The 113,797-nt window shown below is 60.9% G+C and carries 104 protein-coding genes and 1 pseudogene (1 of these 105 cut by a window edge); 53 read left to right on the top strand and 52 right to left on the bottom strand.

Annotation, left to right across the window (positions count from 1 at the left end):
* The 3 genes from E3O56_RS01665 to E3O56_RS01655 form a co-directional block, all read left to right on the top strand.
* Positions 1-743: the 3' portion of an FAD-dependent oxidoreductase gene (locus E3O56_RS01665; protein WP_103734137.1), read on the top strand. Its footprint begins 406 nt before the window's first position; 743 of the gene's 1,149 nt are visible here — the last part of the coding sequence; its start codon lies off the left edge, out of view; the stop codon is at positions 741-743.
* 191 nt (positions 744-934) lie between these two features.
* The gene (locus tag E3O56_RS01660) at positions 935-1,210 is read left to right on the top strand and encodes an HU family DNA-binding protein (protein ID WP_003195589.1); all 276 of its coding nucleotides are present in this window, start codon (positions 935-937) and stop codon (positions 1,208-1,210) included.
* A 285-nt stretch (positions 1,211-1,495) separates the two neighbouring features.
* Entirely contained in the window at positions 1,496-2,494 is a 999-nt protein-coding gene (locus tag E3O56_RS01655) for a type III secretion effector protein (protein WP_248127701.1), read from the top strand.
* 87 nt (positions 2,495-2,581) lie between these two features.
* On the opposite strand, the gene E3O56_RS01650 is transcribed toward E3O56_RS01655, so the two are convergent.
* The 12 genes from E3O56_RS01650 to tssA form a co-directional block, all read right to left on the bottom strand.
* The gene (locus tag E3O56_RS01650) at positions 2,582-3,028 is read right to left on the bottom strand and encodes a hypothetical protein (RefSeq protein ID WP_103734138.1); all 447 of its coding nucleotides are present in this window, start codon (positions 3,026-3,028) and stop codon (positions 2,582-2,584) included.
* Between the two features lie 24 nt (positions 3,029-3,052).
* On the bottom strand, positions 3,053-7,411 hold the full coding sequence (locus E3O56_RS01645; protein WP_248127699.1) for an RHS repeat-associated core domain-containing protein: 4,359 nt from the start codon (positions 7,409-7,411) through the stop codon (positions 3,053-3,055).
* Positions 7,412-7,425: 14 nt separating this feature from the next.
* Positions 7,426-7,860, bottom strand: coding sequence for a DcrB-related protein (locus tag E3O56_RS01640; protein ID WP_032878688.1), 435 nt, complete (start codon positions 7,858-7,860; stop codon positions 7,426-7,428).
* 15 nt (positions 7,861-7,875) lie between these two features.
* A complete protein-coding gene (locus tag E3O56_RS01635) occupies positions 7,876-9,822 on the bottom strand; it encodes a type VI secretion system Vgr family protein (RefSeq protein ID WP_248127697.1) in 1,947 nt (648 codons plus the stop codon).
* Between the two features lie 156 nt (positions 9,823-9,978).
* Entirely contained in the window at positions 9,979-12,642 is a 2,664-nt protein-coding gene (gene tssH / locus E3O56_RS01630; protein ID WP_248127695.1) for a type VI secretion system ATPase TssH, read from the bottom strand.
* Entirely contained in the window at positions 12,635-13,678 is a 1,044-nt protein-coding gene (tssG, locus tag E3O56_RS01625) for a type VI secretion system baseplate subunit TssG (protein WP_078822644.1), read from the bottom strand. The genes tssH and tssG overlap by 8 nt, the downstream gene beginning before the upstream one ends.
* Positions 13,642-15,501 carry a type VI secretion system baseplate subunit TssF gene (gene tssF, locus E3O56_RS01620; protein ID WP_248127693.1) on the bottom strand — a complete coding sequence of 620 codons (1,860 nt, stop codon included), beginning with the start codon at positions 15,499-15,501 and terminating at the stop codon, positions 13,642-13,644. Before tssF ends, tssG begins: the two co-directional genes overlap by 37 nt.
* A complete protein-coding gene (tssE, locus tag E3O56_RS01615) occupies positions 15,498-16,013 on the bottom strand; it encodes a type VI secretion system baseplate subunit TssE (protein WP_248127691.1) in 516 nt (171 codons plus the stop codon). The genes tssF and tssE overlap by 4 nt, the downstream gene beginning before the upstream one ends.
* Before the next feature lie 78 nt (positions 16,014-16,091).
* Positions 16,092-16,580, bottom strand: coding sequence for a type VI secretion system tube protein Hcp (locus tag E3O56_RS01610; RefSeq protein WP_005792512.1), 489 nt, complete (start codon positions 16,578-16,580; stop codon positions 16,092-16,094).
* A 171-nt stretch (positions 16,581-16,751) separates the two neighbouring features.
* On the bottom strand, positions 16,752-18,248 hold the full coding sequence (gene tssC / locus E3O56_RS01605; RefSeq protein ID WP_005792511.1) for a type VI secretion system contractile sheath large subunit: 1,497 nt from the start codon (positions 18,246-18,248) through the stop codon (positions 16,752-16,754).
* Between the two features lie 2 nt (positions 18,249-18,250).
* Positions 18,251-18,757 (bottom strand): type VI secretion system contractile sheath small subunit, encoded by a 507-nt coding sequence (tssB, locus tag E3O56_RS01600; RefSeq protein ID WP_003195557.1) that lies wholly within the window; start codon positions 18,755-18,757, stop codon positions 18,251-18,253.
* Positions 18,758-18,811: 54 nt separating this feature from the next.
* Positions 18,812-19,831 carry a type VI secretion system protein TssA gene (gene tssA, locus E3O56_RS01595; protein ID WP_248127689.1) on the bottom strand — a complete coding sequence of 340 codons (1,020 nt, stop codon included), beginning with the start codon at positions 19,829-19,831 and terminating at the stop codon, positions 18,812-18,814.
* Between the two features lie 393 nt (positions 19,832-20,224).
* Between tssA and tagH the strand changes: the two genes are divergently transcribed.
* The 13 genes from tagH to E3O56_RS01530 all read left to right on the top strand — a co-directional run bounded on the left by tagH (position 20,225) and on the right by E3O56_RS01530 (position 37,731).
* On the top strand, positions 20,225-21,571 hold the full coding sequence (tagH, locus tag E3O56_RS01590; RefSeq protein ID WP_032878694.1) for a type VI secretion system-associated FHA domain protein TagH: 1,347 nt from the start codon (positions 20,225-20,227) through the stop codon (positions 21,569-21,571).
* A 56-nt stretch (positions 21,572-21,627) separates the two neighbouring features.
* On the top strand, positions 21,628-22,137 hold the full coding sequence (tssJ, locus tag E3O56_RS01585; RefSeq protein ID WP_005792508.1) for a type VI secretion system lipoprotein TssJ: 510 nt from the start codon (positions 21,628-21,630) through the stop codon (positions 22,135-22,137).
* Positions 22,138-22,155: 18 nt separating this feature from the next.
* Positions 22,156-23,490, top strand: a complete 1,335-nt coding sequence (gene tssK / locus E3O56_RS01580; RefSeq protein ID WP_005792507.1) for a type VI secretion system baseplate subunit TssK — start codon at positions 22,156-22,158, stop codon at positions 23,488-23,490.
* A gap of 6 nt (positions 23,491-23,496) precedes the next feature.
* Entirely contained in the window at positions 23,497-24,786 is a 1,290-nt protein-coding gene (locus E3O56_RS01575) for a DotU family type VI secretion system protein (protein ID WP_078822642.1), read from the top strand.
* Positions 24,783-28,283, top strand: coding sequence for a type VI secretion system membrane subunit TssM (tssM, locus tag E3O56_RS01570; RefSeq protein ID WP_103734145.1), 3,501 nt, complete (start codon positions 24,783-24,785; stop codon positions 28,281-28,283). The genes E3O56_RS01575 and tssM overlap by 4 nt, the downstream gene beginning before the upstream one ends.
* A complete protein-coding gene (tagF, locus tag E3O56_RS01565; protein WP_248127688.1) occupies positions 28,280-28,933 on the top strand; it encodes a type VI secretion system-associated protein TagF in 654 nt (217 codons plus the stop codon). Before tssM ends, tagF begins: the two co-directional genes overlap by 4 nt.
* The gene (locus tag E3O56_RS01560) at positions 28,934-29,653 is read left to right on the top strand and encodes a protein phosphatase 2C domain-containing protein (protein WP_005792503.1); all 720 of its coding nucleotides are present in this window, start codon (positions 28,934-28,936) and stop codon (positions 29,651-29,653) included. It begins immediately after the preceding gene.
* On the top strand, positions 29,650-32,628 hold the full coding sequence (locus tag E3O56_RS01555; protein ID WP_248127687.1) for a serine/threonine-protein kinase: 2,979 nt from the start codon (positions 29,650-29,652) through the stop codon (positions 32,626-32,628). The genes E3O56_RS01560 and E3O56_RS01555 overlap by 4 nt, the downstream gene beginning before the upstream one ends.
* Positions 32,628-33,332: an ABC transporter ATP-binding protein gene (locus E3O56_RS01550; RefSeq protein WP_248127686.1), complete on the top strand. Its 705-nt coding sequence runs from the start codon at positions 32,628-32,630 to the stop codon at positions 33,330-33,332. Before E3O56_RS01555 ends, E3O56_RS01550 begins: the two co-directional genes overlap by 1 nt.
* Positions 33,332-34,516: a hypothetical protein gene (locus E3O56_RS01545; RefSeq protein ID WP_005792500.1), complete on the top strand. Its 1,185-nt coding sequence runs from the start codon at positions 33,332-33,334 to the stop codon at positions 34,514-34,516. The genes E3O56_RS01550 and E3O56_RS01545 overlap by 1 nt, the downstream gene beginning before the upstream one ends.
* Complete coding sequence (locus tag E3O56_RS01540) at positions 34,509-36,221, top strand: SUMF1/EgtB/PvdO family nonheme iron enzyme (RefSeq protein ID WP_032878707.1); 1,713 nt, start codon at positions 34,509-34,511, stop codon at positions 36,219-36,221. Before E3O56_RS01545 ends, E3O56_RS01540 begins: the two co-directional genes overlap by 8 nt.
* An 84-nt stretch (positions 36,222-36,305) precedes the next feature.
* A complete protein-coding gene (tagQ, locus tag E3O56_RS01535; RefSeq protein ID WP_032878708.1) occupies positions 36,306-37,232 on the top strand; it encodes a type VI secretion system-associated lipoprotein TagQ in 927 nt (308 codons plus the stop codon).
* A gap of 124 nt (positions 37,233-37,356) precedes the next feature.
* The gene (locus tag E3O56_RS01530) at positions 37,357-37,731 is read left to right on the top strand and encodes a hypothetical protein (protein WP_032803751.1); all 375 of its coding nucleotides are present in this window, start codon (positions 37,357-37,359) and stop codon (positions 37,729-37,731) included.
* Between the two features lie 132 nt (positions 37,732-37,863).
* Here the strand turns inward: E3O56_RS01530 and E3O56_RS01525 are convergent, their stop codons facing one another.
* From E3O56_RS01525 to exbB, 6 genes are all read right to left on the bottom strand, one after another.
* Complete coding sequence (locus tag E3O56_RS01525) at positions 37,864-39,264, bottom strand: aminoacyl-tRNA deacylase and HDOD domain-containing protein (RefSeq protein ID WP_005792496.1); 1,401 nt, start codon at positions 39,262-39,264, stop codon at positions 37,864-37,866.
* Between the two features lie 77 nt (positions 39,265-39,341).
* Positions 39,342-41,417: an ATP-dependent DNA helicase RecG gene (gene recG, locus E3O56_RS01520; RefSeq protein ID WP_248127684.1), complete on the bottom strand. Its 2,076-nt coding sequence runs from the start codon at positions 41,415-41,417 to the stop codon at positions 39,342-39,344.
* 8 nt (positions 41,418-41,425) lie between these two features.
* Complete coding sequence (locus E3O56_RS01515) at positions 41,426-42,346, bottom strand: hydrogen peroxide-inducible genes activator (protein WP_032878710.1); 921 nt, start codon at positions 42,344-42,346, stop codon at positions 41,426-41,428.
* A 157-nt stretch (positions 42,347-42,503) separates the two neighbouring features.
* Positions 42,504-43,250 (bottom strand): energy transducer TonB, encoded by a 747-nt coding sequence (locus E3O56_RS01510; RefSeq protein ID WP_005792493.1) that lies wholly within the window; start codon positions 43,248-43,250, stop codon positions 42,504-42,506.
* Positions 43,247-43,672, bottom strand: a complete 426-nt coding sequence (gene exbD, locus E3O56_RS01505) for a TonB system transport protein ExbD (protein ID WP_003195519.1) — start codon at positions 43,670-43,672, stop codon at positions 43,247-43,249. The genes E3O56_RS01510 and exbD overlap by 4 nt, the downstream gene beginning before the upstream one ends.
* 6 nt (positions 43,673-43,678) lie before the next feature.
* Entirely contained in the window at positions 43,679-44,662 is a 984-nt protein-coding gene (gene exbB, locus E3O56_RS01500) for a tonB-system energizer ExbB (RefSeq protein WP_032878712.1), read from the bottom strand.
* Between the two features lie 188 nt (positions 44,663-44,850).
* Between exbB and E3O56_RS01495 the strand changes: the two genes are divergently transcribed.
* Positions 44,851-45,702: an SDR family oxidoreductase gene (locus E3O56_RS01495; RefSeq protein ID WP_248127682.1), complete on the top strand. Its 852-nt coding sequence runs from the start codon at positions 44,851-44,853 to the stop codon at positions 45,700-45,702.
* 126 nt (positions 45,703-45,828) lie between these two features.
* On the opposite strand, the gene E3O56_RS01490 is transcribed toward E3O56_RS01495, so the two are convergent.
* The 6 genes from E3O56_RS01490 to E3O56_RS01465 form a co-directional block, all read right to left on the bottom strand.
* Positions 45,829-46,569 carry a hypothetical protein gene (locus E3O56_RS01490; protein ID WP_032878714.1) on the bottom strand — a complete coding sequence of 247 codons (741 nt, stop codon included), beginning with the start codon at positions 46,567-46,569 and terminating at the stop codon, positions 45,829-45,831.
* 56 nt (positions 46,570-46,625) lie between these two features.
* A complete protein-coding gene (locus E3O56_RS01485) occupies positions 46,626-47,006 on the bottom strand; it encodes a RidA family protein (protein ID WP_003176922.1) in 381 nt (126 codons plus the stop codon).
* A 24-nt stretch (positions 47,007-47,030) separates the two neighbouring features.
* Positions 47,031-49,136 (bottom strand): bifunctional GTP diphosphokinase/guanosine-3',5'-bis pyrophosphate 3'-pyrophosphohydrolase, encoded by a 2,106-nt coding sequence (spoT, locus tag E3O56_RS01480; RefSeq protein ID WP_005792489.1) that lies wholly within the window; start codon positions 49,134-49,136, stop codon positions 47,031-47,033.
* 60 nt (positions 49,137-49,196) lie between these two features.
* Complete coding sequence (rpoZ, locus tag E3O56_RS01475; RefSeq protein WP_003176920.1) at positions 49,197-49,460, bottom strand: DNA-directed RNA polymerase subunit omega; 264 nt, start codon at positions 49,458-49,460, stop codon at positions 49,197-49,199.
* A 167-nt stretch (positions 49,461-49,627) separates the two neighbouring features.
* A complete protein-coding gene (gene gmk / locus E3O56_RS01470) occupies positions 49,628-50,248 on the bottom strand; it encodes a guanylate kinase (RefSeq protein WP_103734154.1) in 621 nt (206 codons plus the stop codon).
* A 10-nt stretch (positions 50,249-50,258) separates the two neighbouring features.
* Positions 50,259-51,122 carry a YicC/YloC family endoribonuclease gene (locus E3O56_RS01465; protein WP_005792488.1) on the bottom strand — a complete coding sequence of 288 codons (864 nt, stop codon included), beginning with the start codon at positions 51,120-51,122 and terminating at the stop codon, positions 50,259-50,261.
* Positions 51,123-51,336: 214 nt separating this feature from the next.
* On the opposite strand from E3O56_RS01465, the gene rph reads away from it, so the two are divergent.
* Entirely contained in the window at positions 51,337-52,059 is a 723-nt protein-coding gene (gene rph, locus E3O56_RS01460; RefSeq protein WP_005792487.1) for a ribonuclease PH, read from the top strand.
* Between the two features lie 22 nt (positions 52,060-52,081).
* Positions 52,082-52,450: a DUF4870 domain-containing protein gene (locus E3O56_RS01455; protein WP_005792486.1), complete on the top strand. Its 369-nt coding sequence runs from the start codon at positions 52,082-52,084 to the stop codon at positions 52,448-52,450.
* A gap of 61 nt (positions 52,451-52,511) precedes the next feature.
* Here E3O56_RS01455 and E3O56_RS01450 read toward each other — a convergent pair whose 3' ends face one another.
* On the bottom strand, positions 52,512-53,291 hold the full coding sequence (locus tag E3O56_RS01450; RefSeq protein WP_003195493.1) for an exodeoxyribonuclease III: 780 nt from the start codon (positions 53,289-53,291) through the stop codon (positions 52,512-52,514).
* Positions 53,292-53,373: 82 nt separating this feature from the next.
* On the opposite strand from E3O56_RS01450, the gene pyrE reads away from it, so the two are divergent.
* The gene (gene pyrE / locus E3O56_RS01445) at positions 53,374-54,018 is read left to right on the top strand and encodes an orotate phosphoribosyltransferase (protein WP_003195489.1); all 645 of its coding nucleotides are present in this window, start codon (positions 53,374-53,376) and stop codon (positions 54,016-54,018) included.
* 166 nt (positions 54,019-54,184) lie between these two features.
* Here pyrE and argB read toward each other — a convergent pair whose 3' ends face one another.
* The 4 genes and pseudogenes from argB to coaBC all read right to left on the bottom strand — a co-directional run bounded on the left by argB (position 54,185) and on the right by coaBC (position 58,441).
* Entirely contained in the window at positions 54,185-55,090 is a 906-nt protein-coding gene (argB, locus tag E3O56_RS01440; protein WP_003213275.1) for an acetylglutamate kinase, read from the bottom strand.
* A gap of 20 nt (positions 55,091-55,110) precedes the next feature.
* Positions 55,111-56,523, bottom strand: a pseudogene (locus E3O56_RS01435) (phosphomannomutase/phosphoglucomutase); the annotation flags it as partial.
* Between the two features lie 248 nt (positions 56,524-56,771).
* Positions 56,772-57,227: a dUTP diphosphatase gene (gene dut, locus E3O56_RS01430; RefSeq protein WP_005792483.1), complete on the bottom strand. Its 456-nt coding sequence runs from the start codon at positions 57,225-57,227 to the stop codon at positions 56,772-56,774.
* Between the two features lie 5 nt (positions 57,228-57,232).
* Positions 57,233-58,441: a bifunctional phosphopantothenoylcysteine decarboxylase/phosphopantothenate--cysteine ligase CoaBC gene (coaBC, locus tag E3O56_RS01425; RefSeq protein ID WP_015886530.1), complete on the bottom strand. Its 1,209-nt coding sequence runs from the start codon at positions 58,439-58,441 to the stop codon at positions 57,233-57,235.
* A 143-nt stretch (positions 58,442-58,584) separates the two neighbouring features.
* Between coaBC and radC the strand changes: the two genes are divergently transcribed.
* The gene (gene radC / locus E3O56_RS01420) at positions 58,585-59,259 is read left to right on the top strand and encodes a DNA repair protein RadC (RefSeq protein ID WP_032878719.1); all 675 of its coding nucleotides are present in this window, start codon (positions 58,585-58,587) and stop codon (positions 59,257-59,259) included.
* A 72-nt stretch (positions 59,260-59,331) separates the two neighbouring features.
* On the opposite strand, the gene E3O56_RS01415 is transcribed toward radC, so the two are convergent.
* Positions 59,332-60,924, bottom strand: a complete 1,593-nt coding sequence (locus tag E3O56_RS01415) for an ABC transporter substrate-binding protein (protein ID WP_248127680.1) — start codon at positions 60,922-60,924, stop codon at positions 59,332-59,334.
* Positions 60,925-61,382: 458 nt separating this feature from the next.
* On the opposite strand from E3O56_RS01415, the gene rpmB reads away from it, so the two are divergent.
* A complete protein-coding gene (rpmB, locus tag E3O56_RS01410) occupies positions 61,383-61,616 on the top strand; it encodes a 50S ribosomal protein L28 (protein ID WP_003176907.1) in 234 nt (77 codons plus the stop codon).
* An 11-nt stretch (positions 61,617-61,627) separates the two neighbouring features.
* The gene (gene rpmG, locus E3O56_RS01405) at positions 61,628-61,783 is read left to right on the top strand and encodes a 50S ribosomal protein L33 (RefSeq protein WP_003176906.1); all 156 of its coding nucleotides are present in this window, start codon (positions 61,628-61,630) and stop codon (positions 61,781-61,783) included.
* A gap of 71 nt (positions 61,784-61,854) precedes the next feature.
* On the opposite strand, the gene E3O56_RS01400 is transcribed toward rpmG, so the two are convergent.
* On the bottom strand, positions 61,855-62,217 hold the full coding sequence (locus E3O56_RS01400; RefSeq protein ID WP_148853797.1) for a cupin domain-containing protein: 363 nt from the start codon (positions 62,215-62,217) through the stop codon (positions 61,855-61,857).
* A 230-nt stretch (positions 62,218-62,447) separates the two neighbouring features.
* Here E3O56_RS01400 and E3O56_RS01395 point away from each other — a divergent pair, with 230 nt between their 5' ends.
* Together E3O56_RS01395 and E3O56_RS01390 are read left to right on the top strand one after the other, a co-directional pair.
* Entirely contained in the window at positions 62,448-63,941 is a 1,494-nt protein-coding gene (locus E3O56_RS01395) for an aldehyde dehydrogenase (protein WP_248127678.1), read from the top strand.
* Between the two features lie 149 nt (positions 63,942-64,090).
* The gene (locus E3O56_RS01390) at positions 64,091-65,233 is read left to right on the top strand and encodes an MFS transporter (protein WP_248127676.1); all 1,143 of its coding nucleotides are present in this window, start codon (positions 64,091-64,093) and stop codon (positions 65,231-65,233) included.
* A gap of 11 nt (positions 65,234-65,244) precedes the next feature.
* Here the strand turns inward: E3O56_RS01390 and E3O56_RS01385 are convergent, their stop codons facing one another.
* Positions 65,245-66,813, bottom strand: coding sequence for a phospholipase D family protein (locus tag E3O56_RS01385; RefSeq protein ID WP_081883358.1), 1,569 nt, complete (start codon positions 66,811-66,813; stop codon positions 65,245-65,247).
* A gap of 62 nt (positions 66,814-66,875) precedes the next feature.
* Entirely contained in the window at positions 66,876-68,300 is a 1,425-nt protein-coding gene (locus E3O56_RS01380; RefSeq protein WP_005792475.1) for a PLP-dependent aminotransferase family protein, read from the bottom strand.
* A gap of 166 nt (positions 68,301-68,466) precedes the next feature.
* Between E3O56_RS01380 and E3O56_RS01375 the strand changes: the two genes are divergently transcribed.
* The gene (locus tag E3O56_RS01375) at positions 68,467-68,691 is read left to right on the top strand and encodes a DUF1127 domain-containing protein (RefSeq protein WP_248127674.1); all 225 of its coding nucleotides are present in this window, start codon (positions 68,467-68,469) and stop codon (positions 68,689-68,691) included.
* On the opposite strand, the gene E3O56_RS01370 is transcribed toward E3O56_RS01375, so the two are convergent.
* Positions 68,692-69,984, bottom strand: a complete 1,293-nt coding sequence (locus E3O56_RS01370) for an FAD-binding oxidoreductase (protein ID WP_032878732.1) — start codon at positions 69,982-69,984, stop codon at positions 68,692-68,694. It lies immediately after the preceding gene.
* 115 nt (positions 69,985-70,099) lie between these two features.
* Here E3O56_RS01370 and E3O56_RS01365 point away from each other — a divergent pair, with 115 nt between their 5' ends.
* Positions 70,100-70,453 carry a YkgJ family cysteine cluster protein gene (locus tag E3O56_RS01365; protein WP_005792472.1) on the top strand — a complete coding sequence of 118 codons (354 nt, stop codon included), beginning with the start codon at positions 70,100-70,102 and terminating at the stop codon, positions 70,451-70,453.
* Between the two features lie 5 nt (positions 70,454-70,458).
* Here E3O56_RS01365 and E3O56_RS01360 read toward each other — a convergent pair whose 3' ends face one another.
* Positions 70,459-70,947, bottom strand: a complete 489-nt coding sequence (locus tag E3O56_RS01360) for an Lrp/AsnC ligand binding domain-containing protein (protein WP_003176896.1) — start codon at positions 70,945-70,947, stop codon at positions 70,459-70,461.
* Between the two features lie 156 nt (positions 70,948-71,103).
* Between E3O56_RS01360 and dadA the strand changes: the two genes are divergently transcribed.
* From dadA to E3O56_RS01330, 6 genes are all read left to right on the top strand, one after another.
* Positions 71,104-72,405: a D-amino acid dehydrogenase gene (dadA, locus tag E3O56_RS01355; protein ID WP_032878734.1), complete on the top strand. Its 1,302-nt coding sequence runs from the start codon at positions 71,104-71,106 to the stop codon at positions 72,403-72,405.
* The gene (locus tag E3O56_RS01350) at positions 72,377-72,730 is read left to right on the top strand and encodes a RidA family protein (RefSeq protein WP_005792470.1); all 354 of its coding nucleotides are present in this window, start codon (positions 72,377-72,379) and stop codon (positions 72,728-72,730) included. Before dadA ends, E3O56_RS01350 begins: the two co-directional genes overlap by 29 nt.
* 78 nt (positions 72,731-72,808) lie before the next feature.
* Entirely contained in the window at positions 72,809-73,882 is a 1,074-nt protein-coding gene (gene alr / locus E3O56_RS01345) for an alanine racemase (protein ID WP_005792469.1), read from the top strand.
* 116 nt (positions 73,883-73,998) lie between these two features.
* Positions 73,999-74,547: a cupin domain-containing protein gene (locus tag E3O56_RS01340; protein WP_005792468.1), complete on the top strand. Its 549-nt coding sequence runs from the start codon at positions 73,999-74,001 to the stop codon at positions 74,545-74,547.
* 181 nt (positions 74,548-74,728) lie between these two features.
* Complete coding sequence (locus tag E3O56_RS01335) at positions 74,729-75,139, top strand: c-type cytochrome (protein WP_032878737.1); 411 nt, start codon at positions 74,729-74,731, stop codon at positions 75,137-75,139.
* A 138-nt stretch (positions 75,140-75,277) separates the two neighbouring features.
* Complete coding sequence (locus E3O56_RS01330; RefSeq protein WP_248127672.1) at positions 75,278-77,200, top strand: acetyl-CoA hydrolase/transferase C-terminal domain-containing protein; 1,923 nt, start codon at positions 75,278-75,280, stop codon at positions 77,198-77,200.
* Between the two features lie 115 nt (positions 77,201-77,315).
* Here E3O56_RS01330 and E3O56_RS01325 read toward each other — a convergent pair whose 3' ends face one another.
* Both E3O56_RS01325 and rep read right to left on the bottom strand, forming a co-directional pair.
* Positions 77,316-77,888 (bottom strand): xanthine phosphoribosyltransferase, encoded by a 573-nt coding sequence (locus E3O56_RS01325; RefSeq protein ID WP_032878740.1) that lies wholly within the window; start codon positions 77,886-77,888, stop codon positions 77,316-77,318.
* Between the two features lie 58 nt (positions 77,889-77,946).
* Entirely contained in the window at positions 77,947-79,956 is a 2,010-nt protein-coding gene (rep, locus tag E3O56_RS01320) for a DNA helicase Rep (protein ID WP_005792464.1), read from the bottom strand.
* Positions 79,957-80,221: 265 nt separating this feature from the next.
* Here rep and E3O56_RS01315 point away from each other — a divergent pair, with 265 nt between their 5' ends.
* Positions 80,222-81,886, top strand: coding sequence for a bifunctional diguanylate cyclase/phosphodiesterase (locus E3O56_RS01315; RefSeq protein ID WP_005792463.1), 1,665 nt, complete (start codon positions 80,222-80,224; stop codon positions 81,884-81,886).
* A 139-nt stretch (positions 81,887-82,025) separates the two neighbouring features.
* Here E3O56_RS01315 and E3O56_RS01310 read toward each other — a convergent pair whose 3' ends face one another.
* Positions 82,026-83,429, bottom strand: a complete 1,404-nt coding sequence (locus tag E3O56_RS01310; RefSeq protein WP_248127670.1) for a NorM family multidrug efflux MATE transporter — start codon at positions 83,427-83,429, stop codon at positions 82,026-82,028.
* 151 nt (positions 83,430-83,580) lie between these two features.
* Between E3O56_RS01310 and E3O56_RS01305 the strand changes: the two genes are divergently transcribed.
* Together E3O56_RS01305 and E3O56_RS01300 are read left to right on the top strand one after the other, a co-directional pair.
* Complete coding sequence (locus tag E3O56_RS01305; RefSeq protein WP_078822626.1) at positions 83,581-84,501, top strand: LysR substrate-binding domain-containing protein; 921 nt, start codon at positions 83,581-83,583, stop codon at positions 84,499-84,501.
* A 177-nt stretch (positions 84,502-84,678) separates the two neighbouring features.
* Positions 84,679-86,655, top strand: a complete 1,977-nt coding sequence (locus E3O56_RS01300; protein WP_248127668.1) for a methyl-accepting chemotaxis protein — start codon at positions 84,679-84,681, stop codon at positions 86,653-86,655.
* Between the two features lie 3 nt (positions 86,656-86,658).
* On the opposite strand, the gene E3O56_RS01295 is transcribed toward E3O56_RS01300, so the two are convergent.
* Positions 86,659-87,573: an ABC transporter six-transmembrane domain-containing protein gene (locus E3O56_RS01295; protein WP_179119857.1), complete on the bottom strand. Its 915-nt coding sequence runs from the start codon at positions 87,571-87,573 to the stop codon at positions 86,659-86,661.
* A gap of 112 nt (positions 87,574-87,685) precedes the next feature.
* Between E3O56_RS01295 and E3O56_RS01290 the strand changes: the two genes are divergently transcribed.
* The gene (locus tag E3O56_RS01290; protein WP_032878749.1) at positions 87,686-88,261 is read left to right on the top strand and encodes a TetR family transcriptional regulator C-terminal domain-containing protein; all 576 of its coding nucleotides are present in this window, start codon (positions 87,686-87,688) and stop codon (positions 88,259-88,261) included.
* Positions 88,262-88,267: 6 nt separating this feature from the next.
* On the opposite strand, the gene E3O56_RS01285 is transcribed toward E3O56_RS01290, so the two are convergent.
* Together E3O56_RS01285 and E3O56_RS01280 are read right to left on the bottom strand one after the other, a co-directional pair.
* The gene (locus tag E3O56_RS01285) at positions 88,268-89,764 is read right to left on the bottom strand and encodes a YifB family Mg chelatase-like AAA ATPase (RefSeq protein ID WP_248127666.1); all 1,497 of its coding nucleotides are present in this window, start codon (positions 89,762-89,764) and stop codon (positions 88,268-88,270) included.
* Between the two features lie 215 nt (positions 89,765-89,979).
* Positions 89,980-90,243 (bottom strand): accessory factor UbiK family protein, encoded by a 264-nt coding sequence (locus E3O56_RS01280; protein WP_005792456.1) that lies wholly within the window; start codon positions 90,241-90,243, stop codon positions 89,980-89,982.
* A 422-nt stretch (positions 90,244-90,665) separates the two neighbouring features.
* Here E3O56_RS01280 and glnK point away from each other — a divergent pair, with 422 nt between their 5' ends.
* The 4 genes from glnK (at position 90,666) to sutA (ending at position 93,446) form a co-directional block, all read left to right on the top strand.
* Complete coding sequence (gene glnK, locus E3O56_RS01275; protein ID WP_002555808.1) at positions 90,666-91,004, top strand: P-II family nitrogen regulator; 339 nt, start codon at positions 90,666-90,668, stop codon at positions 91,002-91,004.
* Between the two features lie 34 nt (positions 91,005-91,038).
* A complete protein-coding gene (locus E3O56_RS01270; protein WP_032878752.1) occupies positions 91,039-92,376 on the top strand; it encodes an ammonium transporter in 1,338 nt (445 codons plus the stop codon).
* A gap of 209 nt (positions 92,377-92,585) precedes the next feature.
* Positions 92,586-93,011 (top strand): secondary thiamine-phosphate synthase enzyme YjbQ, encoded by a 426-nt coding sequence (locus tag E3O56_RS01265; protein ID WP_005792453.1) that lies wholly within the window; start codon positions 92,586-92,588, stop codon positions 93,009-93,011.
* A 102-nt stretch (positions 93,012-93,113) separates the two neighbouring features.
* Positions 93,114-93,446, top strand: a complete 333-nt coding sequence (gene sutA, locus E3O56_RS01260) for a transcriptional regulator SutA (RefSeq protein WP_032878753.1) — start codon at positions 93,114-93,116, stop codon at positions 93,444-93,446.
* A 127-nt stretch (positions 93,447-93,573) separates the two neighbouring features.
* Here sutA and E3O56_RS01255 read toward each other — a convergent pair whose 3' ends face one another.
* Genes E3O56_RS01255 through E3O56_RS01230 form a run of 6 tightly spaced genes read right to left on the bottom strand, consistent with a single transcriptional unit; the run spans position 93,574 to position 98,156 of the window.
* The gene (locus E3O56_RS01255) at positions 93,574-94,269 is read right to left on the bottom strand and encodes an HAD-IA family hydrolase (protein ID WP_248127664.1); all 696 of its coding nucleotides are present in this window, start codon (positions 94,267-94,269) and stop codon (positions 93,574-93,576) included.
* Positions 94,266-95,165: a tyrosine recombinase XerC gene (gene xerC / locus E3O56_RS01250; protein WP_103734170.1), complete on the bottom strand. Its 900-nt coding sequence runs from the start codon at positions 95,163-95,165 to the stop codon at positions 94,266-94,268. Before xerC ends, E3O56_RS01255 begins: the two co-directional genes overlap by 4 nt.
* A 2-nt stretch (positions 95,166-95,167) precedes the next feature.
* Positions 95,168-95,884 carry a DUF484 family protein gene (locus E3O56_RS01245; protein WP_005792447.1) on the bottom strand — a complete coding sequence of 239 codons (717 nt, stop codon included), beginning with the start codon at positions 95,882-95,884 and terminating at the stop codon, positions 95,168-95,170.
* A 13-nt stretch (positions 95,885-95,897) separates the two neighbouring features.
* Positions 95,898-96,728, bottom strand: a complete 831-nt coding sequence (gene dapF, locus E3O56_RS01240; RefSeq protein ID WP_078822621.1) for a diaminopimelate epimerase — start codon at positions 96,726-96,728, stop codon at positions 95,898-95,900.
* A gap of 3 nt (positions 96,729-96,731) precedes the next feature.
* Complete coding sequence (lysA, locus tag E3O56_RS01235; RefSeq protein ID WP_248127662.1) at positions 96,732-97,979, bottom strand: diaminopimelate decarboxylase; 1,248 nt, start codon at positions 97,977-97,979, stop codon at positions 96,732-96,734.
* Between the two features lie 9 nt (positions 97,980-97,988).
* Positions 97,989-98,156, bottom strand: coding sequence for a lipoprotein (locus tag E3O56_RS01230; protein WP_003195417.1), 168 nt, complete (start codon positions 98,154-98,156; stop codon positions 97,989-97,991).
* A 238-nt stretch (positions 98,157-98,394) separates the two neighbouring features.
* On the opposite strand from E3O56_RS01230, the gene cyaY reads away from it, so the two are divergent.
* From cyaY to rnk, 3 genes are all read left to right on the top strand, one after another.
* Positions 98,395-98,727, top strand: a complete 333-nt coding sequence (gene cyaY, locus E3O56_RS01225) for an iron donor protein CyaY (RefSeq protein WP_248127659.1) — start codon at positions 98,395-98,397, stop codon at positions 98,725-98,727.
* Between the two features lie 2 nt (positions 98,728-98,729).
* Positions 98,730-98,948, top strand: a complete 219-nt coding sequence (locus E3O56_RS01220; protein ID WP_078822619.1) for a DUF1289 domain-containing protein — start codon at positions 98,730-98,732, stop codon at positions 98,946-98,948.
* A 131-nt stretch (positions 98,949-99,079) separates the two neighbouring features.
* Complete coding sequence (rnk, locus tag E3O56_RS01215) at positions 99,080-99,490, top strand: nucleoside diphosphate kinase regulator (protein ID WP_005792442.1); 411 nt, start codon at positions 99,080-99,082, stop codon at positions 99,488-99,490.
* On the opposite strand, the gene E3O56_RS01210 is transcribed toward rnk, so the two are convergent.
* The 3 genes from E3O56_RS01210 to E3O56_RS01200 form a co-directional block, all read right to left on the bottom strand.
* A complete protein-coding gene (locus E3O56_RS01210; protein WP_248127657.1) occupies positions 99,487-102,327 on the bottom strand; it encodes a class I adenylate cyclase in 2,841 nt (946 codons plus the stop codon). The genes rnk and E3O56_RS01210 overlap by 4 nt on opposite strands.
* A gap of 169 nt (positions 102,328-102,496) precedes the next feature.
* On the bottom strand, positions 102,497-102,751 hold the full coding sequence (locus E3O56_RS01205; protein WP_014720451.1) for a TIGR02647 family protein: 255 nt from the start codon (positions 102,749-102,751) through the stop codon (positions 102,497-102,499).
* A gap of 151 nt (positions 102,752-102,902) precedes the next feature.
* Positions 102,903-103,187, bottom strand: coding sequence for a hypothetical protein (locus tag E3O56_RS01200; protein WP_103734172.1), 285 nt, complete (start codon positions 103,185-103,187; stop codon positions 102,903-102,905).
* 126 nt (positions 103,188-103,313) lie between these two features.
* Between E3O56_RS01200 and E3O56_RS01195 the strand changes: the two genes are divergently transcribed.
* On the top strand, positions 103,314-103,973 hold the full coding sequence (locus tag E3O56_RS01195; protein ID WP_032878779.1) for a glutathione S-transferase: 660 nt from the start codon (positions 103,314-103,316) through the stop codon (positions 103,971-103,973).
* 97 nt (positions 103,974-104,070) lie between these two features.
* Here E3O56_RS01195 and argH read toward each other — a convergent pair whose 3' ends face one another.
* Positions 104,071-105,465, bottom strand: a complete 1,395-nt coding sequence (gene argH, locus E3O56_RS01190) for an argininosuccinate lyase (protein WP_003195396.1) — start codon at positions 105,463-105,465, stop codon at positions 104,071-104,073.
* A gap of 501 nt (positions 105,466-105,966) precedes the next feature.
* On the opposite strand from argH, the gene E3O56_RS01185 reads away from it, so the two are divergent.
* From E3O56_RS01185 to rsd, 7 genes are all read left to right on the top strand, one after another.
* Positions 105,967-106,713, top strand: a complete 747-nt coding sequence (locus tag E3O56_RS01185; RefSeq protein WP_005792437.1) for a LytTR family DNA-binding domain-containing protein — start codon at positions 105,967-105,969, stop codon at positions 106,711-106,713.
* Between the two features lie 138 nt (positions 106,714-106,851).
* Positions 106,852-107,793, top strand: coding sequence for a hydroxymethylbilane synthase (hemC, locus tag E3O56_RS01180; RefSeq protein ID WP_032878783.1), 942 nt, complete (start codon positions 106,852-106,854; stop codon positions 107,791-107,793).
* Positions 107,790-108,548: a uroporphyrinogen-III synthase gene (locus E3O56_RS01175; protein WP_032878785.1), complete on the top strand. Its 759-nt coding sequence runs from the start codon at positions 107,790-107,792 to the stop codon at positions 108,546-108,548. Before hemC ends, E3O56_RS01175 begins: the two co-directional genes overlap by 4 nt.
* Before the next feature lie 18 nt (positions 108,549-108,566).
* A complete protein-coding gene (locus E3O56_RS01170) occupies positions 108,567-109,682 on the top strand; it encodes a uroporphyrinogen-III C-methyltransferase (RefSeq protein ID WP_032878787.1) in 1,116 nt (371 codons plus the stop codon).
* A gap of 5 nt (positions 109,683-109,687) precedes the next feature.
* On the top strand, positions 109,688-110,929 hold the full coding sequence (locus E3O56_RS01165; RefSeq protein WP_103734173.1) for a heme biosynthesis protein HemY: 1,242 nt from the start codon (positions 109,688-109,690) through the stop codon (positions 110,927-110,929).
* A 237-nt stretch (positions 110,930-111,166) separates the two neighbouring features.
* Positions 111,167-111,688: a disulfide bond formation protein B gene (locus E3O56_RS01160; RefSeq protein ID WP_078822616.1), complete on the top strand. Its 522-nt coding sequence runs from the start codon at positions 111,167-111,169 to the stop codon at positions 111,686-111,688.
* A 208-nt stretch (positions 111,689-111,896) separates the two neighbouring features.
* Positions 111,897-112,355 carry a sigma D regulator gene (gene rsd / locus E3O56_RS01155; protein WP_248127655.1) on the top strand — a complete coding sequence of 153 codons (459 nt, stop codon included), beginning with the start codon at positions 111,897-111,899 and terminating at the stop codon, positions 112,353-112,355.
* Positions 112,356-112,407: 52 nt separating this feature from the next.
* On the opposite strand, the gene E3O56_RS01150 is transcribed toward rsd, so the two are convergent.
* Positions 112,408-113,085, bottom strand: a complete 678-nt coding sequence (locus E3O56_RS01150) for an FKBP-type peptidyl-prolyl cis-trans isomerase (RefSeq protein WP_248127653.1) — start codon at positions 113,083-113,085, stop codon at positions 112,408-112,410.
* A gap of 192 nt (positions 113,086-113,277) precedes the next feature.
* Here E3O56_RS01150 and E3O56_RS01145 point away from each other — a divergent pair.
* A partial coding sequence (locus E3O56_RS01145) for an AlgP family protein (RefSeq protein WP_248127651.1) occupies positions 113,278-113,797 on the top strand: 520 nt, incomplete at its 3' end.

The raw sequence follows: 113,797 nt of genomic DNA, 5'->3' as shown, positions 1-113,797 counted from the left end.
TTCGCGCCGCGGCTGCCGGCAAACGTCGCGTGTTGTTGCTTGGCGCTGGCCTGATCGGCTGCGAATTTGCCAACGACCTGATCCTCGGCGGCTATGAAATCGACCTGGTCGCACCCTGTGAGCAGGTCATGCCGACCCTGCTGCACCCGGCGGCTGCCGCAGCGGTGCAAGCCGGGCTGGAAGGCATCGGCGCGCGTTTCCACCTGGGCCCGGTGCTCAATCGCCTGCAACGCACGGCTGATGGCCTTGAGGCGCACCTGTCGGACGGTGATGTGATCCACTGTGACCTGGTGGTGTCCGCCATCGGCCTGCGTCCTCGTGTAGACCTGGCCGCCGCCGCCGGCCTGCAAATCAATCGCGGGATCATGGTGGACCGTCACCTCAAGACGTCCCACGCCAACATCTACGCCCTGGGCGACTGCGCCGAGGTCGACGGCTTGAACCTGCTGTACGTGATGCCACTGATGAGCTGCGCCCGTGCCCTGGCGCAAACCTTGGCCGGCAACGCCACGGCGGTGAGCTATGGGCCTATGCCGGTCACCGTGAAAACCCCGGTCTGCCCGCTGGTGGTGTCACCTGCGCCACGGGGCACCGAAGGTGTGTGGAGCGTCGAAGGGCAGGGCGCCGACATCAAGGCCCTGTGTCGCGACGCCAGCGGCCGCCTGCTGGGATACGCGCTGACCGGCAGCGCCGTCATGGAAAAACTGGCCCTGAACAAAGAACTTCCGCCATTGCTGGCGTAAATGCCAGCCGTTCTGTCGGAATCAGCACCGTTTCGCCTGTAGAAAGGTCGCCGGGAGACTGGCGGAGCGTGCGAGGGCGTGCCATCCTCACTCCCGTCTGCCGCAGAGTAGAGCCTGCGGCGCCTTGGGCGCTGCTCCACCAGAGAGCAGCACGGACATAACAACAAAAAACCGTCAAAGAGGCTTCATTTATGCGTAAACCAGATCTCGCAGCCGCCATCGCTGAAAAAGCAGACCTCACCAAAGAGCAGGCCAACCGCGTCCTTAACGCCGTACTCGAAGAAATCACCGGCGCCCTGCACCGCAAGGACAGCGTCACCCTGGTGGGTTTCGGCACCTTCCTGCAACGCCACCGCGGCGCCCGCACCGGCAAAAACCCGCAAACCGGTGAGCCTGTGAAGATCAAGGCAAGCAACACCGTCGCGTTCAAGCCGGGCAAGTCGCTCAAAGATAGCGTCAACCCGTAAGTTAAGCGGTACCGTCTCGAAGGGAGGCGGGGCGGTAAAGAAAATGGGCACGCCGACTGGGTCGGGTGCCCATTTTTGTTGGGGGTGAAAAAAGGGTAGTGGGGAATATAAGTAGTTGTCTCTTGCAGAATTATTAATGGTTGAAGTGGAAGCTGAGTTGTAGCGAGTTTTTATTGAGTAATAATCGAATTATATAGTTGATATGGAACTACATCGGTACAGATTGACACATATGGCATGAGACAGCAGGGAGCGCGCTCTAAACTAATTTTTAGAGGTGTATATATGAAAATATTCGATCAGTCCCGTGTTCCATTGCTCACGCCATTAACCCAGCAAAAAAAGACGGAGATCAAATCGCCGTCGACGTCGGGTAGTACGGGGGCCGAGGCAAATAGTTCAAACGATAAACCGGATTACAGTCAGAACAAAGGGAGCGCTCAATACCCTCAAGCGACCCCTGAGGAACTCGTTAGTCGAAGCAAAAGGACTGCAGAAAGATTCGGCGCGCCAAGGGCCAGCGTCAATCACAAGGGCAAGCCTCCCAAGTCTCGCAACCCTTCCAGGCGTCCACCTGGCAAGCCTGGCAAGCCTGGCAAGTCTGGCAAGTCTGGCAATACGCCTATTAAAAAGCCAGCGGGAGGATCGAACGGTCCCGGGGCGGCACGTAACACTGGAAATGACATTGCCGGCTTGCAACAGAACAACGCTTTCCCACCGGTTTCGCCGTCAGTCGCGATTACTATACGTAATGCGCTTCTAACGTCAGGGACCAGTAATTTGGTCAATAGCGGTTTTACCGTGGGGCAGCATTTCGTTTCCAAAGGCCTAGAAGAAAGGGTTGCAGCACAGGCAAAGATGCCTGGAGCAGAAGTAAAGAAACCAGACGGCACGACGGGTACCGTAGACCCTGCCGCGACGGAGGAGCAAAAAATGCAGGCGCGTCTTACAGGCGCAGAAATAAACACTGAGTCTCTGACCAACAGCATCATTTTAATCAACGAAGGCCCAGACGCGAAGGCTGTGGTAGCTAGCCCCGACGCGCCAACGGATACACAGGGGCGTTTGACCAACCTTGAGAAGCGGATGGACGCGATAGAAAGCCAAATGCCCGACATCGCTAAGCGTTACGGACTTATCTATACCCCGTATGAGGCGTCTGAGTCATCGGAGGCGCCGACTGACAAGGCGCGTATGGAAAATGTTGAAAAGCGCTACGCGTTTATGAATAAGATGATTAAAACATTGGTCACACTTAAGCAGAACGAAGCTGACGCTGACTAGATTTGTAAATGCAATGAGGGCGGATTTAGCTGAATAAATCCGTCCCGTCCTCTTTTTAGATTTTTTATGTGGAATAAAACCTTGAGGTTACTTGAGGATTTCCCACGTTGTTTCCCCCTCGTAAGTTTGCACAGCCATCCGATAGATATCGGTCCATATATCCCCTGATGGCCTTTTAACAAGGTGTTTTGCACCAAATACATAAACAGTTTCACCTAGCGATATCCTTTCTTTGATGTGCTGCGCTGTAGGGGGTACCAGGAATTGATGCAAAAAGACCATAGGGAGACCCTGATGATATAGCCAGGCAGGTTCGCCTACCCATACGGGTTTATCCTTCATGCAAAGGTATTCGTTATCGAGTCGCTCCGTTAGCCATTTTTTTTTATTTTTTGGTGCGCCTTGCGCTACATATTCCTCGTAAAGCTTGCGAGCAAAATCCTCCGCGCTTTCATCTTCCATCGAGGCAGATTTTTTTTCCGCGACAGTCATTGCCGTGCCCCAGAAAACGTGAAAATCAGTCAACTCACTCATATCTGCTGCTCCTGAAAGGGTTCTCTAAAATTGCCCTGTGGTTTTTACAATTCTCACCAAATCCCAGCCGGTATGGCGATACTTGTCCATTGACTCATGCCCCCAAGGCGTCGCCTTGGTCAAGTTCCAATCTTCATGAGCCACTTTTGATCCGGCGCGTTGTGGAATGTATTGATGATTCAGCTCCATCGACACCGTGATTTCCTTGGTCGTGCCAACACGTCCCTTTAGTCGGCTTCTCAGAGTATTACGATAACGAACCTCTATTCTCATCTGCGGTGCCTTGCCTAGGGCCATTCGAGCCAGGTTTCTAGTTGAGTACTGGCCTGGCCGGGCATTGGCACCCGCGGCTTTCCAAACACCTTTCCTTGCTGTGCTCCAACATTTCCAGCCCCACGGGTCGATCCAGGCGATTGGATTCGGCCCATATTGATAGAGATTGATCCCTCCCGCCAACCCAAGAGGATCCGGTGTGGTAAACCGCCCGATATCCGGGTCGTAAAACCGGAATGTATTAAAATGCAGTCCCGTTTCTCGATCTAGATATTGCCCCTGAAACCGTAAGTTCTGCTCTTCGATGTAGGTAGGCTCGCGCACTTCCTCCACCGTACCGCCCCACATTCGATAACTGGTCCGCCAGATGACTTCGCCGTCTTCTTCGGTTAGCTGCTCCGGCTGGCTATTGAGGTCGTTATGGTAGTGACGGATTTTTTGCACAGGCCCCGTGCCGTCGACCCGGGCTACGGGCTTGTAGCCTTCATCTTCATAGATATAAAGGCTGGACTGACTATGCCTGGATTCCTGCAAGAGACGCAGCTCGTCCCAGAGGAAGCGCGTCATCCCCAACTGATAGCCATCGCTGCCATACTCGGCTTTTTCAATGCGACGCCCCAGGGGGTCATAGGTCATCCTTATCCTGTTGCCGCTATCATTTCGTACTTCAATCAGACGACTTTCCGCATCGTAGACAAAGCGCTGTAAACCGCGAGAGGCACTGCGCTTTTCGACCATGCGACCCAAGGCGTCGTACCGGTAACGCTTATCTTGATAGGTCAGCAGCCGGTTATGTTTTACCAAGCCACCTTGATGTGAACTATCGAGCAGGTTGGCTGCGGCATCATAGGCGCAGGTTTCGCTCCGTCCTGCCTGGTGGCTGACAAGAATCCGTTCGGTACTGTCGTAACCCAGATGCTCTTGATGATCGTGCACGCGATCAACACGATGACGTCCAATCACGTTGTCGCTGGGATCGTAGCTATAGTCGGTCTCTACCAGTGGTGGCAGCTGCCATGGTTGGTCGATGCTGCGACGCTGTCGGGACCGAACCCTTCCGCTACGGTCGTACGCAGTGCTTGTCTTGAGTTGACCCTGAGTACGCTGCACTTCGCGATGCAAGCGATCACGCTCGAAGTCGCTGATAACCTTTCCATCGAGATTCAACTGATGCAGGTGGCCACTGCCGTAATACAGGCGGTTCAGCCATCGACCATCAGGCAAGCCGGTTTGAATCAGATTTCCCAGTTCGTCGTAACGATGCTGCACAGACCCTGCCGAGCTTTTCTCCTCAAGGAGCTGCCCCATGGCGTCATAGCTGAAGCCAAGTAATTGCTCACTACCATCAGGCGCCGTGAAAGTAACACCGACCAGTTGGTCGTTGAGGTCGTGCGCGTAGCTGGTGGTACCGTCCGCAGTTATTTTGCTGACCAGGCGTCCCACGGGATCTCGCTGAAACTGATGTGACAGCGGCGCTACCGGCTCACCTTCCGTTCCCGGCAGGTAGTCAACGGCGACGACATCATCCAGCGGATCATAGGTGTAGCAGCGCCGGCTTTTATCCAGGTCCTGCTGCTGCACCATGCGGTCGGCTGCGTCCCACTCAAAGCGATAACTCTCACCGTTCTCGTTGGTCAGCTTGCTCAGACGTCCGTAGGCATCATGATCGAACATGACCGAACGGTTATGCGCGTCCCAGCGCTGTTTGACCAGACCGCGAATGTCATAGGCATAGCGTGTGGTGCTGCCGGCAGGGTCTACGTGGGCAGTCAGATAACCACTTGCGCTGCGTTGGAATTGTTCGACGCGGCCGTCCGGAAGCTGACATTCCAGAAGCAGCGCCTGAGGGCCGTATCGGTAACGCACCGATTCACCTTCGGCATTGGTCTGCACCACCAGATTGCCAAACGCGTCATATTGATAACGCGTCGGATAACCGGAACAATCGACTTCTTCGACCAGTTGGCTCCACTCGTTCCAATGCAATGTTCTGGATTTTTCCGTCGCATCGATGATGCGCACCGGCTGGCCGAAACCGTCATAGACATAGCGCGTGCGGTTGCCCAGTGGATCGACTTCCTCAATGCAGTTACCACGTTGGTCGTAGCGGTAATGCCAACTATTGCCCGCAGGGTCGGTTTCAATCTGAGGCAATGCCCAATGCGCAAGCCATTGTGTGCCACGGGTCCTGCCCAGCGGATCGGTCACTGTACTCAGGTTGCCGGAGTCGTCGTAACAGAAGCGCCATCTGCCGTTCTTTGGGTCAATCGCGCCTGCAAACTGGCGATCTTCGTTCCATTCGAATTCCCAGATACTGCCCGCGTTATCAACGTATCGGGTGATCTGATATTGCGGGTTCCAATGCCGAGTGCTGACGCGCATCAACCCATCGGTTACGCGTGTAATGCCCGCATCCAAGTCGTAGTCGAAGGTGTATTCATCACCCGCATCTGTCCAGTGCCGACTGACGCGCCATTCCGGGCCGTTTGGCCCAGGTACTTCAACCCATTGGTAGAAGCAACGCAGACCACTCGCCAATTGGTGCTCGACCATGCGTCTGCTGCTGTCGTAGGCAAAGCGCCGTAGGGTTGTGCCTTGGGCATCCAATACTTCGGCAAGATCGCCGTTGCTGTCATAGCGATAACTGACAAGTACGTCGCTGCGTGCATCGAAATGGTCCTGGCGCAGGTAACGCCGCTCGATGTGGCTCACACGACGCGGATGCTGAGTTGTATAACTCAACTCGACGTGCATGAAATCATGGGTGTCACGCAAGCGGTGAAGCCTTCCCTGAGCATCGTAATCGAGAAAGATCCGTCCTTCATTGCGATCACCCAGCAGGTGCAAGCGCATCCGTGAGTTGTTCTGCGGGTCGATTTCGAACAGCCGATACAGACCGTCGATGCTCTCGATCAATACCGCGCCATCACCGCTGCGTCTCACCGCGAGGCCTTCGCCCGGATCGAACGCTCCACCGGACAACGGGATATAACCGATCTCCAGGCGCCGTCCCTGCTCATCGATATAGAACAGGTTTTCGTCGGCATCTATTTCGACCGACACCTCATAGTCGACGCTCCAGCCTGCGCCGAAGAGGCCGTTGCGACGTGTATCGAGACTGTTGTAGAAACGTTGCCAATCGATAGGGAGCAGGCCGGGCAGAACAAAGTCCAACTCCTCCTCTTCGCCCAAGACCTTGGCCCCCGTCGCACTGTGCACCGGATTGGGCGAGCCATTCATGGCGCCCTTGAGCGCAGAGGTGACCTTGGCGGTCCCATAAGAAATCGCTCCCCCCACCAGCGCACTTCCGATCATGCACGGCAGCTTGGTCCAGAAACATTTCAAGTTGCCCCGCAACGCCATCACCACGGCAATGGCCAGCCCCACCCCCGGCGTTTTCCCGCTACGAATCTCCTGCACCACAATGGTCTCGCCACCAATGCGCACATCCGGCGAAATCAGACCCTCAGCCGTTCCAATCTTGGCGTCACAGGTACTGCGATCCCCGCTGCGTGCCGCCGGCTGACCATTGATGAATACCGAACTGGAACCCTCGGCAATGAACTGCAGGGGCATGGGCGGGTGCTTGTTGCACGCCACGGTGTCCAGCGGGCAAGGCTCTGTGCCGGGCGCAGGCGAGGCGACCGTCGGGCGCCACATCTGCGAGAAAAACTCTCCGGCCATATCCAGGAAGCTTGGCGCTGGCGGCTCGCTGGGCGCGACGGGCACAGCCGTCATCTTGCCGGCAGCGCGGGCAGCCTTTTTGCCATTGATGAACACGTTGTGCGAGCCGCTGGTGATGAACGCATCGATCACCGGCGGAAACACCCAGTTGGCGGCGGACTCGCACCAACTGGATATCTTCAAGTCGGCGCCAGTGAGCCCAGCGGTGATGCCGACGACCGCGCCCACCACCAAAACCAATGCAACACCGCCTGTGGCAATGGTTGCACCGGTCGCGAGGAACACCGCTCCGGCAACGGCCAGGCAGCCCACAGTAGTGATCGCCGCATAGGCGGCCACTTCCAGCACACCGCCGAGAATATCGGCCATCACCGAGGTGTGCAGCAGTGCGTCGCCTTCGCGGGCAGCCCAAAGATCGTCACTCATCGCTCAGGCTCGACTCAGGGCGTAGCAGTAAAATTGAGCGTGTTTTTCAGCGTTGCCCAATGAGCCGCCTCGGCAGGGCCCAGGGGCTGGGTCTTGACGTAGCTCAGTGCAATCAGTTGGCGGGTGCCGGGTATCTGCATTGCCAGCTGATATTGGTAAATGTTGTCGCTGCCTTTGTTGAAACGGTTCTGTACTTCAAAGGCGTCGATGTCCTGCGTCGGACCGACCTTGACCGCTTGTGCTGGGGAATAGCGCAGATCCTTGACCTGCTGCTCGAGTTTTTTCAGCTGGCCTTCGAAATTGCTTTGCAGGCTCTCGCCGTCCGCCAACGGGCTGCGGCTCACCACTAGGGTGGTGCCCAGCTTGGCGAACTTGAGGATATTGATCGAGGTGTCCTGTACCTCGGCATCGGGCAGGGTGAATTGGGCTTCGTTGATCAGGTAATTCATGGTGAAGAAGTCTCGTTATTGACCAGCGCCGGGCTTGCCGGGGAATTTTGATTCGACGGCGGACTTGATCGTGTCTTGCACGCCCTGGGCGCCGGGCGATGTGCCCTTGTCACTGCCCAGGTTGATGTCCAGTTTGCCCTTTGTCTGGATCTTGCTGCTGCCGGTGGAAAACAGGTTGAACGAGCCGCAGGTCAGGTTGATATCCCCGCCTGCCTTGAGCTCGATCACACTGTCGCCGCACACCAGGCGAATACTCTCGCCGGCCTCGATGGTGTAGTGCGTGGCGGCGCTGTCGGACTTGGCGCCACCCACGATCACCGTGTCGTTGTTGCGCACAACCCGCAGACGATTGCTGCCGATGGTCACCGTCTCGTTATGGCCAATACTCTTGTTGCGGTCATGCCCCACCGAGTGGCTTTCATCCACCTCCACCACGATGTCCTGATTGCGCTCGGCATGGATATACAACTGCTCCAGACCCTTCTTGTCCTCCATGCGGATTTCATTGAAGTTGGCCGGCGTGCCGCCTTTGCTGGAGCGGCTTTTCATGCCGCTCTGGGTGGCGTTTTCCGGTAGGTCGTAAGGCACAGTCTGCTCGGCGTTGTACACCCGCCCGGTGATGATCGGGCGGTCCGGATCGCCTTCAAGGAAGCTGACGATCACTTCCTGGCCGATTCGTGGAATCTGCATCGAGCCCCAGTTCTTGCCGGCCCAGGATTGCGACACACGGATCCAGCACGAGCTGTTCTCGTTGGATTGGTCGTGGCGGTCCCAGTAGAAATGCACCTTCACGCGGCCGTACTGGTCGGTCCAGATTTCCTCGCCTTTGGGGCCCACCACCAATGCAGTCTGCGGGCCTTTGACGATAGGGCGATGGGTGTTGGCCAGTGGGCGGAAACTCTGTTGTGCGTCGATGCAGGTCAGGCTGCTTTCGAATTGCGCCGAACCGGAGCCGCCGCCGCTCTCCAGGCTTTCCTGGACGATGTAGTAGCGACAGCCGACGATCAGGTATTCGCGGTTCTGATCCTGACGACTGAAGCCGGTGAGGCTGAACAGGTGGCCCGACCCCAGGCCACGCGCATTGCCGGCGAACTCGATCTGCTCGTGCAGGGTTTGCAGGGCTTCGATGCGGGTACGTGCGTAGTGTTCGCCGTCGGCGCTTTGCACGTAGGTGCCGGGGTAGTCGTACAGCGGATAGTCGCCGCCGGTGTGTGGGCGCGGCATGGCCGAGCGCACGTCGATGCTCGCGCTGGGGCGTTGGAAGTCGTAGTCGTTGAGCTCCAGCGAACCCGGCTGCACCTCCTGCGCCAAGTGCCAGTTGTGCATATGGTCGCGTTCGCGTTGCTGCTCGTCCTTGGGGTAGTAGGGGATCGACCCGTAGCCCGGCACCGTGGTGTGGGCGCCATAGGCGTCGGCCAGCACCAGTACGTGGCGATCCTGTTCATGGCGAAAGAAGTAGTAGATGCCTTCTTGTTCCATCAGGCGGCTGACGAAATCGAAGCTGGTCTCGCGGTACTGCACGCAGTATTCCCACTCGCGATACGGTCGGCTCAGGGCGTCTTCGAAATCGGAAAAACCCAGGTCGCGGAACACCTGCTTGATGATCTGCGGGATGCTCAGGTTCTGGAAAATCCGGCAATCGGAGGTGCGGCTGAGCAACCACATCCATGGGCGCAGGGTGACCTGGTAACTGGCGAACTGACCCTGGTCGATGTTCTGGCTGCAACGCGCGACGATGCCGTGAAAGTGCCGCTCGCCACCGTCCGCCAGTTGCAGGCCCACGCTCATGGGCTTGCCGAGCAACTGGTTGAGGTCGATGTTGGCGTCCAGGGACGTCAGTTGCAGCTCATAGTTGAACAGCCTTCCTAACTCTTCACCGCCGCCCATTTCGTTGAGCAACAGCACATCCGGCCCGAGAGGGCTGGTGATCTTGGCCAGGCGTGAGGCTTGGTTGAATAGCATCGGTTAACCCGTAAGTGTCGTAATAACTGAAGAAACCGAATCCAATGTGGGAGCTGGCTTGCCTGCGATAGCAATTGAACATTCAACATTGATGTTGACTGATACACCGCTATCGCAGGCAAGCCAGCTCCCACATTTTGACCGTGTCCCGTCAGGTCAATCTGCGTCGCTGAAGTCGTAGTGCAATTCATTATCCCGGCTGCTGATCCGCACCCCCGCCAGCGCCTTGCCTTCCAACATGCGCGTGAGGAACTCACGACTCATGTCCGGCAGCAGGCTGTTGGTGAGGATAGTGTCGATCATGCGCCCACCGCTTTCGGTTTCAGTGCAGCGCGAGACGATCAAATCGACCACCGCATCGTCGTAGTCAAAGGCGACTTTGTGGGTGTTCTCCACGCGCTTCTTGATGCGGTTCAGTTGCAGGCGCGTGATCGCCTTGAGCATCTCGTCGCTCAGCGGGTAGTAAGGAATCGTCACCAGGCGCCCCAGTAACGCCGGTGGGAAAATCTCCAGCAACGGCTGGCGCAGGGCCTTGGCGATTTCTTCCGGCTCGGGAATGTTCGCCGGGTCCTTGCAGACGTGGGAGATCAGCTCGGTACCGGCGTTGGTAGTCAGCAGGATCAGGGTATTCTTGAAGTCGATCACTCTGCCTTCGCCGTCTTCCATCACGCCCTTGTCGAACACCTGGAAGAAGATCTCATGCACGTCCGGGTGAGCTTTTTCCACCTCGTCCAACAGCACCACGCTGTAGGGCTTGCGCCGCACCGCTTCGGTCAGCACGCCGCCTTCGCCGTAGCCGATATAGCCCGGTGGCGCGCCCTTGAGGGTGGACACGGTGTGGGCTTCCTGGAACTCGCTCATGTTGATGGTGATGACGTTCTGCTCGCCGCCGTACATGGCTTCGGCCAGTGCCAGGGCGGTTTCGGTCTTGCCCACACCCGAGGTGCCGGCCAGCATGAACACGCCAATCGGCTTGCTCGGATTGTCGAGGCCGGCACGGGAGGTCTGGATGCGCTTGGCGATCATTTGCAGCGCGTGGTCCTGGCCGATGATGCGTTTTTTCAGATGCTGGTCGAGGTTGAGCACGGTCTCCAGTTCGTTGCGCGCCATGCGGCCCACCGGGATGCCGGTCCAGTCGGCGACCACCGAGGCCACGGCCTGGTAATCCACGGTCGGCAGGATCAGCGGGGTTTCGCCTTGCAGGGCGGTGAGGCGCTGTTGCAGGTCGATCAGTTGCGTGCGTAATTCATCGCTGCCGCTGTCCACCGCGCCGGCTTTTTCACGCAGGGTTGCACGGGTGGCGAGCAGTTCATCCACCAGGGCTTTCTCTTCGGCCCAACGGTTTTCCAGGGTCGCCAGGCGCTCGCGCTCGGTGCTCAACAGGGCTTCGCTGTTGCTCTGGCGCGTACCAATGGCAATGCCGATGGCCTGTTCGCGGGCGATGATTTGCAGTTCGGTTTCCAGTGCTTCGATGCGTCGACGGCTGTCGTCCACTTCAGCGGGCACTGCGTGCAGGCTGATGGCGACACGGGCGCAGGCGGTGTCCAGCAGGCTCACGGACTTGTCCGGCAACTGGCGCGCCGGGATGTAGCGGTGCGACAGCTTCACCGAGGCTTCCAGGGCTTCATCGAGGATCTGCACCTGGTGGTGTTTTTCCATGGTCGAGGCCACGCCGCGCATCATCAGCAGCGCCTTGTCTTCCGACGGCTCGGCAACCTGTACCACCTGGAAGCGGCGGGTCAGCGCCGGGTCTTTCTCGATGTGTTTCTTGTACTCGGCCCAGGTGGTCGCGGCCACGGTGCGCAAGGTGCCACGGGCGAGGGCGGGCTTGAGCAGGTTGGCCGCGTCGCCAGTGCCTGCCGCACCACCGGCACCCACCAGGGTATGGGCTTCGTCGATAAACAGGATGATCGGCTTGGGCGAAGCCTGCACGTCTTCAATGACCTGGCGCAGGCGCTGTTCGAACTCGCCCTTCATGCTGGCGCCGGCTTGCAGCAGGCCCACGTCGAGGCTGCGCAGTTCCACGTCTTTCAAGGCGGGCGGCACATCACCGGCGACGATGCGCAGGGCGAAACCTTCGACCACGGCGGTCTTGCCCACCCCGGCCTCACCGGTGAGGATCGGGTTGTTCTGGCGTCGACGCATGAGGATGTCTACCAGTTGGCGAATCTCTTCGTCACGGCCGACGATAGGGTCGAGCTTGCCGCTACGGGCCTGTTCGGTCAGGTCAACGGTGAAGCGCTTGAGCGCTTCCTGCTTGCCCATCGCACTCGGCGCCATCGCACCGCTGGCTTCACCCGGCACTGCACCGGCATTGAAACCATCGCTGGCGCTCAAGGCATTTTCCGGCGAGTCGCCGACATACTCGTCAAAGCGCTCGCTCAGGGCTTCGGCCTTGATTTTGTCGAATTCGGCGGACAAGCCCAGCAGCGCGTGGCGCAGGCTCGGCGTTTTCAGAATGCCCAGCACCAGGTAACCGGTGCGCACCTGGCTTTCGCCAAACATCAGGCTGCCGTACACCCAGCCACGTTCCACCGCTTCTTCCACGTGGGAGGACAGGTCGGTGATGGAGGTCGAGCCGCGCGGCAGGCGGTCCAGGGCCTCGGTAAGGTCACGGGCCAGGCGCGCCGGCTCTACATTGAACTGGCGGATGATGCGGTGCAGGTCCGAGTCCTGCAATTGCAGCAACTGGTGAAACCAGTGGGCCAGCTCCACATACGGATTGCCCCGCAACTTGCAGAACACGGTGGCGGCTTCGATGGCCTTGTAGGCCACGCTGTTGAGTTTGCCGAACAGTGCGGCGCGACTGATTTCACCCATGCTCTGGATTCCTTGAGGTAGTGGCGTGGTCGGCGTAATGCCGGGCCAGGATTAGGTCGTTGGCGTCATGCGCAGGTTGGCCGAGCCAGGTATTGAAACCCAGGCGGAACTGGCCGTTGAGTTGCAGTGCCGGAACTTCGGGTTGTTGCAAAACCAGGTTCAGGTCCCAGTCCAGTTCGTGGCCCAGGTACTCGGCCACCCAGGCCACCAGTTCGTTGAACGGTTGATGACCAGGCAGCATCCCCATGTAGTCGTCCAGCTTGAGTGGGCCCAGGCGAATGCGGAATTTATGCTGGCGGTCCCACACAAAGCGGCCCAGGCAAAAGTCCACGCCCAACTGGTTGGCGCTCACACCGACGCGGCTGCGCTCGGGCAATTCCAGCCATTGGCCGACGTATTCCTCGATCGCTACCGGCAGGCCGAAATACTCGCCGAGGATCGCCTTCAAACCGTCCGGGTAGCGGGTTTGCGCCGACAGGTGGCCGCTGTAGTGCAGCTTGGCAGTATCGGCAATCAACCCCTGATTGAGCAGGCTCGGCATACCCCGCCCACTCAGGGCGGCGAGGCGTGCGGACCAGTAGTCATCGTCCGGCCGGTCGTGGCTGACCGTCGGACGTGCCTCGGCCCAGGCTCGGTAGAACAGCGTCAGCAAGCGATGGTGGAACACATCCAGGAACTGCTTGCTGGTGCTGTCGGCGTTATTGCGCTGACGCTCGCGCACGTACTCGGTGATATGCAGCGGCAGCGGGCCATTGGGGCCGCCGAGGCCGAAGAAGAACTGCTCCAGCCGCGCCGGCTTGCCGTCGCCGCCGGGGTCGACCGACGCCAGCGTGGCCGGCGCGAAGGTGCAATCGGCCTGTTGCCCGAGGCGCAACGGGTCATCCGCCAGGCGCAGGGAATGGCCCAGGCGCGGCAGGTCCGGCGATTCGCACTCGATACGTCGCAGCGCCTGGAAGAAGTCATATTCCCAGGGCTCCTGATGCATCGCATCCAGGGTACTCACAGGGTCGGACGCCGTCCGGGCTTGGCTTTCCATCGCATGATCTCGCCGCGTTCGGTGGTACGGATCACCGTTTCGGTAAAACTGTTGATCGACACATAACGTGCCAGGAAGCGCTCCAACACCGCACCGAGCAGGAACACGCCGGTACCGCGAAACGCGTTTTCATCGAATTGCAGGGTGATTTCCAGGCCGCGGCCAAACACGATCGGGCCGGGCATCGGCAGGCGCCGGGTCACCGCCTTGCTGCTGACTTCGCGCAAGCCTTCGATCTGCAATTGCAGAGCGGCGTCGTTACTGTCGCCGTACAGGCGCAATAACTCACGCAGGGCGCCGGCGCCCTGGCCCTGTTCGCTCAAAGACAGGTAATTGAGCGACAGCTGGCTGATCAGGCGCCAGGCCTTGGAATCGTGGGCATGGCTGGCGCGTGGGCGGCTGGGGCCTGCGACGCAACGCACAGAAAGCACCGGGGCGCTGTCGGCCAGGGTGAAATCGGTCTTGCCATTGCCCACGCTCATGAACAGCGGCAAGTCGCGGTTGGTGCACAGCGCCGTGACGCCCAACTGGCGCAAATCATGGCCGTAGGGCGCCTGGCGGCTGTCCACCAGGCTGACAAAGGTTTCGCTGCCCACGTAGGTGGAGCGCGGACCGTTGCGGCGCTGGTCGCTGGACAGCACGCGTGGCTCGCGGCGCACCGTGTAGTAAGCCTGGTCACGGCCATAACGCGACGGATCACGCACTGCATAGAAGGGTAAAAACGGCTGCTCCGGCCCGGTGCCGTGGCCAGTGATGCCGCTCAACGAGTGAATCTCGAAATCCATCGGCCGCGTGCGGTCGGCGATTACGTGGTGTTCGTTGACCCGGTCAGACAAGTGGATGCGGTCTACACGTTTTGGGAACAGGTTGATCGCGGGGGTGCAGAAGGGCAAAAACTGCGCTGCGCCAACGCTGCCTTCCAGGCTCGGTTCGTGGCGGTCGAACAGCACGATCAGTTCCAGCTCCTGGCCGTCGCAACGCTTGACCGCCCGGCCCAGCTCGGCGAACTCGACGAACAGGAAGCGGTGGGGCAGGGCGAAGTATTCCTGCAACAACCGGTAGCCCTGGAACGCCCGCGCCACTACCGGCATCGCCGCGTCGGCATCGTCAAACCCACGGGAGCGCAACGCGTCTTGGGGCAAACGCTCAACCCAATCGCCGCCGGGTTTGCGTGCAAACACCGCGCAGGCATTGCCCAGCAGTTGTTCGTAGAGGCGGAATGGTTGCTCGTCGGCACCACTGAGGTACAGCGGCAGGTTATCCAGCTCAAGGCCGCTGAACGGCAATTCGGCGCCGGTGCGCAAGGTCAGGCGCAACCCCGCCTTGGCTTTCGGCTCACTGGCGGCCAGGCGACCGAGCACGGCGGCGGGGTTGCCGAAGTATTCGGCGTGACTGACCTGCAAGGGCCACAGCGTCACCGGATGTGCGGTGCGGTACTCGCAGCAGGTCTGGGTTTCGCGGCCCAGGGCGGCGCGCAGTACCGTGTCGCGGGGCAGGGGGAAACCGCTGGCCAGGGAGCCTTCATCCGGGTCGGTCTGCAATTGCACTACGGTCATCGACGGGGTGGGCGCCAGGTAATGCGGGTAGGCGATTTCCAGCAGGTTGTGGGTGAAGGTCGGGTACTCGGCGTCGAGCTTGAGCTGCACCCGGGCCGTGAGGTAGGCAAAGCCTTCAAGCAAGCGTTCGACGTAGGGGTCGGCGCAGTCCATACCGGACAGGGTCAGCCGACTGGCGATCTTCGGGTATTCCTTGGCGAACTCGGCGGCGCTTTCGCGCACGTGGTGCAGTTCCTGGTTGTACAGCTCCAGCAGGCGCGGATTCATGGGCGTCTCCGCTGGTCGGCATTGACCACGCGTACGTGGCCGGACTCCAGGTCCAGGTCGGTTTGCAGCAGCAGGCGCAACGGCACTGGCTGCGCCCACAGGTCACCTTCGATCTCGAAACTCAGGGCGTTGTGGTTCATCTCGCCATGGCCGACACGGGCTTTGACCCGCAGGGTGTGGCGCAGGATGCGTGGCTCGAAGGTGGCGATGGCCTGGTAGATCAGGGCTTCCAGGGCCTTGATGTCGACGCTGGAAACGCTGTTGCCCGCCAGTGCCGGCAGGCCGTAATTGACCACCGAGGTACCGGCCGGGGTGTGCAGCGTCGCATCGGCATCAAGTAACGAGGTGGTGTTGAGCAGCCACGCCAGGTCACGCAGTACCGAGGCTTTCAATTGGGTCAGGGATAGCACGCGTTTGTCGGCGCTTTCCTTGGGATTGGTCGGGCCGTCGTCGGTCAGCCGGTCCAGCAGGGACGGTTGCAGACGGTCGCGGGAAGCGATTTCAGTTACCACCAAAGCAGCTCCACGGACGGGTTGCGAGAGAGACAAGATGCCTGTGGCCGTGGCGCGGGGTCACGGCCACAGGGGCTATCAGCGCTTGGTGTTGGAACGGATGTTCCAGCCAAACTTGATCGCGCCGCCGTCTTTGGTGCCGTCGGCTTTCTGCGGCTGGTAGTCGACCATCACTTGGGCGAAGTTCAGGGTCACGTTCTCGGTCAGGCGATCATCGGTGCCCGAGCCGCCGGTGCTCAGGGAGGTGACCAGCACTTCTTCCAGGTTGATCACCATGTACTCGACCTGGCTTTCGCCACCGGCCTTGCGCACGGTCAGCTTGACCTTGTCGATGTGCTTGCCGCTGGCGCAGTGCATCATCAGGTTGGGCGAAGCCTTGTCGACGTACTTGGTCAGCGACAGGTCCTGGATATTCACCTTGCCCGCACCGCCGCCACCGCCAACGTGCATGTTGCCGGACTGGGCCATGCCCCAGCTCCAGTTCAATACGTCGATTTCGTCCTTGTGGGCCTTGTCCATGGACTCGCCCTTGATGTCGCCGATCTTGATGAAAATATCAACAGCCATGTTTTCTCCCTGTGTGGTCTCAGCCACGATATTGGGTTACCGCCAATGGGGCAGTGCTTTTCTGGGGGGCTGGCTTGCCTGCGATAGCATCACCGCGGTCTGGCTGGCAGACCGCGTCGCCTGCATCGCGGGCAAGCCCGGCTCCCACAGAAGAACCGGTTCAACAGTTACTTATGCGCTCTTGGCAGAAGGCAGCTTCGATACCAGTCGCAACGACACCGTCAGCCCTTCAAGCTGGTAGTGCGGGCGCAGGTAGAACTTGGAGTTGTAATACCCCGGGTTGCCTTCGACTTCTTCCACGATCACTTCGGCAGCCGCCAATGGGTGCTGGGCCTTGGTGGTTTCGGTGGAGTGCGCAGGGTCGCCGTCGACGTAGTTGAGGATCCAGTCCTGCAACCAGCGCTGCATCTCGTCCTTCTCTTTGAAGGAGCCGACCTTGTCGCGCACGATGCACTTCAAGTAGTGGGCGAAACGGCAGGTGGCAAACAGGTACGGCAGGCGCGCGGCCAGGTTGGCGTTGGCGGTGGCGTCCGGATCGTCGTATTCGGCCGGTTTCTGCAACGACTGTGCGCCGATGAACGCGGCAAAGTCGGTGTTTTTCTTGTGCAGCAGCGGCATGAAACCGTTCTTCGCCAGTTCCGCTTCACGGCGGTCGCTGATAGCGATTTCGGTCGGGCACTTCATGTCCACACCACCGTCATCGGTAGGGAAGGTGTGGGCCGGCAGGTTTTCCACTTCACCGCCAGACTCGATACCACGGATGCGCGAGCACCAGCCGTAGTGCTTGAACGAACGGTTGATGTTCACCGCCATCGCGTAGGCGGCGTTGGCCCAGGTGTACTTGGAGCTGTCGGCGCCGTCGGTGTTTTCTTCGAAGGCGAAGGCTTCCACTGGGTCGGTCTTGGCGCCATACGGCAGGCGCGCCAGGAAGCGCGGCATGGTCAGGCCGATGTAGCGCGAGTCTTCCGATTCACGCAGCGAGCGCCAGCCGGCGTATTCCGGGGTGGTGAAAATCTTGGTCAGGTCGCGTGGGTTCGACAGTTCCTGCCAGGAGCCCATGCCCATCACGGTTGGCGATGCGGCCGCGATGAACGGCGAGTGCATGGCGGCGCAGACTTTCGACAGCTCGCCCAGCAGTTCCACGTCGGGTGGCGACTGGTCGAAGTAGTAATCGCCCACCAGGCAGCCGTAGGGTTCGCCGCCGAACTGGCCGTATTCTTCTTCGTACATCTTCTTGAAGATCGGGCTCTGGTCCCACGCGGTGCCCTTGAATTTCTTCAGGGTCTTGTGCAGCTCCGGCTTGGAAATGTTGAGCACGCGAATCTTCAGTTGCTCATCGCTCTCGGTGTTGTTGACCAGATAGTGCAGGCCACGCCAGGCGCTTTCCAACTGTTGGAAATCCTGGTGGTGGATGATCTGGTTGACTTGGGCAGTGAGCTTGGCGTCGATGGCGGCGATGATCGATTCGATCGACTTAATCGCATCGTTGGACACCAAGTCGGTTTGCGCCAGGGCTTGTTCAGCCAGGGTGCGCACCGCGGTTTCCACGGCTTCGCGGGCGCGCTCGGTCTTGGGTTTGAATTCTTGCAGCAGCAGGTTGGCGAACTCGCTGGCTTCTTCGGTGGCACCCAGGATCTGGCTGCCTTCGCGGGCGGTATTGTCAGTCATGATTACTGCTCCCCTGCAGGCTTGGGCGCGCTGGCAAGTGCCTGAAGCAGTGCCGGGTCCTTGATCGCCTTCATGATGATTTCTTCAGCGCCGGTCTTGCCGTCCATGTAGGTCAGCAGGTTGGCCAACTGAGTGCGGGCTTCGAGCAACTGGTTCAGCGAGTCAACCTTGCGCGCCACGGCGGCCGGGCTGAAGTCGTCCATGCTTTCGAAGGTGATATCCAGGCTCAGGTTGCCTTCGCCGGTCAGCTCGTTGGGTACGTGGAACGCCACGCGTGGCTGCATGGCCTTGAGGCGTGAGTCGAAGTTGTCGACGTCCACTTCAAGGAACTTGCGGTCGGCCACGGGTGCCAGCGGCTCGGCGGGCTTGCCGGCGAGGTCGGCCATCACACCCATTACGAAGGGCAGCTGGACCTTTTTCTCGGCGCCGTAGAGCTCGACGTCGTACTCGATCTGCACTCGAGGCGCACGGTTGCGCGCGATGAATTTCTGAGAACTTTGCTTCGCCACGTTGCTGCTCCTGGTCGCTTGAGCGACGGTGTTGTTACTGCACGGTCCGGCGGCTTACTCGCTGTCCGGGCCGCGCAGGTTTTCAAATTGGGACATGCCGTCGGGAATCAGATTGCGCACGATGGCCGCGAAGTCGGCGTGCACCAGATTTTTCGCTCGGTTTAACAACACCGGCAGCGGGCTCGAAGGCTCGTGCCGGGTGTAGTACGCAAGGATCTTGTCGAGGCTGCGCAACACGTCATCGCGAGTAGCGATGTCGCCCGTCGGGCGAGGGGGTGCGGGCGCAGCGGCGAAATCGACCGAGGGGGCATTGTCTTCACTGACTGCCTCGGGTTCGCTGCTGCTGTCGGTGCCGGGCACCGCTTGATTGAGTATTTGCAGGGCCTGCTTGAGCGGCTGCTTCAAGGCGCTGAGGTCCACGCCCTGGGCGGAACCGACCTGGTCATTGACCTGTTGCTCGATGGCTTCGCAGGCCGTACGCGCTGCGATCAACGCGTCGCGGGTGGCTTGCAGCAGCTCGGGGTCGCTGTCGAGGAATGCAGCGTTGAGCTGCTGGTTGCCCAGTTGCTCATCGGCAAAACTCTGCAGGCCGCTGGCGTTGAGCGCGGCGCGCAGGCTCACGGGCCCGAAGGTGCGTGAGCGTGTCAGGATGCTTTCGCGCAACAGGCGAATATTGGTGTCGCAGGTCAGGCCGGTCAGGGCGTTGATGCGCACGGTGGGGTCGTTGTCGTCGTCGGCATCCAGGCGCGGATGCACGTCGGCCCAGTATTCGCGCAGCAAGGCGTTGATCAGGACAAGGACTTCAGCCAGCCCGGCCACGCCCTGCAAGGCGAGGGAACTTTGCAGCAGGAAATGAGTGATGCGCAGGTCTTTGCTGCGCTGCAACAGGTCGAGGCTCTGCTGCTGGATGCTGCGCCACTCCGGCGGCTCGGCGGGCAGGATCGAGTCGCCCATGCTGCGCTCGGGCTGGCCCTTGGCATCACGTTCCAATTGCAGAAATTGCGCGTCATATTCCATGTCTTCGCCACAGGGCGAAGTTGCAGAAACGGCGGTGAGCAGCAACGGCACATCCACTGAGTTCGATCTCCTTATCAGCCCGCTGGAAGGCGGGCAACGCATGCATTAGTTGCGCAATGAACTGTGCATGTTTTCTTGGTCATACAATCAGAGTGCCACTACTGCGCCATCACTGATGTTCAAGAAGTTGTGCATTTTTGGTGTAGTAGTTATGCCTTGTCAAGGTAAGCTATTCGCCCTCTGTGACAGATGTGCGGTGTTTAACAACCTGTGCGACTGGCGGGTCGAAAGGCGCGCCCATGGAGGATTTTTGTCATGCAAGCCAGTTAAGATCAGCGATCATGCTGGTAAAAGCAGATTTTGGCGGTCGTTTTCGCGACCGCGGGCAAATCTTCAGGGAAGCGTGGCCCTTTGGGTAGACCGCGCGCGATGCATCAGCAAGGAGGCAAGATGTCGCTGTGTTTGACTATCACTAGTTATCACAAGATTACCCCAGGGCAATGCGCTGAAAAGTCCATGGATCAGGGCAGGATAGCTATTGGTCGCAGTTCGGATAATGACTGGGTATTGCCTGATCCTGAGCGTCTCGTCTCCTCCCAGCATTGCGTTATTCAATACAAAGATGGCCGTTATTACTTAACCGATAACAGCACCAATGGTGTGGAGTTGGTCAAGGCCGGTATTCGTATGCGCCGGGGTAACAGCGAGCCGCTGCAAGATGGCGAGTTGATCCGCATCGGCGATTACGAAATCCAGGCGCGCATCGACTTCAACGTGCAAGCCGTCGACAGCCAACCGTTTGCCGGTGAGTCGCCAAACAGCTTCGAAGCGCTGATGGGCGCTGTGGCGAGTCCGCCTGCGCCTACGCCGATGATCGCACCGCAATTCCACGGCGCCTCGTCGATGGAAACCCTGCCAGACCTGTTCGACTTCCTCAGCCCCACCGCCGTGCCGCCGCCCACCGTGGCGGACCATGTGCCATCCGAACAACACGATTTCCGCCCGCCGGCTCCGGTTGCTGTACCGGTAGTCGAGAAACCGGTGGTGCAAGGCGCTGTCATTCCTGAAGACTGGGACCTGTTTGGCGACGCGCCTGCGCCCGCGCCGGTCGCCAATGCCGCGCCTGCACCGACGCCGATTGCCCCAGCACCGATTGCTCCGCCGCCTGTGGTCGAGCCGGTTGCGCTGGCCGTGGCCGACACTGCGCAACCTAGCGACCTCTTGCAAGCCTTCCTGCGTGGCGCCGGTCTCGACCAGTTGCGCCTGGACCAGGCCGACGCCAGCGCCCAGATGGAAAGCATCGGCCGCAGCTACCGGCTGATGGTCGAGGGCCTGATCGACGTATTGCGCGCCCGGGCCAGCCTCAAGGGCGAGTTCCGTATGCAGCAGACGATGATCCGCCCCGCTGAAAACAACCCGTTGAAATTCGCCCCGAATGCCGACGAAGCGTTACTGCTGCTGCTTCGTCATGGCAACCAGGCGTTTATGGCGCCGGACATCGCGGTACGGGACAGTTTCGATGACCTGCGCGCCCACCAGTTGGCCGTGATGGCTGGCGTGGAAGCGGCGATCAAACACCTGCTCGCGCGCTTTGAACCGGCGCAGTTGGAGGAACGCATGGGCAAGCCCGGTGGCCTTTCGAGCATTTTCAACGGCTCGCGCCAGGCCCAGTACTGGCAGCAGTTTACCGAGCTCTACAGCAACATTTCGCGCGAGGCCCAGGAGGATTTCCAGGACCTGTTCGGTCGCGAATTCAGCCGGGCCTACGAAGAGCACAGCGCACGACAGCGACGCTAAAGCGCGTCGCACTTATGGATAAAACGGATAGCTAAACACGTCATTGAGGACGCAGGATGATTCCCAGGTTTTTACTCGCAGCCGCTACCGCGCTGCTGCTGACCGCGTGTGCAAACGACGCGGCCAAACCCGAAGCGGCTGCCGACACGCAAGCCAACAGCGCCGCCGTCGAGTTGCATTTCCACGCGATCGCCGGGCTCAACCCCGGTGCCAATGGCCAGGCTGCGCCGGTGCGGGTGCGTATTTTCGAACTGAAAAACGCCGCGACCTTTTCCCGCTCCGATTACTTCGCCCTGGCTGACCGTGCGCAATCCACCCTCGGCCTCGACCTGCTGGACCAGGATGAAGTGGTGGTGCAACCCGGCCAGCAACTGAGCATTCAGCGTGACCTCAACCCGGCCACGCGCCAGATCGGCGTGCTGGTGGGCTATCGCGAGTTGGACCGCGCGCAATGGCGCGCCGTGATCAACGTAGCGCCGCGCCAATCCAGCGAATACCAGATCAGCCTCGATGTGCGTGCCGTGCGCGCCGACGTCGTGGTTTCCCCCTCCAGCCCAGCCCAATAACAAGCAATCGGAGCCCCCATGTCCTGGAACAATCGCGTGGTCTGGTCGGAAGGCATGTTCATCGCAACGCAGCACTTCCAGCAGCATGACCGTTACCTGGAAAACCTGATCGACGCGCGCAGCCGTCCGTTGTCGGCAGGGGCCTGGGGTTTTTCCGAGTTGCTGATCGACCAGGGCCTGCTGGCCCAGGGCAAGCTGGCGATCGTATCGGCCCGCGGCCTGTTGCCCGATGGCACGCCCTTCAATATCCCCCAGGATGACCTGGCGCCGAGCCCGTTGAGTATCGACGACAACCTGCGCGACGGCTTGGTGTACCTGGCCCTGCCGCTCAAGCGTGCCGGTGCGCGTGACACGGTTGAGGAAGGCGAAGCCCTGGAAGCTGCGCGTTATGTCAGCCAGGTGCGTGAAGTGCGCGATGACAACGCGCCGTTCGAAAACCGCGCCCCGGTAGCCGTGGGGTCGCGGGCATTGCGCCTGCTGACGGCGCAGGACGGCATCAGCGACTATGCCGCCATTGGCCTGGTACGCATCAAGGAAAAACGCGCCGACCGCGCGCTGGTGCTCGACGACACCTACATCCCGCCGGTGCTGAATGTGACCGCAAGCAAACCGCTGACTGCGTTTCGCAGTGAACTGCTCGGCCTGCTGCACCAGCGTGGCGAAGCCCTGGCGGGGCGCGTGGTGGCCTCCGGCGCTGGCGGCGCTTCGGAGATTGCCGACTTCATGCTGCTGCAGCTGGTCAATCGCGCCCAGCCGCTGATCCAGCATTTGAGCCAGTTGAGCCCGCTGCACCCGGAGCGCTTCTTCAGCGAACTGGTGAGCCTGGCCGGTGAGTTTTCGACCTTCTCCACTTCAGGTCGCCGCCCGCAGGAATACCCGCAATACCAGCACGATGACTTGGCGCTGAGCTTCACTCCGGTGATGGCGGCCCTGCGTGAAGCGCTGTCGATGCTGATCGACAGCAAGGCCACGCCGATCCCGATTGTGGAGAAGGCCTACGGTATCCACGTGGCGATGCTGGCCGACAAGACCCTGCTCGACAACGCCAGTTTCATCCTCGTGGTGCGTGCCGATGTGCCCGGCGAAACCCTGCGCGCACGCTTTGGCCAGCAGAGCAAAGTCGGTTCGGTGGAGCACATTCGCGACATGGTCAACCTGCAACTGCCAGGCATTGGCTTGCTGCCGTTACCGGTGGCGCCGCGCCAATTGCCGTACCACGCCGGTAGTACCTACTACGAGCTGGACCGAGGCAGCGAGCACTGGCAGCAGTTGAGCAATTCCGGCGGCTTTGCCTTCCATATCGCCGGGCAGTTCCCGGGTTTGAACCTGGCCTTCTGGGCGATCCGAGGATAATCTGCGATGCACCCCAATGATGATGACCGCACCCAGTTCATGCCGCGCCCGGGTGGCCGAGCGCCGGAGCCTGCACGCGCAGAACCGACGCCGCTGTCGATGCCGGCTGCGCCGATCCTCACCGGCAAAAGCCAGGGCCTCAACCCGCTGGAAAGCGCCGCCGGCCCTTTACTGGCGTTGCTGACGCGGCTGCGCAACACCATCGCCCACCCGGCACCGGCCAGCCTGCGTGCGCAGTTGTTGGCCTATCTGCGCCAGTTCGAAGAACGCGCCGAAGCGGCTGGTGTGGCGCGCAACGAAGTGCTGCTGGCCCGTTACGCGCTGTGCACCGCCCTGGATGAAGCGGTGTTGAGCACGCCGTGGGGCAGCACCAGTGATTGGGGCAAGCAAAGCCTGCTGATCACCGTGCACAACGAAGCCTGGGGCGGTGAAAAGGTCTTCCAGTTGCTCGACCACTGCCTGCAAAGCCCACGGGAACGCCTGTACCTGTTGGAGCTGTTGTACCTGTGCATGTGCCTGGGTTTCGAAGGCCGCTACCGCGTGATGACCGACGGTCGCAGCCAATTGGAAGCCTTGCGCGAGCGCACCGCCGCAGCGATTCGCAGTGCCCGTGGTGAACACGAGCGTGAGCTGTCGCCGCACTGGCGCGGCGTGACCGTGGCCCGTGATCGCCTGGCGCAGTTCATGCCACCGTGGATCGCCGTGGCGATCGGCGTGGCGCTGCTGCTGGCGTTGCTGTTTGGCCTGCGCATGAAACTGGCCTCGGACGCCGAGCCAGTGTTTAAAAACATTCATGCACTGGGCGAGATCCCGGTGCAGGCCATCGACCGTCCGGTGGCGCAGCCAAAAGTGATCGAGCGGCCGCGCCTGGCCGGCTTCCTGGCCGAAGACATCAAGGCCGGTCGCGTGGCCGTGGAAGACAAGGTTGACCGTTCGGTGGTGACCATTCGTGGCGATGAGCTGTTCGCCTCCGCCAGCTCCAGCATTGTCGATGCTTACCAGCCGCTGATGCTGCGCATCGCTGATGCCATTCGCAAGGTCAAGGGCCAGGTGCGTGTCACCGGCCATAGCGACAACCGCCCGATCGCCACGCTGCGCTTCCCGTCGAACTGGGCGCTGTCCGAAGCCCGGGCCAAGTCGGTGCTGGAGATCCTCGCGGCCAAGACCGGCCAGGCTGATCGCTTCAGCGCCGAAGGCCGTAGCGACACCGAGCCGCTGGCGAGCAACGGTACTGCCGAAGGCCGTGCCCGCAATCGTCGGGTTGAAATCACCGTACTGGCGGAGGGCGTCGAGTGAAGGCGTTTTTCAGTTTCATGATTCGCTGGGTAATCCCCGTTCTGGGCCTGATTGCCCTGAGCCTGATCATCTGGTTTGTCGGGCCGTTGCTCGACGTGTTGATGCCCGAGGGGCGACGCTGGGCGTTGATCATCCTGGTATTTGCGCTGTGGCTTGCCTACCGCGTGTTCCGCATCATCCAGGCCCGCCGCCAGGCTGCCGAAGTGATGCGCAGCCTGGCCGCCGAAACCCCGGCTGATCCCAACAGTGTTGCCACTGCCGAAGAGTTGTCGACCCTGCGCCAGCGCATGGACGAAGCCCTGACGCTGCTGAAAAAAGCCAAGCTGGGCGGTGACGAACGCCGCAACCTTTACGAGCTGCCGTGGTACGTGATCATTGGCCCGCCGGGTTCGGGCAAGACCACCGCACTGGTCAATTCCGGATTGCACTTTCCGCTGGCGGCGCAGTTGGGCGCCGGTGCCGTGCGCGGCGTCGGTGGTACGCGTAACTGCGACTGGTGGTTTACCGATCAGGCCGTTTTGCTTGACACCGCGGGCCGCTACACCACCCAGGACAGCAACTCGACGGTGGATAAAGCCGCGTGGCTGGGCTTTCTTGACCTGCTGAAAAAGCAACGTTCGCGCCGACCCATCGATGGTGCGTTTATCGCCATCAGCCTGTCGGATTTGCTGCTGGGTACAGACGCCGAGCGCGCCGCCCATGCCGCCGCGATTCGTCTGCGTATCCAGGAGCTGTACACCCAGTTGGGCGTGCGTTTCCCCATCTACCTGATGCTGACCAAGCTCGACCTGGTACCGGGCTTCATGGAGTTCTTCGACAACCTGAGCAAGGAAGAGCGCGCCCAGGTGTGGGGCATGACCTTTGCCCTGGACGACGGCAAGCACAGCGACAGCCCGTTGGCGCACCTGCAAAGCGAATTCGCCGGGCTGGAGCAGCGCCTCAACGAACGCCTGGTCGAGCGTCTGCAACAGGAGCGCGACCCGGCCCGCCGCGACCTGATCTACGGTTTCCCGCAGCAGTTCGGCGCGTTGAAGGACTGTCTGCAAAGCTTCCTTGAAGGTGTGTTCAAGCCCAACGCCTTTGAAGAGCGCGTGTTGCTGCGTGGCGTGTATTTCACCAGCGGCACCCAGGAAGGCAGCCCGATTGACCGCCTGATCGGCGCCATGGCCCAGAGCATGAACCTGGACCGCCAGCACCTGGCGCGCCAGAGCGGCACCGGGCGCAGTTACTTCATCGAAAAACTCTTCACCGCTGTGGCCTTTGCCGAGCGTGGTTTGGTGGGGGTGAACCCGAAAATCGAACGGCGCCGCAAGTGGATTGCACGTGGTGTGCTGGCGGCCACCGTAGCGCTGGTCGTGGTGGTCAGCAGCCTGTGGTGGGTGAGTTATCGCGCCAACCAGGCGTATATCGCCCAAGTCGACCAGAAAGTTGCGCCCCTGGGCCAGACCGTGCAGAACCTGAGCCCGGCACAACGAGAAGTGCTCGCGGTGCTACCACTGCTGAACGCGGTGAAGAACCTCGCGGGGGATTCGCCGAGCTGGTCCGAAGGGCTGGGGCTGTATCAGGGCGATATGCTTGAAGCCGAATCCGCCAGTGTCTACCGCAAGCTGTTGATCGCCGTGTTCGCGCCACGCTTGGTGACGCGCATCGAAGAGCAACTGCACGGCGGCGGTAACTCCGACTTTCTCTACGAGGGCCTCAAGGCCTACCTGATGCTCGCCGACACCGAGCATTACGATCCGGACTTTATCAAGGCCTGGATCGCCCTGGACTGGGACCGCAACCTGCCCCGCGACCTTCCGGCCGATCAGCGTCAGGCGCTGGCCGGGCACTTGCAAGCGCTGTTCGAGCGGCACCCGCCAAGTGCTCGCCTGGACCCACGCCTGATTGATGACCTGCGACGCCAGTTGCAGCAACTGCCGGTGGCCCAGCGCGTGTATGACCGGGTCAAGCGCCAGAAACTGCCCGAAGGCATCCCGGACTTTCGTCTCAACGAAGCCGCTGGGCGTGACGCCGCGCTGGTGTTCAGCCGCAAAAGCGGCAAGCCATTGGGTGAGCCGTTGAGTGGTTTCTTCACTGCCAAGGGCTATCGTCAGGCGTTCTTGCTGAGCAGCCTGAACCAGACCGGCACCCTGGCCGAGGAACAATGGGTGCTGGGCCACGAACAGGCCGATCAGCAGAACGTGGTGAGCCTGGCCGCGGATGTGCGTCGCTTGTACTTCCAGGACTACCAGCGTCAGTGGGATGCGCTGCTTGCCGACATCGACTTTGTGCCGATCACCAGCGTGGCCCAGGCCGCCGACGTGCTGCGGGTGATTTCCGGCCCGACCTCGCCGCTGAAAAAGCTGCTGGTGGCGGTCGCCAGGGAAACTGACCTGCAAGCCGAAGAGCGCCAGTTGGCTGCCAAGGGTGTACCGGTGGAAGGTGGCGTCGACAAGCTCAAAGAGCGCCTTGGCAGCTTGCTTGGCCAGGAGCAACCGACGGCGAATGCCCCGGCGGCGTCGGAGGATCCGGTGACCGCGCACTTTGCCGAACTCAACAGCATCGTCAGCAAAAACGAAGGCGAACCGGCGGCCATCGACGGCCTGCTGTCGGACATGAATGCGCTGTATGTGCAGGTCAGCGCCATGGTCGGTGCCAGCGGCGATGCCTTGCTCGGTGAGGCCAAGAACCAGGCGGCGGCTGCGGCCACGCGGGTCAGCCTGAATGCCGAGCGCCAGCCGCCGCTGGTGCAGGGCATGGTCAAGTCGGTGGTCAATTCCACCACCAACAGCATGATGGGCGGGGTGCGTAACCAGCTGAACGCGGCCTGGGTCAGCGAAGTGGTCAACGTGTATCGCCAGTCGTTGGCCGGTCGCTACCCGATGTCGCCGGGCAGTGCGCGGGACGCCACCCTGGATGACTTCGGCCAGTTCTTCGGCGTGGGCGGGGTGATGGATAACTACTTCCGCAAATACTTGCAGCCCTATGTGGATACATCGGCACAGACCTGGCGCTGGCAACCGGGCGCGGCGCAGAAGCTGGGGATTGCCCCGGGCGTGCTGCAAACCTTCCAGCGGGCGGCGACAATTCGCGATGCGTTCTTCAGGTCCGGGGGCACCCAGCCTATCGTGCGTTTCGAGCTCAAGCCGGTGTCGATGGACCCGACCATCACCCAGTTTCTGCTTGATCTGGATGGCCAGCAGTTGAGCTACGACCACGGCCCGAGCCGCCCGGTAGCGATGCAATGGCCGAACCCTGGCAGCATCGGCGTGGTGCGTATTTCCATCATGCCGCCGTCGGCCAGTGGTCGCTCCGGTATCACGCTGGACGGCCCGTGGGCCTGGTTCCGTCTGCTGGAGCAATCGGACCTCACCGCGGGCAACTCGCCGGACCGCTTCAACCTGCGCCTGCGGGTTGATGGTGCGAGCATCGCCTACGAGCTGCGCGCCAACAGTGCCTTCAACCCGTTCAGAAGCCGCGTGCTCAGCGGTTTCAGCCTGCCGGAGCGGCTATGACGACTGTGGGTTTCTACGGCAAGCTGGCCAGTCGCGGGGACTTTGTCAGCCGCGCCTTGCCCCAGAGCTTTATCGGCCCATGGGACAGCTGGCTGGCGGCGGGTTTGCTCGCCAGCCAGAACAGCCTGGGCGGTGACTGGCTCAACGTGTATCTGGTCAGCCCGTTGTGGCGCTTCGTACTGGCGCCAGGCGTATGCGGGCCCGATGCCGCGGCGGGCGTGGTGATGCCGAGCATTGATCGGGTCGGGCGGTATTTTCCGCTGGCCGTGGTCACCTTGCTGGATCACGACACCAACCCCGCCTCCCTGGTGGGCGGGCCGGACACCTGGTTCGAGCAGGCCGAAGAGCTGTTGCTCAGCACCCTGGACAGTGGCGCTACCTTCGAAAGTTTCAACGCGGGGATCGACGCCCTGGGCATTCCTGCGAGTGAGCCGCGTGCGGTCGACAGCCGTTTCGCCGGCCTGCAGCGCGTGGCCGCTACGGTGCCCCATCAGCGCATGACCGCACTGGCCGAACAGGCGTGCGAGGGCGCGAGCCTGTGGTGGGGCCGTGGTTCGCAACGTATTTCACCTGGTTTATTACGGTGCCAGGGCTTGCCTGCCGCCGATGACTTTGCGCAGTTTTTGCTCGGACAAGAAGGTGTGGTGTAGATGGGCGCGACGTACAAATCCGCGAGCAAAAGCCATGTGGGCATGGTTCGCCAAGTCAACGAAGATGCCTTTCTGGACCTGCCGGAAAACCGCCTGTGGGTGGTGGCCGATGGCATGGGCGGGCACGCCGCGGGGGACTATGTCAGCAGCTTGATCGTCGACAGCCTGCGCCATGTACCGCTGGGCCGCTCCCTTGACGAATATACGGCGGCGCTGCGCAATGACCTGCTGCGCATCAACACCGCAGTGCGCGAAGAAACCGCCAACCGTGGCGTGACCATGATGGGCAGTACGGTGGTGGTATTTGCCGCCCGTGGCCTGCGCGGTGTGTGCCTGTGGGCCGGCGACAGTCGCTTGTATCGTCTGCGTGACGGCGTGCTGGAAAGCATCTCCCGCGACCACAGCTACGTGCAGGACCTGCAAGACAGCGGCCTGCTCAGCGAAGCTGATGCCCGCACTCATCCGCGCTCCAATATCGTCACCCGCGCTGTCGGCGTGGAAGCGCAACTGGACGTGGCGTCGGTCGAACTGTTGATTGCTCCCGGCGACAGCTACCTGTTGTGCAGCGACGGCCTGAACAAGACCGTCGAAGACCGCGAAATCCGCGACGTGCTCAGCCATGACGCACCGGACGAAATCGTGCGCAGCCTGGTGCACCTGGGGCTCAATCGCGGCGCACCGGACAACATCACCACCCTCGTCGTGAAGGTTTCGTCATGAACATTGTCATTCCAGGCTATGACATCGAAGGCGAGATCGGCGAAGGCGCCATGGCCAGCGTGTACCTGGCGACCCAGCGGTCGCTGGAGCGCAAGGTAGCGTTGAAGGTGATGGCCGCGGCGCTGGCGGCCGATCCGAGTTTCTGCGAGCGCTTCCTGCGTGAGGGCAAGACCCTGGCGCGCCTGTCGCACCCGCACACGGTGACCATCCATGACATCGGCAACGTCGGTGAGCTGTATTACATGGCCATGGAATACCTGCCCAACGGCACGCTCAAGGAGCGCATCGCTGCCGGCCTGACGCCGGAGCAAGGGGTGACGCTGATCCGCCAGATCGCCTCGGCGCTGGGTTATGCCCATGCCCAGGGCTTGGTGCACCGCGACGTCAAGCCGGCGAACATTCTGTTCCGCGCCGATGGCACCGCAGTACTTTCCGACTTTGGTATCGCCAAGTCGCTGGACGACCGCACCCAATTCACCCAGGCCGGGTTTGCCGTGGGTACACCCAGCTACATGAGCCCCGAGCAGGCGCGGGGCCAGGAGATCGACGGGCGCGCCGATCTCTACGCACTCGGTGTGGTGCTGTACGAAATCCTCGTCGGCAAGCTGCCCTACAGCGGCACCGATGCGCTTTCCACTGCGCTGGCGCACCTGACTGAGCCGTTGCCGGAATTGCCTGTGCATCACGGGCGTTACCAGGGTGTGCTGCGCAAGTTGTTGGCCAAAGACCCGGCGCAGCGTTATCCGGATGCGGCAGCGTTGTTGTTGGCGCTGGATCAACTACCGGCGGATGAATCGGACGCCACGCTGGTACGGCCGCTGCCGATTCCTCTGAGCTTTGATCTGGCGGGCATGACCCCTGTCACCATCGACATTCCGACTGATAAACCGCAGCCGCAGCCAATAGTGCGCCAACCGGTGGTCACGCCGACCCAGCACAGTGCCCCCTCCGAGCAGCGCCGTGGTCCGGTATTGGCCTTGGCCGCCGTGGCGGTCGCCGTCGCGTTGGCCATTGGTGGCGCCAGCTACTGGTGGTTGAGTGGCAGCGATGAACCGGCTCAGCCGCCAGCCGCCGTGGTGCCCACGGTGGCGCCACCGGTGGCTGTCGCTGCAGTGGATGGCGGTCAACGTCCGTTGCTGATGGCGGGCAAGAAGACCCTGTTCCAGCGCGTACTCAGCAAGCCCGGCGCCCAGCTTTCAGCAGACGCGGGCAGCACGCCGGGTAAGGCGTTGCCGGCGTTTTCCGTGCTCTACGTGTACCAGCGCAAGGAAGTGGATGGCAGCCCGTGGGTACGCGTGGGCGCCGCCACCGATGGGCGCAGCGACGGTTGGTTGCCGGCCGCCCAGGTCAGCGACTGGAAACAAAGCCTGGTGCTCAAGTTCACCGAGCGCTCGGGGCGTGCGCCCGTGATGTTCCTGCGCCAATCCGGCGAGGTGGAGAAACTGTTGGCCGATCCTGCCGCCGCGAAAAGCGTGCTGACCAAGGCGCAGAGTAACCCTGAGGACAACCAGCAAGTCCTGGCCCTTGAGCCGGCCGCCAGCGCGGTGCCGCAAAACCAGTTCTACCTGTTGCCGATTTTCGACTCAAAAGAGAGCTTCGATGAAAACGGCCAGCCGGTGCAGTTGCTCAACGTGGCCTCTATCGACCCAGGCCGCAGCGCGGCTGCCACACCGGCGACCCCGACACTCAGCGCCAATGCCGATGCATTCCGCACCGCCGTGGTGCTGGTGGTGGATACCACGGTGTCGATGCAGCCCTACATCGACCAGATCCGCGACGTGGTACACGAGTTGCAAACCCGTATCGCCGAGCGCGGCGAATTGGACAGCGTCAGCTTCGGCCTGGTCGGCTTCCGCAGCAGCATCAAGAAAACCCCTGGCCTTGAGTACGTCGCCAAGACCCTGATCAGCCTTGACCAGGGGCGCGATCCGCAGCGCTTCCTCGATATGGCGCGCCAGGTCAAAGCCTCAACCGTCTCCAGCCATTCCTTCAACGAAGATGCGTTTGCCGGGGTGATGCAGGCGGTGGATGGCATGGACTGGTCGGGCTATGGCGGGCGCATCATCCTGCTGGTCACCGACGCGGGTGCGCTGCGCAAGAACGACCCGTTCGCCGCTACCCAGATGAACGAAGCCGAAGTGCGACAGGCCGCACTCGGCAAGCAGATCAAGATCTACGCGCTGCATCTGCGCACCGATGTCGGCAAGAAAACCCACGCCGGTGCCGAGAGCCAGTACCGCATCCTTACCGCCGACGCCAACCCGCAGATCGGTGACCTGTACACGCCAGTGCCGGGAGGCGATGTGCGCAAGCTGGGTGAGCGCGTCGATGAGATCGGTACAGTGTTCGCCGACCTGGTGCATCAGGTGCGCAACAACACGCCGCAACCGGTGCCGCTGCTCGGTTCGGCGCCAAGCCTGGCGGACAAATCCGCCGCGGTCGGCTATGCCATGCACATGGACTTCCTCGGGCGCAAAACCGCCAGTCAGGCGCCGCAACTGGTCAGCGCCTGGACCGCCGACCGCGACCTGACCAACCCGGCACTGCCAGCGTTCCAGGTGTGCGTGATGCTGACCAAGCTGCAACTCAATGACCTGCAACAGTCGCTGAAGTTGATCGTGGATGCGGCGCGCAAAACCCAAAGCTCGCCCAAGGATTTCTTCCAGGAAATCGCCAGCGCCTCGGCCTACATGAGCCGAGACCCCCAAGCCCTGCGCAAGGGCGGCAACCTGGCCGACGGCGGTCTGCTCGGTGAATACCTGGAGGGCCTGCCGTACCGCAGCAAGTCGCTGAACATGACCCAGGATTTGTGGCTGTCGTTGAGCGTGGCTGAGCAGGAAGACTTTATCGACGAGCTGGATTCGAAAATCCGCCTGTATGAAACCTTCCATAACGACGTGGCCAACTGGGTCCGTTTCGGCGATGCCGAACCGGGTGATGCGTTGTACCGCGTGCCGCTGTCGACGCTGCCGTAATGTTGAACCTGAGCGCAGTGCACAAGAGCCGTGGCGTTGGTAGCCAGCGCTACAGCCTGGTGATTCCGGCGTTGCACCTGCAAGCGGGCGAACAACTGGCGATTGTCGGCCCCAGTGGTTGCGGCAAAAGCACGTTGCTGGATCTGCTGGCGCTGGTGTTGGCGCCGGATCAGGTCGGGCAGTTTGCGTTCAACCAGCAGGACATCGGCGCGCTGTGGCGTGCCGACCGGCAATCCGCCCTGGCCGCGTTGCGCAGCCAGCACTTGGGCTATGTGCCGCAAACCGGTGGGCTGCTGGGGTTTCTGGATGTGCGCGCAAATATCACTTTGTCCCGGCAATTGCTGGGCTTGAAGGACGACGGCAGCGTGGCGCGTCTGGCCGAGCAGTTGCAGGTCAGCGATCAGTTGGCCAAGCGCCCGGCGGCGTTGTCGGTGGGCCAGCGCCAGCGCGTGAGTTGTGCCCGCGCCCTGGCCCATGCGCCGCAACTGGTGCTGGCGGATGAGCCGACCGCTTCCCTCGACCCGCTCAACGCCGAGCGGGTGATGCAGGCGCTGCTGGCCCGGGCCCGTGAACAGCGGGCGGCCTGTGTGATCGCCACCCATGACGAACCCCTGGCCCGCGCCAGTGGCTTGCAGGTGCGGCGTATCGGTTGCCGTCGCGATGCTGACGGCGGCGTCACCGCAACCCTCGGGGAGGCGTGCTGATGCGCATCGGTCTGCTTGCCTCACTCGCCTGGCAGGACTATCGCAACGACGGTTGGCTGTCGGCCTGTTCGGTGCTGGCGCTGGTAGCGGTTATCGCGCCATTGCTGGTGTTATTCGGCCTGAAATTTGGACTGGTTAGCAGTTTGACCGAACGCTTGGAGACCGATCCGGCTACCCGTGAAATTATCCCGTTGGGCGGTGGCCGATTCAGCGCAGCGTTTATCGAGCAGTTGGGGCAGCGCAGCGATGTGGCGTTTGCTTTGCCGCGCACACGGCAGATTGCGGCAACGGCCCAAGTGGGCGCGCTGACCCTGGAAATGTTGCCAACCGCAGCGGGTGATCCGTTGTTGGCAGGCTTACCGATGCCTCACGGTTTGGATCAGATTGTGCTCAGCCATACCGCTGCCGAAAAGCTTGCGGCAAGGCCCGGTGACTGGCTGGAAACCAGCTTTGCGCGGCAAGTGGCGGGGCGCGTCGAGGCCCAGCGCACGCGGTTGCAAGTGCTGGCGGTGTTGCCGTTGGAAGCCTTTGCCCGTGATGGACTGTTGACTGATTTAGCGTTGCTGGAAGCGGCGGAAGATTATCGCGATGGCCGTGCGGTGCCGGCGTTGCATTGGGACGGCGAGGTGGCGGGCGTGAGCGAACAGCGTATCTATCCGGCGTTTCGCCTGTATGCGCGCAGCCTCAGTGATGTGGAACCGCTGCGGGTGTATTTCGCCGGGCAGAACCTGCTGGTGTCGACCCAGGCGCACACTATCGCCCAAGTGCAGTCGTTGAGCCGCAACCTGTCGATTGTATTCTGGATCATCGCCGGGTTGGCCCTGGCCGGAGCCTTTGCGGCGATATTTGCCGGCGCGTTGGCGGCGGTCGCGCGCAAGCGGCGGGAATTGTCAGTGTTGCGCCTGCTGGGGTTTTCCACCGGCGCGCTGTTGCTGTTTGTGCTGTTGCAGGCGCTGTACAGCGCCGGTTTTGCGGGCTTGCTCAGTGTCGGGCTTTATGGCCTGGCTGAAGCGGGTTTGAATCAACTCTTCGTGCAGGTGCCGGGCGAGTACGCCAGCCATCTGTTGGCGCGTCACTACGGCCTGGCCCTGGCTGCCGTGCTCGGCGTCAGCGCCGTGGCGGCGGCCTGTGGGGGGTGGCGGGTGGCGCGTATCCAGGCTTCTGAAGGAATCAGAGATGTATAAGTTACTGGGCGCCTGCGTGGCGCTGAGCCTGGCCTCGCTGGCCTGGGCGGATGAGGCAAGCGACAAGCTCGACAACCCGAAACCGTTGCCGGATGACGTGAGCTTGCCGCTGCCGTGCGAAGGCAACATGGTGTTCCGCTATGCCTACGTGCTGGCCCAGGGCACCCTGGATGACCGCGAAGTCAGCCTCGGCTACCCCTTTGCCGAAGGCGAGGCCGGTTACCAGCAGTCGTTTATTTCCGGTTATCGCCGCGACTTCATCAACGGCCAGTTCACCCTCAAGGACTTGCCCAAGGCCTGGAACAAGGTCATCGCGCCGCTGATGCCCAAGACCGACGCCAAGACCCCACTCAAGCCCATGCTGTACTTCATCGGCAAGTACGAAGTGACTGCACGCCAATATGCCCAGGTGATGGGCCAGGCGCAGTCCCTGGCCAGCGGTGAACCGGCACCGGCGTGTGACGCGCCCACCGGCATGGCCGGGCGGTTGCCCAAGGTGAAGCTGTCGCGTTTTGAAGCCGAGCGTTTTTCGGCGGTGTACAGCGCCTGGCTGATGAAGTACCACCGCGAGTTGTTGCCGGTGAGCGGGCGCGGTTCGTCAGCCGAAGACGGCGGCCTGGGCTTTGTGCGCCTGCCTACCGAGGTTGAGTGGGAATACGCCGCACGCGGCGGCCAGGCGGTGAGCCGTCAGGACCTGGAAAGCCGCTTGTATCCCCGGCGCGCCGAGGGCAGCGAAAGCGATGGCCCGCTGGCTGATTACGCGGTGTTCAACCAGGTCGCCGGCGGCACCGGTCAGGCGGCACGGCTGATGCCCATCGGCACCAAATTGCCCAACCCCATCGGCCTGTTCGACGTGATCGGCAACGCTGCGGAAATGGTCCAGGAATCGTTCCAGCTGGTACATGCCGGCCGACGCCAGGGCACCTATGGCGGCTTTGTGGTCAAGGGCGGCAATTATCTGGAAGGCGAGGGCACCTTGTTTACCGGTATGCGCCGCGAATACCCATTGTTTGCAGCCGATGGCACCGAGCAAAGCAACGAGACCACCGGCTTTCGCGTGGCGATCGGCGCGTTGTCGGCGCCGCGTTCGCGCTACAAGGAGTTGTTTGCCCAATGGCAGAAGGAAGGCCGCCTCGCTGCGCTGACCGACGCCATCGACGACGCCCAGGACCCGACCAAGCGCCTGGACAGCATCATCGCCGCCAGCGTCGACCCCAAGCTGCAGGCCGAGCTGGGTCTGGTCAACGAAGAGCTCAAGCGCAACGTTTCGCTGATCGCCCAGCAGCGCGAAGAGGCCGCGGGCAACCTGATCCAGTCGGCGGCGTTGGTGGCCGAGACCATCAGCAACTACAACATTCGCCTGGCCAACCTGCAGAAGAGTCGCCAGCAGGCCGTCGACAGCAAGGACGAAGCCAGCGCGCAGCTGTTCGCCACCGCCATTGCCAATGGACGCAGCGCCCTCGACGGCGCGGTGGCGATTTATATCGACAACCTGGCCACCGGCACGCGCTACACCGATGCGGTGATCCAGGCGCAGTTTCAACGGGTCAAGGAAGAGTTGGATCGCAAGCCAGTGCTCGGCAAGAGCCTGGTGACGCGCGCGACACTGTTCGTTCGCCATGTCGGCAACTACCGCAAGCAACAGCGGGCCGACCCGGCAACGATCTTGAAGGAATTGCTCGCAGCGAGCGGTCAGCGGTCTTGATCGTTGGCTGTCTAGCGAGCTTGGAAGGGACTCAGGCGGCGGTGGGCCGTGCTGGGCAAGTCAAACTTAACAGAGATCACATCTATGCTTTTTTCCCGTAAGTCGGTTTCCAAGCGTCACCTGCTGCTGATCGCGGCCGGTTTCAGCACCGTGTTGACCGGTTGCGCTACGTCGCCTGCGTCCAAGGTCGCGTCGAGCACCAAGGTCGAGTACTACCCCAACTGCTACGAGCCGGTGCAGCATCTGCGTGCCACCGACTCGAACATGACCAAGTCGGTGGTGACCGGTGCCGCCATCGGCGCGGCCGGCGGTGCGTTGCTGGGCGCGCTGACCGGCGACAAGGAAAAACGTGGCCGTAATGCCGCCATCGGTGCTGCCGGTGGCGCCCTGGCCGGCGGCGCGGCGGGTTACTACACCGAACGTCAGAAGCAGATCGCCGATGACAACCAGCGCATCGCCTCCTATGCCGCTGACGTGAATAAAAGCGTCTCCGACATCGACCGCAGCACCGCCTACGCCAAGGCGTCGCAGCAGTGCTACCAGAGTGCGTTCACCAAGCTTGTGGCCGACCGCAAGGCCAAGACCGTCAACGATACCGAAGGCCGCAAGCGCCTGGCGGAAATCGTCTCGGGCTTGAAGGAATCCAATGACCTGATCGTCGCAGTCAACGGCAAAGCCAGCGAAGACCTGAACAACTACACTCAGGCTTACGAAAAAGACCTGCAGCAAGTCGGCGTGCAGCGTGCCGACGTGGTCACCGTGGCCCAGGCCGATGCGGCGCCTGTCGTGACGCCGACCAAGAAGAAAGGCGCGGGCACCAAGCCACCGAAAAAGCCGGTGCTGCCAACCGTGCCGAAAGAAGCGGTCACCACCGAGAAGACCTTGCAAACGGCCCAGGCCAAGCAAGCTGAAAGCAAGCAGGTAGCCAACGCGGGTGATTCCCAGCTCAAGCTCAACTGCACCAACCCGAACCTGGTTGACTGGGCGCCGGTACCTTGCCCTAACGTCTAAGCACTTGTTGCTATAAGCGTTAAACGCCAGCCGATCTGCGCCTAAAGCGCAAGATCGGTGGCGTTCTATTTGCAAATCGTTACACTGCTGCGGCCACTCCAATAAATACACCGAGGCCGTGTGCATGAAATTTCGTCTTCTTCTGTGGGTGCTTGGCCTGATGATGGGCAAAGCCAGCCGCACCAATCCCGCCTTCCAGCAGCAACTGGGTGACAAAGACCTGGCCTTCCAGCTGCAGACCCTCGACGGCAAGGTTGCCCGTCACTTCATTGTCAAAGACCAGCGCATCACCAGCCGTTCAGGTGTTCACCCTGAGCCTGCCTTTGCGATTGCTTTCAAGGATGCCGCCTACGGTTTTGCCACGATGCAGGCGAAGAACAAGCAACTGGCGTTCATGACGGGGATTCAGGACAAGTCGATTCAGATCAAGGGCAACCCGGCGCTGGTGATCTGGTTTCAAGGGCTGACCAAGTATTTGAAGCCGAAGAAAAAGAAGTAGGGTTTTCAGGTATACCGAGTTGGATTCATCGCAGGCAAGCCAGCTCCCACAGTCTGGCTGCGTTCCAACGCTGGAACTCGGTCAACTGTGGGAGCTGGCTTGCCTGCGATAGCGGTTTATCAGGTGAAAGATTTAGCCCTGGCTGAACTGCGATGCCAACTCGCGCAACAGCACCTCGGCATCCAACACCTTGGCGACCACTTCCTCAGCTTTTTCCCGGCTCAAGCCCAAACGCTCCAGCAACGCATCCGGAATCGCCTCATCTGGCCCCGATCCAATCCCCCGGCTACGCAACAATCGCACCGCCAGACACACCAAGTTCGGATACTCGGCATATTGCCCGTCATAGGTCGGATCGTGCTGAAAGCGCAGGGCTGTGGACAGTTCGTCCGGCATGTCCCAGTAGCGCATCAGCCACGCACCAATCTGTTCGCGGCTGATCCCCAGCAAATGTTGCTCGACATAGCTGTGGCACAGGTGCGGGTTGACCTCCAGGTGTCGGCAGATCAGCGAGAAATGCGGTGGGAACACATGGGCCAGCAGCAGGTAGCCGAAGTTGTGCAACAGCCCGGCCAGGTAGGTCAGGCCGGCTTCCGGGCGCTGGGCACGGGGCATGGCGCGGGTCAGCCCCTCGATCACGGCAGCGGTGTAGATCGACTGATGCCAGTACGGAGTTGACTGATGCGGACGGTCCTTGGGCAGGCTCAGGGTTTTACCCAGTGCCAGGCCCAGCGCCAGGTTGATCACCAGATCGAAGCCCAGTACGCGCACGATGGCGTCTTCGACTGAACGGATCTTGCCCGGCGAGGCGTAGTAGGGCGACGCAGCCCAGCTCACCACCTGGGCGGCCAGCGCCGGGTCGGTTTCCACCACGCCGGTGATGTCATCGATGGTGGCGTTGGGATCTACGCGCAGCTTGATGATCTTTTGCGCCGTGTCGGCCAGCGGTGGAATCTCGATGGTCGCTTCCAGGCGTTGCTGAATGCGGCGGGCTGTGAACGCCTGCATCGCCTGGGTGATTTCCTCGCGGTCATCATTGGGGCGGTCCAGGTTCGGGCGAATGTTGCTCAATGGCTCGCCGAACTGGGCGGCACTGGCCTTGGTGAGCAGGCTCTTGAAGGCGTCACTGGGGATTTCCAGCAACAACCCGGCTTCGCCCGAATGCACCAGCAGGCTCGGCTCGTTGAGCAGGCTGCCTTCATACAGGCAAGGTGAACTGGTGAGCGGCGGCAGCCCGGGCAGCAGGCTCAGGTCATGCTTGCCAAGCATACGCTCGACCCGCTCCGGGGCTACGGCCGTGAGACGGCGACCAGTGAGTTCGGTGAGGCGGTTGAGGTCAAGCAACTGGCTTTGAGGGAACAGCACCATGAGTGCACCGACCGCATCCTCAAGCAACACCGCCTGGACCTTTCGCGCAGGGTTCAGGCCCGCGTGTTCGGCGACTTCCGTGTAGGGGACGGCGAGCTTTGCGAGCAGCGCCCGAATGACCGGCGGGGCGGTCAGTGGGGCTGTGGCGAGGGCAACTTCTGACATGGCCTGATCCAATTTCTTACAGTCATTGGAGTATAACCAGCTTGATACGGGTGATGGTCGGATAAGTGCGTCGGGCGTCACACTTGGCCGTATTGCTGCCCGTGCCGCAGCCAGCGATCCAGCAGCGGGCTGACATGTTCGGGCCAGCGTTCCAACAAGGCTTGCGCGGCGTCGCGCACAGCAGGCAACAAGTCGGCGTCACGCATCAGGTCAGCGACCTTGAATTGCAGCAGACCGGTCTGGCGTGTGCCGAGCATTTCACCCGGGCCGCGCAGTTCGAGGTCTTTTTCGGCGATGACAAACCCGTCGTTGGTTTCGCGCATGATGCCCAGGCGCTGGCGGCCGATCTGCGACAGCGGCGGGTGATACAACAGCACGCAATGGCTGGCAGCGCTGCCCCGGCCGACCCGGCCGCGCAATTGGTGCAGTTGCGCCAGGCCCAGGCGTTCGGGGTTTTCGATGATCATCAGGCTGGCGTTGGGCACGTCCACGCCCACTTCGATCACCGTGGTAGCCACCAGCAATTGCAGGTTGCCGGCCTTGAACTCGGCCATCACTGCGGCTTTCTCTGCCGGTTTCATGCGGCCATGGATCAGCCCGACCTTGAGTTCGCCCAGGGCGCTGGTGAGGTCTTCGTAAGTGGTTTCGGCGGCTTGGCAGGTCAGCTCTTCGGACTCTTCAATCAAGGTACAGACCCAGTACGCCTGCCGGCCTTCGGCGCAGGCGCCGCGCACGCGCTCGATCACCTCCACGCGCCGGGTGTCGGTGACCAGCACGGTGTTGACCGGCGTACGCCCGGGCGGCAATTCATCGAGGATCGAGGTGTCGAGATCGGCGTAGGCGCTCATGGCCAGGGTGCGCGGGATCGGGGTGGCGGTCATGATCAACTGGTGCGGGTTCATGCGCCCGCCCACGCCTTTCTGGCGCAGGGCCAGGCGCTGTTGCACGCCGAAGCGATGCTGCTCGTCGATGATCACCAGCGCGAGGTTCTTGAACTGCACTTCGTCCTGGAACAGCGCATGGGTGCCCACCACCATCGGCGCGCCGGCAGCGATTTGCTCCAGGGCGCTCGCACGGTTCTTGCCTTTGAGCTTGCCGGCCAGCCACGCCACTTCCAGGCCCAGCGGCTCGAGCCAGCGCTTGAAGGTGATGAAGTGTTGTTCGGCGAGAATTTCTGTCGGCGCCATCAGCGCGACTTGGTAACCCGCCTCCAGTGCTTGCAAGGCGGCGAGGGCGGCGACCACGGTTTTGCCTGCGCCCACTTCGCCCTGGATCAGGCGCAGCATGGGTTCTTGCTGGCTGAGGTCGTAGGCGATCTCATTGCCCACGCGCTGCTGTGCTCCGGTCGGCGCAAAGCCGAGGTTGGCCAGGTATTGCGCGGGCAGCCGCGTAGCCTTGGGCATCGCCGGCGCACGCAGGGAACGCATGCTTTCACGCAGGCGCTGCTGGGACAGTTGGTGGGTCAACAGCTCTTCGAAGGCCAGGCGATGCTGGGCCCAGTGATGGCCGAGGGCGAGTTCGTCCACATCGGCATCGGCGGGCGGGTGATGCAGGTAACGGATCGCATCGGCCAGGGGCGCCAGTTGATAGTCGCGGGCCAGCTCCAGGGGCAGCCAGTCGGGCAGGCTTTGCGGGCCGAGCATGGTCAGGGTTTGCATGCACAGTTGGCGCAGGCGTTGCTGGGTCAGGCCCTCGGTCAGCGGGTAGATCGGCGTGAGGGTGGTGTCCACCGGTGGCGGTTCGTCGCCGGTGATGGCGCGGTATTCCGGGTGGTAGATCTCCAGGCCCGATGCACCGGGACGTGCCTCACCGTAGCAGCGCACACGGGTGCCACGCTTGAGGCCTTCTTTCTGCGCGTTGCTGAAATGGTAGAAGCGCAGGCTCAAGCCGCCAGTACCATCCTGCAGGCGCACCACCAGGCTGCGGCGCTTGCCCATCACCACGTCAGCGCCGCTGACAGTGCCTTCGACCACCGCATCCTGGCCTGGGCGCAAATGGCCGATGGGCACGACGCGGGTGCGGTCCTGATAGCGCAGGGGCAAGTGGAACAGCACGTCCTGGAGGTTTTCCAGGCCGACCTTGGCCAACTTCTCGGCCATGGCGTCACCGACACCCTTGAGTGCCGTCACCGACACCTGCGACAGCTCAGTCATACGGTTGCTTAGCTCGCAGCGGGCGGCTTGGCCACCGAACACAGGCGAATCGAGTCGGCGAGGATCTCAATTGCCTTGGGGCGTGGGAAGCTGGCGCGCCACGCGATCGCCACGGTACGGAACGGCACCGGAGGCGTGAGTGGGCGAACTTCGATCACGCCTTGAGCGTAGTGATGGCTGTCCACCGCTGACAGCGGCAGGATCGAAATACCCAGGCCGGAAGCGACCATATGGCGAATGGTTTCCAGGGAGCTGGATTCCACCGTGGTGTGCTTGGCGCCGTCGTTGCCCTTGGTCAGGGTCGGGCAGGCTTCCAGTACCTGGTCGCGGAAGCAGTGACCTTCGCCGAGCAGCAGCAGGCTCTTGTCGTTGAGCAGGCCGGCATCGATGGTGTCCTTTTTGGTCCACGGGTGCGAGGCCGGCATCAGCACGTAGAACGGCTCGTCGTAGAGCGGCAGGGTCAGCACGTCCGCCTCGTTGAACGGCAGGGCGATGATGATCGCGTCCAACTCGCCGTTGCGCAGTTTGTCGCGCAGCACGTGAGTGAAGTTTTCTTCGATATACAGCGGCATCTGCGGCGCGACGCGGTGCAGTTGCGGGATCAGGTGCGGGAACAGGTAAGGGCCGACAGTGTAGATCGCGCCGACTTTGAGCGGTGCGGTCAGCTGGTTCTTGCCGGCCTGGGCCAGCTCGCGAATGCTTTGCGCCTGCTCCAGGACCTTCTGGGCCTGGGCAACGATGCCTTCGCCCACTGGGGTGAGGCGCACGGCGCTCTTGCTGCGCTCGAAAATCAGCACACCGAGTTCGTCTTCAAGCTTTTTCACGCCCACCGACAGCGTCGGCTGGCTGACGTGGCAACGCTCGGCGGCATGGCCGAAGTGCTGTTCTTGGGCGAGGGTCACGATGTAGCGTAATTCTGTAAGAGTCATAGCGGGCGTCCATGAAGTTGCGGGCCAAGCATACCGGCTGCAATCGATAGACGCACGTTATCAGAACTTTGCTGGGGATTGAGTGGGGAATGTCGGAAATTGTTGTCGCGGTGAAAGTCAGTGCGGGAGGGGGGCAAGCCCCTCCCACATTGCTCCGCTAGCGGCGACGTTTATCGATGTTGTAAACGAAGGGTGCGACCAGTTCGACACTGCCGTTTTTCAACAAGTCGGCTGGCGGTTTGGGCAAGGGTTGAGCCTTGCGGATCATCTCCAGAGTCGCGCGATCCAGGTCGGCGTTGCCGGAGCGGCCTTCCAGTTCGTAGGACAGTACATTGCCTTCGCCATCGACCACGAAACGCAAGCGGTTCATGCCTTCCTTGCCACGTTGCTGGGCGCCCGGCGGGTACTTCTTGTACTTCTGCAGGTGCGCCAGCAGGGTACTTTGCCAGGATGCCTGGGCAGCAAGCTGCTGTGCCGATGGCCCGGGCGCAGGCTGGGCGGATTTTTGCGCAGGCGCGTTGCTCGGCGGCGTTTCGCTTGGAGGCTCCTCGGAAGGTTTCTCCTTGGGCGGATCGGGCTTCTTCTCCACTGGCTTGGGCGGTTGCGGCTTGGGTTTGGGCTTGACCGGCTTGGGCACCTGGATCGTCGGTTTGGGCGCCTCGGCCAATTTCGGCAGCGGCAGCTCCTCAACTGGCGGCGGCGGTGGTGCCACGACCTTGGGCGGTGCCGGAGGCGGCGGTGGCGCTGGCAGCGGCGCCAGGTCGATGACCATCGCGGCAGGCGGTAACTGGATCACCTGCGGCGCGGACCATTGGAGCGCGATGATGATCGCGACGGCATGCACGCCCAGCACGACGGCGAGGCTGGTGCCGTAACGCGTCAGTTTGTGGCGCGTCGTGATCATTTCTTGGCTGCCGTCTCAAGTCCGACCAGGCCTACCTTGAGGTAGCCGGCTGCCCGCAGGGCATCCATCACGCTCATCAGGTCGCCGTAGTCCACGCCCTTGTCGGCCTGGAAGAAGATTGTCGTGTCTTTCTTGCCCTGGGTCTTGGCGTCGAGCACCGGCCCCAGGGTTTCAGCCTTGACTTCTTCTTCGCCCAGGAACAGGCGTTGGTCCGCCTTGACGCTGAGGAAAATCGGCTTCTCCGGCCGCGGCGCCGGCTTGGCGCTGGAGGCGGGCAGGTCGACCTTGATGTCCACGGTGGCCAACGGTGCAGCCACCATGAAGATGATCAGCAGCACCAGCATCACGTCGATAAACGGCGTAACGTTGATTTCGTGGTTCTCGACGAGTTCGTCGTCGCCTTGATTCAAATGCAGGCCCATGGCCGATTACCCCACTTTCACCATGTGCGGTTGCGAGCTGCGCTCGGTAGGCAGGTGATCGAGGTCACGGCTGACCAGCAGCAGGACTTCTGCCGACGCATCCGATACCTGAGCCTTGTAGCCGGCGATCGAACGGGCGAAGACGTTGTAGATCACCACCGCAGGGATCGCGGCAACCAGGCCCAGGGCAGTAGCCAGCAGGGCTTCGGCGATGCCGGGGGCAACGACGGCGAGGTTGGTGGTCTGGGTTTTGGCGATGCCGATGAAGCTGTTCATGATGCCCCATACGGTGCCGAACAGGCCGACAAACGGCGCGGTGGAACCGATGGTGGCGAGTACGCCGGTGCCGCTGCTCATGTTACGGCCGCAGGCGGCAACCAGGCGTTCCAGGCGGAAAGCCACGCGTTCCTTGATGCCTTCTTTTTCGCGGGTGTTGGCCGACAGGCGCATTTCTTCCAGCGCGTCGTGCACCAGGGTGTTGGCCAGGGTGCCCTTTTTGGTTGCGGTTTCGCTCGCTTCCTTGAGGGTAGTGGCTTTTTTCAGGTGGACGATTTCAGCGCGCAGACGACGCTTGGCGCCCAGCAGTTCGAAGCCTTTGGCAATCCAGATGGTCCAGGTGATGATCGAGGCGATGGCCAGGCCGATCATCACAGCCTTCACCACTACGTCGGCATTCTGGTACATGCCCCATGGCGACAGGTCATGGGCCATACCCAGGGTGTTGTCTTCTTCTAGCACAACGCCGGTTTCGTTGGCAGGTGCGGCGTCGCCCGTGGCCTGGGCCGGGTCGGTAGCCACTGGAGCAACGGCAGGTGTCGTCGGGGTCGCAGCATTCTGCTCGGTAGCCGCCGGAGTGGCGGGGGCGGTGGCATCAGCGAATGCGGCGGTCGGTGCCAGCAGGACGCTGAACAGCATCGCAGCAATCGCACGCCAGGCGCGGGATGGGCTGTGAGGCTTGGTTGGCGAAGCGGGGGTTGTATTACATGTCATGCTGGCCGGACCTGAGAGAAAAAATGGGTGATCGTCCTTCCAGACCGAGGGGGGTCGAGGACAAATGGGTGGTTATTATTGCAAGTAATTCTTGTTAACTAAAGTGGCACTGTTACTTTATTTCGCTTTTCACTGGCCGTTGATCCACTCGCGCGGCTAATCTGCGCCTTTGAGAATGGAGTTTTATGATGTCTGCGCCTTCTGTTGTGATTGCCGGTTGCGGTGATGTGGGTAGTCGGCTGGCTAGCCAATTGCTGGCCTCGGAATGGGAGGTTCACGGCCTGCGCCGCGATATTTCACGCCTGCCCGACGGCGTGATCGGCATCGCTGGCGATCTGTTCAGAAAGGATTGCCCGGACACCTGGCCGATCGGCGGGGTGGATTATCTGGTGTACTGCGCCGCTGCCACCGACCACGACGAGGCCGGCTATCGCGCCGCCTACGTGCAAGGGTTGCAGCATGTACTGGAGTGGCTGGACGACTATGGTCAAGCGCCCAAGCATTTGCTGTTTGTCTCCAGCAGCAGTGTGTATGGGCAGCAGAACGGCGAGTGGGTCGACGAAACGTCAGAGACGCAAGCGAAGGGTTATTCCGGGCAGGTGATGCTGGAAGCTGAGCAAGTGGCGCTCAATAGTGGTATTCCGGCCACCATCGTGCGGCTGACCGGGATTTACGGCCCGGGTCGTGAATGGCTGCTGACCCAGGTGCGTCAAGGCTACCGCGTAGCGGTTGATCCGCCGCTGTATGGCAATCGTATCCACGCCGATGACGCCGCGGGCCTGCTCGCCTTTTTGCTGCGGCATGTGGAAAAAGGCGGTTCGCTGGACAAGGTCTATATCGGCGTTGACGATGCGCCGGCACCGCTGGCCGAGGTGGTGGCTTGGTTGCGCGAATATCTGGGTGTGACCGAATGGGCTGAAGATGCCAGTGTGCGGCGGGCGGGGAGCAAGCAGTGCAGTAATGCGCGTATCAAGGCGTTGGGGTGGGTGCCGACGTACCCTACTTACCGGGAAGGCTATGCCGCGATCCTGAAAGGCTGAAACGCGGTCAAAAATGTGGGAGCTGGCTTGCCTGCGATAGCGGTATATCAATCACATCTTTGTTGGGTGTAATACCGTCATCGCAGGCAAGCCAGCTCCCACATTTGGATTTGGGCGAGGCTGTTATTACTTTTCAAGCAGCCATTGGCGCGGGCCTGGGGTAAACGAAGGCACTTCATCGGCCTGGGCGGTGTTGATCGCCTGGAAGATTTCCAGTTGCTCACCCTTGCGTACGAAGATCCATGGGTTGCCCTGGCCGTTCAGTTGCAGCCAGATGCTGTCGTAGCCGCCGCTCATGGAGGCGCAATCACCCGCCAGGCACAGTGAGTAACGGTCAACGCCAGGCAGACCGGCGATCTTGCCGTCAGCCTGGAACTGCACTGTGGCGCCGTTGCCGGTGCCGTCGGTTATCTTCCAGTCGCCGCCCATGTAGGCCGCATACAGCGCCCGTTCGAAGTTGGCACCCAGTGGTGCGCCTTCGGGGGCCGGGTCTTTGGCGCGGGCGAACAGCTGCTCTGGCTCATTGTCGTTGGCCACTTGCAGCAATTGTTTGCCTTTGCGCTTGAGTTCGGTAGCGGAGCTGCCGTAGAAGTCCACGCTCCACGCGCCGGGTTTTTCACCCGACAACTTGCCTTCCGCTACTTCAAAACCGTTGTAGTAGCGCGCCTGCAACGCCTTGGTGTTGACCTCCCACTCAAGGTTGGGGCCATAGGATTGCAGGGCTTCACGCAAAGGGCCGCCCTTGGCTGCCGCGTCGATGGCGGCCTGGTTGATCCAGGTACCGCTTACGTCCAGATCGGCCGGGTTGCTGGCACAACCGCCGAGCAACAGTGCGAGCAACGAAGAGGCTACAAGCGCTTTGCGCATTACGAAATCCTTATGAAGCGAAGCCGGCGCAGCCTTTTGGGGCTGCGCCGGGTGTTTTACTCGATGACCAGAATGGCGTCCATCTCAACCTGTGCGCCCTTTGGCAGGGCGGCAACGCCGATGGCGGCGCGGGCTGGGTAGGGTTGTTCGAAGTACTTGCCCATGATCTCGTTGACCTTGGCAAAATGGCTCAGGTCGGTGAGGAAGATGTTCAGCTTGACGATGTCCTTGAACGAACCACCGGCAGCTTCGGCCACGGACTTGAGGTTTTCGAAGACTTGTACGGTCTGGGCTTCGAAGCCTTCAACCAGTTCCATGGTCTTTGGGTCCAGCGGAATCTGGCCGGACATGTAGACGGTGTTGCCCGCCTTGATCGCCTGGGAGTAGGTGCCGATGGCGGCTGGGGCTTTATCGCTGGTGATAACTGTCTTGGTCATGAATGACTCCTTGTAATGGATCGGTTATGCACGCATACGGGTGATGCGGATCACACCGGTCAAGGCGCGCAGTTTCTTGATCACGCGGGCCAGGTGCACGCGGTCGTGCACACTGACCACCAGTTGGACCACGCTGATGCGACCATCACGTTCGTCCATGCTGATTTTCTCGATATTGCCATCGGCCGCGTTGACGCTGCTGGCCAGCAGGGCGATCAGGCCGCGCTGGTGTTCCAGCTCCACCCGCAGCTCGACGTTGAACTCGCCGGTGACATCCTTGGCCCACGAGAGCTGGATGCATTTTTCCGGGTTGTGGCGGATTTCGGTGATATTGCGGCAGTTGTCCAGGTGCACCACCATGCCCTTGCCCGCGGACAGGTGGCCGACAATCGGGTCGCCCGGAATCGGTGTGCAACATTTTGCGTAACTGAGCACCAGACCCTCGGTGCCGCGAATCGCCAGCGGGCCTTCCGGGCTCGGCAGTTGTTCGCCTTCGCCCAGCAAGCGACGGGCGACCACGTAGGCCATGCGGTTGCCCAGGCCGATATCTTCGAGCAGGTCTTCGATGGTTTCCTGGCGATACTCATGAAGCATCGCCTGCACGCGCTCTTGCGCAATCTTGTCCAGGGCACTGTCGAAGCCGTTGAGCACCTTGTTCAGCAAGCGCTCGCCCAGGCTGATGGACTCGGAGCGACGCTGCAGTTTCAGGGCGTGGCGAATATGCGTACGGGCCTTGCCGGTGACCACGAAGTTCAGCCATGCCGGGTTGGGGCGTGCGCCTGGAGCACTGACGATCTCGACCGTGGAGCCGCTTTGCAGGGGCTCGGACAGCGGCGCGAGACGACGATTGATCCGACAGGCAATGCAGCTGTTGCCGACGTCGGTGTGTACCGCGTAGGCAAAGTCGACCGCTGTGGAGCCCTTGGGCAGCTCCATGATCCGGCCCTTGGGCGTGAACACGTAGACCTCGTCCGGGAACAGGTCGATCTTCACGCTTTCGATGAATTCCAGTGAGTTGCCGGCACGTTGCTGCATTTCCAGCACGCCCTTGACCCACTGGCGGGCGCGGGCATGGGTGCCTTTGGGCTGCTCGTCGCCACTGGACTTGTACAGCCAATGGGCGGCGATGCCGTTGTTGGCCATCTCTTCCATTTCGCGGGTACGGATCTGAATCTCGATCGGCACGCCATGCATACCGAACAGCGTGGTATGCAGCGACTGATAGCCGTTGGCCTTGGGGATCGCGATGTAGTCCTTGAAGCGGCCCGGCAAGGGCTTGTACAAATTATGTACAGCGCCCAGCACGCGGTAGCAGGTATCGACCTTGTCGACGATGATCCGGAACGCGTACACGTCCATGATCTCGTTGAAGGCCCGGCGCTTGCCACGCATCTTCTTGTAGATGCCGTAGATGTGCTTCTGGCGGCCACTGACCTCGCCTTCGATCTCGTCGATCGCCAGGCAATGGCTCAGGGATTCTTCGATCTTGTTGACGATTTCCTTGCGATTGCCCCGGGCGCGTTTGACCGCCTGGTAGATGCGCGCCGAACGCATCGGGTGCATGGCTTTGAAACCAAGGTCTTCGAATTCGATACGAATGGCGTGCATGCCCAGCCGGTTGGCGATGGGCGCGTAGATTTCCAGGGTTTCCTTGGCGATGCGCCGACGCTTTTCGCCGGACAGCACTTCCAGCGTGCGCATGTTGTGCAGCCGGTCGGCCAGCTTGACCAGGATCACCCGAATGTCTCGGGCCATGGCCATGGCCATCTTCTGGAAGTTTTCCGCCTGGGCTTCGGCCTTGGTCTCGAAGTTCATCTGGGTCAGTTTGCTGACCCCGTCGACCAGTTCGGCCACGGTTTCGCCAAATTGCGCGCTGAGCGCTTCCTTGGCAATGCCGGTGTCTTCGATCACGTCATGCAGCATCGCGGCCATCAGGCTCTGATGGTCCATGTGCATGTCGGCCAGGATATTTGCCACCGCAAGGGGATGGGTGACGTACGCCTCACCGCTACGTCGGCGTTGGCCGTCGTGGGCTTGTTCGGCGTAGAAATACGCTCGGCGGACCAGGTTGACCTGGTCGGGGCCGAGGTAGGCCGATAAGCGATCGGCGAGGGCGTCTATGCTCGGCAAAGTGTGAACTCCTGCCGATGACTGTGACCCTGCGCCGTGCTACGTCGACCTGGCATAGGCTTAGACGGCCTCGTTGGACTCGTCCTCGAACGCTGCAAACAGCGGTTCGTCTTCAACGATTTCGGCGTTGGCAATGAACTCGTAGCTCATCAGGCCTTCAGCGATTTCACGCAGGGCTACAACGGTAGGCTTGTCGTTTTCCCACTGGACCAGGGGCTCTTTGCCGCCAGTGGCCAGTTGACGGGCACGCTTGGTAGAGAGCATGACCAGCTCAAAGCGGTTATCCACGTGTTCTAGGCAGTCTTCAACGGTTACGCGGGCCATGGTATTCCTCGGAGCGAATGCAAGATGCGCGCTGCCCGGTTGGGCGAGCGGACTGAGCAGTTTAAAAAATCACCAGCGTTTAGGGAAGCGCTGATTTTTCGCAGGCTCTCGCAAAACCGCTACAAGTGCCAATGTAAGGCCCTTGCAGCGGTTTTGGGAAGAGCCAATCAGCCGAGCAGTTCGGCGAGTAATTTGCCGAAACGCTGCTGTTGACGCTTTTGCTGGAGCTGATTGGCACGGAAAATCGCCTTCAAATCATCCAAGGCGTGGGCAAAATCGTCATTGATGATCAGGTAGTCGTAGTCGACATAGTGGCTCATTTCGCTGACGGCTTCACGCATACGCCCTTCGATGATCTCGTCGCTGTCCTGGCCACGGTTGGTCAGGCGCTGGTGCAAGGCTTCAAGCGATGGCGGCAGGATGAAGATGGAGCGCGCCTTGGGCATCAGCTGGCGCACTTGCTCGGCGCCCTGCCAGTCGATTTCCAGGATCAGGTCGTGGCCTTCGTCCAGGGTCTGCTGCAGGTGGCTCTGCGAGGTGCCGTAGAGGTTGCCGAACACTTCGGCGCGCTCCAGGAAGTCCCCGTGTTCGATCATCTTGACGAACTCGGTACGCTCGACGAAGTGATAGTGCACGCCGTCCACTTCGCCCGGGCGCATGGCGCGGGTGGTGTGCGAGACCGAAATGCGGATCTGCTCGTCGGCGTCGGTCAAGGCCTTGACCAAGCTGCTCTTGCCCGCGCCCGAAGGGGCGGAAATGATGTAAAGGGTGCCGGTGCTGTGGGTCATGGAGGTTGCCTTACTCAATATTCTGTACTTGTTCGCGCATTTGCTCGATCAACACTTTGAGGTTGACCGCCGCCGTGGTGCTGCGCGGGTCGAACGCCTTGGAGCCCAGTGTATTGGCTTCGCGGTTGAGTTCCTGCATCAGGAAGTCCAGGCGCCGACCGGCGGCGCCACCGGACTTGAGCACGCGGCGTACTTCAAGAATGTGGGTGCTCAGGCGGTCGAGTTCTTCAGCCACGTCGCTTTTCTGGGCAAGCAGGACCATTTCCTGTTCCAGACGCGTCGGGTCAAGGTCGGCTTTCATGTCGGTGAAGCGGTCGAGGATCTTCTGGCGTTGGGTAGCAAGCATCTGCGGCACCAGTTCGCGCAGGGTGACCACATCGGCTTCGATCGATGTCAGACGCTCGTTGATCAGGCGCGCCAGTTCAGCGCCTTCGCGCTCACGGCCGGCCTTGAGCTCCTTCAGGCCCTGGTTGAACAGCGCGAGGGCTTCGGCGTTCAGGGCCTGCGGGTCGGTTGCGTCGCCCACCAGTACGCCGGGCCAGGCCAGGACTTCCAGAGGGTTCAGCGCGGCCGGTTGCTTGATCAGGCCGGCGATGGTTTCGGCTGCGGCAACCAGTTGTGCGGCGCGGTCGCGGTCCAGCTGCAGCGGTTTGCCGGTGGTTTCTTCGGTAAAACGCAGGGTGCATTCCAGCTTGCCACGGGAAATGCCCTGGCGCAGCGCTTCACGAACGGCGCCTTCGAGGTCGCGGAACGACTCAGGCAGGCGCAGGTGTGGCTCCAGGTAACGGCTGTTGACCGAGCGCAATTCCCAGCTGAGGGTGCCTTGAACCCCGGCTTTTTCGACACGGGCGAAGGCGGTCATGCTGTGCACCATGGAGGTACCTCGTGTTGGATAGATAGAGATTGGCCAGGCCGACCTGTAGGAGCGAGCAAGCTCGCTCCTACAGTCGAGAGGCGCAGGATTGTAGCGCAGTGCGCAGGAGGCGCCCAAACATGCGCATTCGTAACCGAATTTTTAGAAGTGCCCCGAATCGGCTCGCGGCTCTATAATGCTCGGCAGTTTTTCGTCCTCAGTACAGGTATCCCCTATGAAACGTCCAAGTGGTCGCGCTGCCGATCAGCTCCGCTCGATCCGCATCACCCGCAACTACACCAAACACGCCGAGGGATCCGTACTGGTCGAGTTTGGCGATACCAAGGTGATTTGCACCGTCAGCGTCGAAAACGGCGTGCCGCGCTTCCTCAAGGGCCAGGGCCAGGGCTGGTTGACCGCAGAGTACGGCATGTTGCCGCGCGCCACCGGTGAGCGTAACCAGCGTGAAGCCAGCCGTGGCAAGCAAGGCGGGCGTACCCTGGAAATCCAGCGCCTGATCGGCCGTTCCCTGCGTGCCGCGCTGGACATGTCCAAATTGGGCGACGTGACCCTGTACGTCGACTGCGACGTGATCCAGGCTGATGGCGGTACCCGTACTGCATCCATTACTGGCGCCATGGTAGCCCTGGTCGACGCATTGAAAGTGATCAAGAAGCGTGGTGGCCTCAAGGCGGGTGACCCGCTCAAGCAGATGATCGCCGCTGTGTCGGTCGGCATGTACCAGGGCGAGCCTGTGCTGGACCTGGATTACCTGGAAGACTCGGCCGCCGAGACCGATCTGAACGTGGTCATGACCAGCACCGGTGGTTTCATCGAAGTGCAGGGCACCGCCGAAGGCGCGCCATTCCAGCCGGCTGAGCTGAACGCGATGCTGGCCCTGGCCCAGAAGGGCATGACCGAAATCTTTGCACTGCAAACCGCTGCACTCGCTGACTAAGCCCGCCCCAAGGAGAAGCGCCATGAATGACAGCCAATTGCCGGTTCCGGCACCGTCCAAGGAAGTACGCCAATTGGCAATGCTGTGTCATTTCGCGGCGTTTGCAGGGTTGGTATTCCCCTTCGGCAGCGTGTTGGGGCCGCTGATCCTGTGGCAGTTCAAGAAGGATGTGGACCCGCTTATCGATGATCAGGGCAAGGAAGCTCTGAACTTCCAGATCACCGTGGCCATCGCCTGGTTGGTGTGTCTGGTGCTGGGCTTTGTGGTGGTCGGCTTTTTGCTGATGACCGTACTGGTGATAGGGGCGTTGATACTGACGATCATTGCCGGGATCAAGGCCAACAAGGGCATTGCCTATCGCTATCCGTGGACTTGGCGTCTGGTCAAGTAACCGAACGGCCACAAAAAAACCGACATTGCTGTCGGTTTTTTTTTGTGCCTGGAAAAAGACCTCAGATGGTCAAGGTCCAGTCGTAGTCCACGATCAGCGGCGCGTGCTGCGAGAAGCGCGGCTGGCGCGGCAGGCGTGCACTGCGTACGAACCGGCGCAGGCCCGGGGTCAGCAGCTGGTAGTCGAAACGCCAGCCCAGGTTGAGCATCTCAGCCTGTTCGTTATCCGGCCACCAGCTGTACTGGTCGCCTTCGCGGCTGACTTCGCGCAGGGCATCGACATAGCCCATGTTGCCGACAATCTCGTCCATCCAGGCCCGTTCCGGCGCCAGGAAGCCTGGGGATTGCTGGCTGTCGCGCCAGTTCTTGATATCCAGCTTCTGTTGCGCCACGTACAGCGAGCCACAATAAATGTACTCGCGACGTTTACGTCGCTGTTTATCCAAGTAACGGGCGAAATCGTCCATTAGCTTGAATTTCTGGTTCAAGTCTTCATCGCCGTTCTGCCCGGAAGGAAGCAGCAAGGTCGCGATGCTGACCTTGTCGAAATCGGCTTGCAGGTAACGCCCGTAGCGGTCGGCTGTCTCGAAGCCGAGGCCGCTGATGACCGCCTTGGGTTGCAACCGCGAGTACAAAGCCACGCCACCTTGGGTGGGCACTTCGGCATCGCAGGCATAAAGGAAGTAGCCATCCAGTTGGAAGGCTGGGTCGTCCAGTTCAAAGGCGGAGGCGCGGGTGTCCTGCAGGCAGATGACGTCGGCATTCTGGGCTTGCAGCCAACTGAGCAAACCACGCTCGACTGCAGCCTGAATACCATTAACGTTCACACTGATGATCCGCATAAATGGCCCCAAAAATCGCGTGCGTGTATGATACACGCCGTCCACCTAATTAGCTAAATCCGTGGTATCTGAGGCTTTTTTCATGCAGGCGTATCAACGCGATTTCATTCGTTTTGCCATCGATCGCGGCGTTTTACGCTTCGGTGAGTTCACTCTCAAGTCCGGGCGCACCAGCCCGTACTTCTTCAATGCAGGCTTGTTCAACTCGGGTTCGGCCCTGGCTCAGCTGGGTCGTTTCTACGCGGCAGCCATCGTTGAAAGCGGTATTTCCTTTGATGTGCTTTTTGGTCCGGCCTACAAGGGTATTCCCCTGGCTGCGGCTACAGCGGTGGCCCTGGCGGAACATCATGGGCAGGATCTGCCGTGGTGCTTCAACCGTAAGGAAGCCAAGGCCCACGGTGAAGGCGGCAGCCTGGTAGGGGCTCCGTTGACCGGCGATGTGCTGATCATCGATGACGTGATCACCGCCGGCACCGCCATTCGTGAGGTGATGCAAATCATCGCTTCCCAGGACGGCGCCAAGGCCGCCGGCGTGCTGATCGCCTTGAACCGCCAGGAGCGTGGCAACGGTGAGTTGTCGGCGATCCAGGAGGTGGAGCGTGATTTCGGCATTCCCGTGGTAAGTATCGTGTCGTTGAACCAGGTGTTGCAGTTCCTGGAGGATGATCCGCAGCTCAAGCAGCATTTGCCGGCTGTGCGTGCATACCGCGAGCAGTTTGGCGTCTGACACTGACCCCTGTGGGAGCGGGCTTGCCCGCGATAGCGGTGTGTCAGTCGGTGCATTTTTGAATGTACTGCCGTCATCGCAGGCAAGCCAGCTCCCACATTTGAACGGTGTACAAACAAAAGGCCCCGCTCAATTCAATTGAGCGGGGCCTTTTTATTTGCAGCGGTTAAGGACGCTTGCGGTTACTGATCAGCGTGCCCACACCGGTATCAGTGAAGATTTCCAGCAGGATTGCATTCGGCACGCGGCCATCCAGGATCAGCGAGCTGCCTACACCACCTTGCACTGCTTCCAGCGCGCAACGGATCTTCGGCAACATGCCGCCGTAGATGGTGCCGTCGGCGATCAGGTCGTCTACCTGCTGGGTGGTCAGGCCGGTGAGTACCTTGCCTTCCTTGTCCATCAAACCGGCGATATTGGTCAGTAGCATCAGCTTTTCAGCCTTCAGTGCTTCCGCCACCTTACCGGCTACCAGATCGGCGTTGATGTTATAGGACTCGCCATTGGCACCCACGCCGATCGGCGCAATCACCGGGATGAAGTCGCCCTTGACCAGCAGGTTGAGCAAATCGGTGTTGATGCCGATCACTTCGCCCACCTGGCCGATGTCGATGATTTCCGGCTGGGTCATCTCCGGCGTCTTGCGGGTCACGGTAAGTTTCTTGGCGCGGATCAGCTCCGCATCCTTGCCGGTCAGGCCGATGGCGCTGCCGCCGTGGCGGTTGATCAGGTTGACGATGTCTTTGTTGACCTGGCCGCCGAGGACCATCTCCACCACGTCCATGGTCTGCGCGTCAGTGACACGCATACCATCGATGAAGTGACTCTCGATCGACAGACGCTTGAGCAGGTCGCCGATTTGCGGGCCGCCACCGTGGACGACCACCGGGTTGATCCCCACGGCTTTCATCAGCACGATGTCGCGGGCAAAGCCGGTTTTCAGCTCGTCGCTTTCCATGGCATTGCCGCCGTACTTGATCACCAGCGTCTTGCCGACGTAGCGTCGAATATAAGGCAACGCTTCGGACAGGACCTTGGCGGTGTTGGCAGCGGCTTCGCGTTCGAGGGTCATTCAGGGCTCCGGGCAAAAAATCAGAACGGTAATTGGAGATCAGGGGCAACACGTTTCAACTGGGCGTGGAACACGTCCTTGATGCGCTGCAACTCGGCCTCGGTATCCGCCTCGAAACGCAGGACCAGCACCGGTGTGGTGTTGGACGCGCGAACCAGGCCCCAGCCTTTGGCGTAATCGACTCGCACACCATCAATGGAGGTCAGGTTGGCGCCTTCACCCCATTGCGCATCGTGCAATGCGTCAATGATGCTGAATTTGCTCTCCTCGGTCACATGGATATTGATCTCTGGCGTAGAAATATCATTCGGGAAGGTCTGAAACAGTTCTTCGGCGGTGGATTTTTCCTTGCTGAGGATCTCCAGCAGACGAGCGGCGCTGTAAATGCCGTCGTCAAACCCGAACCAGCGCTCCTTGAAGAACACGTGGCCGCTCATTTCGCCGGCCAACAGTGCGCCGGTTTCCTTCATTTTCTTTTTGATCAACGAATGACCGGTCTTCCACATTAGCGGGCGACCGCCGTATTCCTTGATCAGTGGCGTCAGGCGGCGGGTGCATTTCACGTCGAAGATGATCTCGGCGTTGGGGTTGCGCGCCACGACGTCACGGGCAAACAGCATCAGCAGGCGGTCGGGGAATACGATCTCGCCGGTTTCGGTCACCACGCCTACGCGGTCACCGTCGCCATCGAAGGCCAGGCCGACGTCGGCGCCCACTTCCTTGACCTTGGCGATCAGGTCCACCAGGTTTTCCGGCTTGCCCGGGTCCGGGTGGTGGTTGGGGAAGTTGCCGTCGACGTCGCAGAACAGCGGGATTACTTCGCAGTTCAGCGCTTCGAGCAATTGCGGGGCTATCACGCCCGCCGCGCCGTTTCCGCAATCCACCACGACTTTGAGGCGGCGCGCGAGTTTGACGTCGCGGGTGATTTCATCGGAGTAGCGCTGCAGGATGTCGACCTTGGTGATGGTGCCAGTGCCGCTGGTCAGGTCGTTGGTCTTCAGGCGGGTGTGCAGGGCCTGGATCTGTTCATTGGCCAGCGTATCGCCAGCGATGACGATCTTGAAGCCGTTGTAGTCCGAAGGGTTATGGCTGCCGGTGAGCATCACCCCGGATTTACCGGCCAGTACGTTGGCCGCGTAGTACAACGCGGGTGTCGGCACCAGGCCGACGTCGCTGACGTGGCAACCGCTGTCGGCCAGCCCCTGGATCAGTTGCTCGACCAGCTCGGGGCCGGACAAACGGCCGTCACGACCCACCGAGACGTTGGGTTCGCCCTGGGCAAGGCTCTGCGAACCGATGGCGCGGCCGATCCAGTAGGCGGTTTCGGCGGTCAGGGTCTTGGGTACTACGCCACGAATGTCATAGGCGCGAAAAATGCTGTCGGGAAAGGTCGGGGCTACGCGGGCTGCGGTACTCATCGCGGGGGAAACTCCATCTGAAAGGGGGCAAGGCGGGCCTGATGTGGCTGGCCGGCAGGCTCAAACTGAAGGGTATGACGGCGTTTTCGGCAGAGAGTTCGTGGTGTAAAAATGCCATCGGCGCATTGGCGCTAGCATTATTTTTACGTAGTCCTTTGATTTCATTGGAGAAATCTCGATGATTATTTCCGCGCATTCTTCATCCTGAAAAGCCGGGCGGTGGCGCGTGGCCGGACGATTGCATCCGGCCACGTTCAGCTTAGTCAGTGACTGCCGGAATGCCCAAAACCGCCTGCGCCGCGCTGGGTTTCGTCGAATTCCTGCACCAATTCAAAATGCGCCTGCACCACCGGCACCAGGACCAGTTGGGCGATGCGCTCGCCGACGGCGATGTTGAAAGCAGTCTGGCCACGGTTCCAGCACGAGACCATCAACTCGCCCTGGTAGTCAGAGTCGATCAGGCCGACCAGGTTGCCGAGCACGATGCCGTGTTTGTGGCCCAGGCCGGAGCGCGGCAGGATCAGCGCCGCCAGGCCCGGGTCGCCGACATAGATCGACAGGCCGGTCGGGATCAGGATGGTCTGGCCCGGCTCAAGGATGGTGTCTTCCTTGAGCATGGCGCGCAGGTCCAGGCCGGCGGAGCCCGGTGTGGCGTAGGCCGGCAGGGGGAATTCGTTGCCGATGCGGGGGTCGAGGATCTTGGCTTGCAAAGCGTGCATGAAAATTAAACCTGGTTCAGCCGTTGGGCGATAAAAGAGATCAGTTGGCGGGCAATCTTGCCCTTGCTGGTCTGGGCGAAAAGGGTGGCGTGCAGCTCGCGGTCGATCACGCTGCAGGCATTTTCCTCGCTGTTGAAGCCGATGCTCGGGTTGGCGACATCATTGGCAACGATCAAGTCGAGGTTTTTGTCTTTCAGTTTGCGCGCGGCGTAGTCCAGAAGGTGCTCGGTCTCGGCAGCGAAACCGACACTGAACGGACGGTCCGGACGGGTGGCGATGGTGGCCAGGATGTCCGGGTTGCGCACCATTTGCAGGAGCAGGCCGTCGCCGCTTGTAGGGTCTTTCTTGAGCTTTTGCGGGGCTACGACTTCAGGGCGGTAATCCGCCACCGCTGCCGAGGCGATGAACAGGTCACAGGGAATGGCGGCTTCACAGGCCGCCAGCATGTCCCGGGCGCTGACTACGTCGATTCGCGTGACGCGATCAGGGGTCGGCAAATGCACGGGGCCTGTGATCAGGGTCACCCGTGCGCCTGCCTCGACCGCAGCTTCTGCCAACGCAAAGCCCATTTTTCCTGAGCTATGGTTGGTGATGTAGCGCACCGGGTCGATGTTTTCCTGGGTCGGGCCTGCGGTGATCAGCACGTGCTTGCCGGTCAGGGCCAGGTGCTGGAAGCACTCGGCGGCGCATAGCGCAAGGTCGGTGGCTTCGAGCATCCGGCCCATGCCGACGTCGCCACAGGCCTGGCTGCCGGAGGCGGGGCCAAACACCTTGAGGCCGCGGCTTTGCAGGAGTTGGGTATTGGCTTGGGTGGCCGGGTCGCGCCACATGGCCTGGTTCATGGCCGGGGCGATCGCGACAGTGGCGTCGGTGGCCAATACCAGGGTGGTCAGCAGGTCATCGGCGATGCCCTGGGCCAGGCGGGCGATCAGGTCGGCGGTGGCCGGGGCGATCAGCACCAGGTCGGCCCATTTGGCCAGTTCGATATGGCCCATGGCGGCTTCGGCCGCCGGGTCCAGCAGGTCGAGGTGAACCGGGTGGCCGGACAGGGCCTGCATGGTCAACGGAGTGATGAACTCACTGCCACCACGGGTCATGACCACGCGCACTTCCGCGCCCTGGTCCAGGAGCCTGCGAACCAACTCTGCGCTCTTGTAAGCGGCAATGCCGCCGCCGACGCCGAGAACGATGCGTTTCCGATACAGACGCTGCATTGGTTTGCCTTTCCAGTTCAGTGATGCCAGTTCAGTGACGCCTGCGATGACCCCTCCCCAGGTGAAATCGCATGCAAAAAAGAGGGCCTACGATAACACAGCGTCTGCCGCGCAACAGCGCAGCAGATACAGACGGAGGTGGGATGAGTATTCGTGATTGGCCCGTGGCGGAGCGTCCACGGGAGAAGCTGTTGGAAGGTGGCGCGGCGAGCCTGTCCGATGCCGAATTGTTGGCGATCTTCCTGCGTACTGGCGTTTCCGGTCGAAGTGCGGTGGATCTGGCGCGTGATCTGCTGGTGCAGTTTGGCGGCCTGCGCCCGCTGTTGGAGGCCAGCCAGGCGCTGTTCAGCCAGCATATGGGGCTCGGGCCGGCGAAGTTCGCCCAATTGCAGGCGGTGCTGGAAATGTCCCGGCGCCATCTGGCCGAACGCTTGCGCGCCGACTCGGTAGTGGAGAGCCCGCTGGCTGTGCGTCAATACCTCAAGGCGCTGTTGCGCCATGAGCCTCATGAGATATTCGGCTGTCTGTTCCTGGACTCAAAGCATCGTGTACTGGGGTTCGAGGCGTTGTTTCAGGGCACCATCGACACTGCGATTGTTTACCCGCGGCAGGTGGTCAAGCGTGCCTTGGCGCATAACGCGGCAGCGGTGATTTTGTGCCACAACCATCCCTCCGGGAATGCGGAGCCCAGTGCATCTGATCGCAGATTGACCAAAATGCTGCAAAAGGCGTTGGAAGTGGTGGATGTGCGGGTGCTGGATCACATCATTGTGGGAGATGGTGATCCGCTGTCGATGGCTGAATACGGATGGGTGTAGAAGGGCGGGGGTTGCAAGTTTCAAGCTGCAAGCCTCAAGCGGGCTTGCAGCTTGCAGCTTGCAGCTTGCAGCTTAGGGCTTGAGGCTGATTTTCGAATAATCCTGGCGGCCGAACGGGCTTACCTGGTAACCCTCGACATTCTTGCGCGTCAATGCAAACGCCGTCGGGTGCGCCAGCGGCAGCCACAGCGCCTGCTGCTGGATCTGCGCCTGGGCCTGCTGGTACAGCTTGGTGCGTACGCCTTGCTCGCTGGTGGTCTTGCCGGCACTGATCAACTTATCCAGAGCGGGGTCGCAGTAGCGGGCGAAGTTGGTGCCGGATTTCAGCGCTGCGCAGGAAAACTGCGGGGTCAGGAAGTTGTCCGGGTCGCCGTTGTCGCCGGCCCAGCCCATGAACAGCAAGTCGTGCTCGCCGGCCTTGGCACGGCGAATCAATTCGCCCCATTCAATCACACGAATTTCAGCCTGGATGCCAACCTTGGCCAGGTCGGCCTGTAGCAGTTGGGCGCCGAGGTTCGGGTTGGGGTTCAGCAGGCTGCCGGTAGGGCGCGTCCATATTGTGGTCTTGAAACCGTCCTTGAGCCCGGCACGTTCCAGCAGCGCCTTGGCCTTGGCCAGATCCTGTGGGTAGCCTGGCAAATCCTTGGCATAGCTCCAGGTATTGGGCGGGTACACACCGTTGGCTGCTTCGGCGGTGCCCTCGAAGACGGCCTTGAGGTAGCTACTCTTGTCAAAGGCCAGGTTGATCGCCTGGCGTACTTCGGGTTTGTCCAGCGGTGGGTGCTGGCTGTTGATGGCGACGAAAGCCGTCATGAAGGCAGCGGTTTTTTCCACCTTCAGCGCCGGGTCTTTTTCGGCTTCGCCTACATCCAGGGGCTTGGGCGACAGGGCAATCTGACATTCGTTGCGATGCAGTTTCTGCAACCGTACGTTGGCGTCCGGGGTGATGGCAAAGATCAAGTTATCCACAGCCGGTTTGCCCGCGAAATAGTCCGGGTTGGCCTTGTAGCGCACCACGGCATCTTTCTGGAAGCGCATGAATACGAACGGGCCGGTGCCGATGGGCTGACTGTTGAGTTTCTCAGGCGTGCCGGCCTTGAGTAGTTTGTCGGCATATTCAGCCGGGTAGATCGAGGCAAAGCCCATGCTCAACGCCGGGAGAAAGGTGGAGTCGGCGTGGTCGAGGGTGAAACGCACCGTCAGCGGATCGAGGGCATCGATCTTATTGACCAGTGCCGGCAATTGCAGGGACTGGGCGTGGGGGAAGCCGCTCTGGGCGATCTTGTGCCATGGGTTGGCCGGATCGAGCATGCGCTCGAAGCTGAAGCGCACGTCTTCGGCGGTCAGCGTGCGGCTTGGGCTGAAATAATTGGTACGGTGAAATTTCACGCCCGGGTGCAGCTTGAAGGTGTAGGTCAGGCCATCGGGGGAAACTTCCCAGCTGTCTGCCAGGCTCGGTACCAGCTTGCCGCTGGCCGCATCAAAGTCCACCAGGCGGTTCATCAGCACATCCGCCGAGGCGTTGGTGGTGGTCAGCGAGTTGTACTGCACCACATCGAACCCTTCGGGGCTGGCCTCGGTGCAGACGCTCAAGTTGGTGGCTGCAACGGCCATCGGTGCGATAAAGAAGGGGGCAAGCAGTAGTGGTAGGGCTGCGAGGCGCATATTCGGTTTCCTGTGCAGATCGAAGGCCCATCTGCGAGTGCAGTCTGGAAAAAGCCTACCGTAGAGGTCTGATTGATAAATGACTAGCCCATTTTTGCCTGTGCTTTTGGCCAAAATGCTGTTTTGATGGCGCCTCAGCGCGTTTCGCCGTGCACTTCCCTGTGCCTGCGGGCGCTGTAAATCATTCTGTGCGACGAGCGGTCGGCTGTTACAGCGGCCCCTCCTGGCAGCGGTTCGGGCGTCCGGCACCAAGATTTACGCTGGTAAAAACACACGGGCTGTTGTTGCACTGGGGTCTTTCTGGTATAAAGCAGCGCTCTTTTCTAGGGGCCCGGTTCCTTCGCTTGTAGGTGTAGCCGGTAAGACCCTAAAGAAACGCGGCGCCTGGCGCCAAATGACTGAGAGATTAAGCGGCCAACCCATGCCGGGTTGGGCATGTGGTTTTAGAGGGCTGAGGCATGTCGAGAGTCTGTCAAGTTACCGGTAAGGGTCCGGTGACTGGGAATAACATTTCCCACGCAAATAACAAAACCCGTCGTCGTTTCCTGCCGAACCTGCAGCATCACCGCTTCTGGGTTGAAGAAGAGAAACGTTTTGTTCGCCTGCGTGTATCTGCCAAAGGCATGCGTATTATCGACAAGCGTGGCATCACTGTCGTGCTGGCCGAAATCCGCGCCGCTGGCAAGATCTAAGGAGCTCTATCATGCGTGAATTGATTCGAATGATCTCTAGCGCCGGTACTGGTCACTTCTACACTACCGACAAGAACAAGCGTACTACCCCGGACAAGCTCGAAAAGAAAATGTTCGACCCGCGCGTTCGCAAGCACGTGATCTACAAAGAAGGCAAAATCAAGTAATTGATTTTCTTCCTTGTGAAAAAAAGCCCGTATCTCACGATGCGGGCTTTTTTTTGCCTGGGATTTGCTGATCAGGCTTTCTGCTCGAACACCACGTAGATCTTGCGGCACGCTTCCAGCACTTCCCAGGTGCCCTTGAAGCCAGCGGGGATCACGAAGCGGTCGCCGGCGCGCAAGGTCTTGGCGTTGCCCTCGGCGTCACGCAGCACGGAAACCCCCTGCACAATTTCGCAGTATTCATGTTCGGTGTAGTTGACCTTCCACTGCCCGACTTCACCTTCCCATACCCCTGCATTCATCTGGCCACACGGGCTGTTGTAGTGGTTGTAGATCGTTTGCTCGGGATCGCCCTTGAGGATTTTTTCTGCGGCAGGGCGGTAGCGTTCGGGGGCCGTGTTGGCTTGGCTGAAGTCGACGATATCCTGGATGCTCATGTGCGTGTCCCGTCTGGCCTGCGGTTGGAGAGCCCAAAGTCTATGTTTATTAAAATGAACATCGCAAGGGCGTTTACCGCCGTTATGTCAAATATATTGAAACATCCCCAGCCGCTGGTTTAGGGTGGCAGCTGCCTTGCGCCGAACAGCTGGCTGGCGGGCAAGAATTCTTTGAGGCTGCCGGGGGGACACCCGCCTGGCCCTCTATTCAATAAGAGGAGGACACTCGCATGACCACCCTGACCCGTGCCGACTGGGAACAACGCGCCAAGGATCTGAAGATCGAAGGCCGCGCCTACATCAATGGCGAATACACCGCCGCCGTTTCCGGTGACACCTTCGAATGCATCAGCCCGGTCGACGGTCGTCTGCTGGCCACTGTCGCCAGCTGTGACGCGGCTGACGCCCAGCGCGCCGTGGAAAACGCCCGCGCCATCTTTAATTCCGGTGTCTGGTCGCGCCTGGCGCCGGCCAAGCGCAAAGCCACCATGATCCGTTTCGCCGCGCTGCTCAAGGCCAATGCCGAAGAGTTGGCACTGCTTGAAACCCTGGACATGGGCAAGCCGATCAGCGACTCCCTGAACATCGACGTTCCCGGTGCGGCAAATGCCCTGAGCTGGAGCGGTGAGGCAATCGACAAGATCTACGACGAAGTCGCGGCCACCCCTCATGATCAACTCGGCCTGGTGACCCGTGAGCCAGTCGGCGTGGTCGGCGCTATCGTGCCGTGGAACTTCCCGTTGATGATGGCCTGCTGGAAACTCGGCCCGGCGTTGTCCACCGGTAACTCGGTGATCCTCAAACCGTCCGAAAAATCCCCGCTGACCGCCATCCGTATCGCCGCCCTGGCCGTCGAAGCCGGCATTCCAAAAGGCGTGTTCAACGTATTGCCAGGCTATGGCCACACGGTGGGTAACGCCCTGGCGGTGCATATGGACGTGGATACGTTGGTGTTCACTGGCTCCACCAAGATCGCCAAGCAACTGCTGATCCGCTCCGGCGAATCGAACATGAAGCGTGTGTGGCTGGAGGCGGGCGGCAAGAGCCCTAATATCGTGTTTGCCGATGCGCCGGATCTGCAAGCCGCCGCCGAATCTGCGGCCAGTGCCATCGCCTTCAACCAGGGTGAAGTCTGCACTGCCGGTTCGCGCCTGCTCGTGGAGCGTTCCATCAAGGACACCTTCCTGCCGCTGGTGATCGAGGCGCTCAAAGGCTGGAAGCCGGGCAACCCACTGGACCCAGCCACCAACGTGGGTGCGCTGGTGGATACGCAGCAGATGAACAACGTGCTGTCCTACATTGAGTCCGGTCATGCTGACGGTGCCAAGCTGGTCGCTGGCGGTAAGCGCACACTGGAAGAAACCGGTGGCACCTACGTCGAGCCAACTATTTTCGACGGCGTGACCAATGCCATGAAGATCGCTCAGGAAGAGATCTTTGGCCCGGTCCTGTCGGTGCTCACTTTCGACAGCGCCGAAGAAGCCATCGCCATTGCCAACGACACCCAATACGGCCTGGCCGCAGCGGTATGGACGGCGGATATCTCCAAGGCGCACCTGACGGCCAAGGCCCTGCGTGCCGGCAGCGTCTGGGTTAACCAGTACGACGGCGGCGACATGACCGCACCGTTTGGTGGTTTCAAGCAGTCGGGTAATGGCCGCGACAAGTCGCTGCATGCGTTCGACAAGTACACCGAGCTGAAGGCGACCTGGATCAAACTCTAAGCAGCACTGCAGGCCAAATGTGGGAGGGGGCTTGCCCCCGATAGCTGGGTGTCAGCCACTGCATGTGGTGACTGGCCCACCGTTATCGGGAGCAAGCCCCCTCCCACACTGTTTTGTGCGACCCGTAAATTATCCACAGGAGCGTGGCAATGCGTTGGGCGACTTATTTCGCCGTGCTGGCATCGGTACTCAGCGTTGGCCTGGCCTTGGGCGTGAGTATGCCGTTGGTATCCCTGCGTCTTGAAGGCTGGGGCTACGGCAGCTTCGCCATTGGCGTGATGGCGGCGATGCCGGCATTCGGCGTATTGCTGGGTGCCAAGTTCTCCAGCCGAATGGCGTCCTGGCTCGGCACTGCCAACCTGATGCGCCTGTGCCTGTGGGCCGGGGCGCTGTCTATCGGTTTGCTGGCGATCCTGCCCAGCTACCCGGTGTGGCTGGTGCTGCGGTTGATGATCGGGGTGATCCTGACCATCGTATTTATCCTGGGTGAAAGCTGGATCAACCAACTGGTGGTCGAGCAGTGGCGCGGCCGCCTGGTGGCGCTGTATGGCTGCACTTATGCCTTGAGCCAGCTGTCGGGACCCTTGCTGCTGGGCCTGATGGGCACCGATCATGATTACGGGTTCTGGGTGGGCGTCGGCCTTTTGGTAGTGGCGCCGCTGCTGCTGCTGGGGCGATCCGGGGCGCCGACGGCTGATGCGTTCGGCGTCACGTTCAGCGAGCTGTGGCGCTTTTGCCTGAGCTTGCCGGCGATTGCCTGGGCGGTGGCGTTATTCGCCGCATTCGAAGCGATGATTCTGACGCTGTTGCCGGTGTACTGCCTGCAACAGGGCTTCACTGCCGAGATTGCCTTGGCGATGGTCAGCACAGTGGTCGTGGGTGATGCGCTGCTGCAGTTGCCCATTGGCGCCCTGGCCGATTACTTGCCGCGCCGCACGTTGTTCCTGGGGTGTGCGCTGCTGTTGCTGGCGTCGAGCCTGGCGGTGCCGTTGTTGATGCACACACTGCTGATCTGGCCGGTGTGGGTGCTGTTCGGCGCCAGCGCGGGTGGGTTGTTTACCCTGTCGCTGATTTTGATTGGCGAGCGCTACCGTGATGATGCGTTGGTGCGTGCCAACGCCCACGTGGCGCAGCTGTGGGGCATTGGCTGCCTGATCGGGCCGCTGGTGGCGGGTGCGGGCAGCCAATGGGTCAGCGGTCATGCACTGCCATTGCTGATGGCGGCGGGGGCGTTGGGGCTGGTGGTGCTGTTGCTGCGCCAAGGGGCGTTTGGAGCAGCGCAGCCTGCCTGAACTTCTTTGGCTTAAAGCATACGTTCCAGGCCAACTGACGTGGCGAACCAGGCATTGAAACGGCGCCACCAACTGCCGGGCTCGCGGGTCAGGGTGTGCAATTGCCCGTTGTCCTCGGTGACCCACACCACATTGCCATCCTGCAATTTCGCCTCGTAGCTCAGCGTCGGCGCCATACCTTCCAGCGCCAGGTTGCGCACATGCTCCGCCAGTTCAGGGCTGTCCACCAGCACGCCGACTTCGGTGTTCCACAGCACCGAGCGCGGGTCGAAATTGAACGAGCCGATAAATGACTTCTCGCGATCGAAGATCATTGCCTTGCTGTGCAGGCTCGAATCGGAGCCGTAGAGGCTGCCTCGACGAAACAGGTGCGGGCCACTGCTGGCACTGGGGTCGCCTGGTTGTCGGCGCAGCTCATAAAGTTTGACCCCATGCTCCAGCAGTGCCTTGCGATAGGGCGCGTAACCGCCGTGCACGGCCGGTACGTCAGTGGCTTCAAGGGAATTGGTCAGCAGGCTCACTGACACCCCTGCGTCGGCCCGACCCGTCAGGTACACCAGCCCGGGCGACCCCGGAACGAAGTATGCCGAAATCATGATCAGTTCACGGCTGACCCCTTCCAGCTCCGGGGCCAGTTGGGTGGTGAGCAGCAACTGCGGGTCCGGATCAGCCTTGGCCAGCACCTTGCTCGGTGCGTCCCACAGCGCCTGGTTCCAGGCCCAGATCAGCTCACGGCGCCAGATGTCCATACGTGGTCGGGTCTGGTAGGTACGCAGGCGGTTATACAGGGCGTGGTTCTGCTGACGCGATTGCGCCAATGAAGCTTCCAGGCGCCCGCGGGCGACGGCCAGATCGATTTTGGAGGGCATCTTCGAGACAAACTCATCAATAGGTTTGCTCAGTGCGCTGTTCCAGTACTGATCGAAACTGTGACCCAGTTGCTCTGCCACCGGTCCGACGCTGAGCATGTCGATATCGGTGAAGTTCAGGTTGGGCTCGGCGTCGAAATATTCGTCCCCCAGATTGCGCCCGCCCACAATGGCCACGCTGTTATCCGCCAGCCACAGTTTGTTGTGCATGCGCCGATGTTGCAGCGACAGGTTGAATACACGGCCCATGGCGCGTGTAACGCCGGTGCTGCGGCCCAAATGCAGGGGGTTGAACAGGCGAATTTCGATTTTGGGGTGGGCGGCGAGGGTGGCGATGATTTGGTCGAGGCCGTCGCTGGTGGTGTCGTCCAGCAGGATGCGCACACGCACACCGCGGTCGGCGGCCTTGAGCAGTTCGTCCACAAGCATACGCGTGCTGATGCCGTCGTGAACGATGTAGTACTGCAAATCGAGGCTGGATTGGGCGTTGCGGATCAGCTCGGCGCGAGCCATGAAGGCTTCACTGCTGTTGGGCAGCAAGCGAAAACCCGAGCGCCCTTGGTGCGGCGCCGCCTGGGCCTGGATCGAGCGACCGAACGAGGAGCCGTTCGCCGGCAGGGCATCGCTGGGAATACGCGGTGTGTCGACCGTGGCGCAGCCGCCCAGGGCCAAGGTGCCCAACAGCAAAAACGGTAATAGCCGTCGAATTATCAAGGGAGCTGCTTCCAGGTCAGGGCGGTTATCGATATATGACGGCCTTTTCCGGCGAAAGGTCAGTGCAGCGTCTCTGCCAGCATCTTGAGCGCGGCGGCGCCGACCTTGCGCACCGCTTCTTCAATCTGCGGGGTTGGCTTGGCGGCGTAGTTCATACGCAGGCAGTTACGGTATTTGCCGGAGGCAGAGAAGATGCTGCCTACGGCCACTTGTACGCCTTGTTCCACCAACACGCGATTGAGCTTCAAGGTGTCGAAGCCCTCCGGCAGTTCGATCCACAGCAGGAAGCTGCCTTGGGGCCGACTGGCGCGCGTGCCTGCCGGGAAGTAGCGGCTCACCCAGTCGAGCATCAAGTCGCGATTGCGCTGGTATTGCGTGCGCATCCGGCGCAAATGCGGTTCGAAATGGCCGTTTTTGAGAAATTCGGCAATCGCAATCTGTGGCTGGGTGGCGGTAGAGCCGGTGCTGATGTATTTCATGTGCAACACCCGGTCCAGATAGCGCCCCGGCGCCACCCAGCCAATACGTAACCCGGGTGCCAGGGTTTTCGAGAATGAGCTGCAGAGCAGCACGCGGCCATCGTCATCGAAGGATTTAATGGTGCGCGGGCGTGGGTAGCTGTAGGCCAGTTCGCCATACACATCGTCTTCGATGATTGCCACGTCATAGCGCTGCGCGAGTGTCAGCAGTGCGCGTTTGCGCGCCTCCGGCATGATGTAGCCCAACGGATTGTTGCAGTTGGGCGTGAGCTGGATGACTTTGATCGGCCACTGTTCCAGCGCCAGTTCCAGCGCTTCCAGGCTAATGCCGGTGATCGGGTCGGTGGGGATTTCCAGGGCTTTCATGCCCAGGCCCTTGAGGGTCTGCATGGCGCCGTGGAAGCTGGGCGAGTCCACCGCAACAATATCGCCGGGCTCGCAAATCGCCCGGATGCTGGCCGACAGCGCCTCATGGCAGCCGGTGGTGATCACAATGTCTTCAGCGGTCAGTTGGCAGCCGGAGTCCAGCGACAGTCGAGCGATTTGCTCGCGCAATTCCATACAGCCAAGGATGTTGTCGTAATACAGGCCCGGCAGATCCTGGCGACGACTCACCCGCGCCAGGCTGCGCAGCAAAGGTTTCAGGGTGGGTGACAATACATCTGGCATACCACGGCCCATCTGTATGACGTCTTTGCGGGGTACCGCGCGAATCAGCTCAAGCACCTGGTCCCACTGGGAGATCTCTACCGGCCGTTGGGCCGGGCGGCCTATCTCGGGCAGGGCCGGCAGCTCGCGACCGGCGGGTACAAAGTAACCGGACTTGGGCTTGGGCATTGCCAGGCCGTTGTCTTCCAGCAACCGATAGGCCTGCTGCACGGTACTCAGGCTGACCCCGTGCTCCACGCTCAAGGCTCGCACCGAGGGCAAGCGATCGCCGGGGCGATAGAAGCCTTGTTCGATGCGAGTGCCGAGCAATTCAGCGAGGTTGACGTAAAGGGTCATGGCGGCCGCTCCTGATAGACCAGTACAGATAGAGTGAAAATACAGGATTCAGCCATCCATAGGCAGTATCTGTATGGATTTAATAAAAACAGGCTGGATCTGTAATGGTTTTGCCCGTGCCCCCATCCTAGTCACTCAAGGCAACAAGCCAACGAGGGGCAGCAAAATGAACGGCATGAGCGATGTGCGGCTGGCGCTACACGGCCAAGAACTGGAAGCAGGGCAGGAGCGGGCAACGACTGCGCCTGTCGGCAGCCGCTGGAGCCTGTTCTGGCAACGTCGTCACACGCGCAAGGCGTTGCTTACGCTGACCCGCGAGCAGCTGCTGGACGTGGGTTTGACCGCTGAACAGGCGCGCCAGGAAGGCTTGAAGCCGTTCTGGCGCAGTTGATCACACCAGTTCTTTGAGGCGGTGCCAGAGCATCCCCAGCGCCAGCAGCGGTGAACGCAAGTGTTTGCCACCGGGGAAGGTGATGTGCGGCACCTGAGCGAACAGGTCGAAACGCCCCTGTTGCTGGCCGCTGATGGCTTCGCCGAGCAACCTGCCCGCAAGGTGCGTGGCATTCAGGCCGTGACCCGCGTAAGCCTGGGCGTAATACACATTGGGTTGATCCGCCAACCGGCCGATCTGCGGCAGGCGGTTGGCGCCGATGCCGATCATGCCGCCCCATTGGTAGTCGATCTTCACGTCGGCCAGTTGCGGGAATACCTGCAACATTTTCGGTCGCATATAGGCGCCGATATCCTTGGGGTCGCGTCCGGAATAGTGGCAGGCGCCGCCGAACAACAGGCGGCGGTCGGCGGACAGGCGGAAGTAGTCCACCGTCACGCGCTGGTCACACACGGCCATGTTCTGCGGCAGCAGGCGGGTCGCTTGCGCTTCACTCAAGGGCTCGGTGGCGATGATGTAGCTGCCGGCCGGTAGTACCTTGCCACTCAACTGCGGGTTGAGCCCATTCAGGTAGGCGTTGCAGCACAGCACCAGGGTTTTGGCACGTACGTGGCCCTGGGCGGTGTGCACCTTGACGTCGGGGCCGTAGTCGATGCGCGTCACTTCAGACTGCTCGAACAACTTCACGCCCAACTGCTGCGCGGCGGCCGCTTCGCCCAGCGCCAGGTTCAGTGGGTGCAGGTGACCAGAGCCCATGTCGATCATGCCGCCCACATAGCGCTCGGAGCCGATCACGCTGCTCATCTGGCTGGCTTGCAGCAGGCGTACCTCGTGGCGGTAGCCCAGGCTGCGCAGTTCTTCGGCATCTTGCGCCAGGCCCTGCAAATCACGGGGTTTGTTGGCCAGGTCGCAGTAGCCCCAGGTCAGGTCGCAGGGAATCTGGAAGCGTTCTACGCGGTCACGCACGATCTCCACGGCTTCCAGCCCCATCAGCTTCATCTGGCGCACGCCGTCACTGCCGATCACGGACGCGAACTGATCCAGCCCGTGGCCGACGCCGCGAATCAACTGGCCGCCATTACGCCCGCTGGCGCCCCAGCCAACCCTGCGCGCTTCCAGCACCACCACGCTGAAGCCGCGCTCGGCCAGCTCCAAAGCCGTGTTGAGCCCGGAATACCCCGCGCCAATCACGCATACATCGGCGCGCAGCTCGCCTGTCAACGCCGGGTACTCGGGGTGCGGCACGCTGCTGGCGGCGTAGTAGGACGCGGTATGCCGGGCGCTGGCGGTCATGGGGAGCCTCCCTGTTTGGAAAATTTGACGCAGGATACAGCGGTCCGATGAAGCTGTCTGCGCGCTGCGTTTTGCGTCAGAATCCACGCCTATTCGCCGTTGGGTATGTGTATCGATGAGTTGCAACAGTCAGAAAGTCAGCGCGCTGCGCAGACAGATTCCTTCATTTGAATGTGTTCCGGGTTGCCATGACTGCTGTGGGCCGGTGACCACTTCGCCTGAGGAAATGTCGCGCCTGCCACGCAAGACGGCCGCCGAGCAGGAGGCCGCCATGGATGAGCTGAACTGCGTGCACCTGGGGCCCCATGGGTGCACGGTGTATGACGAGCGGCCACTGATCTGTCGCCTCTTCGGCACCACCAAGACCTTGCCATGCCCCAATGGGCGCCGACCGGTTGAGCTGATTCATCCGCGGGTCGAGAAGCAGATCCATGAGTACATGGCGAGTACCCGGCAAGTGCTGGTCTGACTGAGTCAATCGGGGATCGGCAGGTTCAGGCTCTCCTTCACCTCTTCCATCACGATATAGCTCTTGGATTCGCGCACATGGGGCAACTTGAGCAGGATATCGCCGAGCAACTTGCGGTACGAAGCCATCTCCGAGATACGCGCTTTCACCAGGTAGTCGAAGTCCCCTGATACCAAGTGGCACTCCAGCACATGAGGCAGTTTCAGCACGGCGCGGCGAAATTCCTCAAAGGTGTCGCCAGACTTGTAATCCAGGCTGATCTCGACAAATACCAGCAGGCTGCCTTTCAAATGCTGCGGGTTGAGCCGCGCGTTGTAGCCCATGATGATCCCTTCGCGCTCCAGGCGCCGCACCCGCTCGGTACAGGGAGTGGTGGACAGCCCGACCTTCTCCCCCAGCTCCGTGAACGAAATGCGCCCGTCGGTTTGCAGGATGCGCAGGATATTGCGGTCGATCTTGTCCAGCTCCCGCTTGGTCTGGGTGTTGGTACGCATAGGGGATACGCCTCTGTGAAAAGGGTTTTTGCCAAGAATTGTCGCCAAATATAGGCATTTATATAGTGAAATGCACTGGTGATTGTTTTTTACACTGCGTCCATCATTGCTCGAATAACACACGTCAGCGGCTAAGCCCGTGATGAGGATATAAAAATGCGCGTTCTGGTCTTGGGTAGCGGTGTCATTGGGGTGACCAGTGCCTACTATTTGGCGCGGGCCGGCTTCGATGTCGTGGTGGTCGACCGTCAGCCTGCCGCTGCCATGGAAACCAGTTTCGCCAACGCCGGCCAGGTGTCCCCTGGCTACGCCTCGCCATGGGCCGCGCCGGGCGTGCCGCTCAAGGCTATCAAGTGGTTGCTGCAGCGCCACGCGCCGCTGGCGATCAAGGCAACCGCCGATGTCGATCAATATCTGTGGATGGCGCAGATGCTGCGCAACTGCACGGCCAGCCGCTATGCGGTGAACAAGGAGCGCATGGTGCGCCTGTCCGAGTACAGCCGCGACTGCCTCGACGAATTGCGTGCCGAGACCGGCATTGCCTACGAAGGCCGCAGCCTCGGTACGACCCAGCTGTTCCGCACCCAGGCCCAACTTGACGGTGCCGCCAAGGATATCGCGGTGTTGAAAGAGTCCGGCGTGCCGTTCGAATTGCTTGATCGCGCCGGTATTGCCCGTGTTGAACCGGCCCTGGCCAGCGTTACGGATATCCTCGCCGGTGCTTTGCGGCTGCCGAATGACCAGACGGGCGACTGCCAGATGTTCACCACGCGCCTGGCCGAGATGTGCAAGCAGTTGGGCGTGGAGTTCCGTTTCGAGCAGGACATCCAGCGCCTCGATTACGCCGGTGATCGCATTAACGGCGTGTGGATCGACGGCAAGCTGGAAACCGCCGACCGCTATGTACTGGCCCTCGGCAGTTACTCGCCGAAGCTGCTCAAGCCCCTGGGGATCAAGGCACCGGTTTACCCGCTCAAGGGCTACTCGCTGACCGTGCCGATCACCAACCCGGCAATGGCGCCCACCTCGACCATTCTCGATGAGACCTACAAGGTCGCGATCACCCGTTTCGACAACCGTATTCGTGTCGGCGGCATGGCTGAAATAGCCGGTTTTGACCTGTCGCTGAATCCACGTCGACGTGAAACTCTGGAGATGATCGTCAACGACCTTTATCCTCAGGGCGGCGATTTGGCCCAAGCCAGTTTCTGGACCGGTCTGCGTCCGACCACACCCGACGGCACGCCGATTGTCGGTGCCACCCCATTCAAGAACCTGTTCCTGAATACCGGTCACGGCACGCTCGGCTGGACCATGGCCTGTGGCTCTGGCCGCTTGCTGGCCGACCTGATGGCAAAGAAAACGCCGCAGATCAGCGCCGCCGGCCTCGATATTTCCCGTTATGGCAATCACCAGGAGTCCGCACAACATGTCAATCCAGCGCCAGCTCACCAATGAGCGCATGAGCCAGATCGTGGTTCACAGCGGTACCGTGTATCTGGCCGGGCAAGTCGGCGACGACCTGAGTGCCGGGATTGAACAGCAGACCCGTGAAACCCTGGTCAATATCGAGCGTTTACTGGACCTGGCCGGTACCGACAAGTCCAGGTTGCTGTCGGTGACCATCTACCTGAAGGATATTGACGCCGACTTCGCCGGCATGAACGCGGTGTGGGACAAGTGGCTGCCCAAAGGCGTCGCTCCGGCCCGTGCCACGGTTGAAGCCAAATTGTGCGAGCCGCAAATCCTGGTAGAGCTGTCCGTCGTGGCGGCGCTGCCTTAGCAACGATCCCTCTCCCGGCGCCGACGTTGTTGGTCGGCACCGGTTTTTCTTCACCTTGCTGCCTAGAAGCCTGCCGCCATGCGTCCAGCCCGTGCCCTGATCGACCTTCAAGCCCTGCGCCACAACTACCAATTGGCCCGTGAAGTCACGGGGGCCAAGGCGCTCGCCGTGATCAAGGCCGATGCCTACGGCCATGGTGCCGTGCGCGTGGCCCAGGCACTGGAAACCGAAGCCGACGGGTTTGCCGTGGCGTGCATCGAGGAAGCCCTGGAACTGCGTGCCGCCGGCATTCGCGCGCCGGTGCTGTTGCTGGAAGGCTTTTTTGAGGCGGACGAGTTGCCGCTGATCATCGAACAGGATTTGTGGTGTGTGGTGCATTCGTTGTGGCAGCTTGAGGCCATCGAACAGGCCAAGCTGAGCAAACCGCTGACCGTGTGGCTCAAGCTGGACTCGGGCATGCACCGTGTCGGCTTGCATCCCAAGGATTATCAAGAGGCGTACCAGCGTCTGCTGGCCAGCGGCAAAGTCGCGAAGATCGTGTTGATGAGCCATTTTGCCCGCGCCGATGAGCTCGATTGCGTCAGCAGCAACGAACAAGTCACGGTATTCGAAGCAGCTCGCCAAGGCTTGGCTGCCGAAGTCAGCCTGCGTAACTCCCCATCTGTATTAGGCTGGCCAGGCGTGGCCAGCGACTGGGTACGCCCAGGCATCATGCTCTACGGCGCAACGCCATTTGGCGAAGACCAGGCCTTTGCCGCACGGTTGCAGCCGGTGATGACCCTGGAGTCCAAAATCATTTGTGTACGCGAACTGCCGGCTGGCGAACCCGTGGGCTATGGCGCCAGGTTTGTCACGCCCAAGCCGATGCGCATCGGAGTGGTTGCCATGGGCTATGCCGACGGTTACCCCCGCCACGCGCCAACCGGTACGCCGGTGCTGGTGGCGGGCCAGCGCAGCCAACTGCTGGGGCGCGTGTCCATGGACATGCTGTGTGTCGACCTTACCGACTTACCCCAAGCGGGCCTTGGCTCAACCGTGGAGTTGTGGGGCAAGAACATCCTCGCCAGTGACGTCGCCACTGCTGCCGATACCATTCCCTACCAGATTTTCTGCAACCTGCGCCGGGTGCCAAGGCTCTATTGCGGCGCTTGATGGCCGGATACGAATGCAGCTGCCCGGGATTTAGGCCCAAGTGTTGTAAATACTGAACGCTGTCGCCATGATAACGCTCAATTACAACAAAGCCTGAATCCTAGGAGGCTCCTGCATTGGACGTCGGCGAACGACTGCAATCCATCCGTAAACTCAAAGGTCTTTCCCAGCGCGAGCTTGCCAAGCGCGCGGGCGTCACCAACAGCACCATTTCGATGATCGAGAAAAACAGCGTCAGCCCCTCGATCAGCTCCCTGCGCAAGGTGCTGGGCGGTATCCCCATGTCCATGGTCGAGTTCTTTTCCGAGGAGATCCTCCAGGAAATACCGACGCAGATCGTCTATAAAGCCAATGAGCTGATCGACATCTCTGACGGTGCCGTCACCATGAAACTGGTGGGCCGGGCGCACCCGAGCCGGGCCATCGCCTTTCTCAACGAAATTTACCCGCCGGGCGCCGACACGGGCGAAGAAATGCTCACCCATGAGGGCGAGGAAACCGGGATTCTGCTGGAAGGTCGCCTGGAATTGGTGGTCGGTCTTGAAACTTTTGTGCTCGAAGCTGGCGATAGCTACTACTTTGAAAGCACCAAGCCCCATCGTTTTCGCAACCCGTTCGATGTGCCGGCGCGACTAATCAGCGCAGCCACGCCCGCGAACTTTTAACAAAAGAGGCGCCCTGCCAGCGTTGCAGAGGCTCCCATAGCTGTATCCGTGTGGCCGTATCTCCCTTTATTTAATAGGGTTGTTTCGGCAGCCCGGGCTAACCGTTATACTTTCGCCGCCTGCGAAACCGTGGCCGCAGGCGTGAATAGCCACCATTGAGGGTGAACGCGTGAACCTAATTATGAAAATGCTGGCTGCACCAGCAACCGTACTGGCCCTATGGGCTGTCAGCGCTCAAGCTGCGACCAATGATGACATTGCCAAGCGCCTGGAGCCTGTGGGCCAGGTTTGCGTCCAGGGCCAGGAATGCAAGGGCATGGAAGTGGCCGTGGCAGCGGGCGGTGGCGGTGCGAAAACACCGGACGAGATTATCGCCAAGCACTGTAACGCGTGCCACGGTACTGGCCTCTTGGGTGCGCCGAAAGTTGGCGACACCGCCGCCTGGAAAGAACGCGCCGACCACCAGGGCGGCCTCGATGGCATCCTGGCCAAGGCCATCACCGGTATCAACGCCATGCCACCCAAAGGCACCTGCGCTGATTGCTCGGATGAAGACCTCAAAGGCGCCATCAAGAAGATGTCCGGCCTGTAATCAGACGATCTTCGCCAAAAATGCCGCTTACGAGCGGCTTTTTTGTGCTCGCGATTTGTGTTTCGACGCTGTTCATTGCAGCAAAGACCCGGCAAGCTCGGTCCAACTCCAATTCATGGAATGTTCGGGAGCAGTCCGATGGTGCAGTTGTGTTCAATCGAGCAAGCAGTTGACGACGTACTGGCGCGGTTGCCGGCGCATATCCACATGGGCATGCCGCTGGGTCTTGGCAAGCCCAATCTGTTCGCCAACGCGCTGTACCGGCGTATTGCCAAACTGCCGGAGCGGGCGCTGACGATCTACACCGCGTTGAGCCTGGGCCGCCCGACGATGGGCGATGGCTTGCAGAAGCGCTTTCTCGAACCGTTCATCGAGCGGGTGTTTGGTGACTACCCTGAACTGGACTTCCTCGCCGACCTGCACAAGGACAGCCTGCCGAAAAATATCCAAGTGCAACAGTTTTTCATGCAGCCCGGCAGCCTGCTCCACAGCACTTCGGCGCAGCAGGATTACGTCAGCAGCAACTACAGCCATGCCGCACGCGACATCAATGCTGCCGGCCTGAACCTGGTGGCGCAACTGGTTGCCAGCAGCGCCGAGCATCCTGATCGCCTGAGCCTGAGCTGCAACCCGGATATCACCCTCGACCTGCTGCCGATGATCGCCAAGCGCCGCGAAGCCGGGGAAACCATCCTCGTTGTCGGCCAGGTCCACAGCGATCTGCCCTACATGCCCGGCGACGCCGAGTTGGGCATGGACGCGTTCGACTACCTGCTCGATGAAAAAGACAGCACCACATTGTTTTCCACGCCGAACATGCCGGTGGGCTTCCAGGATCATTTTATTGGCCTGCACGCCAGCACCCTGGTACGTGACGGCGGCACCTTGCAGATTGGCATTGGCTCCATGGGCGATGCGCTGACCGCCGCCTTGCTGGCGCGCCAGGCCGATAACGAAGCCTATCGATTGCTGCTGACGGACCTGGATGTGTATCAGTGGGCGCCACTGATCAGCCGTGAGGGCGGTGTCGAGCCTTTCGCACGTGGTCTTTACGGTTGCAGCGAGATGTTCGTCAACGGGCTGTTGGTGCTGGCGGATGCGGGGATTGTGCGCCGCAAGGTCTACTCGGATGTGGCGACCCAGACGCAGGCCAACGAAGGCACTCTGGACGATGCGGCGCAACCCGATGGCGTGTCGATCCACGGTGGCTTCTTTCTAGGGCCGCGCAGTTTTTACCAGCGCTTGCAGGAAATGACCCACGCCAAGCGTCTCGAATTCAACATGACTGCCATCAGCTATATCAACGAGCTGTACGGCCAGGAAGAACTCAAGCGGCTGCAGCGCCTGGATGCGCGCTTCATCAACAGCGCAATCATGGTCACATTGCTCGGTGCCGGCGTGGCCGACCAGCTGGAAGACGGTCGCGTGCTCAGCGGTGTGGGCGGGCAATACAATTTCGTTGCCCAGGGGCATGCGCTGGACGGTGCGCGTTCAATCCTGATTTTGCGCAGCTGGCGGGAGTCGGCGGGCGAGGTCAGTTCCAATATTGTCTGGGAGTACGGCCACTGCACCATTCCCCGGCACCTGCGGGATATCGTCATTACCGAGTACGGCATTGCCGACTTGCGCGGGCAGACGGATGCCAAGGTGATCGAAGCGCTGCTCAATATCACCGACTCGCGTTTCCAGGGCGACTTGATTGAGCAGGCACAAAAGGCCGGCAAGCTGCCCAAGGACTTCCAGCTGGATCCGCGCTTTGCGGACAACACGCCGGAACGCCTCCAGGCGATTCAGGCCAAGCATCGACGGTTGTTCCCGGAATACCCGTTGGGCAGTGATTTCACGGATGAGGAGCGGGACTTGTTGCGAGCGCTGAACTGGCTCAAGAGCAAATTCAAGCTGACGGAGATTCTGGAGTTGGGCAAGGCGGCACTGGATGCACCGGAGCCGCAGGCGTATCCCGAGCATTTGGTACGGATGCGTCTGGATAAGCCGGAGGGGTTTAAAGAGGATTTGTATCAGCGGCTATTGCTTGCTGGGCTACAGGCCACCGCCCGCTGACAGGCAACACAAATCAAATGTGGGAGCTGGCTTGCCTGCGATGAGGGCCTGACAGTCGATATCTCTGTCGTTTGACACTCCGCTATCGCAGGCAAGCCAGCTCCCACACGTTGATTTAGTCGATGAAGGTCACGACACCACCCGCCAAGGACTTCACCCGCGCCAGCGACTCAACCCGATAACCCTGCGCATCCAGCTCTGCACGCCCACCCTGGAACGACTTCTCGATCACGATCCCCAAGCCCGCAACAGTCGCGCCGGCCTGCTTGATGATCGAAATCAGCGCCTGGGACGCTTTGCCGTTGGCCAAAAAGTCATCGATCACCAGCACGCGGTCGCTGCTGGTCAGGTGGCGTGGGGAGATCGCCACGGTGCTTTCGGTTTTCTTGGTGAAGGAATACACCGTTGCCGACAGCAGGTTTTCCGTCAGGGTCAACGACTGCTGCTTACGCGCGAAGATCACCGGTACACCCAGGTTCAGCCCGGTCATGATCGCCGGTGCAATACCTGAGGCTTCGATGGTGACGATCTTGGTGATCCCCGAATCCTTGAACAGCGCGGCGAATTCGTCGCCGATCAGTTTCATCAGTGCCGGGTCGATCTGGTGGTTCAAAAAGGCGTCGACCTTGAGAACCTGATCGGAAAGCACGATGCCTTCTTCGCGAATTTTCTTGTGCAGTGCTTCCACGGAAAGCTTCCTCTGATGGCGCAGCAGGCGCCGAAAGTAGATTGAAAAGTAGTCGATTCTAGCGCTTTAGCATTGCGCGTATATCCGCCAGGGCGGTGTTGCCGCGAACGGCCTTCACCTCGGTGGGGGTGTCGTCATTGCCTTCCCAGGCCAGGTCATCGGGCGGCAGCTCGTCAAGGAACCGGCTGGGGGCACAATCGATGATTTCGCCGTATTGCTTGCGCTTGGCGGCAAAGGTGAAGGCCAGGGTCTGACGTGCGCGGGTGATGCCCACGTAGGCCAGGCGCCGTTCTTCCTCGATGGTGTCGGCTTCGATGCTGGAGCGGTGTGGGAGGATTTCCTCTTCCATGCCCATGATGAACACGTAGGGAAATTCCAGGCCCTTGGAGGCATGCAAGGTCATCATCTGCACGCCTTCGGCGCCGTCTTCCTCTTCCTGCTGGCGCTCAAGCATGTCACGCAACACCAGCTTGCCGATGGCGTCCTCGACGGTCATTTCGCCGTCTTCGTCTTTTTCCAGGGTGTTCTTCAGCGCTTCGATCAGGAACCAGACGTTGCCCATGCGGTAATCCGCGGCCTTGTCGCTGGAACTGTTGGTGCGCAGCCAGTTTTCATAGTCGATGTCCATGACCATGCTGCGCAGGGCGCTGATCGGGTCTTCGCCGGCGCACTGTTCGCGCACCTTGTCCATGAAGCGCTTGAAGCGCGACAGGCGATCGGTGAAGCGCGTGTCCAGGTGTTCGCCCAGGCCGATTTCGTCGGTGGCGGCATACATGGAAATCTTGCGTTCGGTGGCGTAGTTGCCGAGCTTTTCCAGGGTAGTGGAGCCGATTTCCCGGCGCGGTACGTTGATCACCCGCAGGAAGGCGTTGTCGTCGTCCGGGTTCACGATCAGCCGGAAGTAGGCCATCAGGTCTTTTACTTCCTGGCGTCCGAAAAAGCTGTTGCCGCCCGACAGGCGATACGGCACCTGGTGGTGCTGCAGTTTCAGCTCGATCAGCTTGGCCTGGTAGTTGCCGCGATACAGGATCGCAAAGTCGCTGTAGGGCCGGTCGGTGCGCAGGTGCAGGCTGAGGATTTCCACGGCCACGCGTTCGGCTTCGGCGTCTTCGTTGCGGCAGCGGATCACGCGGATCTCATCGCCATGACCCATCTCGCTCCACAGTTGTTTTTCAAACTCGTGGGGGTTGTTGGAGATCAGCACGTTGGCGCAACGCAGGATGCGGCTGGTGGAGCGATAGTTCTGCTCCAGCATCACCACTTTCAGCGACGGGTAGTCTTCCTTGAGCAGCATCAGGTTTTCCGGGCGGGCGCCGCGCCAGGCGTAGATCGACTGGTCGTCGTCGCCCACCACGGTGAACTGGTTGCGCGTACCAATCAGCAACTTCACCAGCAGGTATTGGCTGGCGTTGGTGTCCTGGTATTCGTCCACCAGCAGGTAGCGCACCTTGTTTTGCCACTTCTCCAGGATGTCCTTGTGTTCCTGGAACAGCTTGACCGGCAGCAGGATCAGGTCGTCGAAGTCCACTGCGTTGAACGCCTTGAGCGTGCGCTGGTAGTGGGTGTAGACAATGGCGGCGGTCTGCTCCTTGGGGTTGCGTGCAGCTTCCAGGGCTTCGGCGGGCAGGATCAGGTCGTTTTTCCATGAGCCGATCATGTTCTTGATTTCGTCGACGCCGTCGTCGCCTGCGTATTCCTTCTGCATGATGTCGGTCATCAGGGCTTTGACGTCGGTCTCGTCAAAGATCGAGAAGCCGGGCTTGTAGCCCAGTCGCACATGCTCCTTGCGGATGATGTTCAGGCCCAGATTGTGGAAGGTACACACCGTCAGGCCGCGGCCTTCGCCGCCCTTGAGCAGGGTGCCGACCCGCTCTTTCATTTCCCGCGCCGCCTTGTTGGTAAAGGTCATGGCGACGATGTACTGGGCGCGGATGCCGCAGTTCTGGATCAGGTGCGCGATCTTGCGGGTGATCACGCTGGTCTTGCCGGAGCCGGCGCCGGCGAGCACCAATAGAGGGCCGCCGACGTAGTTCACGGCTTCTTGCTGCCGGGGATTGAGTCGGGACATACGGAGTTTTAGGAGTCGTTGTTCAAAAGGGCGGGCATTTTAACAGGCTGGCAAGATTCTGCTGCCTTAGAACGACGGTGTGACGTACCACTCGATCTAAATTTGCCGGTTTTGCTACTTTGCCGCAGGATGTGGGGAATACTCAGACTATTTTTCACAGTCTGCGTGTTTGATAACACCTATCATTTGTCACGCATTTATCATTGCCAGGCCGCACGTCATAATGCCATCGCTCACGAAATTTAGCAGAGTCTAGGGAGTTAGCTTGTCTACGCCTGTCGAACCCTTGCGTTTGCTGCTGCTGGCCGAAGAGCCTGCATGGGCAGCGTTGTTGCGCGAGTGCCTGGTGCCGATGGGCGAAGGGGCTGTGCTGATCAGTGCACCCAACTGGGACTCGGTGAGTCGTCTGTTCGATGACGATCAGGGCGCCGTGCTATTGACCACGCCCAGCCTGCAGCCCGGTCCTGGCCGCTGCAGCTTGCCGTGTGTATTGCTGTTGGAGCAGGAGCCGCTGGTGTCGCCGCTCGGTGTCAGCGACTGGTTGATCCTGAATGGGCTGGACCCTGAAACATTGCGCCGCTGCTTGCGCCATGTGCGCGAGCGCGGCGTTCTGGAGAACACCTTGCAGCGCTTGGCCGAGCAGGACCCGCTCACCGGTATCGCCAACCGCCAGGGCTTCCAGACACTGTTGGCGGCGCGGCTGGCGGACAACGAAGGCCGCGGCCTGGCTCTGGGCCATCTGGACCTGGACAACTTCCGTCATGCCAACGACGCCCTCGGCCACCAGGCCGGCGATCGGTTGATCCTGCAAGTGGTGTCGCGGCTCAAGAGCCAGCTCGAAGCCGGGGACCAGCTGGCGCGGCTGGGCAGCGATGAATTTGCCTTGCTGATCGACACCCGTCGCGCGCCCCAGCGTGCCGAGTGGATGGCCGAGCGCATCACCGAAGTGATGGCCGAGCCTTACTGGGTCGATGGCGAAAGCTTGTTGATCGGCTGCAGCCTGGGCGTGGCACATGCGCGCGCCCGCGCCGGCGCTGACCCGTTGATGTGGCACGCCCATATCGCCATGCAGCAGGCCAAAAGCACCCAGGGCTGCACCTTTCACATCTTCAATGAACGCATCAACCGCAACGCTCGCAGCCTGGCCGACCTGGAAAGTGAACTGCGCCGGGCTTTGCGCCGCGATGAGCTGGAGCTGCATTACCAGCCGCGCCTGGACTTGGACGACGGTCATATCGTCGGCCTCGAAGCCCTGGTGCGCTGGCGCCACGGTGAGCGCGGCTTGTTGCCACCCAGCGAATTCGTGCCGCTGGCCGAGCAGAGTGGCCTGATCGTGCCTTTGGGCTACTGGGTGATTTCCCGGGCCCTGCGCGACATGCAAGACCTGCGCGAACGCGGCCTGCCGCCGCTGCACATGGCCGTCAACCTGTCGTTTCGCCAGTTCCAGGACAGCCAATTGCTCTCCACACTCAGTCGCCTGATTGCCGAGCGTGGCGTGGAAGCGCAATGGCTGGAGTTCGAATTGACTGAAACCGCGGTGATGCGCCGCAGCGATCTGGTCAAGCAGACCATGGACGCCCTGGGCCGCCTCGGCGTGCGGTTCTCCCTGGATGACTTCGGTACCGGGTTTTCGTCATTCGTACACCTCAACAGCCTGCCGATCGCCTTGTTGAAGATCGACAAAAGTTTTGTCGGCGGCATGGAAGAGCGCGAAGAAAACCGCAAATTGGTACACGCGATGATCAACCTGGCCCACAACCTCAACCTGGAAGTGGTGGCCGAAGGCGTGGAGACACCCGAGCAGCTTGAGCTGTTGCGGTTGTTCGGTTGTGACCAGGCCCAGGGGTACCTGATCAGCAAGCCGTTGCCGTTGGCGGAACTGGTGGAGTACCTGATGTTTGGGCAAAGCCAGCAGGCGCTGTTGGGCTGAGCGATCCAGACGTGCAAATACAATTAAAACTGTGGGAGGGGGCTTGCTCCCGATAGCGGTGCGTCAGTCAGCAAATGCAGTGACTGACACTCAGCAATCGGGAGCAAGCCCCCTCCCACAGTTCTGACCGAGCAGGGCTTTATTCTGTCGGTGCGGCCTGAAAGGCAGGCTGCATTTCAGGCTCCCGCCGAATCATCCGCTTCATCTTCGCCTCAAACGCCCATGTCAGGCTCACCGCCGCGCACGCCAGTCCCAGCGCCAAGCCCCACCATACCCCGGTGGGCCCCCAGCCTAAAGTGAACGCCATCAGCCAGGCCGAGGGCGCACCGATCAGCCAGTAGCAACCCAGGCCGACCAGGAAGGTGGTCTTGGCGTCCTTCAAACCACGGATACAGCCCATGGCAATGGTCTGCACACCGTCGAACAATTCAAACCACGCGGCGACGGCCAGCAGGCTGACGGCCAGGACGATGACGTCATGGAACGCCGGGTCGTCATGATCCAGGAACAGCCCGATCAACGGGTCGGAAAACAGCCACAACACTACGGCAAATCCCAGCATTACCATGGCACCAAAGCCTATGCCGACCCGACCGGCCATGCGTGCCTGCAACAACTGCCCGGCGCCGTAATGCTGGCCGATGCGCATGGTCACCGCGTAGGACATCCCCGCCGGTACCATGAACGCCACCGAGACAATTTGCAGGGCAATCTGATGCGCGGCCAACTGGGTACTGCCCATGGTGCCCATGCACAACGCCGCAAAGGCAAACAGCCCGACCTCTACTGCATAGGTGCCGCCGATCGGCAGGCCCAGGCGCCACAGCTCGCGCAGGTAGTGGGTATTCAAGCGCAGCAGTCCAGTACCCAGCGGGTAGGCGGCGTAGGCGCGGTTGCTGCGGATGTACCACATCAATGCCAGCGCCATGCCGTTGGCGACGATGGCGGTCACCAGGCCAATGCCCATCAGGCCCAGTTTCGGCAGGCCGAACATGCCTTCGATCAAGGCGTGATTGAGCAGGTAGTTGACCACGGTGCCGCACAGGCTGATCACCATCACCGGCGTCGCCTTGCCGATCGCGCTGGTAAAGCCGCGCAGCGCCATGAAAGTCAGATAGCCGGGCAGGGCGAAAGGCAGGATGGTGAGGAATTGCCCCGCCGCTTGTACGTTGGTTTCGGTCTGGCCGAACATCAGCAGCACCGGCTTCAAGTTCCATAGCAGCAGCGCCGCTGCCAAGGCCATCAACCACGCCAGCCACAGCCCGGCCTGGGTGAGGCGCGTGGCGCCGTCGATATCGCCTGCGCCGTGACGAATGGCGACCAGGGTGCCCACCGCGGCAATCACGCCGATGCAGAAGATCGCCACGAACGAATAGCTCGCCGCGCCCAGGCCGCCGCCGGCCAGGGCTTCGGGGCTCAGGCGCGCCATCATCAGGGTGTCGGTCAGCACCATCAGCATGTGCGCCAACTGTGAGGCAATCAACGGCCCCGACAGCCGCAGAATGGCCCAGAGTTCGGTACGTGCCGGATGTTGCATGATCATCACACTCAAATAGTCAGGAAATGGGGGGAGATTGATTCTCGGCGCTTTGGGCGCTTTGCACAAAAGGATAAAAGCGATCGTTCACATGATTAAAACTCATGCCTCGTTGATTCTGATAGGGTGCCGATATTGCGCCGTCGGAGCTTTCCCAATGTCTCGTCGTCTTCCTCCACTGTATGCCCTGCGTGCATTTGAAGCCGCTTCCCGGCACAACTCCTTCACCCGTGCGGCGCAGGAACTGTCCATCACCCAAAGTGCGGTCAGCCGGCATATCCGCACCCTCGAGGAGCATTTCGCCTGCCGCCTTTTCCAGCGCAGCGGTCGCAATCTGCAGCTCACCGAAGCCGCACGCCTGTTGCTGCCCGGCGTGCGCGAAGGCTTCGCTGCGTTGGAGCGCGCCTGTCATACCTTGAATACTGAAGATGACATTCTGCGCATGAAGGCACCGTCCACCTTGACCATGCGCTGGCTATTGGCGCGCCTGAGTCGCTTCCGCGCCTTGCAGCCAGGCAATGAGGTGCAACTGACCAGTGCGTGGATGAGCGTGGATGAAGTGGACTTCAACCAGGAACCCTTCGACTGTGCGGTGTTGTTGAGCGATGGGCGTTTTCCGGCGGACTGGGAGGCCAGTTACCTGTTCCCCGAATTGCTGATCCCCGTGGGCGCGCCGAACCTGCTGGATGATGGGCCTTGGGACGCTGCCCGCCTGGCGAGTGCCGAGTTGTTGCATCCCACGCCTGATCGTCGCGACTGGCGCAACTGGCTGGAGCGCATGGGGTTGTCGTCCCGGGTGTCTCTCAAGGGCGGGCAGGTGTTCGATACCCTTGAGTTGGGCATGATCGCGGCGGCGCGTGGCTATGGCGTGTCCATGGGCGATTTGTTGATGGTGGCCGAAGATGTCGCCCAGGGACGCCTGAGCCTGCCGTGGCCCAGGGCGGTCGCCAGTGGGGAAAGTTACTACCTGGTGTGGCCGAAAACCCGTCCCGGGGGGGAACGCTTGCGACGGCTGGCGGAGTTTCTTCAAGGTGAAGTCAAAGCGATGGAGTTACCTCAGGTTGAACGTCTGGATTGAGTAGGGGCCGGCGTTTGATGCAATCGTTTGCGGGATACCCCTGTGATTCGCTCAAGTATTACCAAGTGCCGCCGAAGAAGGTGTGTTGGAACCATCGTGCACCAACGTTTCCCACTAGATAATTTGCCGAGCAGCGCTATGAGATCAGGATGATCCTGGCCTCGGCCAGGAGCTGTCATGTCTCAACCTCGTGCCCGGATTGCCTCCCAGTTAGGTCTCGCCCTTGCCGTGATTCTGGCTGTCGTTATCAGCGGCAGCACTGTGTTTGCCCTGCGTTCCCTTGACTCCGCCAACCTCGACACCCGTGAGGAGCACCTGGCCAGCGAGGCGCGTTTGCTCGCCGACCAACTCAATACCTTCCACAGCACCTTGCGCGAGAGTACGCAGCGTTTGAGCGGGCTGTTTGAAAAACGCTTCGGCGCCGGCCTGAGTGTGCGTGCCGACCAACCCGTGGCCGTGGCCGGTGTACAGACGCCGAGCCTGTACCTGGGTAATGAGGTGCTGAACAACAATTTCGAAGAAGTGGATGAGTTCAAGCAAATGTCCGGCGGTGTGGCCACCGTATTCGTGCGCAGCGGCGACGACTTTATCCGCGTGAGCACTTCCCTGACCAAGCAGGATGGCAATCGTGCCATCGGGACCGTGCTTGACCGACAGGGCGCGGCTTACCAGCGTGTTGCCGACGGGCAAACCTATATCGGCCGTGCGGTATTGTTCGACCGTTCCTACATGACCCAGTACAGCCCGGTACGTGACAGCAACGGCAAGGTCATCGCCGTGCTGTTTATCGGCTTCGATTACACCGACGCGCAGAACGCCCAGTTTGAAAACCTCAAGCGCTTCCGCCTCGGCCAGACCGGCTCCCTGGCGCTGCTGGATGAGCAGAAGCATTGGCTGGTGCCGCCAGCCGGCGTGCAGGCGCCGGACCAGGCCATTGCCGTGATGCTCGACCTGGCAAAGACGCCGGGGGCAGGGCGTTTCTGGAGCGACAAGAATGAAGATTTCTATAGCGTCTCGGTGCCGTTCGAAGGCGGCCCCTGGGCGGTGGTGGCGAGTATGCCCAAGGCGGAAATACGCGCCGTGACGTGGGAAGTCGGGATTCGCCTGGTGATCGGCAGCGTGCTGGCGATGTTGCTGGCAGTGGGCGCCACGGTGTGGCTGTTGCGCAGCAAGCTGGCGCCATTGAGTGATTTGGTACGCCAGGCGCAAGCTCTGGGCGCAGGCGACTTGAGCGCACGCCTTAACGTGTCCAGCCATGACGAAATCGGGCAGTTGGCGCGCAGCTTCAATCAGATGGGTGAGGCGCTGTCGACCATGGTTTCGCATATCCGCAGTGCTGCCGAACAGGTCAACAGCCGCGCCCAGGCGCTGTCGGAGCTATCCGGTGGCGCCTACGAAGGCATGGAGCAACAGTCCGGCGAGATCACCAGTATGGCCGGCGCGGTGGAAGAGTTCAGCGCTACCTCGTTGAACATCGCCGACAACATGGGCAACACCGAGCGCCTGGCGCAAGAGAATGCCCAGCAGACCCGGATCGGCCGCACCTCGATGCAAGAGGCGTCATCGTCGCTGGAGCATATTGCCACTGCCCTGAACAGCACAGCCGCAGTGATCAACACCTTGGGCCAGCGCTCCCAGGAAATCGGCGGGATCGTCGGTGTGATTACCTCCATCGCCGAACAGACCAACCTGCTGGCGCTCAACGCCGCCATCGAAGCCGCCCGCGCCGGTGAGCAAGGCCGCGGTTTTGCCGTGGTCGCCGACGAAGTGCGCAACCTGGCCTCGCGCACCCGCCAGGCCACCGATGAAATTTCGGCGATGATCCAGAGCATCCAGCAGGAAACCGGCAATGCCATCAGCACCATGGAACACGGCAAGGTATTGATGCAGGACGGCCTGTCGCGCAACGCCGACGTCGCCTCGGCCCTGGCGCGTATCGATGAGCAAAGCCGCTCGGCCGGCCAGCAATTCGCTGCGATCACCACCGCCACCCAGGAGCAGAGCAGCACCGCAACCCTGCTCAGCAGTAACTTGCAGAGCATTGCCCTGGCCAACAGCGAGCAGCGCGAAGTGGTGTCGAACCTGGCAGTCACCGCCAAGGAACTGGAAACCTTGGCGGCAGGCTTGCGTCAGGAGGTAGACCGGTTTCGTTGAGGCTTAGTGGTCGCCCAGCCCTGGGTCTACGCGCTTGCCGATGTCCTTGAGCCGCGCCAGTTGGTCGACCATACCTGGCGCTTCATCCATGCTGGTCACGAAGGTCCACAGGTAAGTCATCACCGCGTAGATGTGGCCGGCCTTGACCCCTGGGGACAAGGCCAACTGGCTGATCGCGACCACAAACAGCAAAGCCGCGAGCGTACCGAGAAACAGGTACGCCGCAGCCTCGCGGTCTGAAAGCCAGATGCGCAGGCGCGACAGCACCTGGTAGTGACGTCGCAGGGTCGGCGCGCCGACCTTTTCGACCAGGCCGATTTCTTTCTCCAGGCGGTTATTCAGGCGCTCGTGTAGTTCCTGATTGCGCTGTGCAAAGCGTGGCAACAAGGTCATGCACAGCAGCAGCGCGGCCAGACAGGCCATGCCTACCCATGGCTCAATCACGATCAACATTACCGCCGCGCCCACAATCGACACCAACGCCGTGGCGATGATTGGCACGTGCTTTTCAAAGAAGTCGACAAATTCCCGTGCCAGCACCACCCGTGCCGCTGATTTCGAGGTGCTGTGGTTCTGTTGGCGCTGGTTGAGGATGACTGGCACCGCAAGGTCGGCGTAAATGCGCGTGAACGTGCGTGTATCCAGCGCTCGCCGTGCCGCCCCGACCACCCAGAACGCCATGACCACGGCGGCATAGAACAACGCACTGGTGGCATCGCCGCGGATAATCGAATCCACCGCGAACCCGGCAAACAGCGGATAGGCCAACAACAGTGCGTTCTCCAGCGCCACCAGCGACAAGGTGCAAGACAGCTTGCCGGGATAGGCTTTGGCAATAGCCTTGAGTGTCTGGCTGGCGGACTGCTGGCCGATTTTCTGGCTTTCTTCGATCAGAATTTGGGGGGTGACGGATGTCATGGGTGCACCAAAGGAGTGATAGACGCTATTATTGAGCGACTGCTCAAGTATCCTTGAGCGATCGCTCAAAAAGCAAGCGCCGCTCATCTACCGGCGCCCGAAGGAATTGCCCATGTCGCGTATCGACCGTAAAGACCAGATCATCGCCGCCGCTCTTGAGCTGTTTCGCAGCAAGGGCTTTGCCGCGGTGTCCACCCGTGACTTGGCCGAACATGCCGGGCTGTCACGCAGTCACGTCTATCACTATTTCAGTGACTGGAATGAACTGCGTCGCGAAGCTTTTGTGCGCTTTGCCAATGAGCAATTGGATGAAGTGCGCGAGCCGTTGGCCGATGCTCCACCGCTAGAAGCGCTTATGGGGTTCTTGCGCGACTGCCTGCCCAGTACCGCTGACGCCGCTTGGGCGCTGTGGCTCGACGCCTGGGACGAAGCCATGCACGACCCGCAAATGGCCCAGGCTTACCTGGTGATCAACGCCCAGTGGCAAGGCATGCTTGCCGAAGTGATCGAGCGGGGCGTTGCCGATGGCGTCTTTCGCTGCGAGTCGTGTCAGCGCGCTGCACGGCAGATCTTCGCCCTGGCGATGGGCTATGCCGATGACCTGATGCTCAAGCCTTCCGCAGAGTCGGCAGAAGCGGTGCTGGAAGAGGTGCTGGAAGTGGCGAGGCTGTTGCTGGATTTTGCCTGACAAGTGCTAGCCATGAGCGGCTGGTCGGTACTGCAACGCCTCCGCCAAATGATGGCGGGCGATGCCTTCCACTTGCTCAAGGTCCGCCAGGGTGCGAGCCACCTTGAGCAACCGATGGGCTGCACGCAGCGATAATGTCAGTCGTTCGCACGCGCTTTCCAGCCAGCTTTCATCGGCTTTGGTCAACTGGCAGTGTTCGCGTAGCCGTGGCAGATCGAGGAATGCATTGGCACAACCCTGGCGCTGGTGCTGGCGTTCACGGGCTTGCGCCACCTGGGCGGACGCTTGCACGGTGGTGTCACCGGCCTGTTGGGAGGGGCTCAGCGCAGTGACCTCCCGCGCGACTGTCAGGTGCAAATCAATCCGGTCCAGCAGCGGCCCGGATAGCTTGTTGCGATAGCGTTGTATCTGTTCCGGCGTGCACCGACAACGCCCGCTGGGTTCGCCCATGTAGCCGCACGGGCAGGGGTTCATGGCCGCGACCAATTGGAAGCGTGCCGGGAAACTCACCCGGTCCCTGGCTCGGGAGATCACGATATGCCCCGACTCCAATGGCTCGCGCAGCACCTCCAGTACCTTGCGATCAAATTCCGGCAGCTCATCCAGAAACAGCACGCCGTGATGGGCCAGGGTGATTTCCCCCGGCTGCGGCTTCGAGCCGCCACCCACCAGCGCCGGGCCGGATGCCGAGTGGTGCGGCTGGCGAAACGGGCGATTGGGCCAATGGCTCAGGGGGGCCAGGCTGACCACGGATTGGATCGCGGCCACTTCCAGCGCCTCCTGCTCGCTCAGCGGTGGCAGCAAGCCCGGCAGGCGGCTGGCCAACAGGGTTTTGCCGGTACCGGGTGGCCCGCTGAACAGCAGGTTATGTGCGCCGGCCGCCGCAATCAGCAAGGCACGCTTGGCTGCCAGTTGGCCCTGCACTTCACTCAGGTCCGGGTAAGGCTTGTTCAAGTACAGCAAGCCGTCGGACCTGTAGGGCTCAATCGGCACATGCCCATTAAGGTGCGCCACCACTTGCAGCAGGTGGTCCACCGCAATCACTTTGAGCCCCGACGCCAGGCAGGCTTCCTCGGCATTGGCCCTGGGCACTATCACGGTGCGCCCGGCCTTGCGCGCCGCAAGCGCGGCCGGCAACACACCCTTCACCGCCCGTACCTCGCCCGATAACGCCAACTCACCAAGGCACTCCACGTCATCAAGCATCAAGGCCGGCACTTGCACACTGGCCGCCAGGATCCCCAGGGCAATCGCCAGATCAAAGCGCCCGCCGTCCTTGGGCAGGTCGGCGGGCGCGAGATTGAGGGTGATGCGCCGGGCCGGGTATTGCAGCGCCGAGTTGAGAATGGCGCTGCGAACGCGATCCTTGCTTTCCTTCACTGCAGTTTCCGGCAGGCCCACCAGCGTCAGCGATGGCAAGCCATTGGCCATATGCACTTCAACGGTGACGGCGGGGGCTTCAACGCCGACCTGGGCGCGGCTGTGCACGATAGCGAGGGACATGCTCGTTCCTTGAATGGGTGGGCCGCTTCCTGCGGGTTTTTCAAGGGTAGACGAGGTGGGACGGAGCGGGGCGAGGGAGATTTTACAGAACGTATCCGGGCGGCAATGCAAAACAAATGTGGGAGCTGGCTTGCCTGCGATAGCGGTATGTCAGCAAAGAATCATCCGCTGATGCACCGCCATCGCAGGCAAGACAGCTCCCACACTAACCGTGTTTATTCAGCAGAGGATGGCGCCAACCGTGCTTCAAGTTCAGCCACCTTCGCCTCCAGGCTCTCCAACCGCGCACGCGTGCGGGCCAGCACCACCATCTGGCTGTCAAACTCTTCCCGGCTGACCAGGTCGAGCTTGCTGAAACCACTTTGCAGCAATGCCTTGAACTGGCTTTCGATTTCATTGCGGGGCAGCGGGGTGTCGCCGCTGAACAGGCGAGAGGCGTGGCCGCTCAGGGCGTCGAGGAGGTCTTTGGGCGCGAGCATGGGAAACATTCCGGAAAACAGTTGGCCAGCAGTGTATCACGCAGCGTCTATAGTCTTTTTCATGCCGCGTTGCGCACGGTTTTCGCGCATCAAAGCGGGCGGCTGCGCACCGTTTTGATGCGCATTGCGGCCACACGCACGCCCCGTGGGTGGGCACAAGTGAGCAAGGGACTGATTTCAGTGGTTTTTACGGAGCTGGCAAGGTTTCTGCTTAGACGATCATGACCCATGCACTGATGCAGTCGCTGTGACGAATGCAGTGCGCCGACGGATCAGGGGTACAGGTTTCGTCACCAGTGGATCGCTGGCGTCGCAACGGCAAATGCCGAGGCGACGATGCGTTACAAAGCCAGGCACTGCGCTTAGACTTGAGACGGGTTTGTTTTCCTGGGGCAAGTCCACCAATTCGGGAGAGAGTTTTCATGAAGCTAGTCACTGCCATCATCAAGCCGTTCAAGTTGGACGATGTACGCGAGTCACTGTCCGAGATCGGCGTGCAGGGCATTACCGTTACTGAGGTCAAAGGCTTCGGTCGGCAGAAGGGTCATACCGAGCTGTATCGTGGCGCGGAATACGTAGTCGATTTCCTGCCGAAGGTGAAGATTGATGTCGCCATTGACGACAAGGATCTTGACCGGGTTATCGAGGCGATAACCAAGGCGGCCAACACCGGCAAGATCGGTGACGGCAAGATCTTCGTGGTCAATCTGGAACAGGCTATTCGCATCCGTACCGGCGAAACCGATACCGACGCAATCTAAGCCGCCAAACCCCAACGCCCCAGGAGAAAACACTATGACTCTGCGTAAATTCGCAGGGCTCGGAGCCCTGCTGTCCATCGTAATGCCAAGCCTGGCCATGGCGGCAGACGAAGTGGCTGCTCCAGTCCTCAACTCCGGCGACACCGCCTGGATGCTGACCGCCACCGCTTTGGTGCTGTTCATGACCATCCCTGGCCTGGCGCTGTTCTACGGCGGCATGGTCCGCTCCAAGAATATTCTGTCAGTGATGATGCAGTGCTTTGCCATCACCGGCTTGATCAGCATCCTGTGGGTCGTCTACGGCTACAGCATCGCGTTTGATACCACCGGTATGGAACAGGGTGTGGTCAACTTCAACTCCTTCTTCGGCGGCCTGGGCAAGGCGTTCCTGGCGGGTGTCACCCCGGCCAGCATCACCGGGCCTGCGGCGCTGTTTCCGGAAGCCGTGTTCATCACCTTCCAGATGACTTTCGCCATCATCACCCCGGCGCTGATCGTCGGTGCCTTCGCAGAGCGCATGAAGTTCTCCGCGATGCTGATCTTCATGGCTATCTGGTTCACCCTGGTCTACGCGCCGATCGCGCACATGGTCTGGAGCGGCAACGGTGGCCTGATGTGGGACTGGGGCGTGCTGGACTTCGCCGGCGGCACCGTCGTGCACATCAACGCGGGTGTGGCGGGCCTGGTGGCGTGCATCGTGCTGGGCAAGCGTAAAGGCTTCCCGACTACACCAATGGCACCGCACAACCTGGGTTATACCTTGATCGGCGCGGCCATGCTGTGGATCGGCTGGTTTGGCTTCAACGCCGGCTCCGCTGCGGCGGCCAACGGCACGGCGGGCATGGCGATGCTGGTCACCCAGATTGCCACGGCTGCTGCGGCGCTGGGCTGGATGTTCGCCGAGTGGATCACTCACGGCAAGCCAAGTGCACTGGGCATTGCCTCAGGTGTGGTGGCCGGCCTGGTCGCCGTGACGCCAGCCGCTGGCACCGTGGGCCCGATGGGTGCTCTGGTGATCGGGCTGGTTGCCGGTGTGGTGTGCTTCTTCTGCGCCACCAGCCTCAAGCGCAAGCTGGGCTACGACGACTCCCTGGACGCCTTCGGTGTGCACGGTATCGGCGGTATCGTCGGTGCGATCCTCACCGGTGTGTTTGCAGCCCCGGCACTGGGCGGTTTCGGCACCGTGACCGATATCGCTGCCCAGGTCTGGATCCAGTGCAAAGGCGTAGGCTTCACTGTGATCTATACAGCCATCGTGACCTTCGTCATCCTCAAGGTGCTGGACATGGTCATGGGCCTGCGTGTCACTGAGGAAGAAGAGGCTGTGGGCCTCGACCTGGCGCAACACAACGAGCGCGGCTACAACTTGTAAGTACGCGAAAAAAACATGCCCGGCTTGCCGGGCATTTTTTTGTCTGGTGTTTGTCTTTGGCTAAAGGTGTATGGGTTTTTTATCAACTTTGTGATGGGATCCACACGGCACTTTTCAGAGTGCAAATGTCTTACAGGCATGAAGGCGTATTCGGCACTTTGTTTTTTCCCAGAGCGCGCTAGAATGCGCGCCGATGGGCGGAGAACTGTATGTGGCAACAGACCCTGATTACCCTGCGGGCCAAGCCCCGGGGCTTTCATCTGGTAACGGACGAGTTGCTTGCCGGCTTGCCTGAATTGAAGGCTTGCCGTGTGGGCCTGTTGCATTTGTGGCTGCAGCACACCTCGGCCTCGTTGACCGTCAACGAGAATGCCGACCCGGCGGTTCGCCGTGACTTCGAGCGTTTTTTCAACCTGCTGGTGCCACAGGGCCGCGCAGGGTTTGAACACAACGACGAAGGTCCGGATGATCTGCCGGCGCACTTCAAGGCCAGTCTGCTGGGCTGCCAGCTGAGTTTGCCGGTCAAGGCCGGCCGCTTGGCGATGGGGACCTGGCAAGGTGTTTATCTGGGCGAGCACCGTGATCATGGCGGTGCTCGTAAAGTCCTCGCCACCTTGCACGGTGAAGAGGCATAAGCCACTGGAAATCCGGTGGATGTTGATTTTTTTCCGGCGACCTCGACAGAGGGTGAAGCTGGGCTATAACTAATCTGCTTTTCGCAAGTCATGAGGTAGAACATGAGCGACGATGATCTGGAACAAGACGACCTCGAAGTAGGTGATGAAGACGACACCGAAGAAGGTCTTGAAGTAGCGGCGGAAGACGTTGCTGACGATGCCGAGGATGGCGGTGCCGATGACGCGGCTCCCAAAGCCAAAGGCAAAGCCAAGGCTGCTGTTTCGGTAGACGAGCTGCCAAGCGTTGAAGCCAAGAACAAAGAGCGCGATGCCCTGGCCCGTGCGATGGAAGAGTTCCTCGCTAAAGGCGGCAAAGTGGTCGAAGTCGAGGCTAACGTGGTTGCAGACCCACCGAAGAAGCCGGATAACAAGTACGGCAGCCGACCTATCTAAGGTCTGCCTCCTGCTTGTAAGAAAAAGCCCGCCGTCGCTGCGGGCTTTTTCATGCCTGGAGCCATTATCAGTTCGCTGCAATACCTTGTGGGAGCAGGCAAGCCAGCTCCCACATTGGGGGGCAGTGTTAACCCCAGCGACTCAGCAGTGGCGGCAACTCCGTCAGGCTGCGAATCTGCGCATCCGGGTGCTTGTCAGCCTCCCAGGCCTTGCCCGCGGGGTTAAACCACACCGCCCGCAGCCCCGCCTGCTGAGCACCGGCGATGTCATCCCCAGGGTGATCGCCCACGTGCACCGCCGCTCCGGCGTCCACGCCACCGCGCTGCAACGCCTCTTCAAACAAGCGCCCGTCCGGCTTGGCAATGCCGATGTCTTCAGCGCGCAAGGCAAAATGGAAGTAGTCCGCCAGGCCAACGCGCTGCACATCGGCATTGCCATTGGTGATCACCCCCAGCAGGAAGTGCTGGCGCAGCGCCTTGAGCATCGGCTCGGCTTCCGGGAACACGGTGAGCTGGTGACGTGCATGTATGAACGCTTCGAAGCACACATCCGCCATTTGCGCCGCTTCAGGCTGGGGATAGCCGGCCTCTTCGAATGCCAGCATCAACACCCGATGGCGCAGGATGCTAATGCGGTGCTTGAGCTCGGGATGACGCTGCAATACTTGCTGGCGCAGGCTGGCGAAATGCTCCAGGGGTAGGTCCCCGACCTTGGAGGCGTTGAGCGCCAGCCATTCGCGCATCGACGCTTCGGCGCTGATGATGACGGGTACGTTGTCCCAGAGGGTGTCGTCCAGGTCGAAGGTGATCAGCTTGATACTCATGAGTCGCTGCCTTTGATGCGTTTGGCCCGGGGATGGGCGCTGTCGTACACCGTTGCCAGGTGCTGGAAGTCCAGGTGTGTATAGATCTGGGTGGTCTTGATATCGGCGTGGCCGAGCAGTTCCTGTACGGCGCGCAGATCCTGGGAGGACTCCAGCAGGTGGCTGGCGAAGGAATGGCGCAGCATGTGCGGGTGCAGATTCTGCCCCAGCTCCCGCTCGCCGGCGGCCTTGACCCGAAGCTGGATTGCTCGGGGCCCCAGGCGTCGGCCTTGCTGGCTGACGAACACCGCATCGTCCGCCGGGTTGGTCAAAAGGCGCAGTGGCAGCCATAGCTGCAAGGCTTCGCGGGCTTTTCTACCCACCGGCAGTACGCGGGTCTTGCTGCCTTTGCCGAGCACTTGTATCAGGCCATCGGCGAGGTCCAGCTGATCGAGGTTCAGGCTTGTCAGCTCCGACAGGCGCAGGCCCGAAGAATAGAACAGCTCAAGGATTGCCTGGTCGCGATGGGCCAGGAAGTCATCCTCTACCGCACCATCGAGCAACTGCAAGGCACGATCGGTATCCAGGGTCTTGGGCAGGCGCCGCTCGCCTTTGGGCGGGGACAGGCCATTGGCCGGGTCGTGATCGCACAGGCCTTCGCGATTGAGGTAGTGATAGAGGCCGCGCACTGCCGACAGCAGGCGAGACAGGCTACGCGAGGACTGGCCTTGCTGGTGCAACCGGGCGATCAGGCTGCGCAGGGTCTGGATATCCAGGGCTTTCCAGCTACTGACGTGCTGTTTCTCACAATAGGCCAGGACCTTGTTCAAGTCCCGCCGATAGGCTTCAAGGGTGTGGGGCGACACCTGGCGCTCATTGCGCAGGTGAGCGCAATAGGCGTCCAGTTGCCGCTCCATGGTCAGCGCACCGCGCGCAGTGTGGTGGTGTGGCGCGGCAGGACGCGGCCCAGCACTTCGGCGATGTAGGTCAGGAACAGCGTGCCCACCGAGCTTTTGTAGTGCGCAGGGTCACGGCTGGCGATGGCCAGCACGCCGTGCAAGCCTTGATGGCTGACGGCGATGACGGCGGTAGAGCCGATCTGCTTGCGCTGCTCGGCACCAAACAGGAAGTCCAGTTCATGTTCACGCAAGGTGCCGCTGACAGTCTTGCCTTCGGACAGCAAGCCGCCGATGGCTGTCTGTGCTTCACCACCTGTGACCCAGCGACCCACCGGCATCGGGTTGTCGCTGAACAGGATCAGGCTGACAAAGGGCACCTGGAAGTCCTCGCGCAGGCTGTCTTCCACGGCGATCACCGTTTCTTCCAGGCTGGCGGCGTCCATCAGGGTCAGGATCAGGCGGCGGGTCTTGTCGAACAAGCGGTCGTTGTCGCGGGCCACGTCCATCAGGTGGGAAAGCCGATGGCGCATTTCAATATTGCGCTCGCGCAGGATCTTCATCTGTCGTTCCACCAGCGACACGGTATCGCCGCGCTGGTGGGGAATGCGCAAGGCCGGCAGCAGTTCTTCATGCTCGACGAAGAAGTCCGGATTAGCCTCAAGGTACGCCGCGACAGCAGCGGCCTCCAGGCTTTCACTCGGGGTAGCGTGTGCGGGTACTTGAGGCTTATCGGTCATTGGCTTGGCTCACTCATAGACGGACCTGTCCTTCGTATACACGCGAGGCCGGCCCGGTCATCATCACCGGGTGGCCAGGGCCTGCCCATTCGATGGACAAGCGTCCACCGGGCAGGTCGATCAGCAGCGGCGAGTCCATCCACCCCTGGCTGATCGCGGCTACGGCAGCGGCACAAGCGCCGGTACCGCAAGCCTGGGTTTCGCCGGCGCCGCGTTCCCAAACGCGCAATTGCGCGCGGGTACGGTCGATCACCTGCAGGAAGCCCACATTGACCCGCGCTGGAAAGCGCGGGTGATGTTCGATCTTCGGCCCCAGTTCGTGCACCGGGGCGTTATTGATGTCGTTGACCCGCAGTACCGCATGGGGGTTGCCCATGGACACGGCGGCGATATCCACGGTTTTGCCATCCACGTCCAGCGGGTAACTGAGGGCCTGCTCGGTGGCCTGGAACGGAATATCCGCCGGCACCAGGCGTGGCGCGCCCATGTTGACGCTGATCTGGCCGTCACTGCGAATATCCAGTTCGATCACACCGCCCTTGGTTTCGACGCGAATCTGGCGCTTGGCCGTCAGGCGCTTGTCCAGCACAAAGCGTGCAAAGCAGCGCGCACCGTTGCCGCACTGTTCCACTTCGGAACCGTCGGAATTGAAGATCCGGTAGCGGAAGTCCACCTCCGGGTTGCTCGGCGCCTCCACCAGCAGCAACTGGTCGAAACCGATGCCGGTGTGACGATCGCCCCACTGTTTGGCGTGTTTGGGCAGGATGTGCGCGTGCTGGCTGACCAGGTCCAGAACCATGAAATCATTGCCCAGCCCGTGCATCTTGGTAAAACGCAGCAGCATGGCTTACTCCGGCAGCAGGCTTTCGCCAGCATACAACTGGGCTACCGTCTCGCGGCGACGCACTTCAAATGCTTGATCACCGTCCACCAGCACCTCGGCGGCACGGCCGCGAGTGTTGTAGTTGGAACTCATGACAAACCCATAGGCACCCGCCGAATGCACGGCCAGCAGATCACCTTCTTCCAGGGCCAGCTGACGATCCTTGGCCAGGAAGTCGCCGGTCTCGCAGATCGGGCCGACGATGTCATAGGTGCGTGCTTCGCTTGCGCGAGGCGTCACGGCGGTGACATCCATCCAGGCCTGGTACAGCGCCGGGCGGATCAGGTCGTTCATCGCCGCATCGACGATGGCGAAGTCCTTGTGTTCGGTGTGCTTGAGGTACTCGACCTGGGTCAACAGCACGCCGGCGTTGGCGACGATATAGCGGCCCGGCTCGAACATCAGCGTCAGGTCGCGGCCTTCGATGCGTTCGCGCACGGCCTGGATATAGTCGCTAATCAACGGTGGCTCTTCGTCTCTATAACGTACGCCGACGCCGCCGCCCAGGTCGATGTGCTGCAGGTAGATGCCGCACTCGCCCAAACGATCGATCAAGGCCAGCAGACGGTCAAGGGCATCCAGAAAGGGTGGCAGTGTGGTCAGTTGCGAGCCGATATGGCAGTCGACACCCAGTACTTCCAGGTTTGGCAGTTGCGCGGCGCGGATGTACACCTCTTCGGCGTCGGCGATGGCGATGCCGAACTTGTTCTCTTTGAGACCGGTGGAAATGTACGGGTGGGTGCCGGCGTCGACATCCGGGTTGACGCGCAGGGAGATCGGCGCACGAACGCCCATCTCGGCGGCAACGACTTGCAGGCGCTCCAGCTCGTCGGTGGATTCGACGTTGAAGCAATGCACGCCGACTTCCAGGGCGCGGCGCATGTCTTCGCGGGTCTTGCCGACGCCGGAGAACACGATTTTCTCAGCCTGGCCGCCGGCGGCCAATACGCGTTCGAGCTCGCCACGGGAGACGATGTCGAAACCGGCGCCCATGCGCGCCAGGACATTCAGCACACCCAGGTTGGAGTTGGCCTTGACCGCGTAGCACACCAGATGTGGCACGCCATCGAGGGCGTCAGTGAACGAGCGGTATTGGGCTTCGATATGCGCACGGGAGTACACATAGGTCGGGGTACCAAAGCGCTGGGCAATCGCGGACAGCGCCACGCCTTCCGCGAACAGCTCGCCGTCCCGGTAGTTAAAAGCGTCCATAAGTTTCCCTTAGTAGGTGTCGTGCTTATGCGCTTTTGACGGCTTTTGCGACGATTGCGCCTGTTCATTCGGATCTTTGCTGTCATCCGGCAGGTACAACGGGCCTTTCTGGCCACAGGCACTAACGAGGCAAGCGACCGCGACGAGCGCAGCAAGGGAAGAGATCAGGCGCTTCATGGCGAAATCCTTGAATATGCATTAATTGCGCCCGAGTATACCGACCACCCGGCAGCTTGCCTATGCGCCGCACTACCCGTCCGGCGGGGCTTTGCCGAGGAGCGCAAGAAGCGGGCTACGCTGCTTGATGATATTTCGTACTGCCATCTGTCATGAAATCGGTATCCTTTGCAATCGGCGAAGCGCGTCCGTATTGTGCCCCGCTTGAGCAAAACCAGACACTTTTGAGGTTGCCACAATGAGTTTGACCGAAGCCCGTTTTCACGACCTGGTGGATGCCACCCAGGAGAAGCTGGAAGATATTTTCGACGACAGCGACCTGGATGTGGATCTGGAAAACTCGGCTGGTGTGCTGACCGTCAAGTTCGAGAGCGGCCAGCAATTGATCTTCAGTCGCCAGGAGCCGCTGCGTCAGCTGTGGCTGGCTGCGCGCTCCGGTGGCGTTCACTTCGACTACGACGAAGAAAGCGGCAAATGGCAGTGCGACAAAAGTGAAGAGTTGCTGGGCGAAATGCTCACGCGCCTCGTCCAGGAATATACCGGCGCCGAGCTGGATTTCGAAGAGATCTGACCGTGACCCAGCCTGTACCTGTACGCCCGCCCAAGCCGCTGTTCAGCAATGTCAGCCCGGCGGTGCCGTCACCTTGTATCAGTTTGTGTCGCCTGGACGAGCAGAAAGTCTGCCTCGGCTGCTTCCGCCACGTGGAAGACATCCGTGAATGGCGCTCCGCCGACGATGCGCGGCGCCGGGTGATCTGCGCGCAAGCTGAGCAGCGCAAGGCCCAAGCCTGACAGCATCTTGTTTATTTGTGACGCTGTGGTAGTGTCCGGGTACACCTCAACTCATCGAGGTCCGTGAGAACCCCGCCTTTTTCTGGCGGGGTTTTGCTTTTTTGTGCAGAAAAAAGGAGTCTGCCTGAATCATGACCGCACCTTCCATCATTCTTACCCGTCTTGACGTGCAGCGTCTTGAGCAACTGATCGACCGCTTGGGCGACGAGTTTCCCGGCGTCGAAGCGTTGCAAGCCGAACTCGACCGCGCCGAAGACGTGGTCGGTCACGATGAAGTGACTGCGGGTGTCGTGACCATGAACTCCAGCGTGCATTGCCGTGAGCAAAGCAGCGGCAAGGACTATCACCTGACGCTGGTCTACCCCAAGGACGCGAACGCCGACGAAGGCAAGATCTCGATCCTGGCTCCGGTAGGCAGTGCTTTGCTGGGGCTGCAAGTGGGCCAGCATATCGACTGGCCTGCACCGGGTGGCAAAACGCTCAAGCTGGAATTGCTCAGTGTCGAAGGCCAGCCCAAGGATGGCGGGGCTTTCTCGCTCTAAATCTGGCCCAGTGCGGCATTGAGGGACTGTTCCAGTTCGGCTTTGTAGCGCAGGTACAAATTGCTCGGGCTTTGCACATCACCGAGCAGTCCTGACAAGTCCAGATCAGTGATGTAGCAACGGTAACGTTCGGTTTCCCGGCGTTGCCCGACGATCTCCCGGGCGACCACGGCAAACAGTTGGTCGCCAAATTCCAGTTCGCAAAATTCCCGCTGATTGCAGTAAAGGGTGATCCCCACCTGGCCAGGCGCGCCTTTGCCGATAATTGCCTGCACGTCATAAAACGGCTTGTTGGCAGGGTTCTGCGGCGCCGGTCGTGGTTCCACGCCGCGGGCGCGGCTGCTGCCCGATGGCAATAACTGATAGTACAAGGTGTGCACTTCACCCAGGGGCTGTCGGGAATCCAGGGACGACAGCGCTTCGCGGCGATAGAGGATCGATTGCAGGAAGCGTTGCAGCGGAGCCAGCAGACTTTGTTCATCATGAAACGGCAAGCGCTGCTGCCAAAGCGCGTTGAATTCGTCGAGTACGTACAGCTGGGCGAAGCCTTCATTGACTCGATAGAACACTTGCACGCAATCGGCCTGGCCCATAGGCAGGAGCAGCGCCAGGTCATGGTCTTCCAGGGCCATGGCGTCAAGGTGCCAAGGGCTGTAGCTGGCCAGTTCCTCACTGAGGTAGGCAATCAGCGCGTCCTGGGTTGGCAGTGACACATGATTGGCCTGGCCCGGTGTCAGTTCCATGACGTGATAGTGCTGTTGCACCTGCAACAGGTAACGATGATTGCCTTGGCCAAGCAGCAGGTGTTGTGCGGTGTCGAACACCTCTTCTACACGCTGGGCAATGAACTGCGCACGGTTGTGGCAAAAACAACGCACTCGCAGCCGTGGCAGATGACCCAGCGGTAGTTGGTTGAGGTAATCGCGCAGGCAGTCGAGCAGGGCGTGGGGGCCGTCATAGCGGCTGACCATCACCTCGTTCCAGCTGTTGAGCATGACCTGGTCCAGGGTCAGCACCAGGTTTTCGCGTACACCGGCGTAGCTCAGGGAGTCGGTGCGCTCTGTTGTCATCAGGATATTCAGGTCGCGATGATGCTTGAGCGGGTCAACCCCGACGTTGATCAGCAACAGCACCTCTTCGGGCACTGCCGGGCGCAGCAAGCGGCTCTCATCGACACTGGCCAGGGGCAGGGCGATGGTCTGTTGCAGGCTGCCTAGCAGGTTGAACAACTCGAACTCGGTCATGTCGCTGACACCGGGGTGCAGCGCCAGGCGGGTACTGCTGTCGATCACGCCGTTGCGATGGCACCAGGTGAGCATTTCCAGCAGGTCCCGGCTGCGTTTGATCGGCGCGAAGTGCTCCCATTCCAGGGCCGTCAGGTTGCCGTTATACAAACCCCAATGGTGCTGGCCCGGCTCCTTGCGGTTGGGCGACTGCACCAGGGTCAGGGTGTCTTCGGCCAGGTCCGGGGCGATGCCTGGGTTAATGAACTCAACCTTGCCGGCCTTGCGTTCGAACGCCGCATACAAGCGCCGGCCCAGTACATTGAGGTCGCGTTTGTTGATCAGGCTGGCAGTCTGTTCGCTGCGGGCGAACTGGGTGAGGAAACGGTAGCTGTAGTTCAGTTCATTGACCAGAGCGCGGCGCTCGGAAGCAACCTGACGCACTTTCCACTGGCTGCGACTGTCCAGCAGGGCCAGTTGGCGCTGGTCCCAACCCCATTCCTGGGCCAGGCGTTCCAGCAGCAGTCGCTGCCAAGTGGGGGTGCGCTGGCCGGCGCTGAGCTTGCGGTTGATCTTCAGGTACAGGCTGCGTCGTACCAGTTCCAGGCGATCCGGCTCGTTGCGGGCCTTGAGGTATTCCTCGATGCGGCGATACACCACGATGTAAGGGTCCAGCTCATCCAGGTCCACTTGGTTGGCGAACACCGCTCGCTTGAAACGCAGGCTCAGGCAGTACACGTTCGGATGTTCGCTGGCGTAGACCTCGGTCAGCAGCAGCTTGAGCACCGATTTGTACGGTGACTCGATGCCCTTGAACAATTGCCACAGCCCGGCACCTATGAACTCGCCCGGCGGGATATGGGCCAAGTGACCCAGGTCGAGGGTTTCATCGGCGCGGATAAACCGCTTGGAAATCAGGGCGTGGGTAAATTCGGCGTAGCGCTTTTCTTCGTAGACCGGCACCAGCCACCAGATCGGCGTGCGCCCGGCCAGCCAGATGGCTGTGCGGTAGAACTCGTCCAGCAGCAGGTAGTGCTGGGTAGTACCGCAATCGTCGGAGCTTAGTTGCGTATCGCGTTCACCCAGGACAAAGCGTGTAGGTTCGATCAGGAAAAAATGCGCCTCGGCGCCCATACTCAAGGCCCAGGCTTCCAGCAGTTGGCACTTCTTGCGCAGCTCTGCCAGTTCGCTTTCGTCCAGGTCGGGAGCGTGGCACACCCACACGTCCATATCGCTTTGATCGGCCTGGGCCAGCGTGCCGAGGCTGCCCATCAGGAACAGGCCGTGGATGGGGCGGGGCGGGTTGCCATGGCGCGGTTTATAGGAGAACGAGCGGGTCAGGCGTTGGGCTTCGGCCAGGGCCTGGGCGTCAGGTTCGAAATTCGACAGCCCCGCCGGGGTGCTGCTGGAGACATAGCCCGGCAACAGTGGGTGATTGACGTGGAAAAACAGCGGCAACAAAGTCAGCACGCCTTGTTGGCGTGGTGTCAGCCCCTCGACAGCCCGGGCCATGCGGCCCTCATTGAGGGCCATGAAACGCGCGCGCAACTGGGTCAGCACCTTGCGGTCGATGCCTTCGTCCAGATCGGGGCGGATTTCGTGGGTGCGGGTCATGTCGAACTCGGTGGCTCGCTGGGCCCGACGTGGGCAGCCATGCAGGAGTCTACAGACAGTAGCGTAGGAGTTTTAGAGGGAAGTGGCTTTTTGGCGTCAGAATTTTTGCGCCACACAACTAGCGCCCTCGGAGTCCGCAACGGGCGGACCCCATGGGCGGGATCAGGTGTCAGGCAGCTTCTTTGGTGTTGGCAGTGGTCAGAATGGTCAGCAGGGTTTGAGCCTGCTCTGCAGCATCCCGGCCAAGGCTCGTCAGGTAGCCCCCGTCCGGCTGATCGATCAGTCCTTTCGCATGGAGGCGCTTGGCAGCGGCGATGGCGGTAGGAGCGGCGGTCTGATGGACTTTCAAGCCCTCCTTGGTGCTGTCCAAGGGGAAGAGTACAAGGATTTCCAGTTCGGCAACCAACTCAGGGGTATACGACATAAGGACTCCAGACTTTCTAAAATTTATTAGAGGCTAGCAGGCCATAAGGTGAACGCACTTTGGCGGGCTGTCCAGTGAGAAAGTCGTAGGTATTGATATGGCGCAGATTTGTGGCGAGGAAGCGGGCTTCCCGGCCACGCCAAGGTTGGTTTCAGTTGTTTTCAGGCGGTAGCTCAGGAAGTGCTCGCAGCGCCGTTTCATACCATTGGGTATCGAAGGCACGGTCTTCTTCGAGCATCTTGTCTATCTCAACGGCCAGCACATGGGCCATGAGGTTCAAAATGTCTTCGCGCTCGTAACCTACCAGGGTCAGTTTATTGAAGGTGGCCTTGGCGGCAGGCGGGTTGTCGCTTTCGATCTGGTTTTCGATGGCCTGGGTCAGCGTGCTTTCGGTGAACTCTTCTTCGTCGTTATCAATATCGGTCGGCTCGCTCATGGCAGGCTCCTCAAGGAAAGGGTGCCAGTCTACCGCCATTCAGGCAGGTGATGCTGCTGGTCAGGCCGGGCGCCTGGAACTATAACTCTTGCAGCCAACCCCACACCCGGCCTGGAGGCATCTGCAATGCTCAAGCTCTACGGATTTTCAGTCAGTAACTACTACAACATGGTCAAGCTTGCACTTCTGGAGAAAGGGCTGGCTTTCGAGGAGGTGCCTTTCTATGCAGGCCAGACCCCCGAAGCCTTGGCGGTGAGCCCGCGAGGCAAAGTGCCGGTGCTGGGCGTCAAGCAAGGGTTTATCAATGAAACCAGCGTGATTCTGGAGTACATCGAACACACTCAGGAAGGCCCTTCATTGCTGCCGGCCGACCCTTTTCAACGGGCTCAGGTGCTGGCGCTGTGCCGTGAAATCGAGCTCTACATCGAACTGCCTGCGCGAGCGTGTTTCGCCGAGGCTTTTTTCGGCATGACGGTGCCGGAGGCGATCAAGGAGAAATCCAGGGCCGAGCTGCTGCTTGGGATCGGTACGTTAGGTCGGCACGGTAAGTTCGCGCCTTATGTGGCTGGGGAGAACTTCACCATTGCGGATTTGTATTTCATGTACAGCCTGAACCTGGCGTGCGGCGTGGGCGAGAAGCTGTTCGGGCTGGACCTGCTTGCGCAGTTGCCGCAGGTGAAGGCCTTGTTGGGGCGCCTGAATGAAATGCCCAACGCGCAGAAGGTCGAGGCGGACAGGCAGGCGGCGATGCCTGCATTCATGGCGATGATTGCGGCCAAAAGGTGAGCAAATGTGGGAGGGGGCTTGCTCCCGATGGTGGTGTATCAGGTAAGAAAATCTTAGCTGACCCACCGCCATCGGGAGCAAGCCCCCTCCCACAGTTTTAGCGGCTGGCGAGCAATTCTTTGCCGCGCACGACCGCTGCCTTGACCTGTGCCGGCGCAGTGCCGCCCACATGGTTGCGGGCATTTACCGAGCCTTCCAGGGTCAGCACGGCAAACACATCCTGTTCGATCTGGTCGCTGAACTGGCGCAGTTCTTCCAGGCTCATTTCCGCGAGGTCCTTGCCGGTGTCCACCCCGTATTTCACCGCGTGGCCGACGATTTCGTGGCAGTCACGGAACGGCAGGCCACGGCGCACCAGGTAGTCCGCCAGGTCGGTTGCCGTGGAGAAACCCCGCAGGGCTGCTTCACGCATGATCGCGTGTTTGGGCTTGATCGCGGGGATCATGTCGGCAAAGGCGCGCAGCGAATCACGCAGGGTGTCCGCGGCGTCGAACAGCGGTTCCTTGTCTTCCTGGTTGTCCTTGTTGTAGGCCAATGGTTGGCCTTTCATCAGGGTCAACAGGCCCATTAGCGCGCCGAATACACGGCCGCTCTTGCCGCGCACCAACTCAGGAACGTCAGGGTTTTTCTTTTGCGGCATGATCGAGCTGCCGGTGCAGAAGCGGTCCGGCAGGTCGATGAACTGGAATTGGGCACTGGTCCATAGCACCAGTTCTTCGGAGAAGCGCGACAGGTGCATCATCGCGATACTGGCGGCGGCACAGAATTCGATGGCGAAGTCGCGGTCCGAAACGCCGTCCAGGGAGTTGCCGCCCACGGCGTCAAAACCCAGCAGTTGCGCGGTGTACTCGCGGTCGATCGGGTAGGTGGTGCCGGCCAGCGCAGCGCTGCCCAACGGCATACGGTTGGCGCGCTTGCGGCAATCGACCAGGCGCTCGTAATCGCGACTGAGCATTTCGAACCAGGCCAGCAGATGGTGGCCGAAGGTCACTGGCTGTGCGGTCTGCAAGTGAGTGAAGCCGGGCATGATGGTGTCCGATTCACGCTCGGCCTGCTCCAGCAAACCTTTTTGCAGGCGGGTGATTTCGCCCAGGATCAGGTCGATTTCATCGCGCAGCCACAGGCGAATATCGGTGGCTACCTGATCGTTACGGCTGCGGCCGGTGTGCAGTTTCTTGCCGGTCACGCCGATGCGATCGGTCAGGCGTGCCTCGATGTTCATGTGCACGTCTTCCAGATCGACGCGCCAGTCGAACGTGCCTGCCTCGATTTCACCGCGGATGGTGGTCAGGCCGTCGATGATGCTGTCACGCTCGGCGTCGGTCAGCACGCCGACCTTGGCCAGCATCGTGGCATGGGCGATGGAGCCCATGATGTCGTGGCGGTACAGGCGCTGGTCGAAGGTGACGGAGGCGGTGAAGCGCGCGACGAAGGCGTCGACGGGTTCACTGAAGCGGCCGCCCCAGGACTGGTTGGTCTTGTCGGTGCTCATGGATTCGCTCGTGATCTGCTTGAAAGAGGCATGAAGGTGTACCGGCGATAATAACAGGGTTGCCCGTGAAGGCGGTGCCGCGGGTGATCGGCAATTTTATTTGTGTCGTAGATGGCTAAGTGCCTTGCCGCCGAACGCATCCGGGACGAGACTGGAGATACGTACTTATTGAAACGATATTTGACGATTGAGCAATATCGTCTCAGTGAGCGTCTACAGTTGGACTGCTAGTGTGTGAATGCACCAAAGTCTGGTGATGCGGTCATAACCAGACTATCCATTAAACAGGGGGGTATTCGGATTGTGTATCAGTGAACCCTACGACGATGCCCGAAGGCAGCAGGTCTTGGGCGCTATTGAACAGGTCCGGGTAAATTTGGGTGCCGCTCTCAGGGCACTTTTTGCCGCTCGCGCTAGTCTTAGCGTGGATCGCTGTGACGCAAGTCACCGCACCTGTCTACGCTATCCTTGTGCGAGACTCACGCAGGAATCCAGCGCAATATGAATGTCCTGATCGTTGATGACGAACCCCAAGCCCGCGAGCGACTGAGCCGTCTTGTCAGTGAACTCGAGGGTTATACAGTCCTTGAACCGAGTGCCACCAGCGGTGAGGAGGCGTTGACGCTGATCGACAGCCTCAAGCCGGATGTGGTGCTGCTCGATATCCGTATGCCGGGCTTTGATGGCCTGCAAGTCGCTGCCCGCCTGAGCGAACGCGAATCGCCACCTGCCGTGGTGTTGTGCGCGGCCCAGGAAGAGTTCTCTGCACAGACGCTGGAAGACAGCGGTGTCAGTTTTCTCGTCAAGCCGGTCACCGCCGAGGCCTTGCTCAAAGCCTTGAAAAAAGCCGAGCGTCCCAGCCGTGCCCAACTTGCCGCACTGACCCAGCCTGCGGCCCAAAGTGGTAACGGGCCACGCAGCCACATCAGTGCGCGCACCCGCAAAGGCATCGAGCTGATCCCGCTCAACCAGGTGGTCTACTTTATTGCCGATCACAAGTACGTGACCCTGCGCCATGAAGCCGGCGAAGTGCTGCTTGATGAGCCGCTCAAGGCTCTTGAGGATGAATTCGGCGACCGTTTTGTGCGTATCCATCGCAACGCGCTGGTAGCCCGCGAACGTATCGAGCGCTTGCAGCGCACACCCCTGGGGCACTTTCAGCTCTTCCTGAAGGGGCTCAATGGCGATGCGTTGATCGTCAGCCGACGCCATGTCGCCGGCGTGCGCAAGATGATGCAGCAGCTTTAGCCCAAGGGCTGGGGCGCGGTCTGCCTTCCTTATCCCGGTGCGATGTGGCCAGGGAGGCCCCGCACTTGCTGATTCAAATCAAAGCGTATTTGCCTGAGCTGTTATTATCCGCCGTATCTATTCAGTACGGATTGATCCATGTCCTCTCGCGAAATCCGCATCGCCACCCGTAAAAGCGCCTTGGCCTTGTGGCAGGCCGAATACGTCAAAGCACGCCTTGAGCAGGCTCATCCGGGCCTCAAGGTATCCCTGGTGCCCATGGTCAGTCGCGGCGACAAGCTGCTGGACTCACCCCTGTCGAAAATCGGCGGCAAGGGTCTTTTCGTCAAGGAGCTGGAAACTGCGCTGCTGGAAAACGAAGCCGACATCGCTGTGCATTCGATGAAAGACGTGCCCATGGACTTCCCTGAAGGCCTGGGCCTTTTTTGCATCTGCGAGCGCGAAGATCCGCGTGATGCCTTTGTTTCCAATACCTACGCGTCCCTGGATGACTTGCCGCTGGGCAGCATCGTCGGCACCTCCAGCCTGCGTCGCCAGGCTCAGTTGTTGACACGTCGGCCCGACTTGCAGATTCGCTTTTTGCGCGGCAACGTCAATACGCGCCTGGCCAAGCTGGATGCCGGCGAATATGACGCGATCATTCTTGCCGCCGCCGGCTTGATCCGCTTGGGCTTCGAAGATCGCATCACATCGGCCATCAGCGTCGAAGACAGCCTGCCCGCCGGCGGGCAGGGCGCAGTCGGCATCGAATGTCGGACCGTCGACAGCGAAATCCACGCACTGCTCAAGCCCCTCGATCACGCCGATACCGAAGTTCGTGTGACCGCCGAGCGCGCCCTGAACAAACACCTCAATGGCGGCTGCCAAGTCCCCATCGCCTGCTATGCCGTACTCGAAGGTGAGAACCTGTGGCTGCGTGGCCTGGTGGGGGATCCGGATGGCGGTACCCTGCTGACCGCCCAGGTGCGTGGGCCGCAACGAGATGCGACGGCCTTGGGGATTCAGGTTGCCGAGGAGTTGCTGGACAAAGGCGCCGGTGCCATTTTGCAAAAAGTCTATGGCGAGGCCGGTCCGCAGTGACCGACTGGCGAGTGCTGCTGACGCGGCCTGCCGAGGAGTCGACAGCCCTGGCGGCTTTATTGTCCCAGGCCGGTATATACAGCAGCCGTCTGCCGTTGCTGGAGACGCAAGCGTTAGCGGTCACGGCTGAGCAACAAGCGGTGTTTGACGCGTTGCAGCGTTATTGCGCGGTCATTGTTGTGAGCAAGCCGGCCGCGCGCCTGGCGCTGCAACGGTTGGGGAATGCCGTGCCGCCAATGCCGTGGTTCAGCGTCGGTGCGGCGACGGCGCAGATCCTCGCCGGTCATGGCCTCGACGTTCATTATCCCGCCACTGGCGATGACAGCGAGGCCTTGCTTCAATTGCCTGCATTGCGCGAGGCTATCGCACAGCCGGGCGCCAAGGTGCTGATCCTGCGTGGCGAGGGCGGCCGCGAGTTGCTGGCAGAGCGTTTGCGCGAGCAAGGTGCTAGTGTCGACTATCTGGAATTGTATCGGCGTTTTCTCCCGGTCTACGAGACGGGTGCGCTGATGCAACGCATCCGGTTGGAACGCTTGAACGGCCTGGTGGTCAGCAGTGGGCAGGGTTTTTTACACCTGCAAGCCCTGGCGGGCACCGATTGGCCACAGGTGGCACAGCTGCCGTTGTTCGTGCCCAGCCCGCGCGTCTATGAGATGGCGCGGGCCGCTGGCGCAAAAAAAGTTGTGGATTGTCGCGGCGCGAGTGCCGCGGCTTTGTTAGTGGCGTTGGGGAGCTATCCCGTTCCCACTCTCTGATACGCAAAGGACGGATACGTGAGCGAAACAGCCTTGCCTAAAGATGAAGCTCAGCCCGCGCTTGATGCGCCGGTCGAGACACCGGTCACCGCGCCGCGCCGTGGCAATGGCCTGGCGGTCGTCGCCTTGCTGCTAGGGGCTGCTGGCGTAGCTGCTGGCGGCTGGGGGATCTGGCAGGTCCGCGCCCTTCAAGCCAGCAGCCAACATCAATTGAGCCAAGTGCAGACCCTGGATGACCAATCCCAGAGCCTCAAGCAAAGCCAGCAACAGTTGGCCGCCCGTCTGGCGCAATTGCCGGGTGCGGACGAGCTGGAAGAGCGCCGCCGCCTGGTTGCCCAGTTGCAGGGCGATCAGCAACGCCTGAGCCAGCGCCTCGAAACGGTGTTGGGCGCCAGCCGCAAGGATTGGCGCCTGGCCGAGGCGGAGCATCTGATCCGTCTGGCCAGTTTGCGTTTGTCTGCCTTGCAAGACATCAACAGTGCGCAGTCGCTGGTCCAGGGCGCCGACGAGATTCTTCGCGAGCAGAGCGACCCAGGGGCTTTCACCGCCCGTGAGCAACTGGCCAAGAGCCTTGCCGCATTGCGCAGCACTGAGCAACCAGACCGCACCGGCCTGTACCTGCAACTGGCGGCCTTGCGTGACCAGGTCGTGCAACTGGCGGCGATTGCCCCGGAGTATCAGCTTACGGAACCTGCTTCCCAAGGGCGCCCCACCAGCGATACGCAGAACCAGTTGAGCCAGTGGTGGGAACAGATTTCCCGCTATTTCCGCATCGACTTCAACCCGGATGACAATATCCGGCCATTGTTGGCAGGCCAGGGTTTGAACCAAGTGCGCCTGGCCCTGAGCCTGGCGCTGGAGCAGGCGCAGTGGGCCGCGCTCAACGGCGAGTCGGCGGTATACAGCCGCTCGCTGGGCGAAGCGCGCAGCGTATTGCAAGACAACTTCAATCAGGACAACCCGCAGAGCAAGGCGATGCTGGCGCGTATCGCTGAACTTGAGCCCAAGGCCGTGTCGGTGGTGACGCCGGACCTGGCTGCGAGCCTGGCCGCCGTGCAGGCTTACCTTGAACGTCGTCATCTGTCTGCCGACGAAGCCAAGGCCGCGGCCGGCAAACCGGCGACCCAGGAGTAGAGCTGATGAAGCGTTTCTATGTGATCCTGGTGCTGGCGATTGCAGTCGCCCTCGCACTGGCCGTGGGTATTTCGAAACACACCGGCTACGTGCTGATTACCTATCCGCATTTGCTGCATTACGAGTCAAGCCTGTGGGCTACCCTGGTGGCGGTGTTTGCCATCGGCCTGGCGATCTACCTGGTTCGTGTGTTGCTGAGCCTGATCACCACCTCCGGTGGCGTGGTCAATCCATGGTCGCGACGCAACCGCAGCCGCCGTGTGCAGATCGCGATCGAGCAAGGTCAGATGGACCTTGCCGAGGGCCGCTGGGCCAGTGCCGAGCGCCACTTGCACCGCGCTGCCGAAGCAGAGCGTCAGCCGCTGCTCTATTACATCGGTGCTGCCCGTGCGGCCAATGAGCAGGGCCGCTATGAGGAATCCGACGGCTTGCTGGAGCGCGCCCTGGAGCGCCAGCCCCAGGCGGAATTGGCCGTAGCCCTGAGCCATGCGCAACTGCAGATGGACCGCGGCGATACTGAAGGCGCCCTGGTTACGCTTCAGGCGATGCACGAGCGTCACCCGCATAACGCGCAGGTACTCAGGCAGCTACAGCGCCTGCATCAGCAGCGTGGCGATTGGTCGTCGGTGATTCGCCTGCTGCCTGAGCTGCGCAAGGACAAAGTCTTGCCCGCCAGTGAGCTGGCCGAGCTGGAACGTCGTGCCTGGGGCGAAAACCTGAGCCTGGCTGCCCAGCGTGAGGAGCAGGGCGAGGCGGGCTTGCAGTCTCTGGAGCGTGCCTGGGAGCAACTGACTTCGGCCCAGCGCCAGCAGCCACAATTGGTGCTGGCCTATGCCGACCAGCTGCGTCGGCTAGGCGCGGATGGGAAGGCCGAGGAAGTGCTGCGTGGTGCCCTCAAGCGCGACTATGACAGCCATCTGATTCGGCTGTATGGCCTGTTGCGTGGCAGTGACCCGGCGCGCCAGTTGAAGTTTGCCGAAGGCTGGCTCAAGGACCATCCGGGCGATGCCAGCTTGCTGCTGACGCTTGGCCGTCTGTGCCTGCAAAACAGCCTGTGGGGCAAGGCGCGGGACTATCTGGAAAGCAGCCTGCAAGTTCAGCGCAACCCCGAAGCCTGTGCCGAATTGGCCCGCCTACTGGCCCAACTGGGCGACACCGAGCGCAGCAACCAGCTGTTTCAGGAAGGTCTGGGGCTGCTCGACAATCGTCTGTTGTCCTCGCCTCTGCCAGTACCCGCGCGTATTTGAAGTAGGAAAGGGTGAATGGATTGGCTCGGATCTATCCGACACCCGATCTTTAAAATCCCAATAAACACTCGGTATAACTGACGTGATGACTAATTCCTACTTGTTGTAACTGGATTTCCGCCATGCCTTGGCGGAATGTCCTTGCTTCTTCGCGGAATTGTCTGCTCCGGGGCGTCTTGAAAGGGGTCGGGCCTTTCCTCTACCGTAGCGACCTATCTCTTGCAGTGCGGATAAACAATGTCTTTGGCCCCTTTACGCTCCTTGTTTTTGCTGGCGTTCATGGCGGGTGCGCTGACGTTGGGCGCGTCCTTCTATCTGGAATACGGCGCGTTGCTACAGCCTTGCTTTCTGTGCCAGGTACAACGTCTGCTTCTGGCCACTTTTGCGCTGATCAACCTGATGGCCGCCCTTCATAATCCCGGGCGCTCCGGCCTTTGCCTGTATGGGCTGGCGAGCACCGTGTGTGCATTATTGGGTGCCATCACTGCCGGGCGCCAAGTGCTATTGCAGAATATTCCGTCAGGTGCGGGCCGGGATTGCTGGCCCAGCCTGCACTACATGATCGAAAACCTGTCGTTCTGGCAGGCGGCGCGGTCAGTGTTCAACGGGACTGTCGATTGCGTTGAAATCAACTGGACGCTATTTGACCTGAGCCTGCCGGAGTGGAGCCTGTTGTTCTTTGTGGCGATGTTGATCCTGGGTGTCATGCAATGCTCGCGGCTGTTGTTCAGTAAGCATTTGCGCATCACAACGTCATGAAAACGGGACGCGCGTTGTAGGAGGGGATTAAACACTTGTATGAACATTCTCTCCTGCGTACCTTGAAGCCATAGTCCTGCGGGCATAATCTGGCCCGCACGCGTATCCAAACCATTTGTCAGACGCGGCTTTGTTCGACTGCTGCTTAATCCTTCAAGTGTTGCGCAGGTACAGAGCAGCAGCGCCCCTATAGGGAAGAGAGATCATCATGCTGGAAAGTTGTCAGAATGCTCAGGAACGTTGGGGTGGGGTGCACAAGCTGATCGACAGCTGGCTGAAGGCACGCCACGAACTGGTTCGGGCCTTTGATGCTCTCGGTGCCAAGCCCGAAGCATTGGGTGAGAATCGCGAGCTATTGCAGGATTTCTGTGGGGTACTGGTTGACTACGTATCGGCAGGCCATTTCGGCGTCTACGAGCAACTGACCAAAGAGGCGGAAGCCTTCGACGACCAGCGTGGCCTCGACCTGGCAGAGACTATTTACCCGCGCATTGATGTGATCACGGAAAAACTGCTGGCGTTCACCGACCTGTGTGACGCAGGGAAATGCGTAGCGGAAAAATTCAAAGAACTGGGCGCGCTGCTGCATGAACGTTTCGAGCTGGAAGACTGCTTGATCGAAGTACTGCACAACGCCCATAAGGAAGAGGCTGCCACCCAAGTCTGAAGCTTGGTAGGGAGATAAAAAACGGTGCGCATGTCGCACCGTTTTTTATGGGTCAGTGGCGAGTGCCGAGCAGTTCTATCTCGAACACCAGCGGTGTATAGGGCGGGATCAACTCACCTGAGCCGTCTGCGCCATAGGCCTGGGCTGAAGGAATCACCAGACGCCATTTCGCACCCACCGGCATCTGTTGCAATGCACTGTTCCAACCGCTGATCACGCTGTTCAGGCGAAACCATCGCGCTTGCGTACTTTTGTCGAAGACAGTTCCGTCAGGCAGTCGGCCCACGTATTTCACCTGCACTTCATCGCTGGCTAACGGCTTGTTGCCAGTGCCCGGTGCCAGCTCGGTGAGCAGAATCCCATTTGCCAATTCACGAACACCACTGGCGGCGTTTTCCCGAGTTAGAAATTGCTGTTCGGCGGCGAGTGCTTTTTCGCTTTGAGGTAGCTGGGCGTTGGCGGCGTTTTGCGCTTCGTGCTCGGTGAGAATCTGTTCGATGCGCGCGTTGTCGAGCGCCAGCGGCTTGCCTTGATAGGCTTGCTTGAGGCCGTCGATCAGGGCCTGGATCTGCAGGTCGGGGACTTCCTGGCGCAACCGTTCGCCGAGGCTTGCGCCCAAGCTATAGGCTAGTTCATGCGCCTCTGTGGCAGTGTTTTTTGACGGCGATTGCTCGCTCGCATCGGCCACGAAGATCGCCAAGCCAAGCACTAGAAAAAGATAACGCGACATGGACATTCTCCCGGCGAAAGTGCGACGGATTATGCCAGTGTGAGTGCGTAAAAACTGGTGAGCATTTGCGTTATATCGATAAGAATTTTCGTACCGTGCAACGCAAGCCCAACGATACTGTCAACATGCGCTAGCGGCGGTAAGAGCAGAGGGCTAGTATGAGCCGCACCCACGTCAGCCAGGAGGTAAACCATGTCGGCCAAACAGAAGCCTGTAAATACCCCGTTGCACTTGCTCCAACAACTTTCGGGCAGCTTGCTCGAACATCTGGAAAGCGCATGTTCCCAGGCGTTGGCCGATGCAGAAAAACTGCTCGCCAAACTGGAAAAACAACGCGGTAAAGCGCAAGAAAAGCTGCACAAGTCCCGTACCAAACTGCAAGACGCCGCTACTGCCGGCAAGTCCAAGGCGCAAGCCAAAGCCAAGGGCGCAGTCAAAGAACTTGAGGACCTGCTGGATGCCCTCAAGGATCGTCAAGCTGAAACCCGCAGCTACATTTCCCAACTCAAAAAAGACGCTCAAGAAAGCCTGAAGCTGGCCCAAGGCGTTGGTCGTGTGAAGGAAGCCGTAGCTAAAGCGCTGGGGGCTCGTACACCCGCAAAAGTTGCAGCCAAGCCCGCTGCCAAAACCGCTGCTGCCAAGCCAGTTGCTAAAACTGCAGCTGCCAAACCAGCAGCCAAGCCCGCCGCTAAAACTGCAGCTGCCAAACCAG

The sequence above is a fragment of the Pseudomonas sp. W2Aug9 genome (genome assembly GCF_023127755.1).
Classification (GTDB): Bacteria; Pseudomonadota; Gammaproteobacteria; order Pseudomonadales; family Pseudomonadaceae; genus Aquipseudomonas; species Aquipseudomonas synxantha_A.
This window is presented reverse-complemented; position numbering and strand designations above follow the sequence as displayed.

Excerpts from the sequence above, each read along its gene's own strand:
- E3O56_RS01660 (WP_003195589.1), top strand. The coding sequence starts at position 935 with ATGCGTAAACCAGATCTCGCAGCCGCCATCGCTGAAAAAGCAGACCTC.
- E3O56_RS01655 (WP_248127701.1), top strand. The coding sequence starts at position 1,496 with ATGAAAATATTCGATCAGTCCCGTGTTCCATTGCTCACGCCATTAACC.
- E3O56_RS01650 (WP_103734138.1), bottom strand. The coding sequence starts at position 3,028 with ATGAGTGAGTTGACTGATTTTCACGTTTTCTGGGGCACGGCAATGACT.
- E3O56_RS01645 (WP_248127699.1), bottom strand. The coding sequence starts at position 7,411 with ATGAGTGACGATCTTTGGGCTGCCCGCGAAGGCGACGCACTGCTGCAC.
- E3O56_RS01640 (WP_032878688.1), bottom strand. The coding sequence starts at position 7,860 with ATGAATTACCTGATCAACGAAGCCCAATTCACCCTGCCCGATGCCGAG.
- E3O56_RS01635 (WP_248127697.1), bottom strand. The coding sequence starts at position 9,822 with ATGCTATTCAACCAAGCCTCACGCCTGGCCAAGATCACCAGCCCTCTC.
- tssH (WP_248127695.1), bottom strand. The coding sequence starts at position 12,642 with ATGGGTGAAATCAGTCGCGCCGCACTGTTCGGCAAACTCAACAGCGTG.
- tssG (WP_078822644.1), bottom strand. The coding sequence starts at position 13,678 with ATGGAAAGCCAAGCCCGGACGGCGTCCGACCCTGTGAGTACCCTGGAT.
- tssF (WP_248127693.1), bottom strand. The coding sequence starts at position 15,501 with ATGAATCCGCGCCTGCTGGAGCTGTACAACCAGGAACTGCACCACGTG.
- E3O56_RS01610 (WP_005792512.1), bottom strand. The coding sequence starts at position 16,580 with ATGGCTGTTGATATTTTCATCAAGATCGGCGACATCAAGGGCGAGTCC.
- tssC (WP_005792511.1), bottom strand. The coding sequence starts at position 18,248 with ATGACTGACAATACCGCCCGCGAAGGCAGCCAGATCCTGGGTGCCACC.
- tagH (WP_032878694.1), top strand. The coding sequence starts at position 20,225 with ATGTCGCTGTGTTTGACTATCACTAGTTATCACAAGATTACCCCAGGG.
- tssJ (WP_005792508.1), top strand. The coding sequence starts at position 21,628 with ATGATTCCCAGGTTTTTACTCGCAGCCGCTACCGCGCTGCTGCTGACC.
- tssK (WP_005792507.1), top strand. The coding sequence starts at position 22,156 with ATGTCCTGGAACAATCGCGTGGTCTGGTCGGAAGGCATGTTCATCGCA.
- E3O56_RS01575 (WP_078822642.1), top strand. The coding sequence starts at position 23,497 with ATGCACCCCAATGATGATGACCGCACCCAGTTCATGCCGCGCCCGGGT.
- tagF (WP_248127688.1), top strand. The coding sequence starts at position 28,280 with ATGACGACTGTGGGTTTCTACGGCAAGCTGGCCAGTCGCGGGGACTTT.
- E3O56_RS01560 (WP_005792503.1), top strand. The coding sequence starts at position 28,934 with ATGGGCGCGACGTACAAATCCGCGAGCAAAAGCCATGTGGGCATGGTT.
- E3O56_RS01555 (WP_248127687.1), top strand. The coding sequence starts at position 29,650 with ATGAACATTGTCATTCCAGGCTATGACATCGAAGGCGAGATCGGCGAA.
- E3O56_RS01550 (WP_248127686.1), top strand. The coding sequence starts at position 32,628 with ATGTTGAACCTGAGCGCAGTGCACAAGAGCCGTGGCGTTGGTAGCCAG.
- E3O56_RS01545 (WP_005792500.1), top strand. The coding sequence starts at position 33,332 with ATGCGCATCGGTCTGCTTGCCTCACTCGCCTGGCAGGACTATCGCAAC.
- E3O56_RS01540 (WP_032878707.1), top strand. The coding sequence starts at position 34,509 with ATGTATAAGTTACTGGGCGCCTGCGTGGCGCTGAGCCTGGCCTCGCTG.
- tagQ (WP_032878708.1), top strand. The coding sequence starts at position 36,306 with ATGCTTTTTTCCCGTAAGTCGGTTTCCAAGCGTCACCTGCTGCTGATC.
- E3O56_RS01530 (WP_032803751.1), top strand. The coding sequence starts at position 37,357 with ATGAAATTTCGTCTTCTTCTGTGGGTGCTTGGCCTGATGATGGGCAAA.
- E3O56_RS01525 (WP_005792496.1), bottom strand. The coding sequence starts at position 39,264 with ATGTCAGAAGTTGCCCTCGCCACAGCCCCACTGACCGCCCCGCCGGTC.
- recG (WP_248127684.1), bottom strand. The coding sequence starts at position 41,417 with ATGACTGAGCTGTCGCAGGTGTCGGTGACGGCACTCAAGGGTGTCGGT.
- E3O56_RS01515 (WP_032878710.1), bottom strand. The coding sequence starts at position 42,346 with ATGACTCTTACAGAATTACGCTACATCGTGACCCTCGCCCAAGAACAG.
- E3O56_RS01510 (WP_005792493.1), bottom strand. The coding sequence starts at position 43,250 with ATGATCACGACGCGCCACAAACTGACGCGTTACGGCACCAGCCTCGCC.
- exbD (WP_003195519.1), bottom strand. The coding sequence starts at position 43,672 with ATGGGCCTGCATTTGAATCAAGGCGACGACGAACTCGTCGAGAACCAC.
- exbB (WP_032878712.1), bottom strand. The coding sequence starts at position 44,662 with ATGACATGTAATACAACCCCCGCTTCGCCAACCAAGCCTCACAGCCCA.
- E3O56_RS01495 (WP_248127682.1), top strand. The coding sequence starts at position 44,851 with ATGTCTGCGCCTTCTGTTGTGATTGCCGGTTGCGGTGATGTGGGTAGT.
- E3O56_RS01490 (WP_032878714.1), bottom strand. The coding sequence starts at position 46,569 with ATGCGCAAAGCGCTTGTAGCCTCTTCGTTGCTCGCACTGTTGCTCGGC.
- E3O56_RS01485 (WP_003176922.1), bottom strand. The coding sequence starts at position 47,006 with ATGACCAAGACAGTTATCACCAGCGATAAAGCCCCAGCCGCCATCGGC.
- rpoZ (WP_003176920.1), bottom strand. The coding sequence starts at position 49,460 with ATGGCCCGCGTAACCGTTGAAGACTGCCTAGAACACGTGGATAACCGC.
- gmk (WP_103734154.1), bottom strand. The coding sequence starts at position 50,248 with ATGACCCACAGCACCGGCACCCTTTACATCATTTCCGCCCCTTCGGGC.
- E3O56_RS01465 (WP_005792488.1), bottom strand. The coding sequence starts at position 51,122 with ATGGTGCACAGCATGACCGCCTTCGCCCGTGTCGAAAAAGCCGGGGTT.
- rph (WP_005792487.1), top strand. The coding sequence starts at position 51,337 with ATGAAACGTCCAAGTGGTCGCGCTGCCGATCAGCTCCGCTCGATCCGC.
- E3O56_RS01455 (WP_005792486.1), top strand. The coding sequence starts at position 52,082 with ATGAATGACAGCCAATTGCCGGTTCCGGCACCGTCCAAGGAAGTACGC.
- E3O56_RS01450 (WP_003195493.1), bottom strand. The coding sequence starts at position 53,291 with ATGCGGATCATCAGTGTGAACGTTAATGGTATTCAGGCTGCAGTCGAG.
- pyrE (WP_003195489.1), top strand. The coding sequence starts at position 53,374 with ATGCAGGCGTATCAACGCGATTTCATTCGTTTTGCCATCGATCGCGGC.
- argB (WP_003213275.1), bottom strand. The coding sequence starts at position 55,090 with ATGACCCTCGAACGCGAAGCCGCTGCCAACACCGCCAAGGTCCTGTCC.
- dut (WP_005792483.1), bottom strand. The coding sequence starts at position 57,227 with ATGCACGCTTTGCAAGCCAAGATCCTCGACCCCCGCATCGGCAACGAA.
- coaBC (WP_015886530.1), bottom strand. The coding sequence starts at position 58,441 with ATGCAGCGTCTGTATCGGAAACGCATCGTTCTCGGCGTCGGCGGCGGC.
- radC (WP_032878719.1), top strand. The coding sequence starts at position 58,585 with ATGAGTATTCGTGATTGGCCCGTGGCGGAGCGTCCACGGGAGAAGCTG.
- E3O56_RS01415 (WP_248127680.1), bottom strand. The coding sequence starts at position 60,924 with ATGCGCCTCGCAGCCCTACCACTACTGCTTGCCCCCTTCTTTATCGCA.
- rpmB (WP_003176907.1), top strand. The coding sequence starts at position 61,383 with ATGTCGAGAGTCTGTCAAGTTACCGGTAAGGGTCCGGTGACTGGGAAT.
- rpmG (WP_003176906.1), top strand. The coding sequence starts at position 61,628 with ATGCGTGAATTGATTCGAATGATCTCTAGCGCCGGTACTGGTCACTTC.
- E3O56_RS01400 (WP_148853797.1), bottom strand. The coding sequence starts at position 62,217 with ATGAGCATCCAGGATATCGTCGACTTCAGCCAAGCCAACACGGCCCCC.
- E3O56_RS01395 (WP_248127678.1), top strand. The coding sequence starts at position 62,448 with ATGACCACCCTGACCCGTGCCGACTGGGAACAACGCGCCAAGGATCTG.
- E3O56_RS01390 (WP_248127676.1), top strand. The coding sequence starts at position 64,091 with ATGCGTTGGGCGACTTATTTCGCCGTGCTGGCATCGGTACTCAGCGTT.
- E3O56_RS01380 (WP_005792475.1), bottom strand. The coding sequence starts at position 68,300 with ATGACCCTTTACGTCAACCTCGCTGAATTGCTCGGCACTCGCATCGAA.
- E3O56_RS01375 (WP_248127674.1), top strand. The coding sequence starts at position 68,467 with ATGAACGGCATGAGCGATGTGCGGCTGGCGCTACACGGCCAAGAACTG.
- E3O56_RS01370 (WP_032878732.1), bottom strand. The coding sequence starts at position 69,984 with ATGACCGCCAGCGCCCGGCATACCGCGTCCTACTACGCCGCCAGCAGC.
- E3O56_RS01365 (WP_005792472.1), top strand. The coding sequence starts at position 70,100 with ATGAGTTGCAACAGTCAGAAAGTCAGCGCGCTGCGCAGACAGATTCCT.
- E3O56_RS01360 (WP_003176896.1), bottom strand. The coding sequence starts at position 70,947 with ATGCGTACCAACACCCAGACCAAGCGGGAGCTGGACAAGATCGACCGC.
- dadA (WP_032878734.1), top strand. The coding sequence starts at position 71,104 with ATGCGCGTTCTGGTCTTGGGTAGCGGTGTCATTGGGGTGACCAGTGCC.
- E3O56_RS01350 (WP_005792470.1), top strand. The coding sequence starts at position 72,377 with ATGTCAATCCAGCGCCAGCTCACCAATGAGCGCATGAGCCAGATCGTG.
- alr (WP_005792469.1), top strand. The coding sequence starts at position 72,809 with ATGCGTCCAGCCCGTGCCCTGATCGACCTTCAAGCCCTGCGCCACAAC.
- E3O56_RS01335 (WP_032878737.1), top strand. The coding sequence starts at position 74,729 with ATGAAAATGCTGGCTGCACCAGCAACCGTACTGGCCCTATGGGCTGTC.
- E3O56_RS01330 (WP_248127672.1), top strand. The coding sequence starts at position 75,278 with ATGGTGCAGTTGTGTTCAATCGAGCAAGCAGTTGACGACGTACTGGCG.
- rep (WP_005792464.1), bottom strand. The coding sequence starts at position 79,956 with ATGTCCCGACTCAATCCCCGGCAGCAAGAAGCCGTGAACTACGTCGGC.
- E3O56_RS01310 (WP_248127670.1), bottom strand. The coding sequence starts at position 83,429 with ATGATCATGCAACATCCGGCACGTACCGAACTCTGGGCCATTCTGCGG.
- E3O56_RS01305 (WP_078822626.1), top strand. The coding sequence starts at position 83,581 with ATGTCTCGTCGTCTTCCTCCACTGTATGCCCTGCGTGCATTTGAAGCC.
- E3O56_RS01300 (WP_248127668.1), top strand. The coding sequence starts at position 84,679 with ATGTCTCAACCTCGTGCCCGGATTGCCTCCCAGTTAGGTCTCGCCCTT.
- E3O56_RS01295 (WP_179119857.1), bottom strand. The coding sequence starts at position 87,573 with ATGACATCCGTCACCCCCCAAATTCTGATCGAAGAAAGCCAGAAAATC.
- E3O56_RS01290 (WP_032878749.1), top strand. The coding sequence starts at position 87,686 with ATGTCGCGTATCGACCGTAAAGACCAGATCATCGCCGCCGCTCTTGAG.
- E3O56_RS01285 (WP_248127666.1), bottom strand. The coding sequence starts at position 89,764 with ATGTCCCTCGCTATCGTGCACAGCCGCGCCCAGGTCGGCGTTGAAGCC.
- E3O56_RS01280 (WP_005792456.1), bottom strand. The coding sequence starts at position 90,243 with ATGCTCGCGCCCAAAGACCTCCTCGACGCCCTGAGCGGCCACGCCTCT.
- glnK (WP_002555808.1), top strand. The coding sequence starts at position 90,666 with ATGAAGCTAGTCACTGCCATCATCAAGCCGTTCAAGTTGGACGATGTA.
- E3O56_RS01270 (WP_032878752.1), top strand. The coding sequence starts at position 91,039 with ATGACTCTGCGTAAATTCGCAGGGCTCGGAGCCCTGCTGTCCATCGTA.
- E3O56_RS01265 (WP_005792453.1), top strand. The coding sequence starts at position 92,586 with ATGTGGCAACAGACCCTGATTACCCTGCGGGCCAAGCCCCGGGGCTTT.
- sutA (WP_032878753.1), top strand. The coding sequence starts at position 93,114 with ATGAGCGACGATGATCTGGAACAAGACGACCTCGAAGTAGGTGATGAA.
- E3O56_RS01255 (WP_248127664.1), bottom strand. The coding sequence starts at position 94,269 with ATGAGTATCAAGCTGATCACCTTCGACCTGGACGACACCCTCTGGGAC.
- xerC (WP_103734170.1), bottom strand. The coding sequence starts at position 95,165 with ATGGAGCGGCAACTGGACGCCTATTGCGCTCACCTGCGCAATGAGCGC.
- E3O56_RS01245 (WP_005792447.1), bottom strand. The coding sequence starts at position 95,884 with ATGACCGATAAGCCTCAAGTACCCGCACACGCTACCCCGAGTGAAAGC.
- dapF (WP_078822621.1), bottom strand. The coding sequence starts at position 96,728 with ATGCTGCTGCGTTTTACCAAGATGCACGGGCTGGGCAATGATTTCATG.
- lysA (WP_248127662.1), bottom strand. The coding sequence starts at position 97,979 with ATGGACGCTTTTAACTACCGGGACGGCGAGCTGTTCGCGGAAGGCGTG.
- E3O56_RS01230 (WP_003195417.1), bottom strand. The coding sequence starts at position 98,156 with ATGAAGCGCCTGATCTCTTCCCTTGCTGCGCTCGTCGCGGTCGCTTGC.
- cyaY (WP_248127659.1), top strand. The coding sequence starts at position 98,395 with ATGAGTTTGACCGAAGCCCGTTTTCACGACCTGGTGGATGCCACCCAG.
- rnk (WP_005792442.1), top strand. The coding sequence starts at position 99,080 with ATGACCGCACCTTCCATCATTCTTACCCGTCTTGACGTGCAGCGTCTT.
- E3O56_RS01210 (WP_248127657.1), bottom strand. The coding sequence starts at position 102,327 with ATGACCCGCACCCACGAAATCCGCCCCGATCTGGACGAAGGCATCGAC.
- E3O56_RS01205 (WP_014720451.1), bottom strand. The coding sequence starts at position 102,751 with ATGTCGTATACCCCTGAGTTGGTTGCCGAACTGGAAATCCTTGTACTC.
- E3O56_RS01200 (WP_103734172.1), bottom strand. The coding sequence starts at position 103,187 with ATGAGCGAGCCGACCGATATTGATAACGACGAAGAAGAGTTCACCGAA.
- E3O56_RS01195 (WP_032878779.1), top strand. The coding sequence starts at position 103,314 with ATGCTCAAGCTCTACGGATTTTCAGTCAGTAACTACTACAACATGGTC.
- argH (WP_003195396.1), bottom strand. The coding sequence starts at position 105,465 with ATGAGCACCGACAAGACCAACCAGTCCTGGGGCGGCCGCTTCAGTGAA.
- E3O56_RS01185 (WP_005792437.1), top strand. The coding sequence starts at position 105,967 with ATGAATGTCCTGATCGTTGATGACGAACCCCAAGCCCGCGAGCGACTG.
- hemC (WP_032878783.1), top strand. The coding sequence starts at position 106,852 with ATGTCCTCTCGCGAAATCCGCATCGCCACCCGTAAAAGCGCCTTGGCC.
- E3O56_RS01165 (WP_103734173.1), top strand. The coding sequence starts at position 109,688 with ATGAAGCGTTTCTATGTGATCCTGGTGCTGGCGATTGCAGTCGCCCTC.
- E3O56_RS01160 (WP_078822616.1), top strand. The coding sequence starts at position 111,167 with ATGTCTTTGGCCCCTTTACGCTCCTTGTTTTTGCTGGCGTTCATGGCG.
- rsd (WP_248127655.1), top strand. The coding sequence starts at position 111,897 with ATGCTGGAAAGTTGTCAGAATGCTCAGGAACGTTGGGGTGGGGTGCAC.
- E3O56_RS01150 (WP_248127653.1), bottom strand. The coding sequence starts at position 113,085 with ATGTCGCGTTATCTTTTTCTAGTGCTTGGCTTGGCGATCTTCGTGGCC.